Raw genomic sequence first — 115,343 nt, forward strand, 5'->3', positions numbered from 1 at the left:
AATTCGGTTGCGCTCTTCTTCAACGGCTTTTTGCTTTTCCAGTTTCTTTTTAAAATTATAGTAAATGACAGCCCAAATGAGAAAGGCAACTAAGACAAAAGCCAACAACATAAACCACCAGGTTTCATACCAGTAATGGGCTATGCTGAACGAATAAGGGTGGGCTAAATAAACCCAATCCCTACTGCCTTTGGTTCTGACACGGGCATTAAAACTATAATTACCGGCTTTGAGTTTCTGAAACGAAACGGTTCGATTTGATTCTAAATCAATCCATTGATCACTTAAACCTTTTAGTTGATAACTGTATTCCAGATTTTTGCCGGTTTCTATATCTACAGCCACCAAACGGAATTCCAGACTGTTTTCATTGGGTTTAAATTCTGTTTTGTGTTTTGAAATGTCAGTTTGCTTCTGATTTACTTTTAAGTATTCTAAATAGACTTTGGTCAAAACTTTTTTGCCTTGCAGTACTTGATCCGGATTAAAATAATAAAGTTTTTGAAGCGCACCAATCCACATAGTGTTTCGACTTTCATCCATTTCCAGCACATTATAATGCTCAGGAATATCAGTAAATCCATCCCAAATATCCATTGGATAAAAGGTGTCGGTTTTTGTATCAAGACAACCGACCCCTTTACTCGAAATCAACCAAAGTCTTTCCTTGTTGTCAAACTCAATATCCGAGATGTAATTGGTGTTTAATCCACGCGCCATATCATAACTTTTGATGGTGTTGGTTTGTGGATTAAATTTGATGATTCCACCGCCTTCAAAAGATATCCAGATGGCATTTTGCTTGTCTATTTTTAATCCGGTGATTCCGCCAAAATAATGGTTTTTGGTTTCATTAAAATCATTGAAATTAATTTCCTTAAACTGCTGTGTTTTGTAATTCCATTGCAATAACAAATTAGAACGATTTACAGCAAACCAAAGATTTTTATCAGCATCTTCACATACGTTTGAATAATAGGAAGATGAAAATAAAGGTTTGCCATTTTTGTCTTTATAATAGGAAATTAGTTTTCCGGTAGCTGCTTCCTTTCTGACAAACCCTCCACCGGCATTGCCGCTATACCAAAAATCACCGTTGGAATGTTTGTAGACAAGGGTAATAATATCGGTTAAGGGATATTTCTCTTTTAAAAAATTAGTTTTTGAAAATTTACCTTTTGCTGGGTCATAGGATTCAACTTCATTAGTTGGATTAGCTCCAGTAAAGTAAAGAATATCGTCATAATTGCTTATACCCCAAATTCGTGTTTCAGTTTTTAAAACATCCGCTTTTTTCTGTTCAGGTGTTACTTTATAGACATTGTCTAAATAGCTCCCAACATACATCATGTTATCACAAAAAGCAATCGAATTGATTACAACTTCATTTTTGCTGACAATTGGGATAGATCCAATTTTGAGATTCAGCTTGTTTTTATAAACACTGATTCCCTGGCTGGTTCCAATCCACATATTATTGTTTTTATCTAGAAGAAATGCAGAAATAGCATCGCTTTTAACGGACAAATCATTTTCATCACGGTGTTCAATGATTTGAACTTTATTGTTTTTAATCCGATTTATTCCTTTATGTGTTCCAATCCAAAGGGCATTTTCTTTATCCTTTGCAAAGGCAATAAAATTGGTGGATGACAGTTCATTAGCTCCAATTTGATAATTTTTAATCAATTGACCTTCAAAATCAAAGACATACAATCCACTGAAATAGTCTCCTATATAAATTTTTTGTTCTTTTTCATCGATAAATTTTAATTCAAATTGCGCGAAGTTGCCTTTTTGAAATTTGTGCATATCAAGAGGAAAAGGGGTAAGCTTTTTGGCAGCTAAATCATATTGATAATAGTCAAAACAATTCCCAACAAGAAAGGTATTTTGAGATAATTTTCTAATAAATAAGAAGCTGTAAATTTTACCTTTAGGTTTAATTTTGCCAACAATGTTGAATTGGTTGTCAATGAGGATGAAATGGTCTGAGGCATTTAGTGCAAAGAGATTCCGGTTCAGTTGTGTAATTTCAAGGATTTGCTGATTTTTAAATTGGGGTATGATTTTCAGTGATTGACTGGCAGTATTTAAAAGAGCTAATCGGAAGTTGTAGAGAAGTAAAATTCTGTCGATTCCAAAATTCTGTAAGCTAGAATAACTTCCTGTATTTCCGCCATTGGGAGTAAAATAAAAATTGCGAAACTCAGCTCCGTCAAAACGACTCAATCCTTCTTTGGTTCCAATCCAGATAAAGCCTTTGTCATCTTCAATCATCGAATTGATATTATTATCACATAAGCCATCCTGAATATCATAGTTTTTGAATATAAATTCATTCGATTGTGCCTTTACTGTTATAGTAATTCCAAAGAGTAGTAATATGAAGAATATTCTTTTTTGCATTTTAGCGACCATACATTTTGTTGATGGCTTCGGTTTTGTTTTGCACCTGAAGTTTTTGGTAAATATGGTTTAAATGCCTTTTAACTGTGCTCAGTGTTATATTGAGTTTATCGGCAATTTCCTTATACAAATAGCCTTTGCTTAATAACTCTAATACTTCCTGTTCGCGTTTTGAAATCAAATCATTCGTTGTGTTTTTTATGTTGAATGAAGAAAGTACTTTTCGGGCAATTTTGGGCGACATCGGACTTCCGCCTTCGTGTAATTCAATTAATGATTCAATGATTTTTTCGGGTGAAGTGTTCTTTAAGATATAACCATTTGCTCCGGCTTTTAAGGCTTCAAAAACCTGATCATTATCTTCGTAAATCGTAAACATAATGAACTGCATTTCTTCCTGCTGCGATTTGACCTGTATGATGCAGTCAATCCCGCTTTTTTGAGGCAAATTAATATCGGTGATTACAACATCGGGTTGCAGTTGCGGAAGTTCAATAATGGCATCTTCAGCGTTGTCAAAACACTTGAGCAGCGAAAAACGATTGTCACTTTCAATAATGCTTTGCAATCCGTGTTGAATTTCTTTTATGTCTTCGATGATGCAAACGGTAATCATAGAAATGATATTGATAACACAAATTAAACTATCTTTTTTGGCTTCTACAATGGTACTTATGGTTGATTTCTTCCTAAAATATCAATAAAAATACTGATTTTTTTTATGGCTTTAATAAAACTGAAATTTATATGATTAATCAATTGTTAAACCCTAAATACAATCAACATTTTTGCCTACTTTTGTATCACTTTTTTTAAAAATATTATTCCAATTCTATGGAAAAGAAAATATACTCGATTTTATTCTCTACACGTTTAATGGCTTTTTTGTTTCTTGGTTTTGCTGTCGCGATGGCTGCCGGAACATTCATAGAAAGTAAATACAATACCGACACAGCACGAATTTGGGTTTATAACGCCTGGTGGTTCGAAGCTATTATGTTGTTTTTTGTGATTAATTTTATTGGAAATATCAAACGTTACCAATTGTACAAAAAAGAAAAATGGGCCACTTTATTACTGCATTTGTCTTTTATTTTTATTATTTCAGGTGCTTTTATTACCCGATATATCAGCTTTGAAGGAATGATGCCAATCCGTGAAGGCGCAGCTTCCAACCAGTTTTATTCAGATAAAAATTATTTGACTGTTTATGTGGATGGTATCTACGAAGGGAAAATGATGCGTCGCATTTTTGAAAAACCATTGTTGCTTTCACCGGTTGCGAATAATCATTTTTCTATTGATGATAATTTTGCTCAAATTCCGTTTGAAGTCGAATATAAAAACTTTGTGCTCGATGCCAAAGAAACTGTCAAAGAATCAGCAACTGGCGATATTTATCTGAGGTTAGTAGAATCGGGCGGAGGAACGCGTCACGAACACATGCTGAAGGAAGGCGAAATTCAGGATATTCACAATGTGCTTTTTGCGTTGAATAAGCCAACAAAAGGTGCGATTAATATTGATACAAAAACCAATACAATTTCGTCTCCGTTTGATGGTCAATTCATGCGAATGGCAGATAAATTACAGGGAAAAGTAACCAAAGATTCTGTTCAGCAGTTGATGTATCGTTCGTTATATAACGTTGGAGGCGCACAATTTGTTATTCCGGATCAACCAAAAAAAGGAATCAAAACCTATGAAGCCAGCGGAAATTTCAAAGCTAAAAACGGAGATGATGCACTTACATTACTGATAAAAACCGATGGTAAAGAACAAGAAGTTACGCTTGTAGGTTCAAAAGGAAAACAAGGCGAACCAAAGATTGTTAAACTCGGAAACCTTGAATTTACTTTGAGTTTTGGAAGTAAAGTTTATGAATTGCCATTCAAAATAAAACTCAATGATTTTATAGCCCAAAAATATCCCGGAACTGAGAAAAGCTATTCGTCTTATGAAAGCAAAGTTACTGTTCTGGATTCTACCAAAACGTATGATGCCCGAATATATATGAATCATATTTTGGATCACAAAGGATATCGTTTCTTCCAGGCTTCGTTTGATCCTGACGAAAAAGGAACGGTACTTTCTGTAAATCATGATTTTTGGGGAACAACGATAACTTATATCGGTTATTTTATATTGTTCTTTTGTTTGATGGCCATATTATTTACCAAAAACACCCGTTTTGATGATTTGAAGCGAAAACTGGAAAATGTAAAAAAGAAGAAAGCCAAACTTTTATCAGTACTAATTTTGCTGATTTCTTTTAATGGATTGGCTCAAAATCATGGTGCTCACAATGAGTTGCCTTCGTCAAAACAACTTGATTCTATATTGAATAAATACAAAGTCTCCGAAAAGCATGCCGCTCAATTTGGACGATTGGTTATTCAGGATGACGGTGGAAGAATGAAACCCATCAATACCTTTTCTTCCGAATTGTTGCGAAAAGTAAGTCATAATAACAAGTATGGCGAAATGAATTCCGATCAGGCATTTATCTCGATGACACAGTTTCCGGCCGTTTGGTTTGAAGTTCCTTTAATTTATATTAAAAGCGGGAATGACAGTATCCGAAAAATTCTCGGAATTAAATCGGATGCAAAATATGCAACCTTCCGTTCTTGTTTTGATGAAAGAGGCAATTATAAATTATCACCTTATTTAGATGAAGCTTATAAAGCAGCAAATCCAAATCAGTTTGAAAAAGACTTTGTAGAGACAGATAAAAAAGTCAATTTGTTGAATGCAGCATTAAGCGGAAAAATATTGCGGATATTCCCAATACCAAAAGACACCAATAATAAATGGGTTTCGTTTTTAGAAGCCAGTCATCCGACAGGGACAGCTTTAGACACGATTAAAAATGCGTTGCCAATTTATCTTGATGCATTACTGAAAGCTGCACAGGATAACAATTATACGATGGCAAATACGTATTTGGTTGGCATGGAAAACTACCAAAAGAAATTTGGAAAAGCCGTTCGCCCATCGGACAAAAAGATAGAATATGAAATACTGTATAACAAATACGATGTACTGCAGAAATTACCTTATTGGTATCTGACAGCTGCAGCACTGATGTTTTTGTTTATTGTTATCAATATTTTTAAGGAAAGAAGAGTAACGAACATATTAATCAACTGTGCTCATATTGCTATCGCATTGATGTTTACACTGCATACCACTGCCTTAATTTTCCGTTGGTATATTTCGGGACATGCACCGTGGAGTAATGCTTATGAAGCTATTGTTTATGTTGCCTGGTCAACCATGTTCTTCGGATTGGCATTTGCATGGGAAAAGAGAAAACCAACTTTTTCAGGTAAATATATAGTGAATACACTTTTTGGAATTTACTATAAGAGCAATTCTAAACTTACCGTTGCTGCCTGTGCTTTTGTATCGGCAATGGTATTAACAGCAGCTTACGCGAATTGGATTGACCCAGAGATTGCAAATCTGCAACCAGTGTTAAATTCCTATTGGCTGATGATACACGTAGCGGTTATTGTGGCAAGTTACGGACCATTTGCATTGGGAATGATATTAGGTTTTGTATCCTTGTTATTGATGCTTTTCACCACCGAAAAGAACAAAGCCAAAATGGAACTGAACATCAAAGAAATAACCATCATTAATGAAATGGCGTTGACAGTTGGATTGGTAATGCTTTCAATAGGAAACTTTCTTGGCGGACAATGGGCGAATGAAAGTTGGGGAAGATATTGGGGTTGGGATCCAAAGGAGACTTGGGCTTTGATTAGTATTATGGTGTATGCTTTTGTAATTCATGCCCGATTTGTTCCGGCATTACGTAATAAATGGTTGTTTAACCTGATGGCAATGTTTGCTTTCCTTTCGATATTATTTACGTATTATGGAGTGAATTTCCACTTGACAGGTTTACATTCTTATGCGAGTGGTGAAGCAAAATCATTAAGCTGGATTTGGTATTCTATTGGAACTATAAGTTTGATTGGAATAGTTACGTATCCTAAGTATCGTAAGTATTATAAGAGAAAATAGTCCTTCGACAAGCTCAGGGTGACAAAAGAAGAAAGAGAAAAGAAATAAAAAAGGTTCAACGCAAGTTGAACCTTTTTTGACTATTGTTTATTTGACATAGATTTTTAGACTTTTCCCAAAGTGTATAATTGTTCCATTGTAGGCGATGCACTTCCGCCTGCCGGTTCTAATGTTATCCCAAATGCTTCGGCGTCTCCGGTTTTCTCTACAGCAAATACTTTGCTTCTGTTGGCGCTGAAATTACTTAACATACCAATACTGGTTGGTGTTAACTGCGGTTGCAATTTAAGCGACCAGATTTGGTATTCCTTTCCTTTTGGGGGTTCCGGTAATCCACTGGCATCTACATAAACAACCTGAGTTTGTTTGTTCCAGTAGATTTTTGCTTTAGCTGTCGGTGCAGCTGCTTGTCCGCCAAGAGAAATAACTGTATTGGTTTCATCTCGAATTACATTTAAAACAGTTTCTGTTTCTTTGTTTTTCGTTTCTAAATCAACTACTGTTTCTTGTAGTTTCAATTTTTCGTTCTCGATAGTTACCACTTGATTATTGGCTTGATTCAATTTTGAATATTGAAAACCAATACCAATCAGCAATAGGATAGAAGCTGCCCAGCCCAAATAAGTTATACGGCTGCTTCCGGATTTCATAGATACAACTTTGCCGTGTTTCAGCTCGAGTTGTGCTTTTATTTTTTCAAACTGACTATGCGAAATAAAAGGAGAAAAACTGCTCGAAAGGTTTATGATTGCCTTTTCTATTGATACAATTTCTTCTTTAACTTCTGCATTTTTGAATGCCATAGCAGTAACTTCATCGTTTTCTGATTCGCTTAACAAACCATAAACATAAAGCTCCAAAATTCCTGAGTTTATATATTCTTTAGTTTCCATTTATACTTTTAAAAAATTTCGTAGGTCGTTCATACACATTCGATTTTGGGTTTTTACAGTTCCAAGAGGAATGGCCAATTCATCTGAAGCCTCTTGTTGTGTAAATCCTTTGAAGAACAATAAATCAATTAACTGAATACATTTCGGCTTGAGTTTGTTCACAAAATCTCTTAGACCAATGCTATCAATTTTATTCGTTAATTTATTACTGTCATCCAACAGATGTACGAAATTATCAGAAGACAGGTTTTTTTGGCTGTTGTTAAAACCTTTAGAACGGAGCTTGTCGATAGCTGTATTTCGGGTGATATTAAGCATCCAAGTATACAAGCGTCCTTTGCTTTGATTATAAGTGTCGATGTTTTTCCAAATCTTGACAAACACTTCCTGAAGCACATCTTCTGCTTCTTCACGATCTTTAATCAAATTGGTAATGATGCTGAAAAGACTTTTTGAATACATGTCATACAGCAGTGTAAAAGCCCTTTCTTCCTTCCTTAATAATAAGGGTAATAGTTCTTCTTGTGTCATTGTCTTGTTTGTTTAGTTGTAAAAATAGTAATATAAAGTTTTACATACGAGATGTTTTATATTTTGGTTTTAAAAAAGAAAAAAAAACCAAATGCATCTTTTTAGCGAATATAAAGTTACGGAAGAATTTGCTATGAAATTGTTTTGGTTGCAATAGGAGTTTAGTTTTAAAATTATTAATCTATTGCTTTTGTTGAAAGCTCGGTGACACCTACAACACTGAGCTTTTTTAGTATTAATAAAACTTTAGGAATTGTATAACACCTGCTATAAAAATATTGTCTAATTTTATAAAAAAAATAAGCTATGAAGAAATCTTTACTAATAAGTTGCAGTTTATTGCTGCTTTGGAGTTGTCAAAATCAGGCACAGAATACTAAATCAAATACTAAAACAATGGAAACACAAGCAGCCGTTTCGGCAGAGACAATTTATCAATTTAAAGTAACAGATTTATATGGCAAAGAATTTGACTTTGCTTCGTTAAAAGGAAAGAAAATCTTGATTGTCAATACGGCGTCAGAATGTGGATTAACGCCACAGTACAAAGATTTAGAAGCCATTTATAAAAAGTATAAAGACCTTAATTTTGTTATAGTTGGTTTTCCGGCGAACAATTTTGGGGCACAGGAACCCGGAAGTAATGAGCAAATTGCCAAATTCTGTGAAATGAATTATGGAGTTACATTCCCAATGATGAGCAAAATTTCGGTAAAAGGAAGTGATATGGATGATGTATATAAGTTCTTAACACAAAAAAGTAAAAACGGTTTACAAGACAGCGAAGTAGAATGGAATTTCCAAAAATATCTAATCAATGAGCAAGGAGAATTAGTAAAAGTATTATCTCCAAGAGTATTGCCAACAGACGCTGCAATCGTAGGTTGGATTAATGGGAAATAATAACTAAAAGTTATTTTCAAAATAAAAGCCTGGTGAATTTCATCAGGTTTTTTACTTTTATTTTATCGACTAACGTCACTCGTGTTGTGATTTGAAGAGTTTTTTTTCCTTTAAACGATTTTTAGATAATTACTAAATTATTCTCTATAAGTTTGATTAGAATTTCAATACCACAACACTTCTACTTATGAAGAATATATTCAGCCCAGTATACAGACAAGATTATTTACAAGGTTTTTCCAATGGTTTAAATCCATATTTAAAAATAGAAGAAAATCAAAGCGATGCTTATGTTTTTGGATTCAATCAGGGAAGATTAGATTATGAACGAATGAATGGTAAAATCATTCATGGCATTCCTAAATTAATTGTAACTAATAAAGTTTTAGAAGATTTTCTTTTGGCAGGAATGCTTGGAATTAGTATAAATGATGACGATTATACTGCTTTCCAGATTGATGTTATTTCTAAATGGTATCAAAGCGGAATCGAAAAATACAATCCTAGTCAAAGTAGTTATCTTTTGGGAATACTGGAAGAAAACGGAATAGATATAATTTAACCCAATTCATGCAAAACAAAAAACCTGATGACCCAAACATCAGGTTTTTTTATTAGTCTAAAAATGCCTTTTTAAATTCAGGTTTCATTCTGTTTTTCGATGCTTGTTCATAGGCATACGCCATGCTTATTATCTCTCCTTCCTGATAAGCACCACTGAAAAAAGAAAGACCAACCGGTAAATCATATACTTTTCCGCAAGGAACACTAATATGTGGATAGCCACTCATTGCCGCAGGAGAAGTCAGAAAAACATCGCCCCAACGGTCACCATAAATGACATCAATGCTGCAAGCTGGTCCCATCGTTAATCCTGAAATAGCGTCAAGCTTGTTATCTTTCATTACTTTATCAATCATGTTTTTGACATCAACGTGACTTTTTGTTAAGGCTTTTTGATACTCTTTGCTTTCTAATCCTGCTTTTTTCTGACACATTTCAAGTGTTTCCTGCTTAAAAGTCGGCATCGCTTTAGCTTCGTTTTTTTTGTTAAAAGCTATAACATCTTCCAGGGATTTCATTTTGGAGTTTGCAGAAGCCAAATACTTGTTTACACCATATTTGAATTCAAATTGTAAAACCTCAAATTCTGCATCTCCATTAGCGTTAATTTTGTCAAGGTATTCTATTTCAACTATAGTAGCTCCTTTTTGTTTCATAAGGCTGGTGGCTTTTTCTAATAATTTGTTCAGCAGAGGATTTGTATATTTCTTTTTTTCAATACCAATCCTTTTTCCTTTTAATCCATCCGTTTTTAAAGACTCAGTGTAATTCCGTCTTGATTGCCCTATGCTTTCTTTAGTTACAATATCAGCATCATCAACCCCAATCATAGTTTCTAAAAGCATGACAGCATCTGTCACCGTTCTTGCTATTGGTCCGGCTGTATCTTGTGTATGCGAAATAGGTATAATTCCAGAACGGCTTAGTAGTCCAACTGTTGGTTTTATGCCCACCGTTCCGTTTGACGATGCCGGACAAACAACCGAACCATCGGTTTCTGTTCCAACAGCAACAGCGCAAAGATTAGCAGCAACAGCAGCACCTGAACCTGAACTCGAACCACATGGTGAATGGTCAAGTATATAAGGATTTTTGGTTTGTCCACCTCGACTGCTCCAACCCGAACATGAGGAACTGGAACGAAAGTTTGCCCATTCGCTTAAGTTTGTTTTTCCGAGTAATACTGCACCTGCATCTCGTAATTTTTTTACGATAAAAGCATCATTGGAAGCAATATTACCAACTAATGCCAATGAACCGGCTGTTGTCATCATTTTATCTGCTGTGTCGATATTGTCTTTAATCAATATTGGAATGCCATGAAGATTTCCTCTGATTTTACCTTCTTTTCGCTCTTTGTCCATCGCTTTTGCAATTTCTAAAGCTTCCGGATTTAGTTCAATGACAGCATTTAATTTTGGACCATTTTTATCAATGGCTTCAATTCTGTCTAGATATAGTTTTGTGATTTGTTCAGAAGTATATTTTCCGGACTTCATTTTTTCCTGAAGTTCAGCGATAGTGATTTCATTTAATTCAAAATCATCTTCGGTTGAAGCATCATTGCTTTCTGATTTTGCAGTATCATATTTAGTGTTGCAAGATGTTGCAAGAGTTGCTGTAATACCGATAGCAGCAAGTGCTGTATTGGCGATAAAGTTTCTTCTTTTCATGATTTATAATTTATTAAATGAATGAAAGACAGTGAATTTACTCCAACATCAATTGCATAATCACACTATGCAGCCATCGGTTAAACTTAAATCCACTTTCCTTTATAATTCCGACTGTAATAAAGCCAAACTGCTCATGAAAAGCAATACTGCTTTCATTTTCTGCATCAATCACACCAATCATAGTATGTAGTTTTTGATTTCTGGCTAAGTCAATTAAGCTATGCAATATCACTTTTCCAATACCTTTTCCGTGTTCGTTTGGCATTACATAAACCGAATGTTCTACTGTAAATTTATACGCTTCGCGAAACCGAAATTCACTGTAATAGCCAAAGCCGACAACTTCATCATCAATTATGGCAACAATTACAGGAAATCCTTTCTGTAGTTTTTCCTCAAAAATGGACTGTTGCTGTTCGCTAGTTCTTGGATTATAATCATACAAAGCAGTAGAAGTCGCAATATAATGATTGAGAGCAGTAACAATTTTTTCAGCATCGGTTGGTTGATAATTTCTGATTTTAATTTCCATAGGCTAAAAATAAGATAATTTTCAGAAATATGATTTATCAACTTTGTATCTTTGTTTCCATTAATAAGCAACAATGATTTACCCTAAAATACCTTTAGCACAAAGCATTATTGAAATATGCCACGCCAAAGGAATTCACGATATTATAATTTCCCCAGGTTCCAGAAATGCGCCATTAACTATAGGATTTTCTAATAATCCAAAGTTTAACTGTTATAGTATTGCAGATGAGCGTTGTGCTGCTTTTTTTGCTTTGGGAATTGCACAGCAGACCAAGAAACCGGTTGCTGTAGTTTGTACATCTGGTTCGGCATTGCTGAATTATTATCCGGCTTTTGCCGAAGCGTTTTACAGTCAGATTCCGTTTGTTGTTATTTCCGCCGACAGGCCTTTTGATAAAATAGATATTGGTGACGGACAAACGATTCGTCAGGAAAATGTTTTTATCAATCATTCGTTATACAATGCCAATTTAACCGAAGAAGCTTCAGAAGAAAATGATGTTTTTATCAATGAAGCAATTAATGTGGCTATTGCCCGAAAAGGACCGGTACATATCAACGTTCCTTTTGAAGAACCGCTATACGAAACTACGAACAAACTTTCAGTCGATTTTAATGTAACCGGTTTGGTTTTACCTCAAAGAATACTAGATGTCGATGATATTATAGCTTTTTCTACATTATGGAATCACAGCCGTAAAGTTCTAATTTTGGTTGGAGAATGTACTCCGAATTCTATTGAGCAAAAATGGTTAGATCAACTGGCATCTATTCCGTCGGTTGTTGTGATGACCGAAACGATATCAAACTTGCATCATCCGAGTTTTATCAATAACATCGATACTGTAATCACCCCATTTTCACCATCAGAATTTTTAGAACTGCAACCGAGAATTCTAATCACATTTGGTGGCATGATTGTATCGAAGAGAGTAAAAGCATTTTTACGAAAATATAAGCCAAAACACCATTGGCACATTGATGAGCATAGAGCTTATGATACATTTGGTATGTTGACCAAACATTTTAAAGTTCATCCAAATCAGTTTTTTAAACAATTTTTACCATTTGTAAAAAACATGGAAAGTGATTATAAAGCGACTTTTCAAAATATTCATTCAAATCGAAAAGTAAAACATAACGAGTATCTTTCTCAGGTTCCGTTTTGTGATTTAAAAGCATTTGAAAGTATTTTATCAAGTTTGCCAAAGGATATCCAATTACAAATTAGTAACAGTTCGGCTATTCGCTATGCGCAATTATTCGATATCGACACATCGATAGAAGTATTTTGTAACCGAGGAACAAGCGGAATAGACGGAAGCACTTCAACAGCTATTGGAGCCGCAGTCGGAAGCAAAAAGCCAACAGTTTTAATTACTGGCGACATTGGTTTTCTTTACGACAGCAACGCACTTTGGAACAATTATATTCCAAAGAATTTTAAAATCATCCTAATAAATAATGGCGGTGGCGGTATTTTCAGAATATTACCGGGACATCAGGAAACGGAAACTTTCAACACTTATTTTGAAACCTCGCATTGTTTAACAGCGGAGCATTTGGCTAAAATGTATCAGTTGGATTATGCCACGGCAAGCGATGATGCGTCATTAAAAAAAGGTTTGTCTAAACTTTTCAAGCAAAATGAGAAGCCAATAATTCTTGAAGTTTTCACCCCAACTCGCGAGAATGACAAACTATTGCTGAACTATTTCAAAGCTTTGGTATAAATTTATATCTTTACGAAAATCAACAGTTTTGAGCAGTACTAACAAACTTAAAATATTCAACGACCCGATTTATGGTTTTATCACCATTCCGAATACGTTGATTTATGATTTAATTCAGCATCCTTACTTTCAGCGTTTGCGTCGCATTACCCAAATGGGTTTGTCTTATTTGGTTTATCCCGGCGCACATCACACTCGTTTTCATCACGCAATTGGCGCTATGCATATGATGCAAAAAGCCGTTGAGGTTTTGCGCTCCAAAGAAGTTTCTATTTCCAAAGAAGAAGAAAATGCTTTATACATTGCAATACTGTTGCACGATATTGGACATGGGCCGTTTTCACATACTTTGGAACACAGCATTGTGGAAGTCCATCATGAGGAAATTTCAATGTTGTTCATGAACAAACTTAACGAAGAGTTTAATGGGCAATTGAGTTTGGCAATCCAGATTTTTAAAGGAGAATATCACAGGAAGTTCATGTTGCAGTTGATTTCAAGTCAATTGGATATGGATAGAATGGATTATTTAAAACGCGATAGTTTTTACTCGGGTGTTGCCGAAGGAAATATTAATTCAGACCGACTAATCCAAATGCTGAATGTCATGGATGATGTTTTAGTTATGGAAGAAAAAGGGATTTATTCTATCGAAAAGTTCCTGATGGCAAGACGATTGATGTACTGGCAAGCCTATCTGCACAAAACAAGTTTAGTGGCCGAACTGACATTAACTAATGCATTGCAAAGAGCAAAAGAGTTATTTCACAAAGGTATTGAAATAGAGTGCAGCAAGCCGTTGAAGCATTTCATGGAATACAAAATAACTTCTGAAAATTTTTCTAATAATGATTTAGATAACTTTTCTCAACTTGATGATTTTGATGTAATTAGTTCATTAAAAAATTGGCAAAATCACAATGATTATATCTTGAGTAGTTTGAGTAAAATGATTATCAACAGAGACTTGCCAAAAATAAAGCTCAACAGCGAAAAGTTTCCAAAAGAAGTGTTGGTGGAAATGATTACACGCTTTGCTAAAGAGCACAATATTACTGAACAGGAAGCCAAATATTTTATCTTCAAAGGAAAGATTAAAAATCAGGCCTACAGCAAAGATGCTGAACCGATTAGGATTTTAAAAAAAGACAAAACCATCGAAGATGTAGTGGAAGCTTCTGACCAATTGAATTTAAAAGCCTTGTCAAAACCGGTTACTAAGTATTTTATTTGTTATCCAAAACAACTTGACGAAAACTACCATTAAAATCGATTTTTTTATACTTTTGTGGCGATGAAATTTACAGCAGCTCAAATAGCGGGAATTCTTGAAGGCGAAGTGGTAGGCAACCCTGATGCCGAAGTCTTTAAATTAGCCAAGATTGAAGAAGGAACACAAGGTTCGCTAACGTTTTTAGCCAACCCAAAGTATGTTAATTTTATATACACTACCGAAGCAACAATTACCATTGTTAATAATGATTTTGTTCCCGAGAATGAGCTGACAACTACGTTGATTAAAGTAGAAGATGCCTATCAGTCTTTTTCAAAATTGTTGGAATATTACAATCAGGTAAAGCTAATGAAATCGGGCATTGAACAACCATCTGTGATTTCGGAAAATGTGACTTATGGCGAGCAACTTTATTTGGGAAGCTTTAGTTATATCGGAAAAAATGTGACTATTGGCAACAATGTAAAAATATATCCAAACTGTTTTATCGGAGATAACGTGACCATTGGTGATAACTGTATCTTTTTTGCAGGTGTAAAAATATATTCTGAAACCGAAATTGGAAACAATTGTAACTTTCATTCAGGATGTGTTGTAGGTTCGGATGGTTTTGGTTTTGCGCCAACTGAAGACGGAACGTTTAGTAAAATTCCACAAATTGGTAACGTAATAATAGAAGATGATGTCGAAGTAGGAGCAAATACGACTATCGACAGAGCTACTTTAGGAACAACATTAATCCGAAAAGGAGTAAAGTTAGATAATCACATTCAAGTTGCTCATAACGTTGAAATTGGCGAAAACACAGTAATTGCTGCTCAAACTGGTATTGCGGGTTCAACTAAAATTGGAAGCAATTGTATGATTGGCGGTCAAGTTGGTATTGCTGGTCATATCACTATCGGAAATAATGTTCGTGTCCAGGCACAATCGGGTATTGGAAAAAATATAAATGACGGAGAAGTGCTGCAGGGCAGTCCGTCTTTTGGCTATGCTGATTACAGTAAATCATATGTTCATTTTAGGAATTTGCCTAAGATTGTTGCCGATATAGAAGAATTAAAAAAGAATAATAATACAATTAAATAGCTTACCATGGTTAAACAAACAACCATCCAAAACGAAATTTCACTAACAGGTGTTGGACTTCATACTGGAAAAGAAGTAAAAATGACTTTTAAACCTGCTCCTGTGAACAATGGTTTTACCTTTGTCAGAGTAGATTTAGAAGGTTCTCCGGTTATTGAAGCGGATGCGAATTATGTAGTGAATACACAACGCGGAACAAACCTTGAAAAATTAGGTGTTAAAATCCAAACTTCAGAACATGTGCTGGCAGCTTTTGTAGGTTGTGATGTTGATAATGTAATTATTGAATTAAACGAATCAGAGCCGCCAATTATGGACGGTTCTTCTAAGTTTTTTGTCGAAGCAATCGAGAAAGTAGGAGTAGTTGAGCAGGAGGCAGAACGCCAATATTATGTTGTAAAAGAAGTAATTTCGTTTACAGATGAAGCTACCGGAAGCGAAATTCTTTTAATGCCTTCAGATGAATATCAGGTAACGACAATGGTTGATTTTGGTACTAAAGTTTTAGGAACTCAAAATGCTACTATGAAAAGCATTTCAGAATTTAAAACTGAAATTGCCGATGCCAGAACTTTTAGTTTCCTTCATGAATTAGAAACATTATTGGATAGTGGTTTGATAAAGGGAGGCGATTTGAATAACGCCATCGTTTATGTGGATAAAGAAATTTCACCAAAAACTATCGAAAATCTGAAAGTGGCATTTGGTAAAGATTCAATATCGGTTAAACCAAATGGTATTTTAGATAACTTGACTTTGCATTATCCAAATGAAGCGGCACGTCACAAATTACTTGATGTTATAGGTGATTTAGCTTTAGTAGGAACAAGAATTAAAGGAAAAGTAATTGCCAACAAACCAGGGCATTTTGTAAACACACAGTTTGCAAAAAAATTGTCTAAGATGATTAAAATAGAGCAAAAAAATCAGGTTCCGGTTTTTAACTTAAACCTAGAGCCTTTAATGGATATTCATAAAATCATGAGTATTCTGCCGCACAGACCACCATTTTTATTTATCGACAGAATCATCGAAATGTCAGATAATCATGTAGTTGGTTTGAAAAATGTTACGATGAATGAAACGTTCTTCGTAGGGCATTTTCCGGGAGCGCCTGTAATGCCTGGCGTAATCATTGTAGAAGCTATGGCACAAACCGGTGGAATATTAATTCTGAGTTCGGTTCCCGATCCAGAAAACTATTTAACCTATTTCATGAAGATTGACAATGTGAAGTTCAAACATAAAGTATTGCCGGGCGATACATTGATATTTAAATGTGATTTGATTTCACCAATTCGTAGAGGAATTTGTCACATGTCGGCTAGTGCTTATGCTAACGGAAAATTAGTTGCCGAAGCAGAATTGATGGCGCAAATTGCCAGAGTTAATTAAACAATAACTGATAACTTATGAATCAACCTTTAGCATACGTACATCCTGGAGCAAAGATTGCCAAAAATGTAGTAATCGAACCTTTTACAACCATTCACAACAATGTAGTCATTGGTGACGGAACCTGGATTGGCTCCAATGTTACCATAATGGAAGGCGCACGAATAGGAAAAAATTGTAACATTTTTCCGGGTGCTGTAATTGCAGCCGTACCTCAGGATTTAAAATTCGGAGGAGAAGAATCACTTGCAGTAATTGGTGACAATGTAACTATTAGAGAGTGTGTTACGATTAACCGTGGTACAATCGCATCGGGGCAAACCAAGATTGGTAACAACTGTCTTATTATGGCAACTGCCCACATTGCCCACGATTGTCATATTGGAGATAACGCAATTATCGTAAACGGCGTCGCTTTGGCCGGACACGTAATCGTTGGAAATTATGCTATCATCGGAGGATTAGCTGCCATTCATCAGTTTATCCAAATAGGTGATCACGCTATGATTTCGGGCGGTTCGTTGGTTCGTAAAGATGTTCCTCCTTATACTAAAGCTGCAAAAGAGCCGCTTTCTTATGTTGGAATTAATTCTGTCGGCTTGAGACGAAGAGGATTTTCTTCTGAAAAAATCAGGGAAATTCAGGATATTTACAGAATTCTGTATCAAAAAAATTATAACACCTCACAGGCAATGGGCATTATCGAAGCCGAAATGTCAGCTTCACCGGAACGTGACGAGATTTTAGATTTTATCAGAAACTCATCAAGAGGAATCATGAAGGGATACTCAGGTTCTTAATTAAACACAACAAATAAACAAATAACCGAATTAACAAATAAACATCAAAATGGCATCTACATCAGATATTAGAAACGGATTATGCATTAAGTTCAATCACGATATTTATAAAATTATTGAATTCCTTCATGTTAAACCAGGAAAAGGCCCGGCTTTCGTGAGAACCAAATTAAAAAGTTTAACTAACGGAAAAGTATTGGATAATACGTTTTCTGCCGGACACAAAATCGATACGGTTCGTGTGGAAACTCAAAATTTCCAATATTTATATGCAGAAGGAAATCAATTTCATTTCATGAATGTTGAAACGTATGAGCAAATCACTTTAGATAAAAATATTCTTGATGCTCCGGATTTATTGAAAGAAGGAACTAACGTAATGGTTCAGATTAATACTGAAACGGACTTACCACTTTCTGTTGATATGCCGGCTTCTATCGTTTTAGAAGTTACTTATGCTGAACCAGGCGTAAAAGGGAACACAGCAACAAATGCAACAAAGCCTGCTAAAGTTGAAACCGGAGCTTCAGTAAATGTTCCGTTATTTATCAATGAAGGTGACAAAATCAAAATAGATACTGCGACGGGTTCTTATATGGAACGCGTTAAGGAATAGTTTACAGTCACAGTTTACAGTCACAGTTGTGTGGCTCTGAATACTGCGACTGCGACTGAATACTAAAAAAATGAAATTCCCAAAAACACATACTTTAAAAGAAATTGCGGCCATTATCGGTAGCCAATATGTTGGTGCTGATGATTTTCCTGTGGAAGGCATGAACGAAATTCATGTAGTTACACCCGGAGATATTGTTTTTGTTGACCATCCAAAGTACTACGATAAAGCGCTACAATCGGCAGCGACTATTGTTTTGATTAACAAGGAAGTTGAATGTCCAAAAGGAAAAGCATTATTGATTTCGGATGACCCTTTTAGAGATTTCAACAAACTGACAAAGCATTTTAGTCCTTTTATGGCAGCAAATGTGAGTATTTCAGAATCGGCAACAATTGGAGAAGGGACAGTTATTCAACCGAATTGTTTTATCGGACACAATGTAACTATTGGTAAAAACTGTTTGCTTCATGCGAATGTAATTGTCTATGATAACACGGTGATTGGAGATAATGTGATTATTCATTCGGGCACAATTTTGGGAGCAGATGCTTTTTATTACAAAAAGCGACCTGAAGGTTTTGATCAATTGCTTTCCTGCGGAAGAGTTGTTATTGAAGACAATGTTGGAATAGGAGCGTTGTGTACTATTGATAAAGGCGTGACCGGAGATACTACTATTGGTGCCGGATCTAAGTTAGATAATCAGGTGCATGTTGGACACGATACCATAATTGGGAAAAAATGTCTGATTGCCGGACAAGTTGGAATTGCAGGTTGTGTAGTACTTGAAGATGAAGTTACCATGTGGGGACAATCTGGTACTACAAGCGGAATTACTATTGGTGCCAAAGCAGTGATTATGGGACAAACCGGAGTAAGTAAATCTGTAGAAGGAGCGAAGACCTATTACGGAACTCCAATCGATGAAGCGAGAGAGAAGATGAAGCAGTTTGCCAACTTAAAGAAAATACCGGAAATTTTAAACAAACTAAATAAAGATGAGCGCTAAAGAAATCGTTCAGGAGTTTTATAAATCTGATGCCTTGCTGGAAACCGAAACTGTTTCCAAACTTTTGCATGATGATATAGTTTTAGAATGGCATAGTTCCAAAGGTTTTCTAAAACTAAATCGTCAGGAAATAATAGATTTAACAACAGAATTGGGAAAAGCATATGTTCGTTCGAAAGCCAGGATAACCCATATTTTAGAAGACGGCAATACCGTTTCTGTTCGTTATTCACATTATGTAAAAACTATTGAAAACCCAAGAGAAGAAATGCTCTTAGCACATTTCATGGTTATATGGGAATTAAAAAACAACAAGCTTTACAGAGGTTATCAAATGAGTCAATTATAAAGGGTAAAAAAACTAATTACTAATCACTAATTACTAATTACTATTTTCTACTTTTGTAGCACCAAAAAATAAACAAGCAACAATTAATATAAACTAACAGAATCTGAAATAAATTCAGTTTAAAACAAACAAAAACATGAGCGTTTTAGTTAATAAAAATTCAAAAATAATAGTTCAGGGATTTACAGGAAGCGAAGGGACTTTCCATGCTTCACAAATGATTGAGTATGGGACCAATGTTGTTGGTGGAGTAACACCGGGAAAAGGTGGTACAACCCATTTAGACAAACCGGTATTCAATACGGTAAAAGATGCTGTTGAAAAAGCAGGAGCTGATACTTCTATTATTTTTGTTCCGCCTGCTTTCGCAGCTGATGCTATTATGGAAGCTGCAGATGCCGGAATCAAAGTGATTATTGCTATCACAGAAGGTATTCCAGTAGCGGACATGATTAAGGCGTATGCATATATTAAAGATAGAGATTGCAGATTAATTGGGCCAAACTGTCCGGGAGTAATTACTCCTGAGGAAGCTAAAGTTGGTATCATGCCGGGCTTTGTTTTCAAAAAGGGAGGTGTTGGCATCGTTTCTAAATCGGGAACATTGACTTATGAAGCGGCTGACCAGGTTGTAAAACAAGGAATGGGAATTACAACAGCTATCGGAATTGGCGGTGACCCAATCATCGGAACAACAACTAAAGAAGCAGTTGAATTATTAATGAATGATCCCGAAACCAAATGCATCGTAATGATAGGTGAAATCGGAGGTCAATTGGAAGCAGATGCTGCCAAATGGATAAAAGCTGATGGTAACCGCAAACCGGTTGTTGGTTTTATTGCCGGAGAGACTGCTCCAAAAGGAAGAACAATGGGACATGCAGGTGCAATTGTTGGTGGAGCTGATGATACAGCTGAAGCTAAAAAACGCATCATGAGAGAATGCGGTATTCACGTAGTGGATTCTCCTGCTGAGATTGGTAAAAAAGTAAAAGAAGTAATGGGTTAATCTCATTATCAATATATTAAATTTAAAGCTTCACATTCGTGAGGCTTTTTTTATTTCTTATTTTTCTTATCTTTGAATATCAAACCTTATTTATGAAAAAACTGTACTTTTTTTTACTTCTTACAATCAATGTTTTTATTTCTAATGCACAGATAGTTACAATTCCTGATATTAATTTTAAGACGAAGTTGTTGGCGGCGAGTACGACTAATCAAATTGGTAAAGATTTAGCCGGGAATTATATAAAAATTGATGCCAATAATAACGGAGAAATCGAAGTAAGTGAAGCCCAACAAATAGCATGGTTAGATGTCAATAATCAAAATGCAGCAGCTTCAGTTTTAATTTCAAATGTTACCGGAATAGAAAATTTTACAAATCTGGTAAGATTAAATGTTGCATATAATAGTCTTGCCGCTATTAATCTCGCTCCATTTACAAATCTTCAGGCTTTCTTTTGTCAGTCAAATCAAATAACTTCTCTTGATTTTACGGGGCTTACTAATGTAACAGGTATTACGGCATGGCAAAATCAACTTACTTCTGTAAATGTAAATGGATTGGTAAACCTCACGACTGCTTGGTTTGATACAAATCAATTAACCACTTTAGATTTTAGTTCTTGCATAAATTTGAATAATGTTTATTGTGCCAGTAATCAATTGGTTTGGTTGAATTTAAAAAATGGTAAAAATGAAGCAAACACAGGTTTCGGAAGTAATCCCACTTTAAGATATATATGTGCTGATGAAGGTCAGTTAAATAGTATTCAAAATCTTTTAGATGTATTTTCAATGACCAATTGTAATATTGGAACTTATTGCTCATTTACACCCGGAGGAAATTATTATACAATCCAAGGTAACAGTAAATTTGATAGTAATAATAATGGATGTGATTTATTGGACATATCTTATCCATACTTAAAATTAAACTTTTCAGGAGTGACTACCGGGAGTATGTTTGCAAATACGTCCGGTAATTATTCAATTCCTGTGTCAGCTGGAACTCATACCATTACTCCTGTTTTAGAAAATCCAAGTTACTTTATAGTTTCTCCTACTTCGACAGTTGTGAATTTCCCAACTCAAAGTAGTCCGTATACACAAGACTTTTGTATTTCTGCCAATGGAATTCACAATGATGTTGAATCATGGATTTTTCCATTAACCCGAGCAAGACCCGGATTTGATGCAAGATATAAAATTGTATACAAAAACAAAGGCAACCAAACTATGTCAGGAACATTGACATTTGGTTTTGATGATGATTATATGGATTTTGTCTCAGCGACACCAACACCGGAAAGTATAAACTTTAGTTTGCTGACATGGAATTATGTGAATCTGCTTCCTTTTGAAATACGTGAGATAGAAGTCACGCTTAATATGAATACGCCATCGGAGTCTCTTCCGCTTAACATTGGCAGTATAATTAAATTTGAATCAACCATATTTCCATTGGCTGGAGACGAAACCCAGACCGATAATTCACATCGCTTACAGCAAGTGGTTGTTGGTTCATTTGATCCAAATGATAAAAATTGTCTGGAAGGAAATGTAGTTGGAGTAGAAAAGGTTGGGGACTATGTACATTATATGATACGCTTTGAAAACACCGGAACCGCTGCTGCTGAAAATGTTGTTGTCAAAGATATTATTGATACCGCAAAGTTTGATATTGCCACTTTAGTAGCTTTGAGTGCCAGTCATTCTTTTTTAACAAAGATTACATATACCAATAGAGTAGAGTTTATCTTTGAAAATATTAACCTGCCATTTGATGATGCAAACAACGATGGTTATGTGGTATTTAAAATTAAAACCAAGTCAACATTGGTGGTTGGAAATACTTTTAGTAATTCTGCAAGCATTTATTTTGATTATAATTTCCCAATTGTTACCAATACGGCTACAACGACAATTGCCGCTTTAGGAACACAGGATTTTGAGTTTAGTAATATGTTTACTTTGTCTCCTGTACCGGCGAAGAACAGTTTAACGATTACAACCAAACAAAATGTGACCATTAGTTCTGTAAGCATTTATAATGAACTTGGGCAATTGATTCAGGTTACGACTAATCCAAATGATACGATAGATGTTTCGGGATTGAAAGCAGGAATTTACTTTATCAAGATTCTTAGCGACAAAGGAACTTCGACTGATAAGTTTATAAAGGCTAATTATTAAGATTTAATTATGTTGAGTTTCTTTATTTGATAGTCACTTTCTTGATAAGTTGACCCTCACTGGATTCTATTTTTAAATAATACATCCCTTTCACTAAATCGTCAACAGAAATCGTATTTCTATTTGAATCAATCGATTTTTTAAATATAATTTGCCCTAAATTATTTATCAAAGAGACAGAAACAAAGTTTATTTCTAAATTGCTCCAATCAATTGTAAGGTAATCTTCTGCAGGATTGGGATACACTTTAATGGCATCTGACAGATTATTTTCTGGAATAGATAATGTTAAATTACAAGAGGCAGAAACTGCATTGGTATTTTCAATTGTATTGCCTGAAGGTAGTGAATGACCAGCAAATCCAATAAAATCATTTGGGTAAAAACTACATCTAAACACTAAATTTTGTGCAGGTGTTGTTCCTTGGGTCATTACACCACTTTGAGCTATTGGATTTATATATTTCCAAACAGTAGTTCCAGTTGAATTGACTTCAGTAAACATACCAGCCGGACCATTGCAAAGCAATACATTTCCATTAGAAAGCTGTTGTGCTCCTGATATATTTTGTGCATAATAACTATTGGGATTTCCATTATTATAAATCCATGAATATGTCGTTGGCAAATAGGGGAGTGTATTTGTATAAGTATATCCAATAACTGGCGGATTAATAATTTCTACAGTTGTGTAGTTTCCTCCTGTTCTCGCTAAACCATTATTATAGATCATGATTTGATTTTCAAAAGGAAGACCGCTGACAATCCAATTGGCATTATGTTGTCCAAAAAATTTTTTATTTGCAATTGTTCCATTATTATAGGCAGCGGGATTCCCCCAACGGTATAATAAATCTCCTCCTTTTCCTGAATTTCCACCAGTATGACTTGCCGCTTGAGCTGTGGTTGTACTGTGGTCAATAATCCATATTTCGTTCATATTGTGTGAACTAATCAAAATTTGGTCAAGGGTAGGATTATAGTCAATCGAATTTAAATGTATCCAATCTGGTTCGGTTGCACTTGCATTAAAATTAAGGTTAAGTAACTGTGGATTAGTAGCAATGCTTCCAAAGTTTGGTTTAGCGTTATCATAATCCTGAATCAAATGATCCCAAAGATGCCATTCCCAAACTATGATGCCACCGCTTAAACCATTAGGCTGCACTTCAATTATTTGTTCGCTCCATAAAGTAGTTGGAACTAATGATGGATTTCTACCGGCAGCAATAGCTTGTGTATTGGTTTTAGCTTCCCATGCAATAATGAGTACATTTCCATTTGGTAATGCTTTTACATCGTGGTGCTGGCATTTTGTAGCATCCGATACAGTATAACTCCAAGTTACATTACCATTCCAATCAATTTTCTCAATAATTCCACCTCTTCCGCCAGCATTGAAAGTGGTATTATTTGCATTTCCGGTTCGAAGTAAATTTCCATCCGGAAGAATGTAAACTGATTGTCCCGGTCTATAGGTACTAGGCCAGGTTTTGACTTCCTTTCCACATTTGTCAATCAAATAAGTTGTAGTGCTGTTTATCGGAGCAAATAAAACATATCCATTATCTAACGAACCTGTATCGTGTTGAATTAATCCAATGGTTTGAGAAAAGGAATTTGTAATGAAAACGAATAGTATAGGTAAGTATAGTTTTTTCATACTATTTGATGATTATTTTTTCTGATGTTTTTGTTGTACCATTATCTAAAGTAACAATATATTGTCCTGATTGTAGCTCGCTAACATCTATTGAATAGGAAACAGCGGTTTGTATGTTGCTTACCTCTTTTATTTTTTTACCCGTTATATCAAATATCGAAAAAGTCATATTGCTATTAAATGAAGCTGGAATATAAAAATTAACAGTGTCACTTGCCGGATTTGGATAACAAAGTAACACTAATACATTATCAACTTCATTGATGCTCAAATAAACAGTTACAGGCTCAGTAATTGTTGTATTTAATCCACCATTTGGTCCCATATTGGAAGAGGTAACTACACCGTAAAATGTTGGTCCGATTAGATAAGGATAAGCCGGCACTAAATTATCATCCAGTGTTGCAAAGTAACAGTAAATGCCGCTAGGATATTCAGGTGTTACACAAAATCTGCCATTGTGTTCATCTAAATCACCAAGTCCGGCTACATATTCATAATCTTGTGCATAAGCACCTAATGGATAAGTTGAAAGCGGCGGTCCAAAAAAGTTTGGAGTTAAAACAGTTCCGTCCGGTAAAGTAGTTCGTTCAGTGATATTACGAAGTCTATAACTGGAATTAATTTTTCGTATAGGACCAGTTCCATTGGTATTTGAATAACCATAAGAACCATAAATTGGAAATCCGTCAAAAGCAAAACCTATTAGAGGAGCATGAACACTTGAATTGGTTTCGTCCCAATGGCATTTTGGACTAACATGAGAATGGTATTCAAAGTTTCCGTTTGGATGTCCCATACAAATATCAAATGTTTGCAAATCAATATGTTCAAAATAAAAAGCGTTTTGAAACCAAACATTTTCTTCTTCCCAACTTTTAGCATCCAAAGGATTATACAACGACATCCCGTTAGTAAAAATGCCAATATGACCATAGGGAGCAACGGTTGGAGTTCCGGTATTTTGTATTGGGTTTAATCTGATTTTGAATAAATAATTTTTGTTCAATGGTTCCCATGGATTGTTTGGCCAATAATCATCTGGACCTGCCGAAACACCATCAGTACTGGTTAAAGGCAACCAACCTGGAATGTCAGTGCAACTGATATAAACAAAATTGGTGGAATATTGTACTTGTTGCACATTTATGGGGATTCCTTCATAACCGGTAATTCCTGTTGGATTTTGCAGCCAAGCTGTGATGGCTGGATTTGTTTGTGCATCAATGCCGGAAGTACAGCAAGTAAGAAGTAAAATAAAGTATACAGCTCTGTTCATAACGTAAAATTTAGATTTTTTGACACTAAGAATAGAGTTTGGTTTAATTAGAATATTTTTTATTTGTTAATTATAACTTTAACCGTTTTATCATTCTTTCCGTCAGTAACTTTTACAAAATAAATACCGTTATAAATTGTATCAGTTTCAATAATACTTAATGTACTTCCTTGCAAAATTTTATTGGTTTTTACAATTTGACCTAATTCATTTATCAAATAAACATCCATATCATTTGTAGCCATTGGAGTCTGAATAGCAATGAATTCTGATGCTGGATTTGGTGCTATTGTAACTTTAAAATCAGGGTTTTCAATTAAATTAGTGGTTAAAGTCGTTGTTCCACCGGGAACAGATGTTGGAGTTGTAACCGTAATATTGCCATAAAACGTTGGTCCAACTACATAAGGATAAGCCGAATTATGATTGGCATCTACGGTAGTAAAATAACAATAAATTCCGTTGGGATATAACGAGGCGGGATATTCAGGGGTATTGCAAATTCTGCCATTATGTGAATCTAAATACGTTGGATCACCAGGATGAGCAATGTATTCATAATCCTCTCTGAAATAACCATTAAAAAAAGTTTGTGTTCCAACAACTTGATTAATAGCTGGGCCATTAGTTCTTAATCCGGTTGGATATGATTTTAATTGATAACTCGATTTCATTCGGGTTATTGCTCCGGTTCCATCTGTGTTGGTATACGCATAAGCACCGTAAATTGGAAAACCATCATAGGCAAATCCCAACAAAGGCGAATGTTGCGATGGATTAATTACATATAAACCATCAGCAGGGTAAGTATTGCAAACATTAGAAAGAACAACCAAATCTAAATTGAAAGCACTTGGGTTTTGGTGATGGTGGTAATTTCCCATAGCCGGATGTGCTTTGGCACAATCAAAACCTGCTCTTTCAGCAGGAATAGCATCTCTTGTCCAATTAGTCGTTCCGGAACAGGGAGGATTTCCCGGTCCGCCACATAATGCTCCGGTAGTATTATTCCAAGCTACACCATCACGGTAATCAAATAAGGCGACACCATTTTTAAAAACACCTATATTTCCCCCGGTTGTTGCTGTTGTCCCGGTGCCTTGAACAGGATTTAAAGGAATTCTGAAAATTTTATTTTGAGCTGTAGCTAACGATGGATTCCCATCTAGAAAAGGCCCTGTAATATAAGCAGGAATTCCAGTTGCTGAGATATAAGAATACGTTGTATTGTATTGCACAGTTTGAACATTGGCTAATACGGCATCGTTTATGGGTGTTGAGTTCCCGGCAACATAATGACGCCCTGTAATTCCGGTTGTGTTGATTAACCATCCCGTTATTGCAGGATTAGTTTGTGCATTAGTAATAAATGCTACAATTAAGGTAATAAGTTTAATTAACTTTCTCATACTTTATGGTTTGTATTTTTTTGTAATATATTTTTAGACGTTGTTTCTATAAATTTCTTGTACTACTTGTAAAAATTTATTCTCTTGGATGGCTAAATCGCTTATCAAATAAAAATTCCTTATCCGTTAAAGTTGTTAAAAACAAAACTAAATCCACTCTGTCATTATCGGATAAGTTCATGGGCTTGGCTAATTCTTTTGGTAAACTTTTATTATGGTCTAAAGAATTATAATGTTTCACCACTTCTGTTAAAGTTTTAAATCTTCCGTCATGCATGTAGGGAAATGTGAATTGAATATTTCTCAAAGTTGGTATTTTGAAACGAAGGTAATCTTCTTTTTTATTGGAAATTTTCATTCTTCCCAAATCATTTAAGGTTTCATCGACGGTTAATCCGTTTTTCTCAAATTTATCATCAGTAAAAAGCGGTTCTTTATGACAAGAAGCACAATTCGTTTTAAATAAATTGTAACCACGCTGTTCTCTTTCATTGTATTGTTCTTCATTTCGCATTACTCTATCATATTTAGAATTTGATGATTTCAGCATAACAGTAAATTGAGCTAAGGCTTTGAATAATCGTTGGCTTGTAACTTTTTCATCGCCAAAAGCTTTTGAAAAAAGAGTTCTGTATTTTTCACTGGCTTGTAGTTTGGCAATAACATTTTCAAGTTTTTCATCCATTTCTAATGGATTTGTAATTGGATTGATAGGCTGTACTTCGAGATTGTTTACACCACCATCCCACATAAAATCTTTTTTCCAGGCCAGGTTGATTAGCGCCATCGAATTTCGTGTACCAATCTTTCCTTCGATACCATGACTCAATTGATGGTCAACATGTGTAAATCCGGTTTGCTGCAAATGGCAACTCTGACAGGAAATAGTATTGTCTCTTGATAAAATGGGATCATAAAATAAGTTTCTGCCCAATTGAAATCCTTCTTCAGTCAATGGATTTTTTTCGAAATCATATTTTGGTTTTGGCCAGCCTTTTGGTACATCAAGATATAATGGCGTTGTAGTTTGATTTGAAAATCCAAAACCAACTAAGACAATCCCAATTGCCAAAATATGTTTCCAATTGAATTTCATTGTGAATAAAACATTTTAGTGATGTAATTTGCCAATTTCATTGCATCCTTTCCCGGAATCATTACGCTGTTGGTTTCTTTCAACTCCAAATTAGAGAAAAACGGATACAAATCGATGCCAATGTAAATGTCATCGTCAGCTTTTTTGTCCCAATCAAATTTCATCTTACGCATAGCATAATAAGGTTGAAGATAACCACCAATATGAAACTGAAATTCATTTTTTCTAGTAATGCAACTCGAGCTTCTGCCTTCTATTTTCATATTAATATAACCACTTTGCCAAGCCCAATACATTCCTTTGATTGGATCTAAATCGCCTGACAATGCACCGGAAGTATTGGTTAAACTATCAATGCCAATATTGAAAATAATTTTAGAAATTAGTTTGTAGCTTTTCTTGGTTATCGGAATTTGAAAGGATTTTGGATTGTCAGAATCGAGTAGATGATAGCTGTTTTTTTGAATAAAAACCGATTTGTCTTCGTACTGAATTTGAATATTAGAAATATAACATCTAAAAGTTTCAACAACCAAAGTATCATTGTTCGCCGAAACATATTTCTTATTCAACTCGAATGGAAGCTTATTAAATTCTAAATGAAAATTTACTGCAAGCGAATCATTTTTACTTTGAGAAAAAGTCTGAAAGCAAAATAAAAAAAGGAAAACACTATGTATTCCTTTCTTAATCATGTCTTGGTCCGCGAGGTTTTGGCGCAAATATTTTGGACAATTCTTCGGTTAGTTCATTAAAGTCTGCTAACTGATCATTATTACATAGTTTTTTGATGTCTTCAAAGTGTTTGAAATGCGTTGCTTCGATTTGTTTCTGATTTGAATTTATCACGGCAATCAAACTGTCTTTTGTTTTCGCATCTGTTTCTGCTTGATTTAATTCTGCATACAATTGCTGTTTTGCTTCGCGAATATTTCTGTCAAGTTTATTGATTTCACTACGATGCCATTCAATTAATTTGGCATATTCTTTTTGCTGATTGGCATCAAAATGAAGTTTTTCTATGATGATTTCTTTTGGCTGCTGACCATTTCCATGTGGTGGTCTATGACCTTTTGGTCCTAAAAGTAAAAAGCCTAAAGTTCCAAAGTTGATTAGCAATAATCCGATAACGGCAATCGTTAATAGTTTTGTCTTTTCCATTGTTATTTATATAACTGGTTACTTTGATTCACAGTCATTTCTAAATAAGCTGTAGTTGAATCGTGAGTTCGTTTTGATTTGGAGTTAAGTGCCGAAAAGTTTAGTAAAACCAAAACAGCAATCGAAGCGGCAACTAGCCAAACTGTTTTTGATGACACCTTGCTTTCTAACTGAATTCTTTGCTGAATTTTGGAAAATAAATCGTCACTTGGCACTACAGATGTAATTCCATCAGTGCTTTTTAAAATGTTTTCTATCCAATTATTTCTTTCCATTTATTCTGAACTTGCTTCAGAATCTTTCAATCCTGAATATTAATGTTTCTATTTTCTTTGACGAATGTTATTATTTTTTCTTGCGCGAATTATTGAATTTATCAGATAATTTATCTTGAAGCGAAACTTTTGCCCTAAATACAAGCGATTCTACCGATGAAATGCTGAGCTGCATAATCTCCGAAATTTCTGGATTACTCAAACCATCAAGCTTTGAAAGCAAAAAAGCAGTCTTTTGATTTTCGGTTAACGAATTAATAACTTCAAAAAGAATTGCCGCATCTTCTTTGTTTTCCATCAAAATTCCGGGATGTTCAAAGTTGGCTTTGTTTAGGTATTCCTGCTCATTCTGGCTTTTCTTTCCAAAAATAAAAAAGCGTTTCTGACTATTTTTTCGCTTGATAAAATCCAAGCACTGATTAATGGTAATGCGGTAAATCCAGGTTTTATAAGAGGATTTTTGATTGAAGCCGCCTAAAGAATTATAGACTTTTACAAACACATCTTGTGTAATTTCCTCAGCATCTTCAATGTTTTGCAGATAATTCAACGCCACATTGTACACTAGAGTTTTATACTCGTGATACAATTTTTCAAAATGAAATTGGTTTTGAATCATTTGGTAAGGTTGTGAACTTTCGACTTACAATGTTACTAAAGGTTTAAAGATAAATGATTTTTTAGAAGTATAAATTATTCTATATTTGGGCTATCAAATTAAACACTCGTGGCGGAGCCAAATTATATGGAGCGCTGCGGAATAAATCGAAACTAATCTTTATAACATGAAATTATTAGAAGGAAAAGTAGCCATCATAACCGGAGCAAGTAGAGGAATTGGAAGCGGAATTGCTAAAGTTTTTGCTGAACACGGAGCAAATGTTGCGTTTACCTATAGTTCATCTGCCGAATCAGCGCAGGTTTTAGAAAACGAATTATCGGCAATGGGAATCAAAGCCAAAGGATATAAATCGAATGCAGCCGATTTCAACGAAGCACAAAAACTGGTTGATGATGTGTTAGCGGAGTTCGGGAATGTTGATGTATTAATCAACAACGCCGGTATCACAAAAGACAATCTTTTGATGCGGATGAGCGAAGAAGATTTTGACAAAGTAATCGAAATCAACTTGAAATCCGTTTTCAATATGACCAAAGCAGTGCAAAAAATCATGCTTAAAAACCGCAAAGGTTCTATCGTGAATATGAGTTCGGTTGTTGGTGTAAAAGGAAATGCCGGACAAGCTAATTATGCCGCTTCAAAAGCGGGAATGATTGGATTTACTAAATCAATAGCTTTGGAATTGGGTTCAAGAAATATTCGCTGTAATGCTATTGCACCTGGCTTTATTGAAACTGAAATGACTGCAAAGTTAAACGAAGATGTTGTACAAGGCTGGAGAGATTCTATCCCGTTAAAACGTGGTGGAACTCCTGAAGATGTTGCTAATGCTTGTCTATTCTTTGCTTCCGATATGAGCGCCTATGTTTCGGGACAAGTGTTGAATGTTTGTGGAGGAATGTTAACCTAGTATTCAGTTTACAGTCTCAATAAACAGAGATAACTGTCAACTGTGACTGCGACTGCGACTAATTTTTAAACAGAATACCAATCTAAAATATGACAACCACAACAATCCTGTTATTACTCGTATCAATACTTATTGCTGCTGGTTTATCATTTTACCAATATTTATATAAAGTCAAAAGCAAGTCGAATATCAATTTGCTTTTGGCTTTTTTGCGTTTCTTTTCGATTTTTGGATTATTACTTTTATTGATTAATCCGATAATTACACGAAAAACTGTAGAAACAGTTAAAACACCTTTGCCAATTGTTATAGATAATTCGGCTTCGATTAAAGATTTAAAAGCGGATAAATCGGCTATGGAAGTTTTTCAAAAGCTCTCAGAAAACAAAGATTTAGCCGATAAATTTGATGTTCAAAACTATCAGTTTGATACCGATTTTCTTCCGGCTGACACTATCGATTTCAAAGGAACTCAGTCTAACATTGATGTTGCTGCCAAAAATCTGAAGAACATCTATAAAAATCAGCAGTATCCAACGGTTTTAATTTCGGACGGAAACCAGACATCGGGCGAAGATTATGTTTTCGGATTTAATTCTGATAATAAGGTTTATCCATTGGTTGTTGGCGATACGGCGACTTATTTGGATTTGAGAATTACCCAACTGAATGTCAATAAATATGCATTCCACAAAAACAAATTTCCGGTTGAAGTTTTTCTGAATTATGCCGGAACCAAAAGTATCAACGCCACATTTAAAATCTCGCAAGGAAATAGTATTCTGAACGAACAAACGGTTGCTTTTTCTCCATCAAAAAAATCGGCAACACTAAATGTTTTATTGCCTGCGGACAAGGTTGGTTTGCAGATTCTGAAAGCTACTGTTTTATCAAAAGAACAGGAAAAAAACACGTATAACAATATCAAGAATTTTGCTGTAGAAGTTATCGATCAAAAGACAGAAGTTGCTTTGATTTCATCCATTTCACATCCTGATTTGGGAGCAATTAAGCGAAGCATCGAAACTAATGCTCAACGAAAAGTAACAATTCTTAAACCAAACCAAGTCAGTTCGTTAACAAATTATAATGTTTTGATATTGTATCAGCCAAATGCTGAGTTTAGAACCATCTTTGATCAAAACGAAAATGCCAAAATCAACACTTGGATTATCACAGGAAACGACACCGATTTTAATTTTTTGAATCAGAATCAGGACAATTATACTTTCAAAATGAGCAGCAGCAAGGAAGATTATTTGGCTTCATTTGACAGTCAGTTCAATCTTTTTGCATTGGATAATATTGGCTTCGAACAATTCCCGCCACTGGAAAATCCGTTTGGAGCAATTACGGCTAGCGGTAATAATACTATTTTGTTATCGTCAACCATTCGTAACATTCAAACCAATCAACCTTTAATGGCTTTTGCCGAAAATCAGGGAAAACGAAGAGCCTTTTTGTTTGGAGAAAACATCTGGAAATGGCGTGCCAATAATTATATTGACAAAAAAAGCTTTACCGATTTTGATATTTTTCTGGATAAAACCATACAATATTTAGCATCAAACAACGCCAGAAAGTCTTTAGTTGTTACTCATGAACGCTTTTATAATTCGGGCGAAGGCATTGAAATAACGGCTCAATATTTCAATAAAAATTATGAACTCGACGAAAAAGCCCGATTAACTATAGCAGTTACAAATACCAAAACCAAGCAAGTCAAGAATTATGATTTGCTTCGAACTACAAACGCTTTTCAGGCTAATTTGGATGGATTATCAGCAGGGAATTATGCATTTACTGTCAAAGAATTGAATTCTAATTCTGTTTATTCAAGTCGATTTGAGGTATTAGATTTTGATATTGAAAAGCAATTTGTAAATCCGGATTGGAACAAACTGAATCAATTAGCAACCCAAACTAAAGGCAAGGCATTCTTGTCAAATCAAGCCGATTTGCTTATCAAACAATTACTTGCAGACGACAGTTATAAAGCCATCCAAAAAACATTGGTAAAAAAATCACCATTAATTGATTGGGTTTGGCTATTGGTTTTAATAGCTATTTCTTTAGCTTCCGAATGGTTTATCAGAAAGTATAACGGCCTGTTATAGTCTTTAATTCTTCTTTCTCAAAACAAGTTTTCCTCCTAAATAAGCCATCGGAATATAAGCTAATACCAAATCAATAACGGTAAACCAAAGTGGTGATGGAAGCATAAAAATGTTCGTGATTCCACCTATCAAATTGACAACACCGATTGCAATAGCAAACCGCATTTTATTATTGGCGGCTATACCGGCAGCTATTAATGCGCCAACAAATGTACCAAGCGCATGCGCAACAAAAGGTAAAAGAAAATGTTTTGGTTCCATTAGTGGCATGGCAGCTTGTAATCCTTCCATTGTTGTTAAGTCGCTACCAACTGGCGGTGGAATAATAGAACCACTAGCCATAATGATTGACATATTTACTATGCCTCCGATAACAAGCCCAAGAACTACTGCTAAAATGTTTTTTAAAATATTCATAATAAGTTGGTTTTGGTTAATGGATACTAAAGTAATAAAATTCAATCATATAATCATTTTTAACAAAAACTAACAAAATGACAAGTCAATTTTATGTAAATTCGTAACACTAAAAAAGACACATGAAAATTGCCATTGTATGCTATCCAACTTTTGGTGGTAGTGGTGTGGTAGCCACTGAATTAGGTTTAGAGCTTGCCCATCGCGGACACGAAATTCATTTTATTACTTATCGTCAGCCGGTTCGGTTGGCACTTCTAAATTCAAATGTGCATTATCATGAAGTTAATGTTCCTGAATATCCTTTATTTCATTATCAGCCTTATGAGTTAGCGTTGTCGAGTAAATTGGTCGATATGGTGAAACTCTATAAAATCGAATTGATGCACGTGCATTATGCTATTCCACATGCTTATGCCGGTTATATGGCAAAGCAGATGTTGAAAGCTGAAGGAATTAAGATTCCGATGGTTACAACACTACACGGAACTGACATCACTTTGGTTGGAAACCATCCTGTTTATAAACCTGCCGTTACGTTCAGCATCAATAAATCAGATATTGTGACTTCTGTTTCGCAGAGTTTGAAGGATGATACTTTGCGACTTTTTAATGTTAAAAAAGAGATTCATGTAATTCCGAATTTTATAGAGTTGGATAAAATACGTAATGAAAGTCAGATTTCCTGTCATCGTTCTGTTATGGCAAAAAAAGAAGAGCGAATAGTAACGCATATCAGTAATTTCCGCAGAGTAAAACGAATTCCGGATATTATTAAGATATTTTATAAAATTCAACAGAAGATTCCGGCTAAGCTAATGATGGTTGGTGATGGTCCTGAAAAATCAAGAGCGGTACAACTTTGTAAAGAACTTGGTATTGAAGACAAAGTTATTTTCTTTGGAAACAGCAACGAAATAGATCAGATTCTTTCGTATTCCGACTTGTTTTTATTGCCATCAGAAACCGAAAGTTTTGGTTTGGCTGCACTCGAAGCTATGGCATGGAGTGTTCCTATAATATCAAGTAATTCAGGCGGTTTGCCCGAAGTAAACTTTGATGGAGTTTCAGGATATCTCAGCGATGTTGGCGACATTGACAGCATGGCAGAGAATGCCTTAAAAATTCTTTCTGATGATGCTACTTTAGCTGAGTTTCGAAAAAAAGCGTTAAATGTTGCGCAACAATTTGACATCAAAAATATACTTCCATTGTATGAAGCATTGTATCATAAAGCCATTAACAATTCCAAATGAGAAAAATAATTTCTATACTAGTAATTGCCTTATTGTATTCTTGTTCGCCAACAAAGAATACAGCCAACAAACAGTTATATGAAGTGCTGTTGGTCAAAAATGATGGTGGTGCAAATATTAAGTTTTATGAAATATTCACAGAATCAAAAGAAATCAAAATGCTTTTGGGAGATGAAACGCTGCGTAAAAAAATAAGTGCAAATGATATAACCGAGAGTAATTTTGTTATCCTAAATACAGGACCAACTGAGGAAAAGAGTAATAAAGTCACCATTGAAAATGTCATTGAGACACCAACTCAAATAGAAGTTTACATTAAGGACGATCAAAAAAATATTGAAGCTGTTCAGACAAACGATGAAACTTTGTATCCTTATACGGTTATAAAAATCAATTCGAAGAAACCAATTGTTATCAAATAAAAAATCCCGTCTTAATTCAGACGGGATTTTTGTTTATGTAGATTTTGATTAAAATCTGTAACGAATTCCAAGCGCAATATCCGGACCGAAATTGTCTTCTCTAAACTTGTTATCACCACTATTATTCAAATAGAATTCAGGTCTAAAGTCTAAAGATAACTGAATTGGAGCTTCCTGAAAGTTATATTCTATACCAATATCTCCGGCAGCAAGAATGATAGTACCGCTTTCGCTTGCACCACCTTTATTATAACTCCAGCTTCCTAATCCGGCACCAACTCCAGCATACCAATTGAATCCTTTGTCAATGTCCCAAACCCATTGGTATAAACCAACAAGTTTCCATGCATCAACATCATTGCTGTTTCTCCATCCTAAATCCAATTCTAAACGATTGTTTTTAGACAAACCTCTTTGGTATGAAACTTCTCCACCAAAACCATCGTTGTCTCCTAAACGTAATCCTAACGCATTCTTTGAAATGTCCTGAGCCTGTGCGCTAAATGCTAACCCCATTAGCATAAAAGCAGATAAAATGATTTTTTTCATTGTTTAATTTTTAATTAGTTTTGACAAAGGTCGACAAAAACAATGCCAACGCCTTTATATAATATTACAAATTTATTATACAATTTCTGACTAAACTAATCAGTTGTGAATTATTTTTCCTTTGAATAAATCACAGAGGCGATAAGTTGCTGGCTTAAAAAATCTTCCATTTCGAATAGGTCTTCTTCTTCGCGTTCCGTATGTTCTTCATAGCGGTAAAGCTTCCAACGGCGGTTACTATATTCTAAAGCCGTAAGGTTTTCAACCCAATCGCCAGAGTTTAAGTAGGTAGTTGCCCCTTGCTTGTTTTCCTTTTTTAGGATTTTTGGCTCATGGATGTGACCGCAAATTACATAATCATATTTTTTTTCGATAGCCAAATCTGTCGCTGTAGTTTCAAAATCAGAAATGTGTTTAACTGCCGATTTTACACCGGCTTTTATTTTCTTTGAGAAGGAATAAGGTTCTTTGCCTAGTTTTTTCAAGCACCAATTGACAAACCTATTTATAAGTATCAAATAATCATAACCCAAACCGCCTAATTTGGCAATCCATTTAGAGTGCTGTACCGAAGCATCGAATACATCACCATGAAATATCCAGGCCTTTTTATAATCTAAATCGAGAACAAGTTTATCTACTATAGCGATATTACCAATGGTTGAATCGCTAAATTTTCGAAGCATTTCGTCATGGTTTCCGGTTATGTAATACACTTTTGTTCCTTTCGAAGCCAAGTCGACAATCTTCTTGATGACTTTTAAATGGGCTTTCGGAAAGTAGGATTTTCGGAATTGCCAAATATCGATAATGTCTCCGTTTAAAACTAAAACCTTTGGCTTGATAGAGGATAAGTAATAGCTCAATTCGTGAGCATGTGAACCAAAGGTTCCTAAATGAACGTCTGAAATCACTACTACATCTAATTTTCTTTTTTTCAAAATGAATGAATTTAGAGTTTAGCAAATTAAAGACCCTTACATTAATTGAATTAAAAATTAATGTTATCAAATTCACATATTTCGTTCCGATAAGGCAGACTTTGCAACTTTACTAGTTGTTAACAAAATGATTATCTAGCAATTCATTTTGGGTTTGTGAACCGCTTTGCGGTATTGGCAATGAAATTCCAAATGAGGAGAAATCCTGAAGCTCATAGCTGATAATGGTATTGGCATATACCATTCCAATATTTTTTGCATAATATTGAGTTGACGAAACAACATCCTGAGTGTTTAATAACGTAACAGATAGCGGAATAGGAATCCCCGGAACTGTTACTGTTGTTGCAACTTTCAGATTTAAAGTAGTTTTTACTTTTTTTACATCTGTATAAGAGTGGTTCTCATCAATACTAAAAGTGGGTAAGGTTTCTAATGCTGTTGTTTTCAGGGTATAGTTTATCACAAGTGGATACCCTTGAAAATCCTGATTGATAACTCCGGAAACTGAACCTAATTCCTGATTTGCAGCAGCGCTTTCCTTAAAAATCATTAAATCAGTAACACTTAAATCAATTGGCAGTACAGCTCCTAAATTCAATCCGGCATTCCCTGACATATAAAGGGCATCGTTCTGTTTACGGACTCCATTATTACGTAGTGAATTGGAATAAAAACCAAACGGAATATTAAGGGTTTTAAATTTTTTATAGGTTTTGGTATTGATAACAGTATCATTCGATATATATAAAGAGTCCCGATTGGTGATGGCCAGACCATCAGCTGTAACATCATAAGTCCAGTAATTTCCAACTTCCAAAGGCAAATAAACTCCAGAATTAGCACTTCCTGATGAATCATCACTTGAACATCCGGCCAAAAGCGTAAAGGCAATGGCAATAAAGAATAATTTAGTTTTCATTTTTATTATAATTAGTTTGTATTGCGAATGTAATGAAGAAATCTTTATGCTATTAATTTTAAATAATAACTTTTGACTTTGTATCATTAATGTTATATTTGTTTTAAAACAAGACTCATGGCAGGAAATAGTTACGGAACACTTTTTAAACTTACCACTTTTGGTGAATCGCACGGAGAAGCTTTAGGTGGGATTATTGACGGTTGTCCTGCAGGAATTACAATCGATTTATCTGCCATTCAAAACGAAATGCAGCGCAGAAAACCGGGTCAGTCTTCTATAGTTACACAACGTAAAGAAGAAGACGAAGTGCAGTTACTTTCAGGGATTTTTGAAGGTAAAACGACCGGAACGCCAATCGGTTTTATCATTCCGAATACCAATCAGAAGTCGGATGATTATTCACATATCAAAGACAGTTATCGTCCAAGTCACGCCGATTACGTTTACGAAAAGAAATACGGAATCCGAGATTATCGCGGCGGCGGAAGAAGTTCGGCTCGTGAAACAGCTAGCAGAGTTGTAGCTGGTGCCATTGCCAAACAAGTTTTATCCAATATTAAAATCAATGCTTTTGTATCTTCTGTGGGAGAAATTTTCATTGATAAACCATATCAAGATTTAGATTTTTCTTTAATTGAAACCAATGCTGTTCGTTGTCCTGATTTAGCGACTGCTGAAAAAATGGAAAACTACATTAAGGAAATCCGCAAGCAAGGTGACACTGTTGGTGGAACTGTAACCTGTGTTATCCAAAATGTGCCAATCGGATTGGGTGAACCGGTTTTTGACAAACTTCACGCCGAGTTAGGTAAAGCGATGTTATCCATCAACGCGGTAAAAGGCTTTGAATTTGGCAGCGGATTTTGTGGTGCCAAAATGAAAGGTAGTGAACATAACGATTTATACAACGAAGACGGAACTACAAAAACCAACCTTTCGGGCGGAATTCAAGGTGGTATTTCAAACGGAATGGATATTTATTTCAGAGTAGCATTCAAACCCGTAGCAACATTAATTCAGAAACAGGAAGTGCTGACTAACGAAAATACTTTGGTCGAACAACAAGGCAAAGGCCGACATGATCCTTGTGTGGTGCCACGTGCAGTGCCAATTGTAGAAGCCATGGCAGCAATTGTTTTGGCTGATTTTTATTTATTAAACAAAACCTATCAAAAGTAGTGCTCAGTATTCAGTCTCAGTTGGCAGTGAACTATGCCCGAAAACTGTGACTGCGACTGCGACTTGAACTAACCAAAAATGGATACAACTCAAATTCAAAAAAAGTCCTTCTTTTCTAATCTTACTGTTCAGATTCTAATTGCAATGATTGCCGGTGCTTTACTGGGAATTTTTGTACATAATAATTATACTGAAGAAGTTGCCAAAGACTTTAGTGGTTACATAAAAATGCTAGCTACTATTTTTATCCGATTGGTGCAAATGATTATTTCACCTTTGGTATTTACTACGCTCGTTGTTGGTATAGCTAAGCTGGGCGACATAAAAGCCGTTGGAAGAATAGGAGGAAAGGCATTAGGCTGGTTTTTTACGGCTTCGTTTATATCCTTATTAATAGGAATGTTCTGGGTGAATACCCTACAACCCGGAGTTGGTTTGAAATTAGGAAATGTTGATGTGTCAACAGTAACTGATGTCGTAGAAAAAACAGACGGCTTTTCGGCTCAGAATTTTATAGAACATATTATTCCGAAAAGTATCGTGGAAGCAATGGCTACTAATGAAATATTGCAAATCGTAATTTTTTCTATTTTCTTCGGATTGGCTGCAGCTTCGATAGGCTCACACGCAAAACCGGTCGTAAATGCTTTAGACAAAACCTCACACATCATTCTAAAAATGGTGAACTATGTAATGAAGTTTGCGCCACTTGGTGTTTTTGGAGCTATAGCCGGAGTTTTTGCTATTCGCGATTTAAACGAGTTACTGCTTACTTATGCCAAATTCTTCGGTTCTTTTATGGTCGGAATATCAACACTTTGGTTTGTGTTGTTATTGGTTGGCTATATTTTTCTAAAAACCAGAATGACTACTTTATTAAAACATATTGTTAGCCCATTGATAATTGCCTTTGGAACTACAAGTTCCGAAGCTGTTTTTCCTAAATTAACAGAAGAGTTAGAGCGATTTGGAGTAAAAGACAGAATAGTTTCATTCATGTTACCCTTAGGATATTCATTCAATCTAGACGGCAGTATGATGTATATGACGTTTGCCAGTATTTTTATAGCTCAGACTTATGGTGTTCCTCTCGATTTTGGTACGCAAATGACCATGCTTTTGGTCTTAATGCTTACCAGTAAAGGAATTGCCGGAGTTCCAAGAGCAAGTTTAGTTGTGGTAGCTGCCACTTGCGGAATGTTTAAAATTCCGGTCGAAGGTATCGCTCTAATCCTGCCAATTGACCATTTTTGTGACATGTTCAGAAGTGCAACAAATGTGCTTGGAAACGCCTTAGCCACATCAGTTGTAGGTAAATGGGAAAAAGAAAGTTAAAAAAATTAAATTCTTTAAAATACTTTATTAAATTTGTCACTTAACTTAAAAAAATATTTTATGAAAAAACTTTTACTTTCATTGATCCTGTTAGGTTCATTAAATTCCTTTGCTCAAGGGGATTGCGCTTCTGCTATCAATATCACAGCAAATGGAACAATAACTGCACCTGCAGTAACAGGTGTATTTTCAAACAGCTGTTATACTCACACTACCACAGATGCAGCTGGACCAGTTTATGGTATATGGTATAAATACACTCCGGCAGCTAACGGAGAAGTTACAATTGATGCAAATTTGCCTGTAAACGTTGTGCCTAACAGTGTTGATACAAAGGTGTCTATATTCACTGGAGACTGTTCTGCATTAACTTGTTATGATGTAAATGACGATAATGCTACAAACTTTTTATCAACCCTAACATTTCCGGTAGTTGGTGGTACAACCTATTACATTCAATGGGACAACTATTGGGATGGTAATGGTTTTGATTTTACTTTTAATTTCACAGCAAATACTTGTATTAAACCATATTATATCAATGCTGTAACAAATTTAACAGCTACTTCTGCAACACTAAACTGGGATGCTTCTGTTTCAGCTCCGTCAGGTTACGAAGTAGAGTATGGATTGACAGGGTTTACGCCAGGAACTGGAACAGTTGCTACTACTAGTACAAATTCAATTGCATTATCAGGTTTAAATGCTTCTGTTGTTTATGATTATTATATAAGAAGCGTTTGCTCAGTATCTTCACAAAGTGCTTGGACTGAAGTAAATAATTTAGTTTTGGCAAAAGTTTGTCCTTACGCTAGTGGTTTTGACACTACAGCTCAACTACAAGGATGGACAACAGCTGGTAATGGCGCATCATTTGGATTAGGAACTACTGCTGCTAATGCTCAGTCTCCAACTCAATATTGGATTTTTAATACTAACGCAACAGCTGCTTCAAACAACTGGTTATTTTCACCACCTTTTAATTTACAAGCTGGTGAGCAGGTTACCGTTTCTTTTTGGACACGTTGTGCTACTTCAAGAAGTTTGAGATTAACGGTTGGTAATGCAAACACAACTACTGCTCAAACAACACAGATTTGGGCTAACCCGGCTTTATTAGCTACTACTTATGCACAACAAACTGCTCCGGCTTGGACAGCTCCGACTGCGGGTATTTATTATTTTGCATTTAACGATATTTCTGCTGCTGCTGCCGTTGCAACATTACGTATCGATACTACTAACTTTACTTCAGTTTTAGGAACAAATGATTTCTTATCATCTAAATTCTCTGTTTTCCCTAATCCTACAAATAATGTTATCAATTTCTCTAACGATCAAAATGCGGTTGTTAGTACAGTTGAATTAGCTGATTTGAATGGAAGAGTAGTTAAATCATCAAAAGTAAATGCTACTGAAGGTCAAATTTCAGTTAGCGATTTAGCAACAGGAATGTATATGATGAAAATCACAACTGACCAAGGTGTTGCTGTTAAGAAAATTGTTAAACAATAGTCTTTAATAAATTATATAAAAAAGACCTTCAGAAATGAAGGTCTTTTTTTATGCTAAAAATTTAGATTTTAGTTCAGGTGTTGGAATCATACAACTTACCTTTTTACCAAACCATTTGTATCTGTTTTTGGCAATATAATCATAAATAAAATTCGAAACAGAATTTGGTAAAATTGAAAATATAAGTAGAAATCTGTAAGGAGAATTTAGATCTTTCAAAATTCTAAAAGCAGCTTGAGCTTTGTAATATGCATTGTCATTTTCGTATAGAATTGTGCTATCAATAGCTGAAGCTGAAATCCCAATGTGATTGATCATTTTTTGTCCCAATTCTGATTGAAGCGGAATAAATCTGAAAATATCTTTTTTATCATGTTTAATCACAAATTGAACAGACGAATCACAGAGATTGCAAACCCCATCAAAAAGGATTATTTTCTTATCTTTTGGTAGTTCTGAAATATCCATAATTTATCACTGAATTTATTTACTGTATCAGTGTCGCTATGCTCGTGTCAGTAATTATTTATCCTGAACGTATTCTAATTGCTCCAAGTTTACTTTTGAAGTAAAAACGCCATAATTGACAACTGCTTTATTCTTCTCAATTTTATCTATAGTTCCAATGGCTTTGCCGTCGATCATTCGGACTCTGTTGCCGACTTTAAGTATAACTTTTGGTTTTTCTACCGGAAGTACTTTTAACTTTTTTTCTTTCTTTTTGGCTCGAATTTCTTCTACTTTAACTTTGACTTCTTCAATAACTATTTTTTGAATGATTTCCTTTGCCGCTTTTTCTTTTACGGTTGCTTTTTTACGTTTGGAGTTTTCGATTTCTACCATTTTTAAAAACTCACCAATCAAGACTTTTTTGTCTTTGTTATTAAAGTATTTCTCCGAAATGTCATCTACTTTTTGTCCGATATAAATCAGGCGTTGATTGGCATCATACAGTTCCTGATACCGTTCTAATTTCTCCTGAATTTTAGCATTTATAGATTCCATTTTCCTGCTTTCTTCCCGAGTTTTTGTTTCTTCTTCTTTTAAGTTTTGAGAAGTCTTTTCTAGTTTAGAACGCTCTTTTTGAAGTGTCGCAATGGTTTTGTCAAAGCGCACTTTTCCACCTTCGATTTTCTTTTTGGCCCGATTGATTAAGCCAAATGGAATTCCATTTTTCTGAGCAACTTCAAAGGTAAAAGAACTTCCGGCTTGTCCTAAAATCAATTTGTACATTGGTTCCAAAGACTTTTCATCAAAAAGCATATTGGCATTTGATGCAAAAGGCAATTCGTTTGCCAAAATCTTCAAATTAGAATAATGCGTGGTGATAATTCCGAATGCTTCACGATGATAAAACTCTTCTAAAAATATTTCTGCCAAAGCACCGCCCAGTTCGGGGTCAGAACCTGTTCCAAATTCATCAATCAAAAACAAAGTCTTGTTATTGCATTTCTTCAGAAAATAGTTCATGTTTTTTAACCTATAACTATAGGTGCTTAAATGATTTTCTATCGATTGATTGTCGCCAATATCAGTCAGAATTCTATCAAATAAAAACGTTTTGCTGCGTTCGTGAACCGGAATTAAAATACCACTTTGAAGCATAAGTTGCAATAATCCGACAGTTTTTAGCGATATGGTTTTTCCACCGGCATTTGGTCCCGAGATGACAATAATCCTACTTTCATTATTTAATTCAATAGTTTGCGGAAATGTTTTTTCTTTCTTTTCCAAATTGCTTAAAAACAAAATAGGATGGAAGGCATCTCTGAAATATAATTGTTTTTCAGTGGTAATTGTTGGTAAAATGGCGTTGATTTTATTGGCATATTTGGCTTTCGCCGAAATAACATCAATGTCGCTAAGAAACTCCTGGTACTGATTTAGCAACTCTAAAAACGGACGAATATCGCTGGATAATTTCTTTAAAATTCGAGTGATTTCCTCGCGCTCTTCATATTCCAAATTGCTCAATTCTCTTGAATAACGAAGCGTTGCTTCGGGTTCGATATAAGCAATGCTTCCTGTTTTAGAACTTCCTAAAATTGAACCTTTTACTTTTCGGCGATACATCGCTAAAACCGCTAAAACTCTGCGGTTTTCAACAAAACTTTCTTTGATTTCATCTAAATAACCTAAAGAATTATACTGTGTCATCGCTTGTCCGAAACTCTGATTGACTTTACCACGAACCAAATTCATATCTCTTCTGATATTGATTAAATTGGGCGAAGCATTATCTTTTATTTCTCCATATTTATCAACGATTTCATCTATTTTTTGAATGATGAATTTAGTGTATTCAACTTGTGCAGCTTTGTCGTTTAGCTTTGGATAATAATCATGGAACTTCTTAAAGAACAGCAACAACACATTTACGGTTTCTGAAAGCGTGGCAATTTTTCTGAAACTACCCACTTCAAGGAAACTATCTTCGATAGCGAGGAATTTTAAATCGTTGGTCAGATTATCAAATCCGTGATTTGGAATCGCATTGTTATTTGAAAAAGATGATAAATATTCAGACGTTTGCAATAATACATTCATTAAAATTTCTTTGTCTTTGAATGGCACAATTTCGAGTGCTTTCTGCTTTCCAATTTCAGTGTTACATCTTTCTGAAATGGTTTGCAAAACGGTATTGAATTCTAAATCTTGTAATGTTTTATCGGTGATGGATATCATAAAAGTTGTAAAACGTCAAAGTTACAAAGTTTTAAAGTACATATATTTGTAAAAAAAAATTAATGTTAGTCAAAATTCATCCATCTTGGCAAGAGAAACTTACTAACGAGTTTGAAAAACCTTATTTTGAACAGTTGATATCCTTTGTCAAAAACGAGTACAATACAAATAGATGCTTTCCAAAAGGAACTGAAATCTTTGCAGCATTTGACCATTGTCCGTTTGATAAAGTAAAGGTTGTCATTATTGGTCAGGATCCCTATCACGGATTTGGTCAAGCCAATGGATTGTGTTTTTCGGTCAATGATGGCATTGCTTTTCCGCCTTCGTTGATTAATATTTTTAAAGAAATTCAAACTGATATTCATGTTTCTTTTCCAAAATCCGGAAATTTAGAACGATGGGCTGACCAAGGTGTTTTGTTGCTCAACGCTACTTTAACAGTTAGAGAAAGTGAAGCAGGAAGTCATCAGAATAAAGGATGGGAAACGTTTACCGATGCAATTATTCAGAAAATATCAGACGAAAAAGAGAATGTTGTATTTCTGCTTTGGGGCGGATTTGCCAAAAAAAAAGGCGCCAAAATCGACCGAAACAAACATCATGTTTTAGAAACCGGACATCCATCACCATTGAGCGCCAATCGTGGCTTATGGTTTGGAAACAGGCATTTTAGTAAAACCAATGCTTACCTGCAAAGTTTAGGAAAAGAACCGATTGAATGGTAAGTTTAATTTACTGAGAAGGTATAATAACCACTCGAATTTAATCCGGTAACTACAGAATTGATGTTTAGAACCAAACGGGTAGCCGGACTTAACGAACGCAATTCCACACTATTCAAAGAATCGCTATTATAGCCAAAACTCATACGATAAGTTCCTGCCGTCAATAACGGAAACCCAACACGATATTCATAAGTTTCGTCGGTTGTATTGTATTCACATATTCCGTAAACATAAGAGCCGTTTTGAGCATCGCCTTTAACGATGTCTAATTGGCTGTCATTTACAGATACGACTTCCCATTCGGTTGCATTGATTTGTTTTTCGATTACATAAGAAAAAGCAAATTGAGTTGCGCCTGTCGTTTGATAAATATCTAAAAGAGCACCATCACTTAAATACCTTGGGAAATCAGCATCGATGTATAACTTTTCACCGACAGTATAAGTTGGAGAATGTGACTCGATGGAAACTAAATTTGGAATATCAACAAAAACATTATTGTAAAAACCATCGTCGTTGGTATCACAATTTGAAACCAGGAACGCAGTAGCTATTAATAGTATATAGTGTAATTTTTTCATCTTTCTTTTTATTAAAATCTGTACCCTAAATTTAAACCAACTCTCGAAATAACATCGGGACTTTTATCGCGATTGGTGAGGTTTGAACCAAATCCAACAATGAACTCCAAAGCAATCTTTTCCTTAAAATACATTTTGTAGCCCAAGCTTCCGCCTAAACCAAAATCGGTATATTTTGACTTTTTGGTAGTGTAGTAATCAGGCATAGCCATACCACCGATTCGGATTATTTCTTTGTAATCACCGCCATTATACGAACCAAATACTTCGGCGAAGTAATATCTTGATTTACTTTTTGACAAAGCATACCTCAAATACGGATTGAACTCAAACTTAGGGACATTATTTCTGTAGCCATTGTCAAAGTCTTCATTTAGTTTTTTACTGTTTGAAAAATTCACATTAAAACCTGTTGACCAATCCTTGCCAAAAAAGCGTTCGTAACTAAAACTTGCTTTTGTATAAACAATTGCAGCCAAAACATCTACACGAAATTCATTTTTTTTATTGGCAAGCACGGTGTTTTCTTGTGCTTGTGAAGCCAATGATACTAGGAGAAACAGACAAAATAACTTTTTCATTATGGGTTGCTTTATTTAGAAACGAAGATAGAAATAAATTATGAGTTTCAAATAACCAAATAACCAAATAACCAAATAACCAAATTAATCAAGTGTCAATGCTCCGAGAATTTCTTCATTCATAAATGGACCACCTGGATATTTTGCTGTGTAATCGAGATTTAGCCAAATGTTTCCTCGTTCATCGATATGATAATTAATTGGTTTGTTTTTGCTTTCTTTTGTAAAAAGTACTTTTTTGATAGCATAATTTATATGTTCCAAATCATTTTTATTGCCGATTAATAGTTCGGGATAAATATGTCCTTTGGTGTGAATCAATCGTGTTGTGCCACCAATAGATTTGATGCAGGCTACCATAAAAATAGAATGATCGTCGCAATCTCCCGAAAGGTATTGAAGCGATTCGGTGGCTTTGGCAATATAATCATGTCCTTTTGGGTCGCTGACGTAATTCCAACGGCTGTTTATTTCTTTAAAAATAGCAAATGACTGAATGATGGTAAAATAGTCATAATAACCTTTTACATCTTTAAAATGCTTGTTGATGGCGCTAATAGCAAAGTTTCTTATTTTGGGATTTTGATATTCGACTGCGGCTAAAATTTTTGATTTGTTGGGAAAAGGAAGCAATTTGGAAATGATAATATCTTGTGGATATGGATCTTCACTCATTGTGTACATCATCGAACGGTAATCTTCAAACACGGTTTTAAAATTGTATGTACCTGAAAATGTTCCGAAAAGTAAAAAAATTAAATAGAGTATCACCGAAATTAGAGTTACTCTTCTCATTGCTCTTAAAATGAACTGAATTATTATAAGAATAAAAAGAAACAATAAAACTCTGTCTACGTGATGTGCCCAATCGAGTGTAATAAAATTGTGATGTGCGATGATAAAAATGGGAATGGTAATAAGGATGTTTAGTACAAAAATGATAATTAAATCCCACGGACTTTTTATCCTGAATTTTTCTTTAAGTTGCTGATAAGTAAGACTTCCTAATTTTATCATAGTGCCAATGGCAAAAGCTAAACGGCTTTCACTATTTCAGCAAAAGTACCTTTTTTATCTATAATCTTTAGGTCAAATAATTGATTTTGGATATTGTTTAACACTTTTTCTTCTAATGGTTTTTGTGACCATTTAGTAAGCGATAACCATTCCTGAATATCTGCTGTTTTTTGATTGTATTTTGATGCCAACGTTCTGTCGATACTAGGAATATCTTTGAATTCGATAGTGGTATTGTTTATCGTTTCTAAAATCAGGGCAATAGATTGTTTGTTGGCTTCCAAAAATTCATTTCTAACAGCAATAACAAAGCAGGGCCAGGGTGTTGGACAATCATCTACACGTCGAAAAACACCTGTATCAACTAAAGGTTTTGTCATAAAGCGTTCCCACATAAAGTAATCGGCATTGCCATTTGTCAAGGCTTCAACTGCGCCATCGATAGTGTTTACGATTTCAAATTGCAGTTTATCGGTATTCCAATTCTGATTTTGTGCGTTGACATAAGCCATCAAATGCGAACCGGAACCATAACGGGAAATGGCAACTTTGGTATTTTTCAAATCTGCTAATGAATGGTATTTTGAAGCAGCAGCAACGTGAATTCCCCATATCAAAGGACTTTCTACATAAACCTGTACAATAGAACAGTCATTTCCGGCAACAATATCTTTTACAATTCCTTCGGTTAAAATAACAGCCATATCGGTTTCTCCGTTACGAAGCATTTGACACATTTTGCCTGTGCCTTCCGGAATGTCTGTCCATTGTAAATCGATACCTATTTCCTCAAACTCACCATTTTCGATGCATAGTTGCCAAGGTAAGTTGAAATGCTCGGGAACGCCGGCTATTTTTATTGTTTTCATTTAGATAGTTAGATTTTTAGACAGTTAGATACGGCTTCGCCTTTAGATTTTCAAAATTATTGCTTTTTTTCTTAGATACGGCTACACTTGTTAGACTTCTTAGATTTTAGGATATATTAAATTCTAACAATCTAAAAGCGAAGCGCTTCTAAGAGTACGAAGGGCGTTTCTATAGCGGAGTGGATCGAAGCGTATCTGAATTGGGATTTTCTATTAACCACCAATTCCACTTGACACCATCTTCGGCGATGTATTCCTGCATGAATTTCATTCCAGTCTTTTCCAGAACTTTATTTGAAGCAATGTTTTCGCTGTGGGTGTAAGCGTGTATTTTATCAATATTCATCTGGTTTAAACCATAATCCAGCCATAATTTTGTGGCTTCGGTTGCATAGCCTTTTCCCCAGAATTTTTCATTTAGGCGATAGCCATAATCAAAGAAATTAGTGTTGCCATTTTCGACATGATTATCGACAAACTTGATTCCAGTCCAACCAATAAATTCTCCGGTTTCTTTTATTATGGTGGCAAATCGACCTATATTGTTTGTTTTATATTGTTGTCTGACGTTCTCAATTATTTTGATACTTTCTCCGATATCCTGAAATGGTTTCTGCCAAAGGTATTTATGCACTTCCGGATTGCTATCCATAGCAAACATAGCTGCTGCATCAGCAAGTTCTAATGGGCGGAGTATGAGGCGTTCTGTTTCGAGGATTAGGTTCATAGTAAATGTTTTTTAGCCCCGATAGCAATGGAAATCCTTTTTAGCTTGTTTTCAAAACAAGTTAAAAAGATTGCAATGTATAGCGGGAAATAGCTCCTTCCTTCGACAAGCTCAGGATGACATTTACTCTGCAAGCTTTCCTAAAGTATACTGAATCAAAGCATCAACAGCTTTATAAGGATCAGTGCTGAAAGTTCCGTTGGCACGATTGGCAATGATAGCATTTAGCGATAAGCAATTGTGTCCCAAAAGTTTTCCTAAACCATAAATAGCTGACGTTTCCATTTCAAGATTTGCCATTCGGACATCGCCGAATTTGAAATTATCCATTTTGCTGTTCAATTCAGGATCCTGAATTGCCAAACGCAAAACTCTTCCTTGTGGTCCGTAAAAGCCACCTGCAGTTCCGGTAATTCCTTTATGAATTTGGCTACTGTCGAATTTGTTTTTTAGTGTTTCCGAGCATCCAATGATGTATGGTTTTCCTTTTCTCAAATCCCAATTGGTGTGTTTGATAAAGGCATCTTCCATGTCTTTTTCGCAGATGTCATCAATCACGTAGGAGCGAAGCATGTTGTCTAAGCCAAGACCAAATTCACCCATCACAAAACTGTCTACAGGAATATCTTCCTGTAACGAGCCTGAAGTTCCGATACGAACAATATTCAATGAAGTCAATGTCTCCTTTGGTTTACGTGTTTCTAAATCGATATTCACCAAAGCATCCAATTCGTTGATGGTAATATCGATATTGTCCGGACCAATTCCTGTTGACATTACAGTGATTTTTTTGCCTTTGTAATATCCTGTTTGCGTTTTGAATTCGCGTTTTTGTGTAGAAAATTCGATGCTGTCAAAAAACTGTGTTATTTTTTCAACTCTATTTTGGTCGCCCACAAAGATGATATCTGTAGCAATATGTTCCGGTTTTAGGTTTAAGTGATAAACACTTCCGTCTGGGTTTAGTATTAATTCTGATGACTTGATCATTTGGTTATTCGTTAATTTTATTCCGCTGCGCTCCATACAATTCGGCTTCGCCTCGGGTGGTTATTTGTTAATTTATTTTTTCACTTCGTACTTTGTTCTTCGTATTTCGTACTTTAAATTATCCGCCTACACGCTTTACTTTAAAGCCTTTGTCTTTAAGCAGGTTCATTATTTTATCACGATAATCACCTTGAATGATGATAGCGCTGTCTTTAAAAGTGCCTCCAACGCTAAGTTTAGTTTTAAGTTCCTTTGCTAAAATCTTAAAATCCTCATCGCTGCCTTCGTAGCCTTCAATGATAGTTGTGGCTTTTCCTTTTCGTCTTTCATATTTGCAAATCATGGGTTCTTTTTGGATAAAAAGAATATGAGATGCTTCTTCAACTACTTCAGGTTCGTTTGAAGGTTGGTGCTCGGGAAATAATTTTTTAAGTTGATCTTGTAAATCCATAGCTGGTAAAATTACAAAAAAACAAATCCCAAATTCCAATAACTTAAAGATTTTGGAATTTGGGATTCTATATTTTGGTGCTTATTATTTATTTTTAATTATATACGCTTTCTTAATGGAGTCTAGTTTTGGAAATAGTTGCAAGTACTTTTTTCGGTTGGCACTTAAGGAGTCATATACATCCATAGTTTTATTGCCATAGCCGGAATAAAGTTTTTCTACTACATCCATGCCATTAATCACATAGCCCAACACCGGATAACCTCTTACATCTTTAGGAGAAACGGTGTCTAACCTCACATTGTCTTTTAGGTTGATAAACAAGTCATTTCCGCGTGTTTCCTTGCCATCCCGGGCAAAACTCACATAACCTTTTAGGTTGCTTTTAAGCACAGGCTCATCCGGAACCTTAAATTTTTCCCATTTCTTGTAGACGATAGTATCGATATTTCCGAACTGCACGACAAAATTGGGCACAACTCTATAAAAAAGTTGATTGTCATAAAAATGATGTGTCAGTAATTGGTGCAGACGATCAGCTGCTTGTGGAGACCATTCTCGGGTTACTTCTATATCGAAATTTCCTTTCGATGTTTCAAAACGTGCGGTGTAATTAGGAGGAGCGGTTTCTTTTGTCCAATCAGCATTAAAAGTTGATTTACTGCAACAAATAAAAAAGAAGGCAACTAAAATAGTCACTGCATATTTCATCCGATAAATAGATTAATTATTTATTTATTCTTCTTCTCCGTCTTCAGCATTAAAATAAGCAACTCCCATCCAGAGTATTCCCAGACCAACTCCTATAGTAGCCCCAAGCTGAATATTGTCATATACATATCCTAGAACCAGCGCTCCAACTACAAATAAAAAAAACACTCTTAATGCTCTAAAGAAACCTTTTTTAACTTTCATAATTATAATTTTTCGTTAAAGTAATAATTAATTATGAAATTTAAATGTTAATTTTTAACATATTTCATAATCTTATTAACCGACAATTGTTAGCAATTTTTTATTTATCAATCCGAAAGAAGTGATTGCCCAAAAAACTGTAACAGCTGGTAAAAAGGGAGAATTCAAACAGTTTCATCTTTTTTAGGAACAAAAAAAGTGATATTTTTGCAGGGCTTTAAATACGACCAAATGAATTTCGACAGAAAAGAGTTATCCAATGTTCAATTATTGGATTTATATAAAAAATTACTAAAACCAAGACTTATTGAAGAAAAGATGCTGATTCTACTGCGTCAGGGAAAAGTGTCTAAATGGTTTTCTGGAATTGGTCAGGAAGCAATTTCTGTCGGAATAACCGCTGCTTTAGATAAAGACGAATACATTCTGCCGATGCATAGAAATTTAGGAGTTTTCACAGGTCGTGATATTCCGTTGCAGCGATTATTTTCACAATGGCAGGGAAAGAAAACCGGATTTACCAAAGGCAGAGACAGAAGTTTTCACTTTGGAACCCAAGAGTTTAATATCATCGGAATGATATCGCATTTGGGTCCACAATTGGGTGTAGCAGATGGAATTGCATTAGCCAACAAATTAAAGAAGAACGGAAAAGTTACTGCAGTTTTTACCGGAGAAGGTGCAACATCAGAAGGAGATTTTCACGAGGCATTAAACATAGCATCGGTATGGGATTTGCCGGTTTTATTTGTGATTGAAAATAATGGTTATGGACTTTCGACACCAACTAACGAGCAATACCGTTGTGAAAACCTTGCTGATAAGGGAATAGGCTACGGCATGGAAAGTCATATACTTGACGGGAATAATATATTAGAAGTTTATTCTAAAATAGCTGAACTTAAAGCGTCTTTGGCTGAGAACCCTAGACCAGTTTTATTAGAGTTTAAAACCTTCAGAATGCGAGGTCACGAAGAAGCAAGTGGTACAAAATATGTTCCGCAGGAATTGATGGATATGTGGGCAATCAAAGATCCGATTTCAAATTATAAAGAATATCTGCAACGAATTAGTGTGCTTTCGGATGAAGAAGATGCTAAGATAACCAAAGCCATCAAGAAAGAAATTGATGAACATTGGGCAATTACTCAAGCTGAGCCGGACATTACGGCAAGTTTAGAAGAAGAATTAGGTGATGTTTACAAACCGTATGATTTTGAAGAAGTTAATCATTCGGATAAAGTAGAAAACATTAGAGTTGTAGATGCAATTTCAAATGCCTTGCGTCAATCGATGGAGCGTCATGATAACTTGGTTATTATGGGTCAGGACATTGCTGAATATGGTGGTGCTTTTAAAATTACGGATGGTTTTGTCGATCAGTTTGGAAAAGAAAGAGTTCGCAATACACCAATCTGCGAAAGCGCTGTGGTTTCTGCCGGAATGGGATTATCTATAAACGGTCACAAAGCAGTTGTCGAAATGCAGTTTGCCGATTTCGTTTCAACAGGTTTTAATCCGATTGTAAATCTTTTAGCAAAACAACACTATCGTTGGAATGAAAAAGCCGATGTTGTAGTGCGTATGCCTTGTGGTGGCGGAACACAAGCCGGACCTTTTCATTCACAAACCAATGAAGCCTGGTTTACTAAAACGCCGGGATTGAAAGTCGTTTATCCTGCTTTTCCATATGACGCAAAAGGATTGTTGAATACGGCAATCAACGACCCAAATCCGGTAATGTTCTTTGAGCACAAACAATTATACCGTTCGGTTTATCAGGATGTGCCTTCCGATTATTACACCATTCCGTTTGGAAAAGCTGCTTTGTTGAAAGAAGGGACACAGGTAACCATCATTTCGTTTGGAGCCGGAGTGCATTGGGCTTTGGAAACACTAAATAAACATCCTGAAATCAGTGCTGATTTATTGGATTTAAGAACGTTACAACCTTTGGATACTGATGCTATTTTTGCCTCCGTAAAGAAAACAAACAAAGTAATCATTCTACAGGAAGACACGCTTTTTGGAGGAGTTGCCAGCGATATTTCGGCTATGATTATGGAGCAATGCTTCGAACATTTAGATGGACCGGTTAGAAGAGTTGGTAGTTTGGAAAGCGCCATTCCATTCGTGAAAGCCTTAGAAGATCAGTATTTGCCTAAGGAGCGATTCGAAAACCATTTGTTAGAGCTTTTAGCTTATTAGAAAGAGGTTAGTTTTAGCTTAGTTTATCCAAATTAAGTGTTCGTTTAACGCATCCTTAACACAAAGCAAAAGTGATAATTTATATTTTTGATGTGATTAAAAATGACTTTTATATTCATTCTTAATCACATTATTTATTTGAATATATTTTAAATTCTAATCTTATGAAAACTACCTTTTTAACATTATTAGTGATTTTGGGAAGTAATGCTTTTGCACAAACACATCAATTAGTTAAACACGACGGATCTGAACATGCAGTAAATTTTATTAAAAATGAAAATGGCATACTATATTATTCGAATCCGGAAAGCTATGAACAACAAAAAGTAAGTGCCTATGCAGTGGCTTCTTTGAAAAATCTAAAAACATCAGATGTTCAAACAGTTTCTGCAAAAGTTGCTATAGCTGCAAAATGTGATTTTGATAAAGTCACTGTTTTAAGTCGGAAAGATCAAACAGCCGGATTGAATCAAGTTGCTACTTATACCGGAATACTCAATAAAACTAAAGGAATATCATCATCAGAACAGTTTGAACAAACCATTCAAAGCATAAAGCAAAAAGCAGCCGCAAAAGGTTATCCTTTTATTACCGTTACTAAAAAAACAAATGGAGATTATGAGGCAGTTGCCTATAATTATTAATTTTTTGGGATATAATCAGTTCTGAATTTTAGTATAACCTGTTAGGGATAATTTCTCTGACAGGTTTTTTTACATCCATATAAAACTTTGCTTTATGCTTTCAAATGCTTCTTTAATCGTTCCTGAATAATCTGCAACGGTGAAGCAATCGCATTAATGTATTGAAAATTGCCGTCACGTTGGTTGTTGATAGAAAGCTGTATCGGACAAGCTTCGCTTTGAATAGCGTTTACTTTAAATGTATTTGTTTTCGAATCATAAAGAACATAAGGCGCGCCCGAAGAACCAAATCTAAAATAACCTTTGATTAAGTAGCGTAAACCTTCGAGATTATAGTTTCCGCCAACACGGTCTTGATAGATAGCAAAATGTTCTGTAAAACCTTCTATTTTGGCCTTGTTAAGTAGCTTCCCAATCTCACTCATAGGTGAACTTTGCAGGCAATAATAATTTTCCTGATTGTCATCTAAAATACTATAATCCACATCAAGACTTGGCATTGCATCGATGATTTCCTGAGGGGTATTCACGATTTTATACAAAGCAATATCTTCATTATAAAAAGCTTCTACTAATGCGACTTCAACTAAAAAAGTGTGTCGATTGATGCCTGACTCTGCAAATGAAGTAGCAGTATTAAAATGAACGGTCAATGCAGGATTATTATAAAACTGATTTTCCTTGAATTGTACTACCAAAAAAGGTTTGCAAATCGAACGATCCATCATTGTAATCCATCGCGTATCAAAATTAATTTGCTTGAGTGTATCAACCACTAATTGAAATTCACTTGGATTATTACTATTCCAATATCTTTTTCCTGTAGCAATATCTAATGGATAGCAGGTTTCAAATAGTTGTACTTGCTCGGAATTCAGATAAGGAAAAATATTGGTTAGATAAATTCCATTTTCAATCCATCTGAAATACTTGGCTTCTGTTTTTAAGTTATGGGCTACTGATAATATATAACCACTGCCAATGTGAAATGCACAAATGTTATTGTCAAAATGTCTTCTTTGAAAGTCATTGATATTTTGTGTCCACATAATCCGAAAGAGTGGAGAAGTTTGTTCGTGGGTTAATTCTAATTGTTTTTGAAGCATAAAATAATGCAGACAAAATAGTTGTTTCTGCATTCCAAAGATAACAAACAAAACAAACAATTGTAAACTGTAATTTTCAATTTAAATATTTAGTATCTTTACGTTTAGAATAAAATACGCCTCTGTTCTTGGTCTATCTGCCAAATCAAATTGCCATACAAATTTAACTACACTGCTGGTTTTACTAACAAATTAAAATACCAATAGTATGGAACAACAATTAGAAGAAATCCGTGAACAACAAAAAGCTTCATGGAACAAATTTTCTCCAGGATGGAAAAAATGGGACGACCTGATGATGGATTTTCTGCAGCCAATGGGCGATGAAATCATTAAATTATTGAGGTTAAAAGAAACCGATAATGTTTTGGATATTGCTGCCGGAACAGGCGAACCCGGATTGACAATAGCCAAAATCGTTACCAATGGAAAAGTAGTAATCACCGATTTATCAGATGATATGCTTGAAATAGCACGTGAAAACGCAATGCTTAAAGGTATAAAGAATATTGAAACGCAGGCTTGTGATGTTTGTGAATTGCCTTTTGAAAACAACACCTTTGATGCAATAAGTTGCCGGTTTGGTTTTATGTTTTTTCCCGATATGCTTCTAGCTGCCAAGGAAATGCAGCGTGTTTTGAAACCGGGTGGAAGGATAGCTACTTCGGTTTGGAATGGTCCGGAAAAGAACTTTTGGGTAACGGCATCCATGGGAACCATAAACCGTAATATGGAATTACCGGCACCACCGCCTGGTTCTCCCGGAATGTTTCGCTGTGCCAAAGACAATTTTATTGTCGAATTATTTCAACAGGCAGGATTTGCCAATGTTTCCCAACGGGAAGTAGCAGGAAAACTAAAATGCAAGACTACAGATGTTTATTGGAATATGATGACTGAAGTTGCAGCACCTTTTGTAGCAGCATTGAGCAAGGCTGATGATGCGATGAAAGAAAAAATAAGAAGAGAAGTATATCAGCTTATCAATGAAAGATATCCCGACGGAAATGTACAGATTGATTCCAGTGCATTGGTAATTTATGGTGAGAAAGTGTAGAACAATAATTCAAATATTAATTTAAAATAGAAAATTATGCCAAAGTATGTTATTGAACGAGAAATTCCCGGAGCGGGTAATTTAACTCAAGAGCAATTAAAAGGAATTTCACAAACCTCTTGTGGTGTTTTAAGCAAATTAGGATCAGAAATCCAATGGGTGGAAAGTTTTGTTACCGGTGACAAAATTTATTGTGTTTATATAGCACCTAACGAAGAATTGATAAAAGAGCATGCTAAGCAGGGTGGCTTTCCAGCCAATAACATTGCTGAAGTCAAGAATATAATTAATCCGGTTACTGCGGAGTAAACGCTAAAACCGAAACTGTTTTAAAAGATGGTTTCGGTTTTTTTTTGTTTTCAAATACGTTAGTGCTTCGATTAACTTATTAACAAGAAAATGGTTCATAAATAAAGTTAGCTGCTCGTGTCTCAACTAATTAATTTATTAAATTTGAGACTTATAGCAATAAAATCATTACTAATCATTTCCCCACTTGATTAGATTTTATAAGACTTCATTACCTCAACTGTAACATTATGAACGAAAAATCCCTTTTCAAATCGGCTATTTTAACCTTAGTTATTGTAGTCACTGTTGTATTAAGCTTTGAAATTTATTTACGGTCTAAAGGCGTTGTCATAGATTATGACGATGGAGCGCCGCTTTGGTCAGATAAACGGGCAATGGTTTATGAACCTTCAGATAAAGCCGTTGTTTTTATTGGTTCATCACGCATCAAGTATGATCTTGATCAAGCCACATGGAATAGTCTGACTCCTTTTCATCCGATACAATTGGCTATTGAAGGAAGTTGTCCGCGACCTATTTTAGAAGATTTGGCCAACGACCCAAACTTTAAAGGAAAGCTGGTTATTGATGTGACTGAAGGATTATTCTTTTCTATGGCGCCACCTAATTTGGAAACCGCAATTGAACGTATAAAATACTTTCATGACCGAACACCTGCTCAACGCGTCAGTTTTGAATTAAACAGAGTTCTTGAATCACAGTTTGTTTTTTTGAACAAGGATTACTTTTCTTTAAATGCACAACTTGACGGCTTAGGAATACAAAGCAGACCGGGAGTTTTTATGATGCCTTATTTTCCAAGAAATTTTTCGATGATTACTTTTGGAAGACAACATTATATGACCGATGAGTTTGTGGCGAATACAGCTGAAGTTAATCAGGTAAAAAGCAATTGGGTTTTCTTTGCCAAAATGGCGAAGAGCGGACCGCCAACGCCTCCGCAAGCTTTTGAGGCAATCTTCAAATCGGTAAAAGAAAACGTCAACAAAATAAAGGCACGTGGAGGTGAAGTAGTATTTGTGAGAACGCCATCGAGCGGTGATTACTATAAAGGAGAAACTATGGGTTTTCCCAGAGAAAAGTATTGGGAAAGATTGTTAAAAGAAACGGATTGTCCCGGAATTCATTTTATGGATTATCCGGAAATGAATCATTTTGATTGTCCTGAATTTTCACATTTGAAGCTTTCAGATGCCGTACTGTTTACCAAATCATTTTTTAATGAATTGAGTAAACAAAAAGGCTTTACCGATTTGCAATCTAACAAACCACAAACCAACTAATCCCAAGCAATTATGGTATTCAATTCCTATACATTCGTCGCTTTCTTTATACTGATACTTTTTCTGCACAACTTACCAATTCCGTGGAAAACCAAAAAAGTAAACCTGTTATTGGCTAGTTATATTTTCTATGCTGCCTGGAATCCGCCGTTTATACTGCTGTTATGGATGTCGACTGTTATCGATTTTTATGTAGGTCGGGCGTTATATAATGAAGAAAATCCACATAAAAAGAAACTTTTACTAGTCGTTAGTTTGATCGGTAATTTGGGAATGCTTTGCTTTTTCAAATACGGAACATTTTTGTTAGACAACTTTGTAGCTTTGAGTCACGTTGTCGGATTTGATTTTAATCCGGCTAAACCAAATATTATCCTTCCGGCCGGAATTTCGTTTTACACATTCACAACTTTGTGTTACACCATAGATATGTATAAAAAGGAAAGCAAGCCAGTCAAATCACTATTGGATTTCTCTTTGTTTGTGACCTTCTTTCCGCACTTGGTTGCCGGTCCGATTGTCAGACCACCACAATTAGTTCCACAATTTGAAAGTCCGAGAGTAGCTTCGCGCAAGCAAATGATGGATGGATTGCTACTTTTGACTTTAGGCTTGTTTATGAAAGTAGTTTTAGCCGATAGCATGTTGTCATCTACAGCCGATTCGGTTTTTGATAGCCATGATAAATTACCGATGTTGGATGCATGGATTGGCGTTCTCGCTTTTTCCGGACAAATCTTTTTAGACTTTGCTGGCTATTCTACCTGCGCTATTGGTGTGGCCTTATGTCTTGGATTTGTATTGCCTCAGAACTTTAACTATCCCTATGCAGCAATAGGATTTACAGACTTTTGGCGTCGTTGGCATATTACCTTATCCAGTTGGCTAAGAGATTATTTATACATTCCGTTAGGAGGAAGCCGAAACGGAAAAGCTAAGATGTATTTTGCTTTAATGATGACGATGCTTTTGGGAGGTTTATGGCATGGTGCTAATTGGACATTTGTGGCTTGGGGCGGATTACACGGTTTGTATCTTTGGGTGGAAAAATTCTTTAAAGACAGAAGAGGAGTGAAGTCTGAAAGTAATACTTCAGCTAATACAGTAACTAACTTTTGTTATGCGGTGTTAACCTTTATGTTGGTCAATATTACATGGGTTTTCTTTCGTTCGGAAACGTTTGCAGGTTCGTGGGCGTTGTTGCAATCTATGTTTGGAATGGCAGATGGAAAACCATTGTTAACCACTTTAGCCATTTTGAAAGTGGCTATTATTGTCCCATTCATAGTAATATTTCATTGGTTTTTACGAAACACCAAAGTCCTCGATGTTGCTTACAAACTTTCTTGGGTTTGGCTGAGCATTGTTTGGTCGGGAATGTTGTTATTGCTTATTTGGGCACAGGAAAGCGGCAGTTCGTTTATCTATTTTCAGTTTTAAAAAGGAAGATAATTTATTCCGAAACCTTTAGCTCAAAAGTTTTATTCCAGTTTTTACCGGTTACGAATATGGTATTTGTCTTTTTGTTGTAGGCAATTCCGTTTAAAACTTCGGCTTCCGGATTGGTTACTTTAGCGCGTAATGCTGATAAATCTAACACTTGTTCAACTGCGCCTGTTTTCGGATTAATCACAGCAATGGCGTCTTTTTGCCAAATGTTTCCGTAGATTTTTCCGTTTATCCATTCCAATTCGTTAACCGCTTTAATCTTGCTGTCGTTGGTATATACGTTTACAAAATCGGTTAGTTTTTGGGTTTCAGGATTCATTGTCCAAATTTTTTCTGTTCCGTCAGAATGATAAATATTTTTACCGTCATTCGTCATTCCCCAACCTTCTACTTTTTTGTCATAGGTAAAGGTCTTTAGTTTTTTCAAGGTATTGGCATCATAAATAAAACCTTCTCCATTTTGCCAGGTTAATTGATAGATTTTGTCGTTGATAACTGTAATTCCTTCACCAAAATATTGCTGATCAAGGTCAACTTTTTTATAAGCTTTTCCGGTTTTATAATCGATTTTGGCAAAGTAGGATTTTCCGTTTTGTCCGGTGCTTTCTATTAAAGTGTCACGATAGAATTCGAAGCCTTCATTAAATGCATTAATATCGTGATTGTAGGTGTTTACAATGGTATATTTTAATAGTTTGGGAACAATCCCCGAAGCCACTTCAATACGGGTTTTGGTTGAAACTGTATCGCCTTCAAAATAAACCAAAGCTTTCACATTTTGGTAGCCTAATTTTTTGCCATTCAAATCTAAAGTGAACTGACCATTTCCCTTTACGGATGAAACTCTTTTGTCATTTACAAAATAGGCAACGCTGTCAATGGTTTTGTTTTTGATATTTAATAAAGTCAAATCTACTTTGTCTGTTGCCTGATACAACGGTTTTAAATTACCTTCATCAAAGCTAAAATAGTTTTCTTTATCACGTTGACTATCGCCACAACTAATAATGTTTACGCCTAAAAAGCTAACGCAGAATAAGCCTAATAAAATGGTAATTAAAGGTTTACGGAGTTTCATTTTTTGCAATTAATTTTTCACTCGCAAATATATTTATAATGCTCTTAAATTCTTGCAAAAAAATAAAAAGATTGTATATTTGCACCGGCAAGTCCTACACGACCAGCTCCTGCAAAATCCTCCAGGATGGGAACATAGCAAAGGTATGTGGTTGAGCGGTGCGATGTAGGTCGCTTGCCATTTTTTATTCTGAACTTGTTTTAGAATCTTCCCGTAAATTTTATAATATTGTCCGAACATTGATTCGGATTTTTTATTTTTACCCTATGGTTTTATCATGGCAAATAGTGCGATTTCAACTCAAGGAAACCTTTGCCATTGCCTATGGGAATTATACGCACAGAGAAGCTCTAATCATAACACTCGAAAAGAATCGGATGAAAGGTTATGGCGAATGCACAGCTATCGATTATTACCATATCAGTCTTGATGATTTTGAAGTTGTTTTAGCCAAAATAAAAACGCAGATTGAAAACCAAAACATAATATATCCGTCTGAATTCTATACTTTCATGTTGAAATTAGAGCTGCCAAGTTTCCTTCGATCGGCTTTAGATTGTGCCTACTGGGATTTGTTTGGCAAACTAGAAAAGAAAAGCTTTGTAGAATTAAACAACATCGACCTAAATACACTTCCCGAGTCTTCAATTACGATTAGCGTTGATACTGTCGAAAACCAAATCAAAAAAATTCAACAATCTTTATGGTCAAAATTCAAAGTGAAGTGCAATCATTTTAATGAAAATGATATAGCTGAATTATTGCAGCTAGATGCAACTCTGGCACTAGATTCTAACGGAAGTTTTACCAAGGAAAATTGTATTTGGCTCGAAAATCACGAAGCTATTTCAAAGTTTGCTTATCTGGAACAACCAATGAAAAATGGCTCGGAGAATTATGAAGTTTTAAATGCCAATAAATTTGCGAATTGGATGGCCGATGAGGATTGTCAGGACTCAACTGTTTTAAAAGATTTGCAGCAACATTATAGCAGTATCAATATCAAATTAGTAAAATGTGGTGGATTGACTCCGGCTTTGGAGATGATTTCCGTTGCCAAAGAATTGAATTATAAAATCATGATTGGCTGTATGACTGAATCTACTATCGGAATTTCGGCCGGTGCGGTTTTAGCCCCCTTTTGTGATTATGCCGATTTGGACGGAGCCAATTTAATTGCAAATGATATTGCCAAAGGAAGCGAAATTCTAAATGGTAAAATTCATCTGAGTGAAAATCACGGTTTGGGTATCAAAATAAACTAATTATCTTTAACGATAAATTATTATACAATGAGTAAAGTAGTATTAATCACAGGCGGTTCATCCGGAATTGGGAAAGCCATTGGCGAGTTTTTATTTCACAAAGGATTTACGGTTTATGGCACAAGTCGCAATCCCGAGAAAGTTGTCAATTCAGTATTTCCGTTAATTGCTTTGGATGTACGAAGTGCAGAAAGTATCAAACACGCTGTGGCAAATGTGATTTCCATTTCCAAAAGAATTGATGTAGTTATCAATAATGCCGGAGTTGGCATTACCGGACCAATTGAAGAAACGCCAACGGATGAAATGCGAAATAATTTTGAAACCAATTTCTTTGGTCCGATAGAAGTTATCAAAGCGGTCTTGCCACAAATGCGTGAGCAGAATTCGGGATTGATTATCAATGTTACTTCCATCGCAGGTTATATGGGATTGCCTTATCGCGGAATTTATTCGGCTTCAAAAGGAGCACTCGAATTAGTTTCGGAAGCGATAAGCATTGAGGTGAAACCTTTCGGAATTAATGTGGTCAACATTGCACCGGGCGAATTTGCTACTGATATTGCTTCGCATCGTTATCATGCGCCTATAATAGAAGGTTCGGTTTATAAAACTGCTTATGAAAACACCTTGGGAATGATGAATTCACATATGCATAGTGGCGATGATCCAAATGATTTTGCCAAAGAAGTATATCATATCATTCAGGATAAAAATCCAAAGCTGCATTATAAAATTGGTGCTTTTATGCAAAAGTTCTCCATTGTTTTAAAACGAATTTTACCAGACAGAATCTACGAAAGTATGTTGATGAATCATTATAAGTTGAGTGATAAGAGATAAGTCAAAAGGGATAAGAAAATAAGTTTCCTATTTCGGATTTGTGTTGTACTTTTGCACAAGTTTTGCGTGAGGGATTCCTTCGGCAGTCGCTTCGCTCGTGTGCAGTGGAAATCCTTTTTTGTTTTTCAAAAAAGATTGCAACGGAAAGCCCGACCCGAAGGGGCACGCCCAAATAGTTAAACACACAACATTTTAAAATAAATTTTATGAAATTTTTTATTGACACTGCCAATTTAAATGACATCAGAGAAGCACAGGCACTTGGCGTACTTGATGGTGTTACAACTAATCCTTCGTTGATGGCAAAAGAAGGAATCACAGGGAAAAACAATATCCTAAAACACTACGTAGACATTTGCAATATTGTGGATGGTGATGTTAGTGCCGAAGTTATTGCGGTTGATTATGACGGAATGATTAAAGAAGGCGAAGAATTGGCTGATTTGCATCCGCAGATTGTGGTAAAATTACCAATGACTAAAGAAGGAGTGAAGGCTTGTAAGTATTTTTCGGATAAAGGTGTTAAGACTAATGTGACTTTAGTTTTTTCTGCAGGACAAGCTTTGTTAGCTGCTAAAGCAGGTGCAACTTATGTTTCTCCGTTCTTAGGAAGATTAGATGATATTTCGACAGATGGTTTGGCTTTGATTCAGGAAATCAGAGATATTTATGATAACTACGCTTTTGAAACTGAGATTTTGGCGGCTTCAATTCGACATACGATGCACGTTGTAAATTGTGCTAAAATTGGTGCTGACGTAATGACCGGACCATTATCATCTATTACAGGATTACTAAAACATCCATTAACAGATATAGGTTTGGCACAGTTCTTAGCGGATTATGCTAAAGGAAATCAGTAATGCTGTCAGCTTTTAGCAATTAGCTTTTAGCAAAATTTATTTAATATTATACAAAAAAATCCCGGCTCAATTTGAATCGGGATTTCTATTTTTAAAAAGCTGTCAGCTAATAGCTAAAGGCTAACTTCTGATGGCTACTTCAAATTCTCCTCAAACTGTGAATCGAATATATTCGCAAAAGCATTCTTAATTAATCCTTTGTTATCTAGAATTATCGTGCGGTGAATTTTGTTGATGGCCCATTTGTTTTTTATGGTTTCAAAATCGGGACAATGCAATTCGGTTATGCCTTTGAATTTATATTTGTTTAAGGTTGCTTTCCAATCTTCTTCACTGTCATTTATATTTATTGCCACAAAATTATATTGTGGAAATTTAGATTTCAGTGCCATTACTTTTATATGAACTGCTTCTAAATGCGATTTGGCTTTTTCTGTCCAAAAGAAAAACACCGTATTTGGTTTTGTTAAACTTGTTAAAGCAACTTTATTGTGGTTTGTGTCTACTAAAGGAACTTCGCTTAATGTGTTGCCAACTTTCAGCATCTGAATTGCGTTACAGATAGTTGCAATTTCATTCTTCTTACTTTTATCTGTAGAAAGTCTTTTATAAGTATCCAGAAAGGTATTGTTGTTGGTCATGTTCTGATCTTCGAGTAGATAGGTAAAAGCGATATTATCGAGAATGTTGTTTTTTACCTTTTCATTTTTAATCAGCGTATCAGCAATGTTCATTTTATTGATATTGGTTTTCAGCGCCAAATCCTTTTCACTAAAATGATTGTGATAATTTATGGTTCCCATATTGTTTAGCATGTGCGACAAATACATTACATATGGAGCATAATCTGAAAGCGCTGCATTGTTGAAATCAATGGTTTTTCGGTAATCGTAATAATTTGCCGGTAGTTTTTCAATCATATCTTCTCCGGTTCTGATTTTGTGAATAAGAGGATACAATTCTTTTTTAGAGTAATAACTAAAATCTAATGAGGCTTTGGCAAAAAGATCGAAATCGTCGTTCCATTTGATTTCTGATTTTCGGGTGTTATAAAATGCAGTTTGCTTTGAATAAGTTAAGTCAATTTCTTTGGAAAAATCTTCAAAGTTATCATCGAAATAGTCAAACATTTTGTATTTGTCTTTTTCGTTTTTCAGATACATTTCCATTAGGAAATTGTTTTTTTCTCCTCCACGACCACAAAAAACTATCGACTCATCAAAATCTTTTGAATTGACGCGAACCATAATGCTGTCATTCTTATCAAAATATACATATTGATATTCAGGTTCGTGTTTAAATGAATAAAGTCCGGGAGCCAATGAGTCGAATTGTGTGAAGAAACGATTGTTTTCGTCAAGTTTTAAGGTGTCTATAACTTCATTGTCTTTGCAGAAAAGTACGTAGGGATTATTCGGATTTACCACTTCGCCACCAAAATAAGCGACATATTCGCAACCTTTAAATTCGTTTTTACATGAACTCAAAAGTGCCATCAATGGGAGAACTAAACCAAAAATCCTTATATTTCTTAAGCTGTGCATCATTCGAAACTAATAAACAAAAATATTTCTATATAATGGATTTTACTGTTAATCTATCGTTAAAGTTAAATCGGAGTAAATATGCTGTTTTATCATTAATTGCACAACAATTTTTTAATTATTTTATGCTTTATTTTAACTACTTTTGCACCGAAATTTAATAAATACAATTCATGTTAACTGTAAATAATTTATCGGTTCAGTTTGGTAAAAGAATATTGTTTGACGAAGTAAACACTACGTTTACACAAGGGAACTGCTATGGTGTTATTGGTGCTAACGGAGCGGGGAAATCTACTTTTCTTAAAATTTTAGCAGGCGATATCGAACCAACATCGGGAAGAGTTTTTCTTGAGCCCGGAAAACGTATGTCGGTTTTAAATCAAAATCATAATATGTTTGATGAGCATACAGTTTTGGAAACTGTTATGATGGGAAACAAGGTTTTGTTTGCAGTAAAATCAGAAATGGATGCTTTGTATGCCGATTATGATGATGCTAATGCCGATAGAATAGGGGAATTGCAAGTACAGTTTGAAGAAATGAACGGTTGGAATGCCGAATCGGATGCTGGTGCTATGTTATCGAACTTGGGAATTCAATCAGACATGCATTATACTTTGATGGCTGATATGGAAGGAAAGATGAAAGTACGTGTGCTTTTGGCTCAGGCTCTTTTCGGGAATCCTGATGTATTGGTAATGGATGAGCCTACGAATGACTTGGATTTTGAAACAATCTCCTGGTTAGAAAACTTCTTAGCAAATTATGAAAATACTGTGATTGTTGTTTCTCACGACCGTCACTTTTTGGATGCAGTTTGTACACATATATCGGATATTGATTTTTCTAAAATCAATCATTATTCAGGCAATTATACTTTTTGGTATGAATCGAGTCAGTTAGCGGCAAGACAAAAAGCACAGCAGAATAAGAAAGCGGAAGAGAAGAAAGCTGAGCTTGAAGAATTTATCCGTCGTTTTAGTGCCAACGTAGCGAAATCTAAACAGGCTACATCTCGTAAAAAGATGATTGACAAATTGAATTTAGAGGAAATCAAACCATCAAGCCGTCGTTATCCTGCGATTATTTTTGATGTTGAAAGAGAAGCCGGTGATCAGATTCTGCATGTTCAAAATCTTTCCGCTAGTATTGATGGTGAATTGCTATTTAAGAATGTCGATTTGAATATGGCCAAAGGGGATAAAGTAGTGGTGTTTTCTAAAGACTCGCGTGCTACGACAGCATTCTATGAAATACTAAACGGAAACTTAAAAGCAGATTCCGGAACTTTTGACTGGGGAATAACAACCACGCAATCATATCTTCCAAATGATAACAGTTCGTTTTTTACTGACGGAAGTTTGAATCTTGTAGATTGGTTACGTCAGTTTGTGAAAACAGAAGAAGAACGTGATGAAGTATATGTTCGAGGCTTTCTTGGTAAGATGATTTTCTCAGGAGAAGAAGCTTTGAAAAAGTGCACAGTATTATCCGGTGGAGAAAAAGTACGTTGTATGCTATCAAGAATGATGATGATACGTGCCAATGTTTTGATGTTAGATGAGCCAACCAATCACTTGGATTTGGAATCGATTACGGCATTCAATAATTCACTTAAAAACTTTAAAGGTTCGGTATTGTTTACTACGCATGACCATGAGTTTGCACAAACCGTTGCGAATCGTGTTTTAGAAATCACTCCAAACGGAGTAATCGACCGCTATATGACCTTTGATGAATATCTTGATGATGAGAAGATTCAGGAAATGAGAAAGAAGATGTATATTTGATATTAAGTGGAGGACTGCCAGTGGCAGTCAGGTATGCGAACTTTAGTTCGCCTCAATATTTCTTTAAAAACTCCCAAGTGAAAGCTTGGGAGTTTTTGTTTTATATCTTTATTCCATACTTGTAAGTAGCAGTGGTTGTCGAGTTCGTTGCCTTAGTGTATACAGTAACTTCTCCTTCAAGCTTGCCGCTAACAAAGTTACCACTCAAGTTATCACCATTAGGCTGTGTCATTGTCCCTTTACCATTAAGTTTGTCATTATTCCAGTTACCTTCATAAACCGTTTTATCAGCGGTTACTAATTTTCCCTGCCCACTTTTTAGGTTATTAAGCATATCGCCCTCATAAAATCCTCCATTATAAGTCATTTTTCCTTTGCCCGTCATGGCGTCCTCTTTCCAATCACCTGTATAACTCCAGCCGGTGCTTACAATATGATTTGGGTCGAGTTTTGAAATGTATGTGCCTTTGCCTTCGCGTTTGTCATTTTTCCAGTCACCAACATAACTATCGCCATTAACTCCAACCGATTCTCCTCTGCCTTCTTTTTTCTTATTTTTAAATGGTCCTTTATAGGTTGTTCCGTTGGCATCGATGAAAGTTCCGGTTCCATTGGTACAATTGCCTTCGAGGCAGATATTTAAATAAGTTGAACGGTCTGCTTTGGTAATGGTAAAGGTTTTTTCGACGCCATTACGTGATATAATAATGTTGACTGTAGCCGGCGAATCTTTAAGATTATTGCTAAATGCGAGAGTATTATTAAACTGTACGATGGAATCATGAAACTTAATAATTTTATCTCCGGCTTTTAAGCCTGCCTTTTCTGCCGGACTCTTTTTAAACACATATTGTATAAAGTATTCATTTCTGTAATCACCCTCGTATTCTTCAATTTCCTTATGGGTGTAGGAGAATCCAAACCCTAATTGAGCATGTATGTTGCTGACGATAAAAAATAAACTAAAGTAAATAAGGCTTTTCATCTTATTACAATTTGTACTAAAGATAAAAAAGAATCTTGAACCTAACAAGTTTAACAGTCTGAAAATGAGAAAGGTTATCGTTTCAAAGTAAAATGCCCTCTGTGGATTCTTCCATCCTGTCGGTAAGCCACAAACCAATAATCGTCAGCAAACAAAAGCTTTCCGTTTAGTTTGCCATCCCAGCCCGGACCATTTGAGAGAATATCGGTAATAAGCTTACCGTAGCGATCATAGATATATACTTTAAATTCAGGTTCATTATTTGAGTTTACCACATACCAGGTTTCATTGTAGCCATCTCCGTTTGGTGTAAAAAATTTGGGATAATTGAGTAACCATACGACTTCTGTCAGGGTTCTGCATCCGCCGGTATCGCGAACATAAACCGTATAAAGTCCGGGTATTAAATGAGAGAAAACAGGATTTGTCTGGAAGTGTACTCCATCAAGCGAATATTCAAAAGCCCCCTCATGTGTGGTCACAACACTAATACTATTTTCATTATCGGTCCAATCGTTTGTATCTATATGGTCTATTTCAGGGACGTCAGCAATATTTACTATTATGTCTTTTGAAGTAGTGCAACTAAGCGCCAAAGCATTGCAACTGCTATAATTATTACTGGCTGTAACGCTTAACATAGTAGTGCCAATGTCACTAATGGTAATAGTTGGAGTGCTTAATCCGTTTGACCACATATAGCCGGTTGTTGGTAAGTTGCCTGTCGAAGCATCAAGCAATACAGGTAGTCCGTCACAATCAACATAATCAGGAGCCAGATTGATTTTTGGTATTTGTCCCGTAATTAAATCAAAACTACTTGTCTGATAACAGTTGGGGAATTGATTAAAAATTAGTCTGATGTAAATGGTTTGTGGGTTGGTTGTCGGATTGAAAGTGGTTAGATTGGTTATCGGATTCAAATTGTCATCAGCATCTGATTGTGAAGTATGATAGGACAAAGTATAGGAACTTGGTGATTGAATACCAAGTATAACATCATTTTGAGCTGACAAGTCAAAGGTTTCGTTGCCGGTTACAGTATTGACACAACTAAATATTGGGCATGTAGGATAGATTATAACCAGTGAAGTCAAATCGGAAGCATCAAAAGTTCGGTTAACACTGTTGCCACAACTGTCTTCTACTTCAAATTTATAAATTCCGGGCGTAAGGTTTAAGAATACATCTGAAGTTCCGTTGTCTACAACAAAAGGGATTCCATCTTTTTCGACAATGCCATAGTGTAATGGTGGAATACCACTGGCTAATAAGAAAACATCAAAGTTGCCACTTGTGGAACAAGGTATGCGATAGACATCATTAATGATTAAAGCACTGTTGAAGCTCAGGTTGGGTGCTAAAATTTCAATGCAGTCTTTAGTTGGGGAAGTGACTAAATTGTTATTGATGTCGCTGCCATTGTTATAGGAAGTGAAATGATGTACGATACGGAACACTCCATTAATGGTGAGATTATAAGTGGTAGCATTATTTTGAAGTTTTAATGAATTGGTTTCGTCAGGTACAGTTCCATCAGTATAAACGGCATCAGTAACCGGATTACCCCAAGTGTTGGTCGTTGAGTTCAATAACTTTTGAAGCCAAAAGGTTTCACCGCCAGTTACATTGTCAACAAAATCGAGTGGGATATTAAACGCACCACAATCGGGTACAAGGGAAAAAGAACTGTTTGTTATGGCGTATCCATTAATTTGCATTGTTTCATTTGAAGTAGCTCCACAACTATTAACGATACTGAAAGTGTATTCTCCTGTGGGTAAACTTGTCAGATATATTTCGCCACTACTGATAATATTATTGGAAACATCATGAGGAAGTGGAAAAGGATAACTAGCGGGCGCGACAGTAATTTTTACCGAAACAGGTTCACTGCTTGTTATTTTTATGGATGCCATACCAATATCACATCCTTGCAATATTTCGCTTAAGATTGCAGGAGCTTCAAAAGGAGGAACTGTTACCGTTAATGGACTTATACTGTCACCACAGTCATCTGTAATTTGAATGGTATAATCACCCAATGGGACAGGATCTAAAGTCAAAATACTGCCATCACTGTTTATTAAAGCAGAGACATCGTGTGGCAATGTGAATGGATAGTCGGCAGGAGCAGAGGTTACCACTGCAGTTACAATTTCATAATCTGCAAGGCTTAGCACTATTCTTCCACTATTGTTCAGACAGCCATTGCTAATTCCCAGAATATTTGGCAGTGGTGGCTTATCTATGACTTTAACGATTATGGTTTTGGTTTTGCCACAGGTGTCGGTAATGGTGACTTGATAATCTCCGATAGGGACGGGTTGAGAATCACTGCCAAAATCGGCATTAGATTGGGTATAAGGACCCGGATAAGTACTGTTAAACACAGTAGGATTAAATCCTGCCGGAGCACTGTCAAAATGAAGTGTATAGGAACCGATAAAGTTGTCGGCATTAAGAGTAAAATAATATTGATTGCAAGGCAGCGTATGAATTGTTGAAGATAATGAAATGGGTTTGTTTACATAAAAACTATTGCCGGGATAGGTTGTACCACAGGCATCTGTTATTATGACATCGTAAAGATAGTCCACACTGTTCGGATACGGAACTATTTGTGAAATGTCTTGGGATGTTGGATTACCTGAATTTAAAACTACCAAAATATGGGTAATTCCAGTAGGCAAATGTAAAACGTAATCAATGTTTAGCGGATATCCTATTACAGTTCCTGCTGCCGGTGTTATTGTATTATTGGCAACAACCTCATTGCATGATGGAGGCACTGTATCAGTAAAACTGGGATTATTTACTGTGAGAAGTGTTGGATTGAGTGTTACAGTAAATGCCTGAACCATTGAGTTTCCGCAGCTGTCTGTTACTTTTATTCTGTAAATTCCATTTGTTAAACCCGAAAAGGTGTTGCCTGCCTGAGTTGGAAAGGTCATAGGTCCAGAGATTATGGCATAACTAACAGCTGTTCCCGAATTGACTATAACCGAAATACTACTTGTATTTGAACACGCCTGATTGAGTGATTCAACGGTATAGTTTAGGGCAATAAACGAAGACGTTATTGTAACATCCTGTTGTTGTGTTGTGGTGTTGCTACCGACAGTTTCTCTCGCAATAACCCGGTAATTTCCGGCTGTAAGTCCGTTAACGACAGTCTCTGTTCCCGATGCAAAAGGAGTCGTTATGTCGGGGAGTTTATAAACAACAAATACAATAGAACTTCCCGGAATTGTATTGGTAACTACAAAACTTAAAGAGGCATTTCCCTGACAAGTTTCGTGTGTTGGGGTAACCGTTAAGTTGAACCCAAATCCAATTAGAGGAAATAGCAATACGATTAATAAAACGGGAATGTTAAACAATCTCTTCATGGGGAAACCAGCTGTTCTATTTGGGTAAAGTATACTCAGTTTTCTAACAAATTGAGTTCTTCAAATATACGATTTTTTGGATAGTATATTGTTATTTAACAGTTTAGCTTTTAGTTATGAGTTATGAATTATGAGTTAGAGGTAGAACGTTTTTTGTTAGTTTATTGTGAGTCTTCCAATTTTAATTGGCTTACCTTGCCACAACTTGTCAATTCAGGTGTAGCAGTATGGAGGCGGATTTTGAAGACTTGATTGCAGGATTTTTGGCAAATGGCATTGGTGTCTCTGAACACTTTTTAAGCGATGGTTTGTGTGAGCACCTGGCATCTAATTTATTGCTGCTGTATGAGGATAATGAACTCAAACCTGCAGGAGTAGGTAATGACAGTTTGCTACAGCACAGTCAATTGATACGCAAAGACCGAATTTATTGGTTGGATAAAGAACACAATGACCCTTATGAAAACTTATTCTTTGAAAAGATGGATGCTTTTGTGGCTTACTTAAACGCCACTTGTTACGCTAACATTCGAAGTTATGAATTTCATTATTCACTTTATGAAGCGGGCGATTTTTATGTAAAGCACCTTGACCAGTTTAAGGACAACGCCAGTCGGCAATACTCGATGATTTCTTATTTAAATCCGGATTGGGTTGGAAAGGATGGAGGAGAACTACTCGTTTACCAAACCGATGCCAACCAAATGATTGCACCTACTCAGGGCAAAACTGTTTTCTTTAAAAGCAGTGTGCTTGAACATGAAGTATTGGTTACGAACGGACGGCGAATGAGTATTGCGGGGTGGTTGAAGAGGTAATCACAAATACAAAACCATTAGCGTGTTTTTTATTTAGCAATACCTGATGGCCTGCTTTTATCTTCCACAATTGTGGTATTGATGTCCCTTTTTGGATCGGTCTTATTGTAATCTTCCAGTGTCTTATGACTGGCGCTTGCGCCTTTGTTTATGTAATTTTCGGGATGGCTTTTGTCATCTAGTTCGTGGTAATTGGAATTACGTACAGGACCTTTGGCTGCCAAGCGTGCGGCAGAATCTTCGTCTTGTGTTCCACCGTCAGTAAACGTATCGTTAGTAGCTCCGCTTTGCGGATCGGGTGCATAGCCCGGGTATTCTTTATTAAGGTTTTGGAAATTAGTACCTTCCTCTGTTTGCTCATTATTTTTTTTGGTTACCATCTTAGCAGTATTTAAAATTTATATAAAGTTAAACATGCTGAGTTTCCTTTCATTATACTATTATATAAGGGTTTTATATAATTATGTTTGGTTTTTAGTTGAGGTTAAACGTTTTTTTTAAAAGCAGTGTGCTCGAACATGAAGTTCTGGTTACGAATGGGAGGCGAATGAGTATTGCGGGATGGTTGAAGAAGTAATTACGAATTATTAATTACGAATGCGACAAGGTTCTTTTTACTTCCCGTTCCATTTTTGACTTCATCTTAAGTGCTTTCATGGAAGGGGAAATGATGTGATGTCTCCAGTTATGCCCCAAATAATTAAGTTTTTTACTGCGGATGATAGAATACAGAACGACACTCGTCACGATGATGAGGATAATAGGCTCGGTATTTTTTGGAGTAATCATTACGAGGAGTTTTAGTGAATACTAAGGTACGGAAAAAATAGGGAAACGAATGGGGTTTGGGAATAGAATTTTGAACTTTAGGGTTTATGTTTTGTTGATGATTACATAAACGAAATAAAAATAGATAGTGCCAGCTTAAACTACTTATTCACTGGTCGGTTTTTTTATGTTGTTCATCGATGAATTTAGTGCAATCTGACCCATTAATATGGAGTATATATGACGTATATATGACGTAAATATGGAGTATATATGACGTATATACAGCGTATCTACTTCTTAGGTATTACTAGTACCCGTCCTAAATAACGATACAGTTTATTAAATCAATCCTATTATAGTTATGCAAGACATGGTGTTATAATGGTATGAAAATTGTTGCCAAAAAATGCATTTAGATTGCAGCTAATACCAAACACATTATGGCAAAAGTTATCATAGACCCTTATTATATTAAACAGTTGGAAGAGTTGGATGGATTACTATATCATGCCAATGAACGTAAGCTGGTTGTTTTGTTTGAAGCGTTAGGGATACCTCAGAGTCTGGATAATCTTGCAATTATGAAGGGATGGGAACTTATTACTATTAGTGTTCCTGACAAACAAATGGCGATGCAGCTCAACAAATTAGCGACTTATATGCCCAAATTACTATTTGTATTTTCTACTGATATCCCTTTATTTACAGTTTCCGAGGGCTTCAAAAAAAGAAGAGTAAGGAAGGAAAGGTAGATTGGGTTTCATGCTCTAAACAAAATCAGTACATAATTTCAAACGTATTTCTTTTTATTTTCTCCAATGTACCCGTTATTGTATTGTGGTTTTGTTTTTCGCGGCGGCTAATGAGGTTTCGATGGTGGAGATTACTTCGGTGAGGTTTTTGTGGATTTGGGTTGACCAGAAGCGGAATACGAGCCAACCGGATTGTTGAAGAAATTCGTTTACTTCTTTATCGCGTTCAATATTGCGAAGGATTTTCTTTTCCCAGAACTCCACATTGGTTTGAGGTTTCTTTCTGGTTTCCCAATCCTTACCATGAAAGAATTCAGAGTCTATAAATATGGCTATCTTTTGTCTTTTGAAAGTTAAATCAGGTTTGCCGTAAACTGTTTTGTTGTTTTTGCGATAGCGGTGACCTAGGTGCCAAAGGGCTTTACTAAGAGTTATTTCTTCTTTACTTCCTTTGCTTTTTACAGCACGCATGTTTTTCGAGCGTTGTTCGGGAGTATGGCGGTCCATAATTACTGTTCTAAAAGCATAATTAACCTATCTTCTAGGTCGTCTTGATGAGAAAAATATACATTCGAAATATCATCAATTGTTTCTAACAATAATTCTCTTAATTCATTTTCGTTTTTAGCTGATGAATAAAAAATTATTGGAACAATTTTATTTGCATCGTAGCTTCTAATTAGTTTGATAATTTCGTTACCATTGACTCCTCCTGGTAAATTATTATCTACACAAACAACTTTCATTGAAATACTACTTATCTCAAAGTCTTTATCATTTAAGAGTTCTTCCTGACTAATAAAATGACTCGGCATAATGTTGTAACCTCGCTCTTCTTTATCTTCGCTAAAGTTTTTTAATATTCCTTCTACTATGATTTCATCATCTTCTATCCAAAGGACATTGTGTAGTTCCATGTTCTTGTTTTAAATTGTTATTATAAATTCTGTTTTTTTATCATTGTTCAAATTTAATTTGATTGAACCATTCATGTCTTCTAAAATTTTTCGAATATGGTATAAACCTATCCCTGATCCTGAAGTGGTTGTGAAACCGATTTCAAATACTTTTTCGAAATATTCTCGATTTATACCTATGCCATCATCAATGAACCTTATTTCAAGGTTAGTTTTTTTGGTGTTGAAAATAATTTCAATAGTTTCTGCTTTAGCTCTTCTTGAATTGCTAATTAAATTGTCAATAATAATATTAAGTTCAATTGGCTTAACATTTTTAATGAAACGCTCACCTTTAATTTTAGAAATTAAGATGACTGGTTTTTGACTTGAAACAAGACCCAAAATATTTTCAATATATTCTGAAATATATTCTATTACATCAATTTCAACTGATGAAGTGAATAATTTGAAATTTGCTTTTGAAGCAAATTTTGAAATAGTTAATATTTTTCTGTTTTCTAATAAAACGTAATCAAGAGTTTTCAATAATTGATCACGATCAATTTCTTTTCCTTTTCTAAGTTGCTTTACAAATAATTTTAGTTCATTATCTATATTTTTTGAACCAATTCCTATATGATGCAAAAAACTAACTACTTCATCAAGGTCTTGAGATTTCACAGATTTCAGAAATAAATTTTCGGAGGTTCTCTCAGAAATTATTTTATCTTTTTCCCTTATTTCCTCTTCAGCTATTTGAGCTGTAGTTAAAGCGTCTTCTAATCTCTGTTTAATGCTTTGAACATTTTCTAATAACTCATTATTTCCTGAATTACGAGCTATATTTTCAATTGAATTTAATACTGCAAACGCACTTTTATTTTCTTCCTGATTTAAACCGATTATCTCTAATAAGTTTGAATTAAAATCAATTGAAATTACATTGCTGTTTTGGACGCCAGAGATATAATTTATAATACCTTCAAGGTTATCATTATATCCTTCGAATCTTTTGAACTCAATACCATATTTCAAAAACTTCATTACATAGTTTTCAAGTTTAGAAATAACAGAGTTAATTAAATAAGACTCTAATTGGAAGTAACTTTCATTTTTAACCAAGCCGTCTCCTCGACTGGTAGTTTCTTTGAATTCTTCATTATCTCCTGAAATTTCTACTCTACCAATTAATTCCCTCGTACCAACATACTGACCAATTCTTTTTTGTTGTCTGGTGTCGAGGGAGAAAGAATTTTCTCCAGGTTCTCCATAAGGATAGATACGAATGTTGTTTTTATAAAGAAATACAGACCCATAATCATGAGCCCTGATACCCATTGCTCTTGTAAAATTATATCTTGCCCTCTTGTCTAAATAATATAATTCAATAAGTATAGAAGACAATCTTCTATACTCAATATTACGTTCTACTATTTTATATAATGATTCCCCATCTTTTGAAAATTCGGTTGAGATAGTATGACCATCAGCTGATATTTCAGACTTGATATGAATAGTTTTGTTTTTTAAAACTGATAAAAGATTATTTACTACATAACCATTTATTCTCCAATATGGGTTAGCTAATCCTTCATCATATCTTTTAAACTCTTCAGCGACAACATTGATGTTAAAATTTCTATTGTTGTCTGCTTCAAAAGGGTTTATTAGTTTAGATAAAGAATGCTTTAGCTTAATTATTTTATTCCCACCCCAATTTGCATCTGGTCTTAATCCGGTAATTTCAAGATAGGTTCCAGTTTTAAATTTTGAAGGGTTGATTTCTAGGACCTGATGATCAACTGATATATTTACAAATTCAGCTTTAGCATTCTCCTCAAATTTTGTCCAGTCAACCTTTATCTCTTCAATTTTAGAATTGGTTCCATCTTTTTTCGAGATTAACCTAAGGTTAGTACCTAATTTGTCACATGAAAATCTTCCGATGCCTTTAGCTCCAGCATAATAAAAGCGGGAGTTAATTTTATCTCTATAATCTAAATCCTCAGTGCCGTCTTTTTTTGCAGAATATGCTACGAATAGCCATTTATTTATCAAGTCATCATAGTTCATTCCTTTACCATTGTCCATAATGATAATTTTTCCGTTTTCTGAAAAAATATTTTCAAATATGATTTCAACTTCAGTTGCATGAGCATCAAAGGAGTTTTTTACCAACTCAAATACAGCAATGTATTCGTCGGTAATTAAGTCACGGCCTATAATATTTTTAAGTCCTGAACTTATCCTAAATTTTAATTCATCGCTCATTTTATAAATCGTATTTGTAAGTTCAGTTTAAAGAATAATTCGTTATTTATTTTATACACAGTTCCAAACTCATGACGGGTGCTACTTGCAGTGTCTAATTTGGTGTTGTTTAAAAGGTAATTTTCAAACTCGTTTTTGTTGTAAATGTGATAACACAGCACTTCTCCATCTTCTTTAACAATCAAATAGCCTCCGGTAGCATCATATTCGCCAGTCCATACTTTAGAAGGCATCATACCTAAAGCAATATCAGTTAGGAATCTTTTTATTTTGTAACTATAGAATTTGTGGTCATTTGAAGTATCAAACCCCAAAGGGTTTTTAGCTTGAATGTTATCAACCAAACTTTTCACTGTTGAGTCTTTTTCGGTATAGAAAGCAAAAGTAATATCACTTACTATTTTCGGTAGAAGACTGTCTATTAGTGTCAGGTTATTGGAAAATATTTTCTGTTCTGTTCCTGCGAAACTGAATTGTCCACCTTTATTCAGAACGGCAACAATTCTGTCTCTGATTTTATTTTTGCTATCTATCGAATTGATTGAGTTGATTTCCTCATCTGTCAAATTTACTCCCTCAATCTTGTAGACAAAATTAGTTGTTTTACCTGCGTTTAAGAGCGTTGATGGGTTTCCAATCTGAGACTTAATACTAAATCCAAGTAATGGCATTTGATTAGTTCTTAAATCATGTATAACAATATTGATATCGCTTTTGACTCCTGAACCTGCTTTCAAGGAAATACATTTAATATCAAGCATGAAAGCTTCTATTTCGGGAACAGGAAAAGTTCGGTCCGTATTGGCTTTTATTTTTTCGAGTAAAAAAGTTGCTTTCTCTTTGAATATTGCCATTGGTATTCGAAGCAATTCGTTACCTCCTGATGAGATTACTATATCTTGATCAATACTATATTCAAAAGTGCCATTGGATTCGGTTCTTAGAATCTTTACAATAGGGAAGAAAACGCCTTTTATTTTTTCGATATTTTCATCACCAGGTGTTAACTGTCCATCGCTTAAAAGTTTAAGTAATGTGTATATTTCACTCCATTCTCCAACGTTTCCTGTCAGCATATTTATAAATCTAAAAGATTGATTATTTTTTCTGCAGTAGCTTGAATTGCAGGAACGGCAACGGAATTACCAAATTGTTTGTAGGCTGAGGCATCAGCAACAGGAATTATATAATTATCTGGAAATCCTTGAAGCCTTGCCCATTCTCTTGGAGTCATTTTGCGAATACTTTCACGATTAACATCTCCTTTTATCTTAGTAACCGGATTAAAATTTGTTAATCTGTCATCATAAACCAAATTTCTTTCTCTACCCATACCACCACAAACTATTGCATTTGAAATTCCATCATTAGGGATGATTTGATATCCGAAACCATTTCCTTTTCCTTCATGTCGAGACTTGTGAGCTTTAAGTGTACTTAAATATTGATTGGATAAATAGTATTTAACAGAAACTTCATTTTGTTCTAAAATATCTTCTAAAACTACATTTTGATTGGTAGGTTCAGGATATTCAAATTCATTTATTCCCAAATCATTTCTGAATCCAACAATATAAATGCGCTCTCTGTTTTGAGGAACTCCATAATCTTTAGCATTAATAATTTGTGGTTCAGGTACATAATATCCTAAATCATTTCTTAAAACGTTTAGTATGGTAGCTAACGTTCTCCCTTGGTCATGATTTCTCAATCCTTTTACATTTTCAAGGAAAATAGCTTTCGGTTGCTTTTCTTTTATTATTTCAGCGACATCAAAAAACAGTGTGCCTCTTGTATCTTCAAATCCACCTCGTTTACCCGCAATAGAAAAAGCCTGACATGGGAAACCTGCACAAAGAACATCAAATCCTTTTGGAATTTGGTTTTTTGTTGCTTTCTTAGTGATATCGCCAAAGGGAACTTCTCCAAAGTTAGCTCTGTATGTTTTTTGAGCGCTTTTATCCCATTCACTAGTGAAAACACATTTGCCTCCAAGATTTTGCATCGCCAATCTGAATCCACCAATTCCTGCGAATAAGTCAATAAATTGAAAAGAATAATTTTCCGGTGTCCGGAAAGGAACATCTTCTACTTCAAACAGTAATTGTTGTAGTGCGTCTTCCTCAACTACATTGAGTTTTTCTTCCTCGTTTTTATAATCGACAATTTGTTTTATATATTCAGTTGCTTCCTCTTGGAAATAGTCTTTAACACCATTATGATAATTATGCAAATAATGAGTTATTACAGCCTTACGGTTGTCATTTTCATCTGCAAAACGTGCATTGAATTTTTTATCATCAAACTCATCTATTGATATTTTCTCTTTCATTTTATAATAAGTAGCAATTTGTTGAGTTGCAAGTTCGTGAATTTTGTATTAATAAAATAGAGGTGATAACTAATTCTTTACCTCTTTTTTCAACATTCTGTGTTAACTTATTTTATAAAAAAAATACCCATTAAAAAGTGAGTGCTTGTTATCATAAAAGATGATGAGATGCTTCCTTCGTCAGCATGACAAGATTGTCGAGAATGTTTTACTCTTGAACCAGAACCTCAAAAATACTACTCGCCGCACCGCTTACATTGATGCTGGGTACTAAACCTCCAATAGCTCCTGCGTCTCTCGAGGCAGCCTCAGGTTTTTGTTGATAAGGCTTTAACATTTTGTCGACAAGGCTTCGACATTTTATTGATAAGGCTTCGACATTTTATTGATAAGGCTTCGACACTTTGTCGACGCAGCCTGAACATATTGTCCACGCAGCCTCGACATTTTATCCACCGTATTGGCAACAATTATGGCTAATAAAATAAGAGAGCAAAACTGGTGTATAGAAAAATCCCTTTAGGGATGATATAATCTATATGGCTTATAAAATATTATGATTGTATATTTAACAATATATCGTCCCTACGGGATTTTTAAACCTGTCAGGTCTAGCGAAAATAGCAATGAAATTTTAAACAGAGTTACACTTTTTGTGTACTTATTTAAACCTTATGAGTTATCTCAAGATTTGTCTCCACGCAGTCAATTTTCCTTCAAACGAAATTCCTGCATTCGCAGGGCTGGTTGAAGGTAAAGTCACTAAAGTATAATTAGTGTCAATAGCAACATACTTTTTAAAAAACTTGGCTGCCTGTTGTCCATTAAAAAAGATATGGGTAATATTCGGATGGGCTTTTAGAAAATCGTTAAAGTCATTGGGAACTTCCTGTAGTATGGCACTATCGAGGCTGCCTTCGCGAACACAATCCTGCAACACATCCCACAAGGCGATATGATTTTTTAGTATGAGGTTTTTCTTTTCCGGATAATCGATAGTGTAAGGTTCGTTAAAGATAGTAAACAACAGTTGCCAAAAATGATTTCGGCGATTGCCATAATATTCATTTAATGCCAATGATTGTGCTCCTGGCATCGTTCCAAGAATTAGGATTTTTGCATTGGTATCGGAGATGGAAGGGAAGGATTGGATTTTCATCTTTTATGAAAGATTTTAATCCTCCAACAAAACCTCCAAAATATTTATAGCTGCTTCGCTAATCTTAGTTCCTGGTCCAAAGACCGCAACAGCTCCGGCATCAAAAAGGAATTGGTAGTCCTGTGCAGGGATTACTCCGCCTACGATGACCATAATGTCTTCGCGACCGTATTTTTTGAGTTCTTCGATAACTTGTGGAACTAATGTTTTATGTCCGGCAGCGAGTGAGGAAACTCCGAGTATGTGTACGTCATTTTCAACCGCTTGTTTAGCGGCTTCCTGTGGTGTTTGGAATAGGGGACCGATATCTACATCAAAGCCCACATCGGCATAACCTGTTGCTACTACTTTGGCACCGCGGTCGTGACCGTCTTGTCCCATTTTAGCAATCATAATACGCGGGCGACGTCCTTCTTTCTTAGCGAAAGCGTCGGCTAATTGTTTTGCTTTTTCAAAGCTTTCGTCGTTTTTTATTTCTTTGCTGTACACGCCGCTGAATGATCTGATTTGTGCTTTATACCTGCCAAAAACTGTTTCGAGTGCATCACTGATTTCTCCTAATGTGGCTCTGTTTCGGGCAGCTTCTACGGCTAAAGATAATAAATTTTTATCCTGATGCATATCAGGATCTGTTGTATTTTCTGCCCATGCCTTAGCACAGTCCGTTAATTTTGCTAAACAGGTATTTACCTTTTCGGTATCACGGGTTGCCTTAATACTTTCTAATCGCTCAATTTGTTGCCTGCGCACCATTTGGTTATCCACATCTAAAATATGCAACGGATCTTCTTTATCTAAACGGTATTTATTTACACCTACAATAATATCCTGACTGCTGTCGATACGTGCCTGCTTGCGTGCTGCGGCTTCCTCGATACGAAGTTTCGGAATCCCGGCTTCTATAGCTTTGGTCATTCCGCCTAAGGATTCTACTTCTTCAATCAACGCCCAGGCTTTTTCGGTGATTTCGGCGGTTAGTTTTTCTACATAATAACTGCCTGCCCAAGGGTCGACGGTTTTGCAGATTTTGGTTTCTTCCTGCAGGAATATCTGAGTGTTTCGTGCAATACGTGCGGAGAAATCGGTTGGTAAGGCAATGGCTTCGTCTAAGGCATTGGTGTGTAAGGATTGCGTTCCGCCAAAGGCAGCGGCTGCCGCTTCGATAGTTGTTCGGGCTACATTATTAAACGGGTCTTGTTCGGTTAGACTCCAGCCCGAAGTTTGGCAGTGTGTACGCAACGCTAAAGACTTTTCATCTTTTGGATTGAATTGTTTTAAGAGTTTTGCCCAAAGCATACGAGCTGCTCTCATCTTGGCAATTTCCATAAAATGATTCATTCCAATCGCCCAAAAGAACGAAAGGCGTGGAGCGAACTCATCGATTTTCATTCCTGCAGCTATACCGGTTCGGATGTATTCTAAACCATCAGCTAAAGTGTAGGCCAATTCAATATCGGCAGTGGCACCGGCTTCCTGCATGTGATAACCTGAAATTGATATCGAGTTGAACTTTGGCATTTTTTTGCTGGTGTATTCAAAAATATCGGCAATGATTTTCATCGATGGTGTTGGTGGATAGATATAGGTATTACGAACCATAAACTCTTTTAGTATGTCATTTTGGATGGTTCCCGAAAGCAGTTCGGCAACAACACCTTGTTCTTCGGCAGCGACTATGTAGAAAGCCATGATTGGTAAAACAGCTCCGTTCATCGTCATCGAAACCGACATTTCATCCAACGGAATCTGGTCGAATAAGATTTTCATGTCTTCAACACTGTCAATCGCAACTCCGGCTTTACCCACATCACCAACAACTCTTTCATGGTCGGAATCATAACCGCGATGCGTGGCTAAATCAAAAGCCACTGATAAACCTTTTTGACCTGCTGCTAAATTTCTTCTGTAAAAAGCATTGCTTTCTTCGGCAGTAGAGAAACCAGCATATTGACGGATTGTCCAAGGGCGACGCACATACATCGTAGCATAAGGACCACGAAGGTTAGGGGCGAAGCCTGCTCCGAAACCGATGTGTTCTAAGTCTTCAATATCAGCATGTGTGTATGACGACTTGACTCCAATTCCTTCGGCGGTGAGAAAGTTGTCAGTTGTTGGTTGTTGGTTGTTGGCATCAACTTTTCCCTTATCCCTTATCCCTAATTTTATATGTTGGATGTTCTTTCTCATTATTCTTCCTGAGCTAAACGTTCCTGCTCTAATTTTTCGGCTAAACGCTTTTCGATAATTGGTGTGATTAACGTTTTACGTGGATTTTGTTTTACGAATGGATATAGTTCCAAATCGTGTTTCATTTTGTCATTTTTGTTTGGGTATTTGTTGGTGCCCAATAAAACTTCTTTTCCTGTATCAAAAAGTACCTGCTCTTTGGCAGCGCTTTCGCTGATTTTCTTTTGGATGCTGCCTTCGATGAGTTGGGTAATGAAACCACCTTTTTCTTCTATTTCTTTGAAAAGCAGTAAGGCTTTTTCGGCTAGTTGTTCGGTCAAGGTTTCGATATAATAAGCACCATCAGCCGGATTGCTGACTTTATCAAAATAGCTTTCGTACTTTAAGACCAATAATTGGTTACGCGCAATTCTATCTCCAAATTCGTTGTCTTTGTGATACAATGCATCATAAGGCAGATTGGCAATGCTATTGGCTCCGCCTAAAATTGCAGACATACATTCGGTTGTGGTGCGTAGCATGTTTACGTTGTAATCGTATAAAGTTTTGTTGCGTTTTGTTGGTGTAACAACTATGTGGCAATCAAAAGTGTGATCGTATTCGGCAGCTAAAGTGTTGAACAATAAACGCAATGCTCTCAATTTTGCTATTTCGAAAAAGTAATTGGTACCAACAGCAACTTCAATAGTTATGGGTTGATTTATACTTTTAATTCGGTTGAAATATTCGTTGACATGTGCCAAAGTATAGGCTAACTGTTGTACCATATTCGCTCCGGCGTTTTGGTAAATGCCCGATTGTACAGCAATAAAAGGAGTAGTGGTTTTAGCACTAATTGCAATCAGTTTTTCGAAGTCTTTGTCTAAATTTTCGAACCAGTTTCCATCTCTGCTCAGTTGACCGATTGGGTCAATTTGAATGGAACACTTTGCGTTATTTTTAACAGCAAAGTCATTGATTTTAGTTACGAAATCGATTGAAAGAAAAGGCAAATAAAAAAAATAAGCAACGTTTTCTAAAGGTAGATTTTGCATTAAGTTATCTATCGCAACATTCTCATTTTCAACAGTAAAACGAATACTTTCTGCGCCACGATTTAAACTATCTAAAGCTCTTTTGTTGGATAGTGCAACATCATGAACAAAGATATTCTGAAGTACTTTAAAAGGTTCAGAATTTATTGTTGATGAATACTTAATTTCCGATTCATCTTCATGATAAAACGGTCTTACTTTGATGCCTTCCAGACTCTCCCAAACTAAAGTATCGTTATAATCGGCACCTTTTAGTTCATACTGAATTTGCTGCTTCCATTGTTTGGAAGAAACGGGTTCGAAAGCATCAAATAAATTTTCAGACATACTTATAGAGATTTTGAATCTGTTTTTTCGTCCTTGATAGAATCGCCTTCAAATTCGATGATATAGATATCTTCGCTGTCGCGTTTCATATAGTATTTTTCTCGGGCGTATTTTTCTATCTGGTCAGGATTTTTCAGTTGTTTAATATTCTCGCTATCTTTTCTGATTTCGTCCTGATAGTATTTTTTATTGTCTTCGAGTTCGTCTAGTTGTTTGTTTAGAACTCGGTGTTCCATATAGGAAGTGTTGTCCAGAAATAACATCCAAACGGTAAAAAAAACTAACACAATAACGTATCTGTTCCCGAGGACTTTCAGGATAGGATAGGCATTAGTTAGATTTTTAAAGAAGCTCATTTTAGGTAATTCTTTGGTTGATAACGGCTCTTACCACATCGATAGCCACGGTATTGTATTTATCATTTGGAATGATAATATCGGCAAAGGCTTTGGTAGGTTCAATAAATTGTTGGTGCATTGGTTTTAAAGTCGTTTGATAGCGATTCAAAACTTCTTCCATATCGCGACCGCGCTCGGCAATATCTCTTTTTAAACGACGAATCAAACGTTCATCAGAATCGGCATGGACAAATATTTTGACATCAAACATATCTCGAAGTTCCGGGTTTGCCAAAATTAAAATTCCTTCCACAATCATTACTTTTCGTGGATGTGTTATGACTGTATCCTCGGTACGGTTGTGTGTTACAAAGGAATAGACAGGCTGTTCTATAATCTCACCTTTTTTTAATGCGGTAAGATGTTGGACTAACAATTCGAAATCAATGGCACGTGGATGGTCAAAATTGATGAGACCTCTTTCTTCAAAACTCAGATTATCATTCACCCTGTAATAAGAGTCTTGAGAGATTACGCCCACTTCGGCTTCCGGTAATTCATTAATAATCTGTTGGACAACAGTTGTTTTTCCACTTCCGGTACCGCCAGCAATTCCTATAATCAGCATATTTAGTTGAGTTGTTTTTAGTTTCAACAAAAATAGAAATTATATCGGAAGTTTTTAGAGAAAAGAAAATAGATAAAAGAAAATAGATAAAAGAAAATAGAGAAATTAGGTAGTAGAAAAGAGAAAGTGATTAAGTTGATGTAATATATGTATGCGAAAAAAAATAAAAATCTTTTGTATCCTAATTAATAATTCTATATTTGCACTCGCTTTCGGGGTGTAGCGTAGCCCGGTTATCGCGCCTGCTTTGGGAGCAGGAGGCCGCAGGTTCGAATCCTGCCACCCCGACCGGTAAATCCTTTCTGCAATTGCAGAAAGGATTTTTTATTTAGAAAAAATAGCCAAGCTTGCTTGAGCTTTTTTTCTAAATAAAAAATACATCGCGCTGAAAGCACGAATGGATTTACTAGTGATAGAGCCTATATTCAGGATCACGTAACAATCCTGCTTTTAAACTATACTAATTATTGGACGTCACTTCGACAAGCTCAGTGTGACAATGCTTTTCTAATTGTCTTCTGAAAACAAAACGTTATCGCTAGCCCCGATGGGAGCGAGCTACCATGTAGCGCGGACAGCGGGACTGGACATCCTGAAATAAGAAAATGCTGTGCTCCTAAATTGCGTTTTCAACAATAATCAAATCTTATTCACAAATTGCGTTTAGCGATTGGTTTCTGAATTTATTTTACATTGAAAAGTTTACATTTGCAACCAAATAAATTCAAATCATGTCAGATACAATTGAAAAAATAAAATGCTTAATTATAGGTTCGGGACCAGCGGGTTATACCGCAGCTATATATGCTGCCAGAGCTAATATGAATCCGGTTTTGTACCAAGGAACGCAGCCAGGTGGGCAATTAACTACGACGAATGAAGTAGAAAATTTCCCGGGTTATCCTGATGGTGTTACCGGTCCGGAAATGATGGTGCAGCTACAAGCACAGGCGCAACGTTTTGGTACAGATGTTCGAGACGGTTGGGCAACCAAAGTTGATTTTTCGGGAAGCATTCATAAAGTTTGGATTAACGATACTAAGGAAATTCATGCTGAAACCGTGATTATTTCTACCGGTGCATCGGCTAAGTATTTGGGATTGCCTTCGGAGCAACATTATTTGAATATGGGTGGTGGCGTTTCTGCCTGTGCGGTTTGTGATGGTTTCTTTTATAGAAATCAGGAAGTTGTGATTGTTGGAGCAGGAGATTCGGCTTGTGAAGAAGCACATTACTTATCAAAGCTTTGTAAAAAAGTTACGATGTTGGTTAGAAGTGAGAAATTCAGAGCTTCTAAAATCATGGAAGAGCGTGTTCGCAAAACGGAGAATATTACCATATTGATGAACCATGATACTGTTGAAGTATTGGGTGATGGGCAAGTGGTTACTGCAGTAACAGCTAAAAATAAAACTACAGGAGAAATCATAGAGATTCCGGCAACAGGTTTCTTTGTAGCTATTGGTCACAAACCTAACACGGATATTTTTGCAGATTATTTAAATTTGGATGAAACAGGTTATATCATTAATGAACCGGGCACTTCTAAAACCAATGTGAAAGGTGTTTTTGTTGGTGGCGATGCTGCAGATCATGTATATCGACAAGCGGTAACTGCTGCAGGAACCGGTTGTATGGCAGCTTTGGATGCGGAACGTTATTTGGCTTCTTTGGAGTAATTATGAATTATGAATTATGAATTATGAATTATGAATTTGACTTATTAGGTTGAATTTTAATTTAAGTATTATAGTTATTAAAAATCCCGTCTTTTTGAGACGGGATTTTTTTATTTTGTTGTTGGTTTTTTTCTGAGAACGGCACTATCTACTAAGTGTTTGATTTCAATTTTGACAGGTTCACCATACAAAGCAATTTCACTATTTCCTGAAGCATCGATAGTAGCAATGTTACTTATGCCAATGCTACTGTTGGCATAACCACTAACTTCTACTAAAGCGTTTTTTGCGGTTAGTTTTTTACCTATGAAATCGGTGTTGTTGTCTAATCGAAGTTTTAAATCTAATACATCGCCTTCGACTTCGGCTGATGCTTTTTGGTACATATCAAATTTCATTTCACCGGAAGAAATAAGCGCTTTTACATAAGCACTTTTACTCAGGTCAATGGCAGTTTTTTCAGATTTTAAATTGAGTTCTACTTTTGATCTGTCGTTTGCCATTAAAGTAAAGTTTTTGGTTTTTGCGTTTAGAAACAATTTGGCATAATCATAACTCTTAAAGGTTATGTTGTCTAAAACGACATCGGATAAAGCAGTTACATTAGTTTCGTCTTTGGCGCTGACCAAATTAAATTTGTCTGTATAGGTAACACGAACGCTTAGTTTTTTATAGCTCGATATATCTTTGGATGTTGAAATTCTGAGGTTTTTACCTGTCAGCTTGTACTCGACAAATCCTATTAAGTTGTCATCTGCTTCTATTTCGATGCCACATTCATTTCCTTTAATTAAAAATACTTCCAGATTGTCTTCTACTTCAAGCGACTCAAAGTTATCTACTTGTTTTTGTTCCAATTTGACAATTTTGGAACCTTTTACTTTTTCTTTCTTTTGCGCAAAGGTGAGAACAGTAAGAAGTAGGAAGCTTAGTGTAATTATTTTTTTCATCTAAAGTTGGGCAATGGTTAGTTTTACTTTGTACAATTCGTCTCGTATTCAGAACGATACTCAAGTGTCAAAAATAGAAAAAAAAACATCCCAATTTTCATTGAGATGTTTAATTAACTTATTCTTTGGAAACACTTCCGCCGGAACTTTCTTCTTTACTTACCGTTTTGGGAGAACCGTGATAATCGATTGAGCTTCCGCTTGATGCTTTGGCGTTTAAACTTACTATTGGGTTTACATCTGTTGAACTGCCGCTTGATGATTCTGAAACGACATCATTAACCAATAAACCTCGAGCATTAATTTCACTTCCGCTGGAAGATTTAGTATTTAATTGTAATGCTTTTCCATTAACAGCGATACTACTTCCGCTAGAACTTTTACATTTTATTGTTTCATATTCTAAGCTCAAATTGGCTTCGCTACCACTGCTGGATTTTATATCAATATCGGTTCCGTTAAAGGTATTCTTTGTTGAAACTGATGAGCCACTTGTAGTTTCAAGTGCCGTTAATGAAGGCAGTTTAACGCGAATGTTTTTAGCTGTTGCTTCATCAATATTTTCATCTGAAGTGATGTAAAGAGTCCCGTTTTCCACTTTGGTAGTGATGTGTTCCTGCAAATTATCATCGGCTTCTACTTCTACAAAATAGGTGTCCGCTTGTTCCAATGTTACATTTAAACCGCGACTAACATCTACTTTTGTATAGTTACCTTCAACGTTGCGTTTTTGGGTTGTCACATTTCCGTTACCGTCTATACCTGATCCGAATTCAATATCTCTTACATGACAAGAACTAAATAAGGCTGCTGCTGCAGTTACGGCAATTACTTTGGTGCAAAATACTACGAACTTTACCATGATTATTTTGTTTTAACTATTATTCCGTTTTCATCAACCGTAAGGGTTGTTTTTTTGTTATTATCAGAATCTTTTTTTCCTGTTTTAGTTTCGGTAACTATCTTACCATTTACTTTTACAGTAACCACGTTTGTGGAGTCATTTTCACTTGTAATATTTACTTCTTCACCTTCAACATCACCATATTCATTTTCATCCGCAGGGCAATTCAAGCATTTTACCTGAGACTCTTCCACTTTATAAATATAGTCACTTGAGCTAAAGTGCAAATTGAAAAAGTCATTCTCGGTTGTGTCATAATTCTGAACCGTTTCGTCGGCTTTGAAAATGGTTCCTTTTGGTAAATACAAGAACAATTCTACTTCCTGACCTCTGAATTTGTTGGCAACATCGGTCAATAAATAATTGTCTAAAATTAATTTATTTCCTTCAATTTTATAGCCATATTTTATTTTTTCAGCACGATTTCTAGCTTCAACGGCTGATTTTCCAACTGCTAATCTTTCAATTTGAAGATATGGAGTAGTTTCATCCGTTTTCATAATTTGGATAGTCACATTATTTGAATAGATTATTTCCTTGTTTTTCTCGTCTTGTGTTAATCTGAAATCGGTGTTGTGATAAATATCTTTTGAATAAAAATCATTGTTTTTAAACTTTATATATAATGTATCAGTAGGAGCTATGTTAATCGTTTCTTTATTAACAGTTTTTCCATCATAAGCTATTTGTGTAGCTTCGTTAATTCCTAATGAAATTAAGATTCCAACAGCAATTATCCAAATACCTAATAAGCTGAATTTAACTATGTTTCCAAGAGATTTCAAATTGGTTACCAATAATTTTAATCCAAGTATTAAGAAGAAAAACGCTGGTATTCCAAAAGCCAGAAGGAATAATACTCCCTGAGCCCAAATAGGTGTTTCTAAACCAATAGGAGTACTAACATGATTCAGTATGTAATTATCCGGCATTGATGACGAAAAGATCATAAAGATAGAGGCAAAGCAAATTCCCAATAAGGCAAATGAAGAGAAAACTACAATGATTGCACCTAATATCTTTGCAAATACTTTGAAAATACTCATGAAAATCTCGCCAATTCCATCAGCTACTTTTGTAGCTCCGGCTTTTGCTTCGTTTCCCATTTTGTCGTAATCAGCATTTTTAAACTTGTTGGAAACGCTTTCAAATTCTTCTCTTACTTTTTTTTCGATATTAGAAATAGTAACCGGTTCGCCAGTCATTTCCAGTTTTTCGGAAGTAGTTACTGCTTTTGGCATCGCCACCCAAAGGATTAGGTAAGCCAGTACACCCGTTCCGAATCCAAATAACAATATCAGGAAAAGGATTTTAAACCAAACAGCGTCGATTCCGAAATAGTGGCCTAGACCTGTACAAACACCGGCAATTGTTCCTCTGTCTTTATCGCGATACAATTTTTTAGATTTAGTATATGGATAAAATGGTTCCGGTGCAGCTTTATCGTCTGAATCGTCGTCAATTCGGTAATCTTCAGGCTGTCCCATAATTACGATTACTTCATCAACATCTTTATTGTTGATTACGTGTTTGTCGCTTTTTTGTTTTTCAGTTAACAATTCGGCTACACGCATTTCTATATCTTTCATAATTTCATCCTGACCGGAAGAATTAGAGAGGGATCTTTTTATTGCTTCGAAATATCGAGTCAATTTTTGGAATGCATCTTCATCTATGTGAAAAACTAAACCACCTATATTAATATTTACTGTTTTGTTCATGATTTCTTTGATTTGTTAGTTGTGATGATGTTCACGGCATCAGACAATTCCGTCCAAGTGCCACTTAATTCAGTTAAAAATGTTTTTCCTATTTCTGTCAAACCGTAATATTTTCTCGGTGGTCCAGAAGTTGATTCTTCCCAACGGTAGTTGAGTAAACCGTCATTTTTTAGTCTTGTCAATAGCGGATAAACGGTTCCCTCTACCACTAGCAATTTAGCGTTTTTTAAAGTGTCTAATATTTCAGAAGTGTATGCTTCTTTGTCTCTTAAGACACACAAGATACAAAATTCTAAAACACCTTTACGCATCTGGGCTTTTGTGTTTTCAATATTCATAATACATGATTTAATTTTTTCTGATTACTAATTCGTTTTTTGATCGATGATTGAAACTGGTGATTTTGATTGATTTGATTAATGATATTGATTGATGAATTTTTAATCTTCGGAAACCTGAACAATTAGATTAGATTGCTTTTCTCCGATAAGCTTCACTAGGTATTTTTCATTTTCTTCCATAGTGAAGGTTAGTTTGTTTTGCCCACCTTTTTTATATTTTTCAGACAAAACGATGTTGCTTTTTTTGTCTGTTACAATTACGTTAATGTTATCTTCGGTTTTTAGGCTGAATTTTAAATTAACATCTACGTTATCATGGGCTACAATTTCGAATTGATGATTTTCTTTTTGTAACTCAGTGTTTTGCATTTGGAAGTGATTAACTTCGATACCTTTGTTTTCCTGAGCTACCAATTTTGCGGTCATGCTCATTAACATTGCTGCGATTAAGATTAATTGTTTCATGATGATTGATTTTTGATTGATGATGATTGATTTGATGATTTATTTAAAAAACGGAATACTTAAAGGATACTTATATTCTTCTCCGTTTGACGCTTTAACCGCAGCATGGATGATTAGTACAAATTCTGCAACTTTTATAAAGATGAAAAGGAGCACGGCAGCAATTCCAATTAATACTGCTCCGCTTAGGTGAACTGATTTTATATTATTGATAACAATATCGTGGTCATGAAAACAAGCATCTAAAGGAATATTTTGAAAAATAGTATATATAAATATTGGTATGGCGATTAAGCATAGCACAACAGTATATATAAAGATGCTCAATTGAAAATTCAACACCTGCTTCCCGTTGTAATCAATAAATTCTGATTCTTCTTTTTTTGAACTCCAGATGACAATCGGAAAAATAAAATTCCCAAGCGGAATGATATATTGTGCCAATGCACTAAGGTGCAAAACGGTAGCGATGTTTTTGTCATTAGTTGTTGTCATGATTTTGTTTTTTAAGTTGTTGATTGATGACCGAAACTTTTAATACTATAGATAGACCATTAATTTCTTATACAAAGATACAATCAAAAAAAGGTATTATGCAATACAAAGTACTTAAATTTAACAAAAAATTAACATTTACTTAAAAAGCGAAATCCATGTTTTTTATTGTACTTTTACAGTAAAATCGAGTGCTTATGGAATTTTCACCAGCAAAATTAAATACCTTTTTATTTTTAAAATTACCGTCTGCTTTTTGGAGTGGTGTTAGAGTAAAGTCGATTTCAAAGGAGCAATGTGTTGTTACTGTGAAGCACAGATGGTTTAATCAAAATCCTTTTAATTCGATGTATTTTGCGGTACAAGCCATGGCTGCAGAATTGACAACTGGCGCATTAGTGATGATGCAAATCAAAAATAGTGGCAGAAATATTTCAATGTTGGTTGCCAATAACAATGGAAATTATTCAAAAAAAGCCACAGGAAGAATAACATTCACTTGTAATGATGGTCATTTACTGAATGAAGCTATCCAAAAAACAATAACTACAGGTGAAGGTCAAACCATTTGGATGAAATCTATTGGACAAAATGAAAAAGGGGAACAAGTTTCTGAAATGAACTTTGAGTGGAGCATCAAATTGAAGTCGTAAACAAAAGTTAAACCTATTACAATTGGCTATTATTTATGAGATGTTGATTGTAACTTTGATGAACCCGAGGCGAAGACGAATTGTATGGAGCATAGCGGAATAAAATACTTCAAAAATGAGGATTCTAATAACTGGTGCAACAGGTTTAATAGGGAATGAGTTGGTAAAGCTATTGTTAGCCAAAAATCATTCTGTGCATTATTTAACTACTTCGCTTTCAAAGATTGAAAGCAAAACTAACTACCAGGGCTTTTACTGGAATCCGGAGCAAAGTAAAATTGATGAAAATTGTATTTATGAAGTCGATGTTATTGTTCATTTGGCGGGAGCCAATATTGCTAAACGTTGGACGAATGCATACAAACAGGAGATAATAGAAAGCCGAACATTGTCGAGTGAACTACTTTATAATTTGGTTAAAAAAAATCCAAACCAGGTAAAACAATTTATTTCCGCATCCGGAACGGCTATCTATCCTGAAAGTTTTGATATGGTTTATGATGAAGCTGCAACAGAAACAGAAGATAGCTTTCTTTCTAATGTGGTTAAAAAATGGGAGGAAAGTGCCAGCCGATTTCAAGTTTTAGGTCTAAAAGTCTGTAAATTAAGAACAGGAATTGTACTTTCAAATGCCGGTGGCGCTTTACCGGAAATGGTGAAACCTATAAAAATGGGTTTTGGTGCAGCAATGGGAAATGGAGAACAAGTTCAATCGTGGATACATATCACAGATTTGGTTGCTATGTATTGTTTTGCAATAGAAAACCAATTAGAAGGTATTTATAATGCGGTAACTCCAAATCCGATAAGCAACCAGGAATTAACGACTGTTATTGCAAAAACGCTAAAGAAACCACTTTTTCTACCCAATATTCCACAGTTTGTTATGAAGCTACTGCTTGGTGAAATGAGTTACCTACTATTTTCCAGTAAAAATCTATCTGCTCAAAAAATTATGGATAACGGTTTCCAATTTCAATTTCCCGAGATAAAGCAAGCCATTGCTGATTTATATTCATAAAAAAAGTGCTGTTTTTCAACAGCACTTTTTTTACTATAAAGATTCTTGAATTAATAATTTTTTACAGCGATAAGCTAACCTGAATTGAATACTTGTTTATTTTATTGACACAAATTTAATCTAAACGAAATCGTAATAGTCTTAAAATTTTATTAAATTTTTATTAAAATTAGGTAACTATCTTTTGTTTGAAAACTTTTTATCAAACAAAATTGAATGACAATTTGACATTTTTAAAGAAATGGCAGTACTTTTGCAAACCGAAAATCATCACTCGAGGCATTTGATATTAAGAAAAATTAATTAATCGGAGTGAAGCGACAAAGAATGAATATGAAAAATATTTTTAAAAATAAAAACTCGATGAATACTGAAAATACAGAAAAAGAAACAATTATTGATGAAAATGCATCCGATAATACTGTAAATGAAATTGAATCTGCAACTGAATTAACCGCTGAGGAAAAGCTCCAGGAAGATTTAGCGAATGAAAAAGATAAATTTCTACGCCTTTTTGCTGAATTTGAAAACTTCAAAAGAAGAACTGCTAAAGAAAGAATTGATTTGTTTAAAACAGCCAATCAGGATGTTTTGCAAGCCATGTTGCCTGTATTAGATGATTTTGACAGAGCAATGGTAGAAATTGCAAAATCAGACGATGATGTTTTATTGAAAGGCGTTGAATTGATTCACGAGAAATTAAAAAGTACATTGGTTTCGAAAGGTTTGGAACAAGTTGAAGTAAGAGCTGGTGATGCTTTTAATGCCGATTATGCCGAAGCAATCACACAAATTCCGGCACCAACAACGGATTTGAAGGGTAAAATCGTGGATGTAATTGAAAAAGGATATAAACTGGGAGACAAAATTATCCGTTTTCCAAAGGTTGTAATCGGACAATAATTTAGGTCTAAATTTTTAGAAAAATAGTATGAGCAAAAAAGATTTTTACGAAATATTAGGCGTGTCAAAAAACGCTTCTGCTGAGGAAATTAAGAAGGCATACCGAAAGAAAGCGATTGAATTCCACCCTGATAAAAATCCGGGAAACAAAGAAGCGGAAGAAAACTTCAAAACAGCAGCCGAAGCTTATGAAGTTTTAAGTGATGCCGATAAAAAAGCAAAATACGATCAATACGGTCATGCTGCTTTTGATGGTGCCGGAGGTTTTGGTGGCGGACATCATATGAATATGGATGATATCTTCAGTCAGTTTGGAGATATTTTTGGCGGTGCATTTGGTGGCAGCGGATTTGGCGGATTCGGTGGAAATTCCGGAGGACAACGCAGAGTGAAAGGAAGCAATCTTCGTATCAAAGTTAAATTGACTTTGGAAGAAATTGCCAATGGTGTTGAGAAAAAAGTAAAAGTAAAGCGTAAAGTTCAAGCGGCTGGCGTAAAATATAGAACCTGTTCAACCTGTAACGGGCAAGGTCAGGTTTTGAGAGTTACTAATACCATTTTGGGCAGAATGCAATCGGCAACAACCTGTCATGTTTGTGGCGGTTCCGGTCAAACTATCGAAAGCAAACCAAACAATGCTGATGCACATGGAATGATTTTGGAAGACGAAACGGTTTCGATTAAAATTCCGGCCGGAGTTGTTGACGGAATGCAATTAAAGGTTTCAGGCAAAGGAAATGATGCTCCCGGAAATGGTGTTCCTGGCGATTTAATTGTTGCCATAGAAGAACTGGAACACGAATTTTTAAAACGTGAAGGCGAAAATCTTCATTATGATTTATACATCAGCTTTGCCGAAGCAGCACTAGGCGTTTCCAAAGACATTGAAGCGGTTAATGGTAAAGTAAGAATTAAACTTGAAGACGGTATTCAGTCCGGAAAAATTTTAAGGCTGAAAGGCAAAGGAATTCCAAGCCTCAATAGTTATGGTAATGGTGATTTATTGGTACATATCAATGTATGGACACCAAAAAATCTAAGTAAAGAACAGCGTCAGTTTTTTGAAAAATCGTTGACTGATGAAAACTTTATTCCACAACCTGAAAAAGGAGATAAATCTTTTTTTGAAAAAGTAAAGGATATGTTTTCATAGTTTAAAAAATAGTTTTATATTTGAATGTTACTTGGAAACAAGTGACTTCTTTTTCATAGCAATTTTTCCCATCCTTTTGTAAAAATTAGGGTGGGTTTTTTTTGTAACAAATATTTACGATTGATTACTTATTGAGTACTTTTACAAAAAAACACCCGTGGCGTCGCCGAACTGTTATGGAGCGCAGCGTAATAAAAATACAAAGTATGAGCAATATACTTGAAGTAAACAAAGTAGTTAAGCAATATGGAGATTATACCGCGCTTAACGAAGTTTCTTTAACCGTTCCCAAAGGCAGCATTTACGGACTTCTCGGTCCGAATGGTGCCGGAAAAACTTCCCTTATCCGTATTATCAATCAAATCACAATGCCCGATGGCGGTAGTGTGACTTTGGATGGTGAAAGACTAAAGCCTGAACACGTTGCTGTAATTGGTTATATGCCTGAAGAGAGAGGTTTGTACAAAACTATGAAAGTAGGCGAGCAGTGTTTGTATTTGGCACAACTCAAGGGATTGTCAAAACAAGAGGCCAAACAACAATTGGATTATTGGTTTGAACGTCTTGAAATTCAGGGTTGGTGGAACAAGAAAATTCAGGAGCTTTCTAAAGGGATGGCTCAAAAAATCCAGTTTGTGGTTACCGTTTTGCATAAGCCAAAATTGCTTATTCTTGACGAGCCGTTTTCCGGATTTGATCCGGTAAATGCCAATCTGATTAAAGATGAAATCATCGAGCTGAACAAACAGGGAACATCCGTAATTTTCTCAACTCACCGAATGGAAAGCGTAGAAGAAATGTGTGATTACATTGCCTTAATTCACAAATCGAATAAACTGATTGAAGGAAGACTTTCGGATGTTAAAAAACAATTCAGAACTAACAGCTATGAAGTAGGAATTCTAAGCGATAACATCGAGGGTTTGATGTATGATTTGTCACAAAAATTCACCTTGTCTCAAACGGATTTCAAATCATTAAATGACGAATTGAAATTAGAAATTAATCTGGGAAATGCTACGCCAAATGATTTACTGAATACTTTAATTAAAAGAGGTCAAGTAACTCATTTTGTGGAAAAAATTCCAAGTATGAATGATATTTTTATCCAAACAGTAACTAAATAAAATAACAAAAATAAAATTCCAAAAGACAAACAAATATCAAAAACTAAAAATCAAATTTCAAACTGTGAATCATTGAAATATTTTGAATTTGAAAATTGAGTTTTATTTGGAATTTGGGATTTCTAATATTGGAATTTAAAAAGAAATATGAGCAAATTAGTACTTATAATAAAAAGAGAATTTATTGCCAAAGTGCGCAATAAATCATTTATCGTAATGACTTTTTTAAGTCCGTTATTGTTTGTCGGAATTGGTGTTTTTGTGGGCTATTTAAGCACAATGAAAGCGGAATTAAAAACCATCGCCGTTCATGATGAAACAGGAAGATTTGTAAATGAATTTAAAAGCGATGAAGAATACAAATATGTTGACTTATCCAAAGTCGATTTAAAAGTTCTTAAAGACAGCATTGTGAGCAAAAGCTACGAAGGATTGTTAATCATTCCGAATACGGATGACAATGCCCAACTTCAAAATGGAATTCAATATATTTCCAATGACAGTCCAAGTGTCTCTTTTACGGAAGATTTAGAAGATATTATCGCCAAAAAAATCACTGCCGAAAATTTTCAGAAGGCCGGTTTAGATACCTTAAAAATCAATAATGCCAAAGCTACTGTTGCTATTAATTTGGAAAAAGCTTCGGGCGAAGAAGCACTCAAAGGCTTAAACGAAATTAAAATCATTATTGGTGGCGCTTTCGGCTATCTTATTATGATGTTCATCGTTTTATACGGAAACATGGTAATGCGAAGTGTTATCGAAGAAAAAACATCCCGAATTATAGAAGTGATTATTTCATCTGTAAAACCATTCCAATTGATGATGGGAAAAATCATAGGAACATCTTTAGCCGGAATTTTACAGTTTCTTATTTGGGCAATATTAGGTCTTTCTGCCATGTTTATTGTTTCAAGCATGTTTGGGGTTCAAATGGGAGCTTCAGCAGGAGCACAGGCACAGGCAATGGAGACCGCACAACAAGCAGCAGGTAGTAATATTGGAATGTACATCAAAGAATTATGGAATCTGCCAATTGCAACCATCTTAATTTCATTTATTATTTATTTTATTGGGGGTTACTTTTTATACAGTTCATTTTATGCTTCAATTGGAGCGGCTGTTGATAACGAAACCGATTCACAACAATTCTTATTACCTATTATTATGCCTTTGATATTGGGTGTTTATATTGGATTTTTTACCGTTATGAATGATCCACACGGAACAGTAGCAACGGTATTCTCAATGATTCCGCTAACATCACCAATAGTTATGATGATGCGTATTCCGTTTGGAGTTCCGATGTGGCAGATTATAGTTTCGATGCTGCTCTTATTCGGAACTTTTCTTGGAGTGGTTTGGTTTGCAGCCAAAATTTACCGTGTCGGAATTTTGATGTATGGCAAAAAACCAACCTGGAGAGAGTTGATAAAGTGGCTTAAGTATTAGTATAATCTTTATAAAATCTTTATGCTTTAAAGAGTTTACCTTATATCTTACTTATAAGTAATGCCGTAACTTTGTCAAAAATTAATACCGATGACTAAGTTGTCACTCAAGAGTACTAAAAACCAATTTCTTATCAGTTTCCTATCAGTCGCACTGGTTTCTCTTTTGTGCTTATTGGTTAGGGATATTATCGATTATAAAGTAGTTGGTTATTTGTTGCTGGTTATCGTTTCGTTATTGGCAATTTTTTTAGAAATCAAAGCCGTTTTGTTAGGTGCTTTTTTGAGTGTTTTGGCTTTGGATTATTTCTTTATTAGTCCATATTACACTTTGCATATTGACAGTGCTGAAGATGCTTTGCTGTTGATTCTGTTTTTTATTATTGCCTTAATCAATGCAGTGCTGACCAATAAATTCCGAATCATGCAGCGCGCCATTCAAATCAGAGAAACACGAACCAATACTTTAAAACTTTACAATACTTTACTCGATTCGCTTTCGCACGAACTTCGAACACCAATTGCAGCGATTATTGGTTCAATCGATACGTTGCAACAAAAGAATGTTCATTTATCTGATGAAACTCAACAAAAACTGCAAAATGAGATAGAAAAAGCTTCAATGAAGTTGAATTACCAAGTCGAAAATTTATTGAATATGTCGCGCTTGGAATCAGGTTATATTCATCCCAAATTAGATTGGTGTGATGTTAAAGAAATCATTTATAATGTATGCAATCGTCTCACCGAAGAAACCAAAAACCATCAAATTCATTTCAAAATAGAAGATAATTTGCCTTTGTTTAAACTCGATTATGGTTTGATGGAGCAAATTATTTACAACTTGGTTTACAATGCTACTCAGCATACGCCAATTGGCGCCAATATTACCATAAGTGCCAAATATGAAGTCGATGCCGACTATGATTCTCACATCGATTTAATCAAAAAATGCATCATTACAATTTCCGATGATGGTTATGGTTTTCCGCCCGAAGAGATCGATAAAGCGTTTGATAAATTCTACCGATTTAAAGAATCTAAAACTGGTGGAACAGGATTAGGACTTTCTATCGTGAAAGGTTTTACCGAAGCCCAAAACGGGAAAATAACTTTGCAAAATGCAGATGAAGGCGGTGCTGTTTTCGAACTGACTTTTAACGTTGATTGCTTACCGATAAACTCTTTAGATAATGAATAATAGTTTCTCCATATTGGTTATCGATGATGAAGCACAAATCAGAAAACTGCTCGAAATTGCTTTGGAAGCGAATGATTATAAGGTTCTTTTTGCAGTCAATGGAAAAGAAGGTATTACTATGTCAGCCAGTCACCAACCGGATTTAATTTTATTGGATTTGGGTTTACCCGATGAAGACGGACAACTGATACTGAAAAAATTGCGCGAATGGTATCAAAACCCTATTATCATTCTATCGGTAAAAAGTACCGAAGAAGAAATCGTAAAAGCATTAGACAACGGAGCCAACGATTATCTGACAAAACCATTTCGCACCCAGGAATTATTAGCCCGAATCCGAACCGCTTTGCGAAATAAAACTACTGTAAATAACGAATTGACTATTGCTTTTGGGAACTGCTTAGTTGATTTTGCTTCGCGAATTGTTAAAGTCAATGGAGAAATCGTCAAACTCACTGCAACCGAATATAATTTACTGGCGCTATTAATTAAAAACGATGGACGTGTGTTAACACATCAATATATTTTAAAAGAAATCTGGGGCCAAAGCTACGCCGACCAAACCCAATACCTACGCGTTTTTGTTGCACAGCTTCGAAAAAAAATAGAAGAAGATGCCAATCGCCCCAAATTCATCATCACGGAATCGGGAGTTGGTTATCGCTTTAATTCTGGCTAAATAATTTAATTAAAAATTTCTGAAACATATTTTGCGAAAACCACTTTTGGTCTTCGCCCGGGCATTCTCATGTCAAAATTTAACTAAAAAATCGATAGTAAAATGAATACAACTGTAAAACAAAAAGTAACTGCTGCAACATTATTAGTCGCACTCGGAATCATATATGGAGACATCGGAACGAGTCCTTTATATGTAATGAAATCTATCATCGGAGACAGAAGCATTTCCGAATTATTAGTCTATGGTGGAATCTCGTGTGTCTTTTGGACACTGACTTTTCAAACCACTTTAAAATATGTACTACTGACACTATCAGCCGATAATCATGGCGAAGGCGGAGTATTTTCTTTATACGCTTTAGTCAAAAGATTCGGAAAAGGAAAATTAGTTATTCCAACAATTCTCGGAGCGACCACTTTATTAGCAGACGGAATTATTACGCCGCCAATTTCTGTAGCATCTGCTGTTGAAGGTTTGGAAGCGGTAGTTCCCAATTTACCTACAATACCAATTGTAATAGCAATTCTCTCAGGTTTATTTATTTTTCAACGTTTTGGGACTCAAAAAGTTGGTTATATCTTCGGGCCTGCAATGGTTGTTTGGTTTTCAATGCTGATGATTTTAGGCTTATTGCAAATTATTCATCATCCTGATATTTTAAAAGCTTTAAATCCGGTTTATGCTTATCGTTTATTGGTTGAATATCCTCATGGTTTTTGGTTGCTTGGTGCAGTTTTCCTTTGTACAACAGGTGCCGAAGCATTATATTCTGACCTTGGACATTGCGGAAGAGAAAACATTCGAATCACATGGATTTTTGTAAAATCAGCATTGCTGATTAATTATTTGGGACAAGGAGCATGGTTGATGCACCAAGGAAATGAATTTTTAAACGGTCAAAATCCGTTTTACACAATTATGCCACAATGGTTTTTACTAATAGGTATTGTGATAGCGACTTTGGCAGCGATTATTGCTTCTCAGGCTTTGATTAGCGGTTCATTTACTTTGATTAATGAAGCCATTTCATTGAATTTTTGGCCTCGTGTTGCCTTGAAAAACCCAACCAATTTAAAAGGACAAATCTATATTCCATCGGTTAATACGATACTTTGGATAGGTTGTATTCTAATGATTTTATACTTCAAAAATTCTGCACACATGGAAGCAGCTTATGGTTTCTCAATCACTATTGCCATGATGATGACTACGGTTTTATTGTCTTACTATTTGATATTTATCAAGAAAGTAAAAATGAGTTGGGTAGTCCTTATGCTAATAGTTTTCTCTGTCATTGAAGTGTCATTTTTTGTGGCCAATATTGTCAAAATCAAAGAACGATGGATGTTCTTATTCTTTGAGCTGTTCATTTTTATGGTGATGTATGTGTGGTATTATTCCCGAAAAATCAACAATCGTTTTCTGAAGTTTACCAATTTGGTTGAGCAAACTCCGATGCTAAATGAATTAAGTAATGACGATGGTATTCCAAAATATGCCACGCATTTAATCTATTTATCCAAAGCCAACAAAACTTATGAGATTGAAGAAAAAATCATCAAATCCATCTTTGCCAAAAAACCAAAACGAGCTGATGTTTATTGGTTTCTTCACATCAATCGCACCAACGAACCGTTTACGCTCAACTATGAAGTAGTCGAATTATTAGATGATAAAGTCATTAAAGTTGTGCTTAATGTTGGTTTCCGTGTGCAACCAAAAGTTGAATTATACTTCAAAAAGATAGTGCAGGAATTGGTAGAACGCAAAGAACTTAACCTGCATATCCGCCCTGATGGTTCGACAAAATACAATGCTGAGCCTGATTATAAATTTGTTATCATCGAGAAGTTTATCTCTGTTGAAAATGAATTTGCTTTGAAAGAAGGTTGGCTGTTGACTTCCTATTTCTGGCTCAAAAAATTATCGCTATCCGATGAAAAAGCCTTTGGATTAGACCGAAGCGATGTAGAAATTGAAGAATACCCGATGGTGTATTCGCCAGTCAATAATTTAGAGTTATGTCGAAAACAAAAATCAGTTTAGGATGAAAAGTGGAGTAAAATTGAGCATGGTATTGTTGGTTGCTAATTTTGGCTTTGCCCAAGAAAACAAATCGCTAAAGTTGTCTTTTTCAGGCTATATGGAAAACTATTATGCCTATGATTTTAATCGACCTGAAGAGAATGCAAAACTACCGTTCATGTATAATTACAATCGTCATAATGAGTTCAGCGTTAACGTTGGTTTGTTAAGAGCCAAAGTTGAATATGACAATGCTTACGCTATCATTGCGCTGCATTCCGGAACTTATGTTGAGGATAATTATGTTAGTGAATCAACTAAAATAATTAGTGAAGCTTATGTAGGGTTGTATCTTGATAAGGGAAAAAAATCAACGCTTGAGGTTGGAATTTTACCAAGCTATATCGGATTTGAAACAGCTAATTCCGCTTCTAATTTAACACTGACACGTTCTATTCTGGCTGAGAATTCTCCTTACTTTATGTCGGGTGTGAAGTATACATATAAACCGAACGATAAATGGCAATTATCGGGTTTACTAACCAATGGTTGGCAACGTATCAACAAACCCGATAAAAATGTTTCACCGGCTTTGGGTTCGCAAACGATTTATAAACCTTCTGACAAATCATTGTTTAATTGGAGTACGTTTATAGGAAAAGAGTTGTATTTGAATGAATGGGGAATCCGCTATTTCAGTAATTTGTATTGGGACAAACAATGGAGTTCGAAATGGCGCACCATATTCGGTTTTGATGTTGGAATGCAAACAGATAAAAGTAGCAGCGATAAACAATTGGTATGGATGAGTCCGGTTTTATTGGCACAATATGTATTGGCACCAAAATGGAAAACTGCTTTCAGAGTCGAATATTATCAGGATAAGAATAATGTGATAATTGCTGCAAATGATGAGTTTAAAACCATTGGCACGTCATTTAATATAGATTATCTGATTAATGATAAAGTCAAGTTCAGAACAGAAGCAAGATATCTGAACAGTGAGGAAAAAGTATTTATAAAAGAGACTTCTTTAATAAATGACAACTTTTGTATTACAACAAGTTTGTCTTTTGAATTTTAAGATAGTCAGATGTTTTCAGTATTCTTTAGGATATAATTCTAAAACGGATAGCCAATAGCCAAATTGAATATAAGATTGCTACTTCGCCAAGGACCGCTGGCAAAATTAACTTCGTCTATAACCCATCGCTGTCCATTTGGCAAATAAGGTTTTCGAATTGGAAATGCCAAATCGGTTCGTAGTACTAAAAAACTGAAGTCAAATCGAAGCCCGGCGCCAACACCAACAGCGATTTCATTCATAAAGTCTTTGGTGAATTGAGAGCCGGGTTTGTTTTCATCCTTGTTTAAAAGCCAAATGTTTCCGGCATCCATAAATAGAGCACCATTTATAAAGCGATAAATATTGGTTCGCAACTCTGTATTGAATTCTAACTTAACATCACCTGATTGATCAGGAATAAACTGACTTACTTCATTCGATCCATCATACGTTCCCGGACCTAAAGCTCTCGAACGGAAAGCACGTAAGCTATTGGTTCCACCGATAAAAAATTGTTTGCTAAACGGAATTTCATCAGAATTGCCATAAGCGAAAGCGGTTCCAGCTATTATTCGGCTTTTTAAAAGTGATTGTTTACTGAATTTATAAGTGTGTTTGAACTCACTTTGAAGTTTTACAAATTGGCTGAACGGAATCCCTAAAATTTCAATAGGATCTTTTTTATTGATATCCGCACCGGTAATCAAACCGGCAATTGTTCCGGATAAGTCAATGCCTCCTTTGTAGTAGAAAGTATTTTTTTTTCTTTGATTTACCTCATTGGTGTAAGTGTAGCTGTAGGTTGGACCAAAGATAAGTTGCTTTTCTATTACATTTTTTAACGATGGATTTAAAGCCACTTGTTCCTGATATAAATCGGTCACGTTTTCAGGACTTGCAAATGTAATTTCGGTAAGGTTCAGCAGGTGTTCCTTGCGAACGTTTTCTTTCCAGGCATATCCAAATGAAGCTTTGAAGGTTTGCAACGAATAAAGTTTTTGCCTGTTTTGAAATTCGTAGCCAATGGTTGTATTTGTCCTAGGAACAAAGCCACTAGCTGATCTAAGTTTGAATGGTGCGATAAACCTTGGCCATACCAAACTGGCTTCCCCACCAACACGATACACATTGAAGCCATTATTTTTTCCACCTAATTGTACTTCGAGTCCACCAAAAGCTGAAATACTTAATAATTCGGCGCCATGAAACGTATTACGATTGCTCCAGTTTATTTTTAATTCGGTTCCGGTATAATTAGCCGAATTGGTTTTTGCCAATACTTCAACACGAATAGATTTTTGTGTCAAAGGCGTTAGATAGTAATAGGCATCCAAATAATTCCCAATCGTATCAGAAACCCGAAACTGATTTTTCACAAACTTGAAAGTTCCCAGATTTACCAATCTGTTTAACGACAAATTATGGTCAGTCCTATTATATAAATCGTCTTTTTTAAAGTATAAGGTTCGGTCAAAAATGCGAGGCTTAAATAAATTATCATTTCCGATAATTGTAAAATCATGGTATTTTTCGAATGTTTTAATGGTGTCGTTATTAATCGAATAATTGGGGTAAATGACAATTTTATTGATTCTGTAAACTGTTTTTGCTGCAACAGGAGTTTCGTCTTTTACTTTTAAGATTAAATCAACATCATATTTCCCAACAGTACTATCAACCTGAACCTTTAAATAATCGGCATTGAAATAATAAAAGCCTTTCTCTTTCAAACGAGCATCAATTCTGACTCTTTCTTCTTTTATTACATCCAAATTATAGCCTGCACCGACTTTCAATAAACTTCGTCGTTTTGTTCGTCTGACGGCTGAACCAACGGCAGAGGAATCTGTTGGATATTGAATCGACTTAATTTTATATTGTTTTCCCGGAGTTACTATGTAGTCAGCAGTAGCTTTTTTGCCATTTCTGGTAGAATCTGCACTTGTTCTTGTAGTAAAGTAACCATTGTTTTCGGAGAAATTCTGCAACAGACTTCGGTTGTATTCCAAATCGACTTGACTAAATAAAACAGGTGCTTCACCAACAGTATATTTTAACCAATGGCGAAATCCTTTTTCTTTTTTAACATCACCGGCAAGGTTGTAGAAGAATAATCTTGGGCGCATTCCCAAAAGTTTTTTGTTTGGAAGCGGCCGAATTATTTCCTTCAATTTTGATTGCAATGCCTTGCGTTCTTTTCGGGAAATACTCGTGTCTTTAACAGTAACTTTTCCGCCAACGTACAATAGTTCGCCTTCGGACAATTTCTGTGTTCCGCTACAGGCTGCTGCCAATACAGCAAGAAAGAATACTATAACTAAGTTCTTAATCATTAGATTTAGTTTTACTCCGTTCGGCTGCGCCTCGGGTTTTTTTAGTTTTTGGGGTAGCAGTTTCTTTTTTTGAATGAAATAATTCTTTGAATTTGTTATAATCCAAGGTGATAATAAATCCGACTCCGGTTTCAATAACTTGTCCCTGTAATGCTACTTGATACAGGTTTTTTCTATAAGCCCGAAGTTTGTATCGTCCATCTTTTGAAAGTTGGTATTCACCTGAAATATCTCCGGCAATGGTATTCGTTTCTTTGTTTTTCTGTTCCGGCCCTTCAATTCCGAATGTACTTCCAACTGTGACTTTTAATCGATCATTCAACAGTTTTTTAGAAAGCCCAACGTTCAAATCGGTTTTATTTTCTTTTTGACCTGTGGTGTAATCTTCAGATGAGTCTAAATCGAAATTTAATTCAAAACCTTTAATCAAATCACCTGCGAGATTATTAAGTTGCTGTGACAGTATTTTGCTGGCACTTTCTCTTGCAAATGTGGAAGCCGACCTAATGCCGCTTTCACTTGAAAAAGGATTTTCACCAACGAAACGATTCAACAAAAGCAAAGCAAAAACCTGTTTGTTTAATTCATCCGGTTCTTGTCGCAATTGCGCCAATTTTGCTTCTGTTTTGGCAATGATATCACCGGAAACGGAATTGTTTCCAGGAGGCAGAATAATATCAAATGAGATGCTTGGCTTCATCAAATCACCTTTCATTTTCAATTCGGCTTCAAAAGGAATTTTTTGTTTGTATGTATTTCTTTCTTCAGGCGTAAGGCTTGTTAATTGATTGTCTAGCAAATCTAATGGTGCGGCTTCTGTTTTATATAAGGCAGTAATACTGATGTCTGCGGTTGTTGGTTCGCCAGTCCAAAGAATATAGCTTCCTTTTTTGATATTAAATTTCCTTTTAACCAAATTAAAACTCATTTCATAAGTTCCTTCTTCCAATTCATATCGTCCAACTAATGTTGTTTTTCCGGATGGATCAATCCCGCCAGTAAGTTGGGCTTCCCCTTTTAATTTTAAAAAATCACCATTGGCTTTGTCAATGACCAACGATAATTCGGCATCTTTATCAACTTCAATATTTACCGAGGCATCAATTCCTTTTATTTCGGTTTCGCTTATATTTTCATCTGCAAGTCTCGTGAATAATGAGGGTTGATCTTGGTCAATAAATTCGACGATTCCTTCTCTGTCAGCTATTGATGGATCATCTTGCGGTAAAACGATTGTGAATTTAGTGTCTTTATTGACTTTGATATTTCCTTCCACTTTTGGACTCTCTATAGTTCCTCTCACTATCAAATGATTGTCTAAAAACAATTCGCCATAAAAAGTATCATTGTCTTTAGCTTTTGAATTTACGGCTTTGAAGTTATTGGCATCTAGAGTCAAATCAAATCCCAAATTGGCATAATTCGCTTTATTGAGTTTTCCATTAATGATCAAATCATTGTTCTTTTCGTCATAGACGGTGAAGTTGTCAAGAAGGATAGCGTTATCCGTAAAAACCATTTTATCATTCATCGATTTGAATTTGGCGTTCAGCTTTGTGGCTTTAAATCCGATGTCATTAAACTGTAAATCACCAAGTAATTTTGGATTGCCTGTATTTCCTGAAACCTTGAACTTTCCTGAGAAATAGCCCTTTCCATCGGTAATATTATCCATAGAAAAACCCTGAACGCTTTTTAGGTTTAGTTTCTGAATATCTAAATTCATATTCAGATGATCATCGCTGGCTCGATACGTTCCGTCAAGATTCATTTGATTTTCCTGTCCCGTTAGCTCAATTCGGGCTGTGTAAGTGTTCGCGGTGTAATTATCAATATTTATATAGATTGTTCCAACCGCTTCTTTTTTGAAAGTGAAATTATCAATCGTAGCATCAGCAGTGAAAAGCACTTTTGACATCAAATCTTTAAATACTGCTTTTCCATTAATGTTTCCGTCCATTTCAATATTTTCCATCTGAACTATATTGGTAAGGGTTTGTATTTTGAAATCTTTAAATTCAACAGCCAATGGCGGATTATATCTATTTGTCTGTGATTGAAGACTAATGCTGCTTTTATCGTTACTCAATTCAAAATTGTCAAAATAGATTGCGTCGTTAGCAAAGCGAATTTTATTATCCTCAGAAATGTTCCAGAAATCATAATTCAACATCAATTTTTTAGGATCTAGCGAAATTTCATCACCACCGTTTTTAGATTTTAAATTACCTGCAATAAGATAACGGTCTTTATTTTTAAAGTCTTTTAGCAGCAGCGTATAATCCACAACATCGTCTTTGGCTTGCCCACTAATACTTGTTCGAAGAAGCTGAAACTGACTATCTTTAATTTCGTCAACATTAAAATTAAAAAGCAACGCCTTGTCCTTTGTATCCACTTTTAGATTGGCATTGGTAATAATATTTGTGCCGTAAACTAATTTGGGGATTAAGCCATTAACAACTATGGTATCATTCACCGAATTATATCTTCCGGTGATTAAAATGGGTTCGATGTTTTTTAAATCAGGAACCATTTTTAGCAGAATAGGAGTGGGCTTAACATTTACTATAAAGGCTAAGTGTTGGTTGCCATAAGGAACATTTTTGGATTTGGATTTTAAATTATAGTAATTGGATATGCTTTTTTTTACCGAATTGGCTATGGTTGACAATCTATATTTTCCAATGATTTCAGCATCTAAAAATTGAGAACTCAACACAATCGAATTTTTTTCCGATGTGGAAACGGCAACTACACTGATAGAATCAGTCGCATATTGTTCTTTGTCATTGGCAATAATCAAATGATGAACAGTTGCATTCCCGTTGAGATAATCCACATTTGCCGATTGAATATCAGCATCCAAAACACCTTTTAGTTTTAATGGCCCGGCATGCAGATTGAGTTTGTCTAAATCGACAATATCAACATTCAAATGGATTTTTCCGGAAGGATATTTATCCTTAAAACTTCCGCTGGAAACCAAATCAAATTTTAAATTTGGGTCTTTTGTGAATGCAGTAACATCAAAAAGACTATGGTTTATTTTTCCATCAAAAACCACATTCTGATACGTGTATCGATTGTAAGTTGCTTTGATTACTTCGGCGTTGAAAATGGCTTTCGCAGTTTTCGGATTAAAACCTGTTCCTTTTATAGTTGTTTTCAATGTTATTTTTCTAATGGAATCGTTTTTCATGAATCTGCCTAAATCAAAATCAGCAAGCGATGCATCAAGATTGTATTTTTCTTTGTCTTTAATTCTTCGATCTAAAGTTCCTTTTATTTTGCCGTTTCCGGAACTCGTTGCAAAAATCATATTGGTAATAAAATTCTGCATGGTTCCTTTGAAAGTTCCATTGGCAGCAAGTTGCGTAGGCAATTGAATGTTATTCGGAATCGTATTTCTAGGCAGAAAACTGTAGAAATCTTTTGCATCCGATTCAAAGTTTTTGATGTTCAAATCATAATAAGCTTTTTCAGAATCAGGTAAACCAATAATTCTTCCGCTGGCGTTCACTTTTGTATTTCCAAAACCCGTAAGCTGAAGATTTGGAATATTCAGGTTGTTCAGTTTCCCTGAAATGGTAGCGTTGACATATACAATCGCAGTTGGATTGGAATTGAAAAGATCTGTTTCATATAGCTGAGGCGCAATAAGCAAGAGGTCTTTGAATGCAATTGTGCTTTGATTGAGATGTGCATTAACACTAAGTTCCCCCGGATTTTCATCCAGCGACTCAATTGACGGATAACCAATTATAATCTCATTTCGCAAGGTTGTTTGCGTTGTTTTTAAATATAAATTCTTAAAATACGCCGATTTCGGGCCGTAATAAAAGTTTGTTTTTAGAGATTCTACTTTTAAGCCTTTTTTCTCTTCGCCTTTCATGGAGTTGATTTTTCCTGAAATTGACTCCGAATTGTAAGCAAAATTATTGGCATCAATACTTACGCTTTTTAAGTTTAAATGCTGGTAATCCATTCCTCTTTCGATTGGAGCCGAATTATCATTGTTATAACTGAAGTTTACTTTTTTGAAAGCCACTTCATTCGATTTTACTATCCAATCATTTGATTTTGAGGAAGAAGATTTGCTGTTTTCTTTTGGGATTTTACCCATAGTCAAATTATAGGTTGCATCAGAAATGGCTATTTGGTCTAAGTCGATTACGTTATTTTCTAAATCAAAAGTTTTGACTTTTACCAAAAATTTATCAAAATCCATGTTCATAACAATCTTTGAATTCTCATCTTGATACGAAGCTTTGATTTTGGATAAATCGAGTGTGCCTAATTTCAGTTTTAAATCGGGGCTTTTTGAGGTTTCTGATTTGGTATTTCCAAAATTTTCGACTAACCCTTGTTTATATGAAAAGCGCATTCCATCCAAGGTTAACTTCGGAACTTCAAAATTCATCTGCTCTAAATCAAATGTTTTGATTCGGGTTTTCAGATGATTTAAACTGATTCGTAAATCATTATTGTTATAAATATCATGAAATTGAAAACTAACATTATTCAGTTCAATTTTATCCAGTAAAAACTCCATTGGAGGAGAATCGTCATCTTGTTTTTCGGGCGATTTAAAAGCCTCGACTATATAATCAAAATTGAATTTATTTTCTTTATTTCTGTTGATGTGTGCAACGATACCCTCTAATTCAATCGAAGTGATTTCAATTTTGTTAGTAAACAATCCATACATATTGAGGTTTGCCGTGATTTTTTTGCCGGATAAAAGCGTATCCTTTTTCTGGTCTTCAAAGTAAACTCCTTCCAGAATTACATCATTAGGAAACCCGATTTGAATTTTATCAATGACAACTTTGGTTTTTAATTTTCCTTCGAGATAAGTGACAGCTTTGTTTTTGGAAAATCGTTGAACGGCTGGAATTTGAAAGGCAATAATAAGTAACAGGACCAATCCTATGAGAGATAGTAGAATCCATAAGATAACTTTTGACCCTCTTATAAAGTACTTTTTCAAATCAAATATTTAATTCAAAACAAGTAGGTTTGTTTTACACTTATTCACATCAAAGATGGAAGTTTTATTGCGTAAAACCTTTATATAATTATCTTTAAAAGTTATATGATTCCTAACAATCGGCCATATTTACGGCTACAGCCAAACCACCTTCGGAAGTTTCCTTGTATTTAGAGTTCATGTCTTTGGCAGTTTTCCACATGGTTTCGATTACTTTGTCTAATGGAACTTTAGCGTTTTTGGCATCGGTTTCCATCGCTAATTCGGCTGCGTTGATGGCTTTAATTGCACCCATAGTATTGCGTTCAATACACGGAATCTGAACCAAACCACCGATTGGATCGCAGGTCATACCAAGATGATGCTCCATGGCGATTTCGGCAGCCATCAATACTTGGTCAGGAGTTCCGCCCATCACTTCACACAATGCTGCTGCGGCCATTGCTGATGAAACGCCTATTTCTGCCTGACAACCGCCCATAGCTGCAGAAATAGTTGAGCCTTTTTTGAAAATGCTTCCAATTTCTCCGGCAACCATTAGGAATTGTTTGATTTCTTTTTCTCCGGCCTGATGATTTTCGATAACTAAATAATACATTAAAACGGACGGAATTACACCCGCACTTCCGTTGGTTGGCGCGGTTACAACTCTTCCTAATGCTGCATTTACTTCATTGACAGCTAAAGCAAAACAAGAAACCCATTTTAATATTTGACGAAATTTAACTTCAGTTTTTCTAATTGTTTCTAACCATTCTTGTGGTGAATTATAATTGGCTAAACCAATAAGACCTTGATGCATATCAAAAGCACGACGTCTTACATTTAAACCTCCAGGCAAAATGCCTTCTGAATGGCAACCAATGTACATGCATTCAAGCATAGTGTTCCAAATACGGATTAATTCGTGATGAATTTCGGCTTCGGGACGCATCGATTTTTCATTCTCGTAGACAATTTCAGAAATCGATTTGTTTTGGGTAATGGTGTATTGTAACAACTCTTCCGCATTCTGAATCGGAAACGGAAAAGCACATTTGATTTCCATTTTCTTTTTGGCGTTTACACGTTCTTCTTTAACCACAAATCCGCCACCGATAGAGTAGAAGGTAGAAACATATTCGGTATCATCTTCTAAAAAGGCAGTAAAAGTCAAGCCATTGGCATGAAAAGGAAGAAAGTTTTTGTTGAAAACAATGTCCTGCAAAAAATAGAATGGAATAACTATTTTGTCAGCTAAATTGATTTCGTTCTTATTCTCGATATTTTTGATAATACCGTCAATATTTTGAACCGGAATATACTCTGGATCTTGTCCACTGAGTCCAAGCATAATAGCTAGATCTGTTGCGTGTCCTTTTCCCGTTAAGGAAAGTGAACCATATAAATCAACTTTAACTCGGGTTACTTTATCGAGTATGTTTTCTGTTTGTAATTCGGATAAAAAGCGTTCGGCGGCACGCCAAGGTCCAAGTGTGTGAGAACTTGATGGTCCAACACCAATTTTAAGCATATCAAATACGGAGATGCATTCTTCCATAAAACTATATCGATTTAGTTGGGCAAATATAGCCAATTACAGATTATGAATATATCGGAAATAAAAATCCCTTGCTTAAACAAGGGATTTTTATAACAGAATTTTAATTCTTCTCATGAATGGCACCACAACAATGTTGGTGCATAAAGCTATCGCTTTCTTCATGCCAAGGAAAAGCTGCATTGTATTTAGAATTTTCCCAATAGAAGTTGTTGCGTTTTTTAGGTTCGTTACCAACTTCGTTCATAGTTTCAGTATCATACATTCTACCGTTGGCAATAGTATAAATTATGGTATTTGAGTTTTGAATGTTGTCTAATGGATTTTTGTCTAATACTAAAACATCAGCCAATTTGCCTACTTCCAGCGAACCGATATCTTTCCCTGCACCGATGTAATTTGCTGAGTTGATAGTTGCAGTTTTAAGTGCTTCGATATTACTCATTCCGCCTTGAGCAATGCTCCATAATTCCCATTGAGCTCCCATTCCCTGTAATTGTCCGTGAGCGCCCATGTTTACTTTTACACCACTGTCAGCCAATGATTTTGCTGTTTTTGAAGTTAAGATATGATCGTTTTGATAATCTTCTTCCGGAGCCATAATACGGTAACGTGAACGAGAATCAATGATACCTCTTGGAGTGAATCGCAACAGTTTTTTGTTTTCCCAAACATTGGTTTTTTGATACCAATAGTATTCAGCATTCAAACCACCGTAGTTAACGATAAGAGTTGGAGTATAGCCCACACCACTTTTACCCCACAATTCCAATACATCTTTATAAACAGGCGTGATGGGAATGTTGTGTTCAACTCCGGTGTGACCGTCAATGACCATGCTTATGTTGGTAAAAAATGTACTACCACCTTCAGGTACTACATTAATACCTTCTTCACGTGCAGCTTGTAACACTTGTTGGCGTTGTTCACGACGTGGCTGATTATAACTTTTAACCGATAATGCACCAAAAGCTTTGGTACGTTTAATAGAAGAACGGGCATCATCCAGTTTATTAATCACGGCTTTAAAATCGCCATCAGCACCATATAAAATATAACCGGTTGAGGAGATTCTCGGACCAACTAAACCACCGCTTTTTACCATTTCTGAAAGGGTGAAAATAGATTCGGTGTTAGATGATGGATCGTGAGAAGTGGTCACGCCAAAAGCTAAGTTGGCATAAAGTTGCCAGTTTTGCTGTGTTGTCAAACCGTATCGGAAGGCACCGATATGTGCGTGTGCATCAACCATTCCGGGCATTAAAGTTTTATTTGTCATATCATAAACACGAGCATCAGCCGGAACTATTACTTCACCAGTTTTACCAACGGCTTCAATACGATTTTGGTTGATGATTAGTGTTCCTTTTTCTATTACTTTGTCGCCTTCCATTGTGATGATTAGTGCGTTAGTCAAAGCGATTCGACCTTTTGGTTTATCTACTTTTGATGTTAAGCCAATTTTGATTCCGCTGTCTTTTGGTTGCTCAACTTTTGCAGGCGAACCTTCCAGAAAGGTGAAACGATCTTTCAAAGCCGAGCTATAATAGGTTTCTCCCAAAGTATACATAACATTTTTACTATCCGGCGACCAGTGCAAGCTGATACCTGCATCTTTTGTCAATTGCGAAACCGGAACTGCTGTCGATTTATCATCTAAATCAACCGTTTGACCATTGATGTTTAAAGGCGCAACATAACCTTTATGCAACAGTGTAAAAGCAATCCATCCGTTATCCGGACTTGGTACTAATCGATTGGCATATTTTGATTTGATATGACTGCGCTCGTCTTTTCCGTTTAGGTCAACACTTTTTAACTCTTTAGTTAATTCACCAAAAAACACACCGCCAGTTTGGAAGAAAATACGTTTTCCATCCTTAGTAAATAAAGGATATTCGCCACTTGCAGAAACAAATTTTACATTTCCACCTGTGGCATTCATAGTATAAATACCGGGTTTTTTGCAAAAAGCATAACCTTGATCAATGTTTCCGTCTTCTTTAAGATAAGTTATCATTTTGCCATCGGGTGAAAGATTAGGCGTTCTGAAAATTCCTTTTTCGGTAGTTAGTTTTACGGAGTTTTTTCCATCGATGCCTACTTTTCTGATGGCACCAAGATTTGCATCATTCCATGTGACATAAACAATTTCCTTTCCGTTTGCCGAAAATGTTGGCTCCGCTTCAAAGTCGGTTCCGGTAGTTAAACGTTTTGGAGTTCCATTTGGCAAAGCCTTTGTCCACAAATATCCCAAAGCTCTGAAAACTACTGTTTTTCCATCAGGAGAAGTCACGGCATCGCGTATCATTTTCACCGTAAAATCATTATCTGAAATTGGGGTGTCAAAATGCACTCGGTCAGCAACATCAATAGCAACATCGATTGTAAACGGAATAGGAGTAACCGCTAAAGTTTTGATGTCAATCTTTTGAATATGTCCGCCAGCCCAAAACACGATAGCATCATTAGAAGGCATCCAACTAAAATTAGGATAAACACCAAACAATGTCCATGCTGTTTGTTGGTCTTTATCTAGTTTATCATAAACCGGCCATTCTTCACCTGTTTCTAAATCCTGTATGTATAAAACCGTTGTTGCACGCACTCGTTTTACAAAAGCCAGTAGTTTACCATCACGAGAAATCTGAGGACGAGCTGCACCACCCGGACCTCCGGTTAATCGGTCTGTTTTTCCGGTTTCAAAATCATAACGGTTGATTACAAAAATTTCATTATTTGGGTCTTTATTGTATTGAAAAAAACCACCCGGATACATATCTTCGCTGTAATACATATATTTTCCGTCAGGAGAAATTACCGGTTCGTTTACATCCTGTTGGTCATTTTTACGCTTGGTTAATTGTACTCCACTACCACCCGAAATATGGTATTGCCACATTTCTCCGGCACCTAAAGAACGTTGTGAAGTAAAGTGTTTTTTGGCTACCAAATAATTCCCGTCAGGCATCCAACAAGCATTGTTCACTAATCTGAAATCTTCTTTAGTTACTTGTTTTGCATCAGTACCATCGGCTTTCATTACCCAAATGTTATCACCGCCGCCAGCATCACTGGTAAACGAAATGTGCTTCCCATCAGGACTAAAACGTGGCTGTATTTCGAATGGAATTCCGGAACGGAGTAGAGTGGCTTTTCCGCCAGTTATTGGCATACTGTAGATATCTCCCAACATATCAAAAACTATAGTTTTCCCATCCGGACTTACATCAAGGTTCATCCAGGTGCCTTCGGTAGTAGTAAAGTTTTGTTTTTTGTAGTTAAAGCTGTCACCGGGTTTGGCAACATCCCATTTTGGTTCTTTCGGTTCTTTGCTTTCTTCCTGTGCAGTTATGCTAACGGAAATAAAGGTTAGTGTGAGTAGGAAGGATATTCTTTTATTCATATAAAGATAGTGTTTATAAATTCCCTATAAATATAAGAATAAAAAAACCATTCGGATATACAAATGGTTTTTTCAAACAATTTTCAGTTTCAGAAAATTATTGTTTTTTTGCCCAATCATCTATATACATTTCTAATATGTTGAGCGGCATACTTCCACCTTGAAGCAGCGCGTCGTGAAAAGCTTTTAAACTGAATTTATTACCCAATTTTTTTTGATATTTATCACGAAGTTCTTTGATTTTTAATTCACCGGTTTTGTATGCTAATGCTTGTCCGGGCATAGCCATATAGCGCTCAATTTC

100 protein-coding genes, 1 tRNA gene, 1 other RNA gene and 1 pseudogene (2 of these 103 cut by a window edge) are annotated in these 115,343 nt (G+C 35.4%); 46 read left to right on the forward strand and 57 right to left on the reverse strand.

The features are described 5' to 3' along the window. Nucleotides 1-2,409, reverse strand: partial view of a ligand-binding sensor domain-containing protein gene (locus tag L1S35_RS07415; protein WP_236398681.1) — the 5' portion only. The gene continues 582 nt to the left of window position 1, outside the view; 2,409 of the gene's 2,991 nt are visible here — the first part of the coding sequence; the start codon lies at nucleotides 2,407-2,409; its stop codon lies beyond the left edge, outside the window. A 1-nt stretch (nucleotide 2,410) separates the two neighbouring features. Continuing rightward, the gene (locus L1S35_RS07420) at nucleotides 2,411-3,025 is read right to left on the reverse strand and encodes a response regulator (RefSeq protein WP_236398684.1); all 615 of its coding nucleotides are present in this window, start codon (nucleotides 3,023-3,025) and stop codon (nucleotides 2,411-2,413) included. A gap of 218 nt (nucleotides 3,026-3,243) precedes the next feature. Here L1S35_RS07420 and L1S35_RS07425 point away from each other — a divergent pair, with 218 nt between their 5' ends. Then, a complete protein-coding gene (locus tag L1S35_RS07425; RefSeq protein WP_236398687.1) occupies nucleotides 3,244-6,444 on the forward strand; it encodes a cytochrome c biogenesis protein CcsA in 3,201 nt (1,066 codons plus the stop codon). 104 nt (nucleotides 6,445-6,548) lie between these two features. Here the strand turns inward: L1S35_RS07425 and L1S35_RS07430 are convergent, their stop codons facing one another. Together L1S35_RS07430 and L1S35_RS07435 are read right to left on the reverse strand one after the other, a co-directional pair. Next, entirely contained in the window at nucleotides 6,549-7,337 is a 789-nt protein-coding gene (locus L1S35_RS07430; RefSeq protein ID WP_236398689.1) for an anti-sigma factor, read from the reverse strand. Continuing rightward, nucleotides 7,338-7,868, reverse strand: a complete 531-nt coding sequence (locus L1S35_RS07435) for an RNA polymerase sigma factor (protein WP_236398691.1) — start codon at nucleotides 7,866-7,868, stop codon at nucleotides 7,338-7,340. It lies immediately after the preceding gene. A 306-nt stretch (nucleotides 7,869-8,174) separates the two neighbouring features. Between L1S35_RS07435 and L1S35_RS07440 the strand changes: the two genes are divergently transcribed. Together L1S35_RS07440 and L1S35_RS07445 are read left to right on the forward strand one after the other, a co-directional pair. After that, nucleotides 8,175-8,771, forward strand: coding sequence for a glutathione peroxidase (locus L1S35_RS07440; RefSeq protein WP_236398696.1), 597 nt, complete (start codon nucleotides 8,175-8,177; stop codon nucleotides 8,769-8,771). Between the two features lie 187 nt (nucleotides 8,772-8,958). Then, nucleotides 8,959-9,333 (forward strand): hypothetical protein, encoded by a 375-nt coding sequence (locus tag L1S35_RS07445; protein WP_236398699.1) that lies wholly within the window; start codon nucleotides 8,959-8,961, stop codon nucleotides 9,331-9,333. A 52-nt stretch (nucleotides 9,334-9,385) separates the two neighbouring features. On the opposite strand, the gene L1S35_RS07450 is transcribed toward L1S35_RS07445, so the two are convergent. Then, nucleotides 9,386-11,008, reverse strand: coding sequence for an amidase (locus L1S35_RS07450; RefSeq protein WP_236398701.1), 1,623 nt, complete (start codon nucleotides 11,006-11,008; stop codon nucleotides 9,386-9,388). A 37-nt stretch (nucleotides 11,009-11,045) separates the two neighbouring features. Then, on the reverse strand, nucleotides 11,046-11,543 hold the full coding sequence (locus L1S35_RS07455; RefSeq protein WP_236398704.1) for a GNAT family N-acetyltransferase: 498 nt from the start codon (nucleotides 11,541-11,543) through the stop codon (nucleotides 11,046-11,048). Between the two features lie 73 nt (nucleotides 11,544-11,616). Between L1S35_RS07455 and menD the strand changes: the two genes are divergently transcribed. From menD to L1S35_RS07505, 10 genes are all read left to right on the forward strand, one after another. Continuing rightward, nucleotides 11,617-13,278: a 2-succinyl-5-enolpyruvyl-6-hydroxy-3-cyclohexene-1-carboxylic-acid synthase gene (menD, locus tag L1S35_RS07460; RefSeq protein ID WP_236398707.1), complete on the forward strand. Its 1,662-nt coding sequence runs from the start codon at nucleotides 11,617-11,619 to the stop codon at nucleotides 13,276-13,278. Nucleotides 13,279-13,306: 28 nt separating this feature from the next. After that, nucleotides 13,307-14,545, forward strand: coding sequence for an HD domain-containing protein (locus L1S35_RS07465; RefSeq protein WP_236398710.1), 1,239 nt, complete (start codon nucleotides 13,307-13,309; stop codon nucleotides 14,543-14,545). A 27-nt stretch (nucleotides 14,546-14,572) separates the two neighbouring features. Next, nucleotides 14,573-15,601: a UDP-3-O-(3-hydroxymyristoyl)glucosamine N-acyltransferase gene (gene lpxD, locus L1S35_RS07470; protein ID WP_236398712.1), complete on the forward strand. Its 1,029-nt coding sequence runs from the start codon at nucleotides 14,573-14,575 to the stop codon at nucleotides 15,599-15,601. Nucleotides 15,602-15,607: 6 nt separating this feature from the next. Beyond that, nucleotides 15,608-16,996, forward strand: a complete 1,389-nt coding sequence (locus tag L1S35_RS07475; protein ID WP_236398714.1) for a bifunctional UDP-3-O-[3-hydroxymyristoyl] N-acetylglucosamine deacetylase/3-hydroxyacyl-ACP dehydratase — start codon at nucleotides 15,608-15,610, stop codon at nucleotides 16,994-16,996. A gap of 17 nt (nucleotides 16,997-17,013) precedes the next feature. Continuing rightward, complete coding sequence (lpxA, locus tag L1S35_RS07480) at nucleotides 17,014-17,796, forward strand: acyl-ACP--UDP-N-acetylglucosamine O-acyltransferase (RefSeq protein ID WP_236398716.1); 783 nt, start codon at nucleotides 17,014-17,016, stop codon at nucleotides 17,794-17,796. A 49-nt stretch (nucleotides 17,797-17,845) separates the two neighbouring features. After that, nucleotides 17,846-18,412: an elongation factor P gene (gene efp / locus L1S35_RS07485; RefSeq protein ID WP_236398718.1), complete on the forward strand. Its 567-nt coding sequence runs from the start codon at nucleotides 17,846-17,848 to the stop codon at nucleotides 18,410-18,412. Between the two features lie 70 nt (nucleotides 18,413-18,482). Further along, the gene (locus tag L1S35_RS07490) at nucleotides 18,483-19,424 is read left to right on the forward strand and encodes a UDP-3-O-(3-hydroxymyristoyl)glucosamine N-acyltransferase (RefSeq protein WP_236398721.1); all 942 of its coding nucleotides are present in this window, start codon (nucleotides 18,483-18,485) and stop codon (nucleotides 19,422-19,424) included. After that, nucleotides 19,414-19,773, forward strand: a complete 360-nt coding sequence (locus tag L1S35_RS07495; protein ID WP_236398723.1) for a nuclear transport factor 2 family protein — start codon at nucleotides 19,414-19,416, stop codon at nucleotides 19,771-19,773. The genes L1S35_RS07490 and L1S35_RS07495 overlap by 11 nt, the downstream gene beginning before the upstream one ends. Before the next feature lie 136 nt (nucleotides 19,774-19,909). Continuing rightward, complete coding sequence (gene sucD / locus L1S35_RS07500; protein ID WP_236398726.1) at nucleotides 19,910-20,782, forward strand: succinate--CoA ligase subunit alpha; 873 nt, start codon at nucleotides 19,910-19,912, stop codon at nucleotides 20,780-20,782. A gap of 92 nt (nucleotides 20,783-20,874) precedes the next feature. Beyond that, nucleotides 20,875-22,974, forward strand: a complete 2,100-nt coding sequence (locus L1S35_RS07505; RefSeq protein WP_236398729.1) for a DUF7619 domain-containing protein — start codon at nucleotides 20,875-20,877, stop codon at nucleotides 22,972-22,974. Between the two features lie 22 nt (nucleotides 22,975-22,996). On the opposite strand, the gene L1S35_RS13340 is transcribed toward L1S35_RS07505, so the two are convergent. The 9 genes and pseudogenes from L1S35_RS13340 to L1S35_RS07545 all read right to left on the reverse strand — a co-directional run bounded on the left by L1S35_RS13340 (nucleotide 22,997) and on the right by L1S35_RS07545 (nucleotide 30,476). Beyond that, the gene (locus L1S35_RS13340) at nucleotides 22,997-23,407 is read right to left on the reverse strand and encodes a T9SS type A sorting domain-containing protein (protein ID WP_370641058.1); all 411 of its coding nucleotides are present in this window, start codon (nucleotides 23,405-23,407) and stop codon (nucleotides 22,997-22,999) included. A gap of 33 nt (nucleotides 23,408-23,440) precedes the next feature. Beyond that, a pseudogene (locus tag L1S35_RS07510) lies at nucleotides 23,441-24,637 on the reverse strand (aryl-sulfate sulfotransferase); the annotation flags it as partial. Nucleotide 24,638: 1 nt separating this feature from the next. After that, nucleotides 24,639-25,916 (reverse strand): T9SS type A sorting domain-containing protein, encoded by a 1,278-nt coding sequence (locus tag L1S35_RS07515; RefSeq protein WP_236398735.1) that lies wholly within the window; start codon nucleotides 25,914-25,916, stop codon nucleotides 24,639-24,641. Between the two features lie 59 nt (nucleotides 25,917-25,975). Beyond that, nucleotides 25,976-27,325, reverse strand: a complete 1,350-nt coding sequence (locus tag L1S35_RS07520; RefSeq protein WP_236398738.1) for a YHYH protein — start codon at nucleotides 27,323-27,325, stop codon at nucleotides 25,976-25,978. 76 nt (nucleotides 27,326-27,401) lie between these two features. Beyond that, nucleotides 27,402-28,421, reverse strand: a complete 1,020-nt coding sequence (locus L1S35_RS07525) for a cytochrome-c peroxidase (RefSeq protein ID WP_236398741.1) — start codon at nucleotides 28,419-28,421, stop codon at nucleotides 27,402-27,404. Then, nucleotides 28,418-29,116, reverse strand: a complete 699-nt coding sequence (locus L1S35_RS07530) for an MbnP family protein (RefSeq protein WP_236398744.1) — start codon at nucleotides 29,114-29,116, stop codon at nucleotides 28,418-28,420. Before L1S35_RS07530 ends, L1S35_RS07525 begins: the two co-directional genes overlap by 4 nt. Then, nucleotides 29,109-29,582, reverse strand: coding sequence for a periplasmic heavy metal sensor (locus L1S35_RS07535; protein WP_236398747.1), 474 nt, complete (start codon nucleotides 29,580-29,582; stop codon nucleotides 29,109-29,111). Before L1S35_RS07535 ends, L1S35_RS07530 begins: the two co-directional genes overlap by 8 nt. Before the next feature lie 2 nt (nucleotides 29,583-29,584). After that, nucleotides 29,585-29,857, reverse strand: coding sequence for a hypothetical protein (locus L1S35_RS07540; RefSeq protein ID WP_236398751.1), 273 nt, complete (start codon nucleotides 29,855-29,857; stop codon nucleotides 29,585-29,587). Nucleotides 29,858-29,927: 70 nt separating this feature from the next. After that, the gene (locus L1S35_RS07545) at nucleotides 29,928-30,476 is read right to left on the reverse strand and encodes an RNA polymerase sigma factor (RefSeq protein ID WP_236398752.1); all 549 of its coding nucleotides are present in this window, start codon (nucleotides 30,474-30,476) and stop codon (nucleotides 29,928-29,930) included. Between the two features lie 166 nt (nucleotides 30,477-30,642). Between L1S35_RS07545 and fabG the strand changes: the two genes are divergently transcribed. Further along, on the forward strand, nucleotides 30,643-31,389 hold the full coding sequence (gene fabG, locus L1S35_RS07550) for a 3-oxoacyl-[acyl-carrier-protein] reductase (protein WP_236398755.1): 747 nt from the start codon (nucleotides 30,643-30,645) through the stop codon (nucleotides 31,387-31,389). Between the two features lie 89 nt (nucleotides 31,390-31,478). Beyond that, nucleotides 31,479-33,506 carry a hypothetical protein gene (locus L1S35_RS07555; RefSeq protein ID WP_236398758.1) on the forward strand — a complete coding sequence of 676 codons (2,028 nt, stop codon included), beginning with the start codon at nucleotides 31,479-31,481 and terminating at the stop codon, nucleotides 33,504-33,506. 3 nt (nucleotides 33,507-33,509) lie between these two features. Here L1S35_RS07555 and L1S35_RS07560 read toward each other — a convergent pair whose 3' ends face one another. Next, nucleotides 33,510-33,923 carry a hypothetical protein gene (locus tag L1S35_RS07560; protein ID WP_236398761.1) on the reverse strand — a complete coding sequence of 138 codons (414 nt, stop codon included), beginning with the start codon at nucleotides 33,921-33,923 and terminating at the stop codon, nucleotides 33,510-33,512. Nucleotides 33,924-34,045: 122 nt separating this feature from the next. On the opposite strand from L1S35_RS07560, the gene bshA reads away from it, so the two are divergent. Beyond that, the gene (gene bshA, locus L1S35_RS07565; RefSeq protein WP_236398764.1) at nucleotides 34,046-35,179 is read left to right on the forward strand and encodes an N-acetyl-alpha-D-glucosaminyl L-malate synthase BshA; all 1,134 of its coding nucleotides are present in this window, start codon (nucleotides 34,046-34,048) and stop codon (nucleotides 35,177-35,179) included. Then, nucleotides 35,176-35,601, forward strand: a complete 426-nt coding sequence (locus L1S35_RS07570) for a hypothetical protein (RefSeq protein ID WP_236398767.1) — start codon at nucleotides 35,176-35,178, stop codon at nucleotides 35,599-35,601. The genes bshA and L1S35_RS07570 overlap by 4 nt, the downstream gene beginning before the upstream one ends. Before the next feature lie 48 nt (nucleotides 35,602-35,649). Here the strand turns inward: L1S35_RS07570 and L1S35_RS07575 are convergent, their stop codons facing one another. From L1S35_RS07575 to L1S35_RS07585, 3 genes are all read right to left on the reverse strand, one after another. Continuing rightward, the gene (locus L1S35_RS07575) at nucleotides 35,650-36,150 is read right to left on the reverse strand and encodes a hypothetical protein (RefSeq protein WP_236398769.1); all 501 of its coding nucleotides are present in this window, start codon (nucleotides 36,148-36,150) and stop codon (nucleotides 35,650-35,652) included. Nucleotides 36,151-36,260: 110 nt separating this feature from the next. After that, complete coding sequence (locus L1S35_RS07580; protein WP_236398772.1) at nucleotides 36,261-37,091, reverse strand: UDP-2,3-diacylglucosamine diphosphatase; 831 nt, start codon at nucleotides 37,089-37,091, stop codon at nucleotides 36,261-36,263. Nucleotides 37,092-37,203: 112 nt separating this feature from the next. Next, nucleotides 37,204-38,013 (reverse strand): hypothetical protein, encoded by an 810-nt coding sequence (locus L1S35_RS07585; RefSeq protein WP_236398775.1) that lies wholly within the window; start codon nucleotides 38,011-38,013, stop codon nucleotides 37,204-37,206. 117 nt (nucleotides 38,014-38,130) lie between these two features. On the opposite strand from L1S35_RS07585, the gene aroC reads away from it, so the two are divergent. From aroC to L1S35_RS07600, 3 genes are all read left to right on the forward strand, one after another. Continuing rightward, on the forward strand, nucleotides 38,131-39,195 hold the full coding sequence (gene aroC / locus L1S35_RS07590) for a chorismate synthase (RefSeq protein WP_236398778.1): 1,065 nt from the start codon (nucleotides 38,131-38,133) through the stop codon (nucleotides 39,193-39,195). Nucleotides 39,196-39,273: 78 nt separating this feature from the next. Then, nucleotides 39,274-40,530 carry a dicarboxylate/amino acid:cation symporter gene (locus tag L1S35_RS07595; RefSeq protein WP_236398781.1) on the forward strand — a complete coding sequence of 419 codons (1,257 nt, stop codon included), beginning with the start codon at nucleotides 39,274-39,276 and terminating at the stop codon, nucleotides 40,528-40,530. Between the two features lie 60 nt (nucleotides 40,531-40,590). After that, entirely contained in the window at nucleotides 40,591-42,045 is a 1,455-nt protein-coding gene (locus L1S35_RS07600) for a T9SS type A sorting domain-containing protein (protein ID WP_236398784.1), read from the forward strand. 48 nt (nucleotides 42,046-42,093) lie between these two features. On the opposite strand, the gene L1S35_RS07605 is transcribed toward L1S35_RS07600, so the two are convergent. Together L1S35_RS07605 and L1S35_RS07610 are read right to left on the reverse strand one after the other, a co-directional pair. Next, complete coding sequence (locus tag L1S35_RS07605; RefSeq protein ID WP_236399076.1) at nucleotides 42,094-42,507, reverse strand: thiol-disulfide oxidoreductase DCC family protein; 414 nt, start codon at nucleotides 42,505-42,507, stop codon at nucleotides 42,094-42,096. Between the two features lie 60 nt (nucleotides 42,508-42,567). Beyond that, a complete protein-coding gene (locus L1S35_RS07610) occupies nucleotides 42,568-44,730 on the reverse strand; it encodes an endonuclease MutS2 (protein ID WP_236398787.1) in 2,163 nt (720 codons plus the stop codon). 62 nt (nucleotides 44,731-44,792) lie between these two features. On the opposite strand from L1S35_RS07610, the gene L1S35_RS07615 reads away from it, so the two are divergent. Then, complete coding sequence (locus tag L1S35_RS07615; protein ID WP_236398790.1) at nucleotides 44,793-45,458, forward strand: uracil-DNA glycosylase; 666 nt, start codon at nucleotides 44,793-44,795, stop codon at nucleotides 45,456-45,458. A 2-nt stretch (nucleotides 45,459-45,460) separates the two neighbouring features. Here the strand turns inward: L1S35_RS07615 and L1S35_RS07620 are convergent, their stop codons facing one another. The 9 genes from L1S35_RS07620 to L1S35_RS07660 all read right to left on the reverse strand — a co-directional run bounded on the left by L1S35_RS07620 (nucleotide 45,461) and on the right by L1S35_RS07660 (nucleotide 51,589). Then, nucleotides 45,461-46,039 (reverse strand): hypothetical protein, encoded by a 579-nt coding sequence (locus L1S35_RS07620; protein ID WP_236398793.1) that lies wholly within the window; start codon nucleotides 46,037-46,039, stop codon nucleotides 45,461-45,463. 11 nt (nucleotides 46,040-46,050) lie between these two features. After that, on the reverse strand, nucleotides 46,051-46,620 hold the full coding sequence (locus tag L1S35_RS07625) for a DUF3575 domain-containing protein (protein ID WP_236398796.1): 570 nt from the start codon (nucleotides 46,618-46,620) through the stop codon (nucleotides 46,051-46,053). A gap of 84 nt (nucleotides 46,621-46,704) precedes the next feature. Continuing rightward, the gene (locus L1S35_RS07630; RefSeq protein ID WP_236398799.1) at nucleotides 46,705-47,637 is read right to left on the reverse strand and encodes a transglutaminase-like domain-containing protein; all 933 of its coding nucleotides are present in this window, start codon (nucleotides 47,635-47,637) and stop codon (nucleotides 46,705-46,707) included. 17 nt (nucleotides 47,638-47,654) lie between these two features. Further along, on the reverse strand, nucleotides 47,655-48,506 hold the full coding sequence (locus L1S35_RS07635) for a substrate-binding domain-containing protein (RefSeq protein WP_236398802.1): 852 nt from the start codon (nucleotides 48,504-48,506) through the stop codon (nucleotides 47,655-47,657). 169 nt (nucleotides 48,507-48,675) lie between these two features. Continuing rightward, complete coding sequence (locus L1S35_RS07640; RefSeq protein ID WP_236398806.1) at nucleotides 48,676-49,233, reverse strand: GNAT family N-acetyltransferase; 558 nt, start codon at nucleotides 49,231-49,233, stop codon at nucleotides 48,676-48,678. Between the two features lie 123 nt (nucleotides 49,234-49,356). Then, entirely contained in the window at nucleotides 49,357-50,223 is an 867-nt protein-coding gene (locus L1S35_RS07645; RefSeq protein ID WP_236398809.1) for a nucleoside phosphorylase, read from the reverse strand. Between the two features lie 118 nt (nucleotides 50,224-50,341). Then, nucleotides 50,342-50,674 carry a translation initiation factor gene (locus L1S35_RS07650; protein ID WP_236398812.1) on the reverse strand — a complete coding sequence of 111 codons (333 nt, stop codon included), beginning with the start codon at nucleotides 50,672-50,674 and terminating at the stop codon, nucleotides 50,342-50,344. Between the two features lie 84 nt (nucleotides 50,675-50,758). Beyond that, entirely contained in the window at nucleotides 50,759-51,385 is a 627-nt protein-coding gene (locus L1S35_RS07655) for a peptidylprolyl isomerase (protein ID WP_236398817.1), read from the reverse strand. Nucleotides 51,386-51,409: 24 nt separating this feature from the next. Then, a complete protein-coding gene (locus tag L1S35_RS07660; RefSeq protein ID WP_236398820.1) occupies nucleotides 51,410-51,589 on the reverse strand; it encodes a hypothetical protein in 180 nt (59 codons plus the stop codon). Between the two features lie 231 nt (nucleotides 51,590-51,820). Here L1S35_RS07660 and L1S35_RS07665 point away from each other — a divergent pair, with 231 nt between their 5' ends. Then, a complete protein-coding gene (locus tag L1S35_RS07665; RefSeq protein ID WP_236398823.1) occupies nucleotides 51,821-53,797 on the forward strand; it encodes an alpha-ketoacid dehydrogenase subunit alpha/beta in 1,977 nt (658 codons plus the stop codon). 164 nt (nucleotides 53,798-53,961) lie between these two features. After that, on the forward strand, nucleotides 53,962-54,444 hold the full coding sequence (locus L1S35_RS07670) for a hypothetical protein (RefSeq protein WP_236398826.1): 483 nt from the start codon (nucleotides 53,962-53,964) through the stop codon (nucleotides 54,442-54,444). Between the two features lie 92 nt (nucleotides 54,445-54,536). Here the strand turns inward: L1S35_RS07670 and L1S35_RS07675 are convergent, their stop codons facing one another. After that, nucleotides 54,537-55,583, reverse strand: a complete 1,047-nt coding sequence (locus L1S35_RS07675) for a hypothetical protein (RefSeq protein WP_236398829.1) — start codon at nucleotides 55,581-55,583, stop codon at nucleotides 54,537-54,539. A 175-nt stretch (nucleotides 55,584-55,758) separates the two neighbouring features. On the opposite strand from L1S35_RS07675, the gene L1S35_RS07680 reads away from it, so the two are divergent. From L1S35_RS07680 to L1S35_RS07695, 4 genes are all read left to right on the forward strand, one after another. Beyond that, a complete protein-coding gene (locus L1S35_RS07680; protein ID WP_236398832.1) occupies nucleotides 55,759-56,607 on the forward strand; it encodes a class I SAM-dependent methyltransferase in 849 nt (282 codons plus the stop codon). Between the two features lie 36 nt (nucleotides 56,608-56,643). After that, the gene (locus L1S35_RS07685) at nucleotides 56,644-56,916 is read left to right on the forward strand and encodes a DUF4242 domain-containing protein (protein WP_236398834.1); all 273 of its coding nucleotides are present in this window, start codon (nucleotides 56,644-56,646) and stop codon (nucleotides 56,914-56,916) included. A 230-nt stretch (nucleotides 56,917-57,146) separates the two neighbouring features. Next, the gene (locus L1S35_RS07690; RefSeq protein ID WP_236398837.1) at nucleotides 57,147-58,202 is read left to right on the forward strand and encodes a hypothetical protein; all 1,056 of its coding nucleotides are present in this window, start codon (nucleotides 57,147-57,149) and stop codon (nucleotides 58,200-58,202) included. A 12-nt stretch (nucleotides 58,203-58,214) separates the two neighbouring features. Next, nucleotides 58,215-59,642: an MBOAT family O-acyltransferase gene (locus tag L1S35_RS07695; RefSeq protein WP_236398839.1), complete on the forward strand. Its 1,428-nt coding sequence runs from the start codon at nucleotides 58,215-58,217 to the stop codon at nucleotides 59,640-59,642. A 13-nt stretch (nucleotides 59,643-59,655) separates the two neighbouring features. Here the strand turns inward: L1S35_RS07695 and L1S35_RS07700 are convergent, their stop codons facing one another. Beyond that, entirely contained in the window at nucleotides 59,656-60,729 is a 1,074-nt protein-coding gene (locus L1S35_RS07700; protein ID WP_236398842.1) for a glutaminyl-peptide cyclotransferase, read from the reverse strand. Between the two features lie 85 nt (nucleotides 60,730-60,814). Here L1S35_RS07700 and ffs point away from each other — a divergent pair. The 4 genes from ffs (at nucleotide 60,815) to fsa (ending at nucleotide 63,700) form a co-directional block, all read left to right on the forward strand. Beyond that, nucleotides 60,815-60,912: signal recognition particle sRNA small type (ffs, locus tag L1S35_RS07705), an RNA gene on the forward strand. A gap of 83 nt (nucleotides 60,913-60,995) precedes the next feature. Next, nucleotides 60,996-61,994 (forward strand): enolase C-terminal domain-like protein, encoded by a 999-nt coding sequence (locus L1S35_RS07710; protein ID WP_236398845.1) that lies wholly within the window; start codon nucleotides 60,996-60,998, stop codon nucleotides 61,992-61,994. A gap of 27 nt (nucleotides 61,995-62,021) precedes the next feature. Continuing rightward, nucleotides 62,022-62,837, forward strand: coding sequence for an SDR family oxidoreductase (locus L1S35_RS07715; RefSeq protein WP_236398849.1), 816 nt, complete (start codon nucleotides 62,022-62,024; stop codon nucleotides 62,835-62,837). Between the two features lie 206 nt (nucleotides 62,838-63,043). Then, entirely contained in the window at nucleotides 63,044-63,700 is a 657-nt protein-coding gene (fsa, locus tag L1S35_RS07720) for a fructose-6-phosphate aldolase (protein WP_236398852.1), read from the forward strand. Between the two features lie 134 nt (nucleotides 63,701-63,834). On the opposite strand, the gene L1S35_RS07725 is transcribed toward fsa, so the two are convergent. Next, complete coding sequence (locus L1S35_RS07725; protein ID WP_236398855.1) at nucleotides 63,835-65,247, reverse strand: TlpA family protein disulfide reductase; 1,413 nt, start codon at nucleotides 65,245-65,247, stop codon at nucleotides 63,835-63,837. 170 nt (nucleotides 65,248-65,417) lie between these two features. Between L1S35_RS07725 and L1S35_RS07730 the strand changes: the two genes are divergently transcribed. Next, nucleotides 65,418-67,037: an ABC-F family ATP-binding cassette domain-containing protein gene (locus L1S35_RS07730; RefSeq protein ID WP_236398858.1), complete on the forward strand. Its 1,620-nt coding sequence runs from the start codon at nucleotides 65,418-65,420 to the stop codon at nucleotides 67,035-67,037. Nucleotides 67,038-67,137: 100 nt separating this feature from the next. On the opposite strand, the gene L1S35_RS07735 is transcribed toward L1S35_RS07730, so the two are convergent. Then, nucleotides 67,138-68,022 (reverse strand): PDZ domain-containing protein, encoded by an 885-nt coding sequence (locus tag L1S35_RS07735; protein ID WP_236398861.1) that lies wholly within the window; start codon nucleotides 68,020-68,022, stop codon nucleotides 67,138-67,140. A 74-nt stretch (nucleotides 68,023-68,096) separates the two neighbouring features. Then, nucleotides 68,097-71,414 carry a T9SS type B sorting domain-containing protein gene (locus L1S35_RS07740; protein ID WP_236398864.1) on the reverse strand — a complete coding sequence of 1,106 codons (3,318 nt, stop codon included), beginning with the start codon at nucleotides 71,412-71,414 and terminating at the stop codon, nucleotides 68,097-68,099. 227 nt (nucleotides 71,415-71,641) lie between these two features. On the opposite strand from L1S35_RS07740, the gene L1S35_RS07745 reads away from it, so the two are divergent. After that, the gene (locus tag L1S35_RS07745; RefSeq protein WP_236398867.1) at nucleotides 71,642-72,232 is read left to right on the forward strand and encodes a 2OG-Fe(II) oxygenase; all 591 of its coding nucleotides are present in this window, start codon (nucleotides 71,642-71,644) and stop codon (nucleotides 72,230-72,232) included. A gap of 29 nt (nucleotides 72,233-72,261) precedes the next feature. On the opposite strand, the gene L1S35_RS07750 is transcribed toward L1S35_RS07745, so the two are convergent. Further along, on the reverse strand, nucleotides 72,262-72,612 hold the full coding sequence (locus L1S35_RS07750) for a hypothetical protein (protein WP_236398870.1): 351 nt from the start codon (nucleotides 72,610-72,612) through the stop codon (nucleotides 72,262-72,264). Nucleotides 72,613-73,443: 831 nt separating this feature from the next. Here L1S35_RS07750 and L1S35_RS07755 point away from each other — a divergent pair. Then, nucleotides 73,444-73,755 carry a hypothetical protein gene (locus tag L1S35_RS07755; protein WP_236398873.1) on the forward strand — a complete coding sequence of 104 codons (312 nt, stop codon included), beginning with the start codon at nucleotides 73,444-73,446 and terminating at the stop codon, nucleotides 73,753-73,755. Between the two features lie 75 nt (nucleotides 73,756-73,830). On the opposite strand, the gene L1S35_RS07760 is transcribed toward L1S35_RS07755, so the two are convergent. From L1S35_RS07760 to udk, 10 genes are all read right to left on the reverse strand, one after another. Further along, nucleotides 73,831-74,262 (reverse strand): very short patch repair endonuclease, encoded by a 432-nt coding sequence (locus L1S35_RS07760; RefSeq protein ID WP_236398876.1) that lies wholly within the window; start codon nucleotides 74,260-74,262, stop codon nucleotides 73,831-73,833. A gap of 2 nt (nucleotides 74,263-74,264) precedes the next feature. Next, entirely contained in the window at nucleotides 74,265-74,672 is a 408-nt protein-coding gene (locus L1S35_RS07765) for a hypothetical protein (protein ID WP_236398878.1), read from the reverse strand. Nucleotides 74,673-74,681: 9 nt separating this feature from the next. After that, on the reverse strand, nucleotides 74,682-76,925 hold the full coding sequence (locus L1S35_RS07770; protein ID WP_236398880.1) for an ATP-binding protein: 2,244 nt from the start codon (nucleotides 76,923-76,925) through the stop codon (nucleotides 74,682-74,684). Beyond that, entirely contained in the window at nucleotides 76,922-78,001 is a 1,080-nt protein-coding gene (locus L1S35_RS07775; RefSeq protein WP_236398884.1) for an HpaII family restriction endonuclease, read from the reverse strand. Before L1S35_RS07775 ends, L1S35_RS07770 begins: the two co-directional genes overlap by 4 nt. Before the next feature lie 2 nt (nucleotides 78,002-78,003). Further along, nucleotides 78,004-79,257 (reverse strand): DNA cytosine methyltransferase, encoded by a 1,254-nt coding sequence (locus L1S35_RS07780; RefSeq protein WP_236398887.1) that lies wholly within the window; start codon nucleotides 79,255-79,257, stop codon nucleotides 78,004-78,006. 679 nt (nucleotides 79,258-79,936) lie between these two features. Further along, nucleotides 79,937-80,416: a DNA-deoxyinosine glycosylase gene (locus L1S35_RS07785; protein WP_236398890.1), complete on the reverse strand. Its 480-nt coding sequence runs from the start codon at nucleotides 80,414-80,416 to the stop codon at nucleotides 79,937-79,939. 15 nt (nucleotides 80,417-80,431) lie between these two features. Continuing rightward, entirely contained in the window at nucleotides 80,432-82,603 is a 2,172-nt protein-coding gene (scpA, locus tag L1S35_RS07790; RefSeq protein WP_236398893.1) for a methylmalonyl-CoA mutase, read from the reverse strand. Continuing rightward, entirely contained in the window at nucleotides 82,603-83,964 is a 1,362-nt protein-coding gene (locus L1S35_RS07795) for a methylmalonyl-CoA mutase subunit beta (RefSeq protein ID WP_236398896.1), read from the reverse strand. Before L1S35_RS07795 ends, scpA begins: the two co-directional genes overlap by 1 nt. Nucleotides 83,965-83,966: 2 nt before the next feature. Next, nucleotides 83,967-84,320 carry an FtsB family cell division protein gene (locus tag L1S35_RS07800; RefSeq protein ID WP_236398899.1) on the reverse strand — a complete coding sequence of 118 codons (354 nt, stop codon included), beginning with the start codon at nucleotides 84,318-84,320 and terminating at the stop codon, nucleotides 83,967-83,969. Nucleotide 84,321: 1 nt separating this feature from the next. Continuing rightward, nucleotides 84,322-84,930, reverse strand: coding sequence for a uridine kinase (gene udk, locus L1S35_RS07805; RefSeq protein ID WP_236398903.1), 609 nt, complete (start codon nucleotides 84,928-84,930; stop codon nucleotides 84,322-84,324). A gap of 213 nt (nucleotides 84,931-85,143) precedes the next feature. Here udk and L1S35_RS07810 point away from each other — a divergent pair. Beyond that, a tRNA-Pro gene (locus L1S35_RS07810) sits at nucleotides 85,144-85,218 on the forward strand. A gap of 443 nt (nucleotides 85,219-85,661) precedes the next feature. Next, complete coding sequence (gene trxB / locus L1S35_RS07815; RefSeq protein ID WP_236398906.1) at nucleotides 85,662-86,609, forward strand: thioredoxin-disulfide reductase; 948 nt, start codon at nucleotides 85,662-85,664, stop codon at nucleotides 86,607-86,609. 110 nt (nucleotides 86,610-86,719) lie between these two features. Here trxB and L1S35_RS07820 read toward each other — a convergent pair whose 3' ends face one another. The 6 genes from L1S35_RS07820 to L1S35_RS07845 form a co-directional block, all read right to left on the reverse strand. After that, nucleotides 86,720-87,559, reverse strand: a complete 840-nt coding sequence (locus L1S35_RS07820; RefSeq protein WP_236398908.1) for a GIN domain-containing protein — start codon at nucleotides 87,557-87,559, stop codon at nucleotides 86,720-86,722. A gap of 118 nt (nucleotides 87,560-87,677) precedes the next feature. Continuing rightward, complete coding sequence (locus tag L1S35_RS07825) at nucleotides 87,678-88,421, reverse strand: head GIN domain-containing protein (RefSeq protein WP_236398911.1); 744 nt, start codon at nucleotides 88,419-88,421, stop codon at nucleotides 87,678-87,680. A 2-nt stretch (nucleotides 88,422-88,423) separates the two neighbouring features. Beyond that, entirely contained in the window at nucleotides 88,424-90,184 is a 1,761-nt protein-coding gene (locus L1S35_RS07830) for a PspC domain-containing protein (RefSeq protein WP_236398913.1), read from the reverse strand. Next, entirely contained in the window at nucleotides 90,181-90,522 is a 342-nt protein-coding gene (locus L1S35_RS07835; RefSeq protein WP_136152457.1) for a PadR family transcriptional regulator, read from the reverse strand. The genes L1S35_RS07830 and L1S35_RS07835 overlap by 4 nt, the downstream gene beginning before the upstream one ends. Before the next feature lie 102 nt (nucleotides 90,523-90,624). Next, nucleotides 90,625-90,990 (reverse strand): hypothetical protein, encoded by a 366-nt coding sequence (locus tag L1S35_RS07840; protein WP_236398915.1) that lies wholly within the window; start codon nucleotides 90,988-90,990, stop codon nucleotides 90,625-90,627. A gap of 39 nt (nucleotides 90,991-91,029) precedes the next feature. Then, on the reverse strand, nucleotides 91,030-91,485 hold the full coding sequence (locus L1S35_RS07845; protein WP_236398919.1) for a DUF4870 domain-containing protein: 456 nt from the start codon (nucleotides 91,483-91,485) through the stop codon (nucleotides 91,030-91,032). 197 nt (nucleotides 91,486-91,682) lie between these two features. On the opposite strand from L1S35_RS07845, the gene L1S35_RS07850 reads away from it, so the two are divergent. The 10 genes from L1S35_RS07850 (at nucleotide 91,683) to L1S35_RS07895 (ending at nucleotide 102,785) form a co-directional block, all read left to right on the forward strand. Beyond that, nucleotides 91,683-92,138, forward strand: coding sequence for a DUF4442 domain-containing protein (locus L1S35_RS07850; RefSeq protein WP_236398923.1), 456 nt, complete (start codon nucleotides 91,683-91,685; stop codon nucleotides 92,136-92,138). A 115-nt stretch (nucleotides 92,139-92,253) separates the two neighbouring features. Continuing rightward, nucleotides 92,254-93,159, forward strand: a complete 906-nt coding sequence (locus tag L1S35_RS07855; RefSeq protein WP_236398927.1) for a TIGR01777 family oxidoreductase — start codon at nucleotides 92,254-92,256, stop codon at nucleotides 93,157-93,159. A gap of 363 nt (nucleotides 93,160-93,522) precedes the next feature. Beyond that, the gene (locus tag L1S35_RS07860) at nucleotides 93,523-94,062 is read left to right on the forward strand and encodes a nucleotide exchange factor GrpE (RefSeq protein WP_370641057.1); all 540 of its coding nucleotides are present in this window, start codon (nucleotides 93,523-93,525) and stop codon (nucleotides 94,060-94,062) included. A gap of 28 nt (nucleotides 94,063-94,090) precedes the next feature. Next, on the forward strand, nucleotides 94,091-95,215 hold the full coding sequence (dnaJ, locus tag L1S35_RS07865) for a molecular chaperone DnaJ (protein ID WP_236398933.1): 1,125 nt from the start codon (nucleotides 94,091-94,093) through the stop codon (nucleotides 95,213-95,215). Nucleotides 95,216-95,421: 206 nt separating this feature from the next. Then, the gene (locus tag L1S35_RS07870; protein WP_236398936.1) at nucleotides 95,422-96,342 is read left to right on the forward strand and encodes an ABC transporter ATP-binding protein; all 921 of its coding nucleotides are present in this window, start codon (nucleotides 95,422-95,424) and stop codon (nucleotides 96,340-96,342) included. A 147-nt stretch (nucleotides 96,343-96,489) separates the two neighbouring features. Then, nucleotides 96,490-97,794 (forward strand): ABC transporter permease, encoded by a 1,305-nt coding sequence (locus L1S35_RS07875; RefSeq protein WP_236398939.1) that lies wholly within the window; start codon nucleotides 96,490-96,492, stop codon nucleotides 97,792-97,794. A gap of 90 nt (nucleotides 97,795-97,884) precedes the next feature. Then, a complete protein-coding gene (locus L1S35_RS07880) occupies nucleotides 97,885-98,994 on the forward strand; it encodes a sensor histidine kinase (protein WP_236398942.1) in 1,110 nt (369 codons plus the stop codon). After that, nucleotides 98,987-99,673 carry a response regulator gene (locus L1S35_RS07885; protein WP_236398947.1) on the forward strand — a complete coding sequence of 229 codons (687 nt, stop codon included), beginning with the start codon at nucleotides 98,987-98,989 and terminating at the stop codon, nucleotides 99,671-99,673. The genes L1S35_RS07880 and L1S35_RS07885 overlap by 8 nt, the downstream gene beginning before the upstream one ends. Nucleotides 99,674-99,775: 102 nt before the next feature. Further along, nucleotides 99,776-101,722, forward strand: a complete 1,947-nt coding sequence (locus tag L1S35_RS07890) for a KUP/HAK/KT family potassium transporter (protein ID WP_236398950.1) — start codon at nucleotides 99,776-99,778, stop codon at nucleotides 101,720-101,722. A 1-nt stretch (nucleotide 101,723) separates the two neighbouring features. Next, nucleotides 101,724-102,785, forward strand: a complete 1,062-nt coding sequence (locus L1S35_RS07895) for a porin (RefSeq protein WP_236398953.1) — start codon at nucleotides 101,724-101,726, stop codon at nucleotides 102,783-102,785. Between the two features lie 38 nt (nucleotides 102,786-102,823). Here L1S35_RS07895 and tamL read toward each other — a convergent pair whose 3' ends face one another. The 5 genes from tamL to L1S35_RS07920 form a co-directional block, all read right to left on the reverse strand. After that, the gene (tamL, locus tag L1S35_RS07900) at nucleotides 102,824-105,100 is read right to left on the reverse strand and encodes a translocation and assembly module lipoprotein TamL (protein WP_236398957.1); all 2,277 of its coding nucleotides are present in this window, start codon (nucleotides 105,098-105,100) and stop codon (nucleotides 102,824-102,826) included. Next, nucleotides 105,093-110,093, reverse strand: coding sequence for a translocation/assembly module TamB domain-containing protein (locus L1S35_RS07905; protein WP_236398960.1), 5,001 nt, complete (start codon nucleotides 110,091-110,093; stop codon nucleotides 105,093-105,095). Before L1S35_RS07905 ends, tamL begins: the two co-directional genes overlap by 8 nt. Nucleotides 110,094-110,205: 112 nt before the next feature. Continuing rightward, nucleotides 110,206-111,633, reverse strand: a complete 1,428-nt coding sequence (locus L1S35_RS07910) for an L-serine ammonia-lyase (RefSeq protein WP_236398963.1) — start codon at nucleotides 111,631-111,633, stop codon at nucleotides 110,206-110,208. 103 nt (nucleotides 111,634-111,736) lie between these two features. Then, nucleotides 111,737-115,039, reverse strand: coding sequence for an amidohydrolase family protein (locus L1S35_RS07915; protein WP_236398966.1), 3,303 nt, complete (start codon nucleotides 115,037-115,039; stop codon nucleotides 111,737-111,739). 97 nt (nucleotides 115,040-115,136) lie between these two features. After that, nucleotides 115,137-115,343 carry the final stretch of a DUF885 domain-containing protein gene (locus L1S35_RS07920; protein WP_236398969.1) on the reverse strand. The gene runs 1,593 nt beyond the window's last position, so 207 of the gene's 1,800 nt are visible here — the last part of the coding sequence; its start codon lies off the right edge, out of view; the stop codon is at nucleotides 115,137-115,139.

This window comes from Flavobacterium anseongense, from assembly GCF_021608185.1.
In the GTDB taxonomy this organism is placed as follows: domain Bacteria; phylum Bacteroidota; class Bacteroidia; order Flavobacteriales; family Flavobacteriaceae; genus Flavobacterium; species Flavobacterium anseongense.

Coding starts and splice junctions, on each gene's coding strand:
- L1S35_RS07420 (WP_236398684.1), bottom strand. CDS start 3,025: ATGATTACCGTTTGCATCATCGAAGACATAAAAGAAATTCAACACGGA.
- L1S35_RS07425 (WP_236398687.1), top strand. CDS start 3,244: ATGGAAAAGAAAATATACTCGATTTTATTCTCTACACGTTTAATGGCT.
- L1S35_RS07430 (WP_236398689.1), bottom strand. CDS start 7,337: ATGGAAACTAAAGAATATATAAACTCAGGAATTTTGGAGCTTTATGTT.
- L1S35_RS07435 (WP_236398691.1), bottom strand. CDS start 7,868: ATGACACAAGAAGAACTATTACCCTTATTATTAAGGAAGGAAGAAAGG.
- L1S35_RS07440 (WP_236398696.1), top strand. CDS start 8,175: ATGAAGAAATCTTTACTAATAAGTTGCAGTTTATTGCTGCTTTGGAGT.
- L1S35_RS07445 (WP_236398699.1), top strand. CDS start 8,959: ATGAAGAATATATTCAGCCCAGTATACAGACAAGATTATTTACAAGGT.
- L1S35_RS07450 (WP_236398701.1), bottom strand. CDS start 11,008: ATGAAAAGAAGAAACTTTATCGCCAATACAGCACTTGCTGCTATCGGT.
- L1S35_RS07455 (WP_236398704.1), bottom strand. CDS start 11,543: ATGGAAATTAAAATCAGAAATTATCAACCAACCGATGCTGAAAAAATT.
- menD (WP_236398707.1), top strand. CDS start 11,617: ATGATTTACCCTAAAATACCTTTAGCACAAAGCATTATTGAAATATGC.
- lpxD (WP_236398712.1), top strand. CDS start 14,573: ATGAAATTTACAGCAGCTCAAATAGCGGGAATTCTTGAAGGCGAAGTG.
- L1S35_RS07475 (WP_236398714.1), top strand. CDS start 15,608: ATGGTTAAACAAACAACCATCCAAAACGAAATTTCACTAACAGGTGTT.
- lpxA (WP_236398716.1), top strand. CDS start 17,014: ATGAATCAACCTTTAGCATACGTACATCCTGGAGCAAAGATTGCCAAA.
- efp (WP_236398718.1), top strand. CDS start 17,846: ATGGCATCTACATCAGATATTAGAAACGGATTATGCATTAAGTTCAAT.
- L1S35_RS07490 (WP_236398721.1), top strand. CDS start 18,483: ATGAAATTCCCAAAAACACATACTTTAAAAGAAATTGCGGCCATTATC.
- L1S35_RS07495 (WP_236398723.1), top strand. CDS start 19,414: ATGAGCGCTAAAGAAATCGTTCAGGAGTTTTATAAATCTGATGCCTTG.
- sucD (WP_236398726.1), top strand. CDS start 19,910: ATGAGCGTTTTAGTTAATAAAAATTCAAAAATAATAGTTCAGGGATTT.
- L1S35_RS07505 (WP_236398729.1), top strand. CDS start 20,875: ATGAAAAAACTGTACTTTTTTTTACTTCTTACAATCAATGTTTTTATT.
- L1S35_RS13340 (WP_370641058.1), bottom strand. CDS start 23,407: ATGACCCAAGGAACAACACCTGCACAAAATTTAGTGTTTAGATGTAGT.
- L1S35_RS07515 (WP_236398735.1), bottom strand. CDS start 25,916: ATGAACAGAGCTGTATACTTTATTTTACTTCTTACTTGCTGTACTTCC.
- L1S35_RS07520 (WP_236398738.1), bottom strand. CDS start 27,325: ATGAGAAAGTTAATTAAACTTATTACCTTAATTGTAGCATTTATTACT.
- L1S35_RS07525 (WP_236398741.1), bottom strand. CDS start 28,421: ATGAAATTCAATTGGAAACATATTTTGGCAATTGGGATTGTCTTAGTT.
- L1S35_RS07530 (WP_236398744.1), bottom strand. CDS start 29,116: ATGATTAAGAAAGGAATACATAGTGTTTTCCTTTTTTTATTTTGCTTT.
- L1S35_RS07535 (WP_236398747.1), bottom strand. CDS start 29,582: ATGGAAAAGACAAAACTATTAACGATTGCCGTTATCGGATTATTGCTA.
- L1S35_RS07540 (WP_236398751.1), bottom strand. CDS start 29,857: ATGGAAAGAAATAATTGGATAGAAAACATTTTAAAAAGCACTGATGGA.
- L1S35_RS07545 (WP_236398752.1), bottom strand. CDS start 30,476: ATGATTCAAAACCAATTTCATTTTGAAAAATTGTATCACGAGTATAAA.
- fabG (WP_236398755.1), top strand. CDS start 30,643: ATGAAATTATTAGAAGGAAAAGTAGCCATCATAACCGGAGCAAGTAGA.
- L1S35_RS07555 (WP_236398758.1), top strand. CDS start 31,479: ATGACAACCACAACAATCCTGTTATTACTCGTATCAATACTTATTGCT.
- L1S35_RS07560 (WP_236398761.1), bottom strand. CDS start 33,923: ATGAATATTTTAAAAAACATTTTAGCAGTAGTTCTTGGGCTTGTTATC.
- bshA (WP_236398764.1), top strand. CDS start 34,046: ATGAAAATTGCCATTGTATGCTATCCAACTTTTGGTGGTAGTGGTGTG.
- L1S35_RS07570 (WP_236398767.1), top strand. CDS start 35,176: ATGAGAAAAATAATTTCTATACTAGTAATTGCCTTATTGTATTCTTGT.
- L1S35_RS07575 (WP_236398769.1), bottom strand. CDS start 36,150: ATGAAAAAAATCATTTTATCTGCTTTTATGCTAATGGGGTTAGCATTT.
- L1S35_RS07585 (WP_236398775.1), bottom strand. CDS start 38,013: ATGAAAACTAAATTATTCTTTATTGCCATTGCCTTTACGCTTTTGGCC.
- aroC (WP_236398778.1), top strand. CDS start 38,131: ATGGCAGGAAATAGTTACGGAACACTTTTTAAACTTACCACTTTTGGT.
- L1S35_RS07595 (WP_236398781.1), top strand. CDS start 39,274: ATGGATACAACTCAAATTCAAAAAAAGTCCTTCTTTTCTAATCTTACT.
- L1S35_RS07600 (WP_236398784.1), top strand. CDS start 40,591: ATGAAAAAACTTTTACTTTCATTGATCCTGTTAGGTTCATTAAATTCC.
- L1S35_RS07610 (WP_236398787.1), bottom strand. CDS start 44,730: ATGATATCCATCACCGATAAAACATTACAAGATTTAGAATTCAATACC.
- L1S35_RS07615 (WP_236398790.1), top strand. CDS start 44,793: ATGTTAGTCAAAATTCATCCATCTTGGCAAGAGAAACTTACTAACGAG.
- L1S35_RS07620 (WP_236398793.1), bottom strand. CDS start 46,039: ATGAAAAAATTACACTATATACTATTAATAGCTACTGCGTTCCTGGTT.
- L1S35_RS07625 (WP_236398796.1), bottom strand. CDS start 46,620: ATGAAAAAGTTATTTTGTCTGTTTCTCCTAGTATCATTGGCTTCACAA.
- L1S35_RS07630 (WP_236398799.1), bottom strand. CDS start 47,637: ATGATAAAATTAGGAAGTCTTACTTATCAGCAACTTAAAGAAAAATTC.
- L1S35_RS07635 (WP_236398802.1), bottom strand. CDS start 48,506: ATGAAAACAATAAAAATAGCCGGCGTTCCCGAGCATTTCAACTTACCT.
- L1S35_RS07640 (WP_236398806.1), bottom strand. CDS start 49,233: ATGAACCTAATCCTCGAAACAGAACGCCTCATACTCCGCCCATTAGAA.
- L1S35_RS07645 (WP_236398809.1), bottom strand. CDS start 50,223: ATGATCAAGTCATCAGAATTAATACTAAACCCAGACGGAAGTGTTTAT.
- L1S35_RS07650 (WP_236398812.1), bottom strand. CDS start 50,674: ATGGATTTACAAGATCAACTTAAAAAATTATTTCCCGAGCACCAACCT.
- L1S35_RS07655 (WP_236398817.1), bottom strand. CDS start 51,385: ATGAAATATGCAGTGACTATTTTAGTTGCCTTCTTTTTTATTTGTTGC.
- L1S35_RS07660 (WP_236398820.1), bottom strand. CDS start 51,589: ATGAAAGTTAAAAAAGGTTTCTTTAGAGCATTAAGAGTGTTTTTTTTA.
- L1S35_RS07665 (WP_236398823.1), top strand. CDS start 51,821: ATGAATTTCGACAGAAAAGAGTTATCCAATGTTCAATTATTGGATTTA.
- L1S35_RS07670 (WP_236398826.1), top strand. CDS start 53,962: ATGAAAACTACCTTTTTAACATTATTAGTGATTTTGGGAAGTAATGCT.
- L1S35_RS07675 (WP_236398829.1), bottom strand. CDS start 55,583: ATGCAGAAACAACTATTTTGTCTGCATTATTTTATGCTTCAAAAACAA.
- L1S35_RS07680 (WP_236398832.1), top strand. CDS start 55,759: ATGGAACAACAATTAGAAGAAATCCGTGAACAACAAAAAGCTTCATGG.
- L1S35_RS07685 (WP_236398834.1), top strand. CDS start 56,644: ATGCCAAAGTATGTTATTGAACGAGAAATTCCCGGAGCGGGTAATTTA.
- L1S35_RS07690 (WP_236398837.1), top strand. CDS start 57,147: ATGAACGAAAAATCCCTTTTCAAATCGGCTATTTTAACCTTAGTTATT.
- L1S35_RS07695 (WP_236398839.1), top strand. CDS start 58,215: ATGGTATTCAATTCCTATACATTCGTCGCTTTCTTTATACTGATACTT.
- L1S35_RS07700 (WP_236398842.1), bottom strand. CDS start 60,729: ATGAAACTCCGTAAACCTTTAATTACCATTTTATTAGGCTTATTCTGC.
- L1S35_RS07710 (WP_236398845.1), top strand. CDS start 60,996: ATGGTTTTATCATGGCAAATAGTGCGATTTCAACTCAAGGAAACCTTT.
- L1S35_RS07715 (WP_236398849.1), top strand. CDS start 62,022: ATGAGTAAAGTAGTATTAATCACAGGCGGTTCATCCGGAATTGGGAAA.
- fsa (WP_236398852.1), top strand. CDS start 63,044: ATGAAATTTTTTATTGACACTGCCAATTTAAATGACATCAGAGAAGCA.
- L1S35_RS07725 (WP_236398855.1), bottom strand. CDS start 65,247: ATGATGCACAGCTTAAGAAATATAAGGATTTTTGGTTTAGTTCTCCCA.
- L1S35_RS07730 (WP_236398858.1), top strand. CDS start 65,418: ATGTTAACTGTAAATAATTTATCGGTTCAGTTTGGTAAAAGAATATTG.
- L1S35_RS07735 (WP_236398861.1), bottom strand. CDS start 68,022: ATGAAAAGCCTTATTTACTTTAGTTTATTTTTTATCGTCAGCAACATA.
- L1S35_RS07740 (WP_236398864.1), bottom strand. CDS start 71,414: ATGAAGAGATTGTTTAACATTCCCGTTTTATTAATCGTATTGCTATTT.
- L1S35_RS07745 (WP_236398867.1), top strand. CDS start 71,642: ATGGAGGCGGATTTTGAAGACTTGATTGCAGGATTTTTGGCAAATGGC.
- L1S35_RS07750 (WP_236398870.1), bottom strand. CDS start 72,612: ATGGTAACCAAAAAAAATAATGAGCAAACAGAGGAAGGTACTAATTTC.
- L1S35_RS07755 (WP_236398873.1), top strand. CDS start 73,444: ATGGCAAAAGTTATCATAGACCCTTATTATATTAAACAGTTGGAAGAG.
- L1S35_RS07760 (WP_236398876.1), bottom strand. CDS start 74,262: ATGGACCGCCATACTCCCGAACAACGCTCGAAAAACATGCGTGCTGTA.
- L1S35_RS07765 (WP_236398878.1), bottom strand. CDS start 74,672: ATGGAACTACACAATGTCCTTTGGATAGAAGATGATGAAATCATAGTA.
- L1S35_RS07770 (WP_236398880.1), bottom strand. CDS start 76,925: ATGAGCGATGAATTAAAATTTAGGATAAGTTCAGGACTTAAAAATATT.
- L1S35_RS07775 (WP_236398884.1), bottom strand. CDS start 78,001: ATGCTGACAGGAAACGTTGGAGAATGGAGTGAAATATACACATTACTT.
- L1S35_RS07780 (WP_236398887.1), bottom strand. CDS start 79,257: ATGAAAGAGAAAATATCAATAGATGAGTTTGATGATAAAAAATTCAAT.
- L1S35_RS07785 (WP_236398890.1), bottom strand. CDS start 80,416: ATGAAAATCCAATCCTTCCCTTCCATCTCCGATACCAATGCAAAAATC.
- scpA (WP_236398893.1), bottom strand. CDS start 82,603: ATGAGAAAGAACATCCAACATATAAAATTAGGGATAAGGGATAAGGGA.
- L1S35_RS07795 (WP_236398896.1), bottom strand. CDS start 83,964: ATGTCTGAAAATTTATTTGATGCTTTCGAACCCGTTTCTTCCAAACAA.
- L1S35_RS07800 (WP_236398899.1), bottom strand. CDS start 84,320: ATGAGCTTCTTTAAAAATCTAACTAATGCCTATCCTATCCTGAAAGTC.
- udk (WP_236398903.1), bottom strand. CDS start 84,930: ATGCTGATTATAGGAATTGCTGGCGGTACCGGAAGTGGAAAAACAACT.
- trxB (WP_236398906.1), top strand. CDS start 85,662: ATGTCAGATACAATTGAAAAAATAAAATGCTTAATTATAGGTTCGGGA.
- L1S35_RS07820 (WP_236398908.1), bottom strand. CDS start 87,559: ATGAAAAAAATAATTACACTAAGCTTCCTACTTCTTACTGTTCTCACC.
- L1S35_RS07825 (WP_236398911.1), bottom strand. CDS start 88,421: ATGGTAAAGTTCGTAGTATTTTGCACCAAAGTAATTGCCGTAACTGCA.
- L1S35_RS07830 (WP_236398913.1), bottom strand. CDS start 90,184: ATGAACAAAACAGTAAATATTAATATAGGTGGTTTAGTTTTTCACATA.
- L1S35_RS07835 (WP_136152457.1), bottom strand. CDS start 90,522: ATGAATATTGAAAACACAAAAGCCCAGATGCGTAAAGGTGTTTTAGAA.
- L1S35_RS07840 (WP_236398915.1), bottom strand. CDS start 90,990: ATGAAACAATTAATCTTAATCGCAGCAATGTTAATGAGCATGACCGCA.
- L1S35_RS07845 (WP_236398919.1), bottom strand. CDS start 91,485: ATGACAACAACTAATGACAAAAACATCGCTACCGTTTTGCACCTTAGT.
- L1S35_RS07850 (WP_236398923.1), top strand. CDS start 91,683: ATGGAATTTTCACCAGCAAAATTAAATACCTTTTTATTTTTAAAATTA.
- L1S35_RS07855 (WP_236398927.1), top strand. CDS start 92,254: ATGAGGATTCTAATAACTGGTGCAACAGGTTTAATAGGGAATGAGTTG.
- L1S35_RS07860 (WP_370641057.1), top strand. CDS start 93,523: ATGAATACTGAAAATACAGAAAAAGAAACAATTATTGATGAAAATGCA.
- dnaJ (WP_236398933.1), top strand. CDS start 94,091: ATGAGCAAAAAAGATTTTTACGAAATATTAGGCGTGTCAAAAAACGCT.
- L1S35_RS07870 (WP_236398936.1), top strand. CDS start 95,422: ATGAGCAATATACTTGAAGTAAACAAAGTAGTTAAGCAATATGGAGAT.
- L1S35_RS07875 (WP_236398939.1), top strand. CDS start 96,490: ATGAGCAAATTAGTACTTATAATAAAAAGAGAATTTATTGCCAAAGTG.
- L1S35_RS07880 (WP_236398942.1), top strand. CDS start 97,885: ATGACTAAGTTGTCACTCAAGAGTACTAAAAACCAATTTCTTATCAGT.
- L1S35_RS07885 (WP_236398947.1), top strand. CDS start 98,987: ATGAATAATAGTTTCTCCATATTGGTTATCGATGATGAAGCACAAATC.
- L1S35_RS07890 (WP_236398950.1), top strand. CDS start 99,776: ATGAATACAACTGTAAAACAAAAAGTAACTGCTGCAACATTATTAGTC.
- L1S35_RS07895 (WP_236398953.1), top strand. CDS start 101,724: ATGAAAAGTGGAGTAAAATTGAGCATGGTATTGTTGGTTGCTAATTTT.
- tamL (WP_236398957.1), bottom strand. CDS start 105,100: ATGATTAAGAACTTAGTTATAGTATTCTTTCTTGCTGTATTGGCAGCA.
- L1S35_RS07910 (WP_236398963.1), bottom strand. CDS start 111,633: ATGGAAGAATGCATCTCCGTATTTGATATGCTTAAAATTGGTGTTGGA.
- L1S35_RS07915 (WP_236398966.1), bottom strand. CDS start 115,039: ATGAATAAAAGAATATCCTTCCTACTCACACTAACCTTTATTTCCGTT.